The following is a 115,343-nucleotide window of genomic DNA, read 5'->3' on the forward strand; positions in this document are numbered from 1 at the left end:
TCACGGATCACCCCACCGTGAGGTTGAAGTGCCAGCATGTCCTTGTAATTGATGGAACTATACGCAACTCTGACCAAAACACTACCACTTGATAAGTCCTTTAAAGTGATTTTTTTTATACCATAATTGAATCCCTGCTCATCCTCTACGACGATTGCCTTGAAATTGTCCATGTTCAGCACCTCTCTTATGAGAATAGATTACCATATGTTGGAAGACACCAAAAAAGCCCGAAAAATCTATTAAAAGATTTCTCGGACTTCTCATCGGGTTTTGTCTTGAAACTATTCAAATGCAATAAATTTTTTGGTAATTAAATCTTAAAGTACTTCAACTGTAGCTGAAGTTACACCATATGAAGGAATTGAAGCATTTGGCATTGCAACGTCTAATTGTTGTGGATTGCTGTATGCAAATGTTCCCGTATCATTAACTGTTCTGTACAATACTGTACCGTCAGCCAATGTGATCTTCAATTGTGTACCCTTAGGGAATACTGATAAGTTAGCAGCAACACCGCTATAACCCATGTTTGAACCTAAGACAGCTGGATCATAAAAACTGATCTTGAAAGTACCAGCTGCTGTACCTGTACTTGTTGTTGTGTTAGTAGTTGTACTTTGAACAGCTTGTGTTTGAGCTGTTTGTGTAGCTTGTTCTGTTTGAGCAGTTTGTGTTGATTCTGTAGTAGCTTGTGCAGTTGCTGATGGTAGATAAACTGTTTCTCCTGGGAAGATCAAGTCGAATCCACCAACTTCACGACCGTTAGCTTGTTCTAGTTCTGCAATTGTAACTCCATTATTAGCAGCGATACTCTTGTATGTGTCACCTGCTTCAACTGTCACGCGAGTGCTGTCTACTGTGATCGCAGCTTCAGCAGTTTTTGCAGTTGCTCCCATTGCAGTTAGGGCTGTTGTACTTAATAAAGCAATAGATAATACTTTTTTCATAAATTTAAAACATCCTTATATTTTCTTTAGCTCTCAACGCTATGAGAGATATAATAACAGGCTTATGTTACACAAAAACCTAAATAGCATTACAAAACCCGGCATTTATGTAACATTAGTAACACAACTGCAACAATTGATAAGCAAAATCCTATCATACCAATAACTACGGGTGATAGTAAATTTCAGAAAAATACTAATAATTTACAACTTTTTTTGAAATTATTTTTTAATAATTTATTAAAAAAAACAAAAAAGCCCGTTAAATGGGCTTTTTTCTTATTTTACCTTATGAAAAATATTTCAACAATTCAAAACTCATTCTGACTAATTCAAAAGAATGTTGGTTTTGTAATTTGTTCAAAGACAATTTATCGTTACCTATCTTCCTCAATTCGTTCAAATCTTGGAACGCCTTAGCAACTAAATTATATTCAAACAATTCTGATTTGAAGTAAGTAGTGATCTCCCTATCTTGATTCAAAAATGGTGGATCGTAGGGTTTTTCTATTAATTTATCAAAAAACTCACTGTCAAAAGGCTTCCAGTCATGGCCCGGATAATCCAATATCAAATCTGTCAATTGAGGATTATGCAGGTTAATAAAGGCCGTCATCAGAATCCAACTCATTTTCTTAGATATTTGCATCTTCTTAGCTAATGCCGTTGCGAGATAAATTTCAAATGAATATTGAGAATCATTCACATCATATTTTGTCTCTAAACTATCTATTAAAGTAAATGCATTATCCAAATAAATATCACCGCAAGTTTTTTCGTTCATAAACTCGTCCATAGTTTCTTGATCGTAAATATTCAACTTGCCAATATCTATCAAATCATCAAGCGAGGCCTGAGAATCACCTGTCAAACTGATCAAGACACCTTTGTGATCTTGTTTTAACTTTTTAATGACTGTTTGACTGTCCTTAGTCCAGGGCTGAATCAACGAATCATTTTTCATGACTGAATAATAAGTAACATTAGACATTTTCTTTTTGGTTTTCGAGTTCCTCTTCAAATTTTGCCAAGTGCTCATCATATGTATCGATCTTCATGGAGATACGATCATATGTATTCTGCATCTCATCTAGCTTGGCTTTGATAACTGCTTGTTGTTCCTCGAGGATTTGTTTACGGCGGGCAACAGTTTCGTCACCTTTTCCAAAAAGTGAAATATATTCAGCTAATGACTCGACTGACATGCCAGACATGCGCATGCATTTAGCAAAATTGATCCAATTCTCATCTTCTTGCGTGAAGTCACGATAGCCAACACTGTTGCGATGGACTGGTGGGATCAACCCCACTTTTTCGTAGTATCTGATCGTAGCTTCACTTAATTCATATTTCATTGCGATTTCTTTGATATTCATTCCATCACCTCTATGCTCGACTTATTCCAAGACTTTCATTTTCGTATAACGTTGGTTCATTGATGATCCTAGTTACTAAGTCTGAGACACTTCTTCTCGATACATTTCTGCCGACAAAAGTCTCACCCTTAAAAGTTATTTGATAGTTCAAGTCGGCATTGTCATCAAACCAACTAGGACGGATAACAGTTGAATCCAAGTCTGAACCCTCAACGATATCAGCAGCTTGACGATATGGGATCAAGACTGGTTCAATGTTATCACTATTTCCATCAGAATTTACTTCATTATAGATACCCATAGAGCTGATCAAAATCACACGCTTGACTCCATTATTGTGCATCGCATCAACGACGTTTTGGGTGATTTGTGGTAGTTCTCCCGTAACACCGATGAAGACAACATCTTGATTCTCCACAGCTGCGTTAACATCGTCGATATTCGTCGCATTGCCGGCAAACACTGTCTCTCTTTCTTCGTCTATCTCACCTAAGCGATCGACATCTCGAACGAACAACGTTAAATGATTTTCACTTGAGGTCAATAGGTCCTGTCTGACGACTGATCCGATTGACCCACTTGCACCTATCAATAATACATTTTCCATCTTGATTCACCTCATGCTTCCCAATATACTGTCATTCTCTATTTTAATTAGTAACAGAGAGAATGTTCTCTTTCACTCTCTGGTATTAATATAAACCTTAAACTATACTTTAATGCAAGATTTTTATTTATTAATTTTTTTATTATGAAAACCCTTGCTCTAAAGTGTACTTGAAGGTCTATTATGAAGGTTGTATTTATAGAAGAAACTAAAAAACGTAATAATACCCTTTTCATAATCTTATTGGTTTAAAATATAAATATATCTAATAAAGGAGCAGTCTATGACAAACGTTTTAATTCTAGGAACTCAATTGCAGGATCAATCAGAACTTTATGATTTATTTGATAAACAATCACGTACTATTATTATAGGAAGAAACTATTCAGACAGATTGGTTTTGGATAAAGCGATGGAAAACCAAGACCTAGTCATAGTAACTCTTGACGATCAATCTTCTGTTGACCTGATCCCTACGATAGTAGAGTCGATGAAGGTGTATCAAGTGCCTGATATCGTTTTGATAGATAAATTATCTAATGAGAATTCTACAATCGAAACTATTTCGACTGAATTCCTAAAGTTATCAGGATTGAATTATAAAATTTTGGATCCCATCGATTGATACTCTGTTCCAAATAAAGGAGGAATTGTTTTGAAATCTATTGTTATTTATTTTACTACATCAGGAAATACCAAGCATGCGGCGGAATCTATCGCTAAAAAGACTGGTTCTGATATCGAAGAACTGAAATCAAATCAAAGCTGGCCCACAAACTTTGACGACTTAGCAGCACTGGCTCAGAAACAACGTGACACAAACGTGCACCCAGAAATAACTAGCCAATTGAATCTAACCGATTATGACAAAATTTACTTAGGCTACCCAACTTGGTACGAGCAACCACCAATGGTCATAAATAGTTTCTTCGAAAAGTTCAACCTTGATGGAAAAACTGTGGTTCCATTCTCCACGAGTGGCTCGAGCACATTCGAGATCACGGCTCCTTATGTACAAAACATGGTCAAAGGCCATGACATCAGCTTAGAATCTGGCTTTAGAGCAAATTCTGAGAGTGAAATCACCAACGGTTTGAAATAACAAAATGTCGTGCATGTTCAGATGCACGACATTTTTATTTATTCTGAAAATCCGCAAGAAGTTTGTATTCTGGTTCTAACACCTCGGTGATTCGTTGCCAAATCGGAAATAATTCTTGATAGCTTTCTACATTTGCTGGATCAGGATGATAAATATCTGTAATACCGATCATATTCTTTACTTCCGTCAGATCATCGATCAGATTTAAAGAATACATCCCCAAGACAGCTGCACCTAAACAGGAGCTTTCAAAACTCTTAGGGATAGTTACGTCTTGATCAAAAATATCTGCCAAGATCTGACACCATAATTTTGAACGTGCAAATCCACCAGTGGCCTGAATCCTTCTTGGTTTTCCCGTTATTTTTTCAATCAAATTCATCACTGCGTAGAGGTTGAAGACGATACCTTCCAAGGCGGAACGAGTCATGTCAGCTCTGGTATGTTGACGGGTCAATCCGAAGAAGGAACCACGGGCATAGGCATTCCAAATCGGAGCACGCTCTCCACCTAGATATGGTTGAAATAATAAACCATTTGCACCGGCAGGTACCTGACTTGCTATTTGCGTCAGTTCGTCATAGCTGACCTTTGCGTCGAATAATTGATCACGTACCCAGCGCAAAACTATTCCGCCGTTATTTACCGGCCCACCAATTACCCACTTGTCCTTAGTCAGCGCATAACAGAATAATCTTCCTTGCGGGTCGATGATCGGTGTATCTACGACTACTCGAACGGCACCGCTAGTACCAATAGTGACAGCAACTACCCCCTGATCAATGGCATCGACACCCAGATTGGAAAGCACCCCATCGCTGGCGCCAAATATGAACGGGACATCCGCACTGATATGCAACATCTTACCGTACTCGTCATTGATTCCTTTGACAAAATCTGTCGTAGCAACTACTTCCGGCAAACGTGTTTCTTCTATATTAAGTAATTGTAATGCTTGGGGTTCCCACTTCAGATCAAAGATGTTGAACATTCCCGTTGCCGAGGCTATTGAATAATCGATTTTATATGTATTAAATAATTTGTGAAAGATAAAAGATTTAATATCAATAAACTTTTTTGCTCGTTTGAAGAGTTCTGCATGTTCATTTTTTAGCCATAACATTTTGGACAATGGTGACATTGGATGAATCGGTGTTCCAGTTTTTTGATAAATCTCTGCGCCCAGTCCACTGCTTCTTAATTCATCAGAATATTTGACAGCTCGATTGTCAGCCCACGTATAGGCTCTAGTCAGTGCCTTACCGTTGCCGTCCATCAATATCAAACTATGCATAGCAGTCGAAAACGATACGCCTGTTAATTTATCAGGGTCGATCCCACTGATGACCTTCTTCAATGTCTCCAAAACAGCTGAAAAAATTTCTTCCGGATCCTCTTCTGCCATTCCCGCTTCAGTTTGATACAATTGATAGCCTCGATCAGCATGCGAAATGATTTTACCGTTCACATCGTACAAGACGCACTTGGTGCTGGTTGTTCCAATGTCGATTCCGATTGTATAGTCCATATTTATGTCTCCTAATTGGTTGAGTATGTTTAGTTTAAGACTAATTGTTGAGGAATACAAAAAAGCACGTTATATCATTTTGATGATATAACGTGCTTTTTATTATTCCATAACTCGAATTGCATGATATGCTTCATGAACTGCATCCATGATCTTTCTAGGGGAAACAGCGTCTCCTACTACGGTGAGATCGACTTTATCTTCCAAAGCATCTTCTAAGGAATCATTTGCACTATATCCAGCAGCGATAACGGCAGTATCACAAGGAATTTCTCTTTCCGATCCATTGTCATCAATGACTACGGCATCCTTAGTAATTGCTTTCACCTTGACACCAGTGTCCAATTGAACTTGTGCTTCCTTCAAATGATCGCGCAACGATAAAACATTATTTGTGGAATGTGCTCCTGTCTTCAAAATGTCATCTAACATTTCGACTACGGTCACATTGTTAGAGCGTGAACTCAGATCTAATGCTGTTTCACACCCAACTAATCCACCACCGATAACGACGACATTGTCACCGGGTTGCTTCTTTTGTACTAAATATTCTTCGGCTTGACTTGCATTATCAACCCCTTCAATCGGTGGTACTTTTCCAGTAGCACCTGCGGCTAAGATGACTTTGTCATAATTACCAGCCAGAACATTTTCGGATGTAGCGGCTGTATTATAACGGATATTGACATTCAAGCGACTGATTTCACGTTTCAAGAATTCAACGAACTTCATAACGTCGGTTTTGAAGGATGGATATCCGGCAACAAACATATTCCCACCTAATTGAGTTGTCTTTTCCCACAATTCAACTTCAAATCCACGTCTTGCGGCGGTCAATGCGGCTTCCATACCACCGGGTCCACCACCGATGACCAGAACTCGCTTCTTGCTAGTAGCGGGTGTAAGTTGATAATCTTTTTCGGCGTAACAAAGTGGATTAACTGTACAGTAATAATGTTTACCACTGAATCCACCTAGCAAGCATTCATTACAACCAATACATGGTGTTATTCGATCAAAATTACCTTCTTTAACTTTGTTTGCCCAATGTGGATCTGCTAACATCTGATGCCCCAGCGCAATATAATCAGCATCACCATCTTCAAGAACTTTTTCAGCATCCATTGGGTCGTTCAACTTACCTTGAGTAATAACAGGAACATTAACGGCGGCCTTGACAGCTTTAGCCGCAAAAATTTGATGCATTGGTTTTTCATAAACTGTCGTGATAGCCTTGTACCAAACTTCATAGCAACCAACATCGACGTGTAAATCTGATACTCCAGCCTTTTCAAAAATTTTTGCCATCTCAACACCTTCGTCAAGTTGACGTCCACCTTCTATGCCATGATATGCGGTGAATTTCATGGAAACTGGGAAGTCAGCTCCACATTTCTCATGAATGGCTGAAATTATTTCAGTTGAAAAACGTAGTCGGTTCTCCAAACTCCCGCCGTACTCGTCTTTACGTTTATTCCACAAACTTGAATGGAATTGATCTAATAAATACCCACCATAACCGTGCAACTCTACTCCATCTGCACCAGCAGCCTGTGCCAAACTAGCTGAATAAGCCATACGTTCAGTTAGATAATGAATGTCATCCACCGTCAACATTCGACATTTTAAATTTGGGAACCAAAACGAATGTGCCTCATCACTAGCTGAGTAAGGTGGTGTGTATGGATCTGCGTAGACCATTCGACCCAATCCCGGTGTAATTTGAACAAATACTTTAGTTCCATAATGATGGCAACGCTCGATCATCACTGCGAGTTTTTCCACATTATGGAAATCTGACAATTCATTCTCTGGTCGAGTTTCATATTTAGTGCTAGCGATATTTGCCCCAGTAATAATCAGTCCGACTCCACCTTTGGCACGTTCCTCAAAATAATTAATCGCGTTGTCTGAATAACTTCCGTCAGCAGTGGGCTTGGTTCCCATTGGGGCCATAATAATTCTATTTTTTAATTTAACATTTCCTATTTTTCCACGTTTAAATAAATCCAAAATAATCACCCTTTCTCTAGTTATGTTATTCACAATCTTTACTAAAGTAAAGATAACACTTTTTAAATGAAAGCGCAACCAGATGTATAAACATACTTTATGGTAAACTATAGCTAACGCAACGGAGGACAAGCTTTTGGATACTAAAAAATTAATTTTAAGGAATGCTTATCAGTTATTCCAAGAAAAATCCTATCAAGCAGTAAGTGTAGATGATATTTGTGCTGCCTGTGATTTGACCAAGCCTGCTTTTTATTATCACTTCAAAGCTAAATCAGACTTATTGATCCACTACTACGATCAGGTAGTCGATAACATGTCACTCAAAATAAAAAAATCTGAAGAAGACTACTGGGTCCAATTTATCGAACTATTCACACAACTAATAAAATCTAGTGTTGTTATTGGTCCTGATTTAGTAAGTCAACTATTCATTACTAACCTCAAAAAAGACCAAGGATCATTTGATTTCAATCAAAAATTTGCGAAAATGTGTGTGCAATTAATTTCTAAAGCACAATCTTCCGCAGAAATAAGAAATCAGCAGGATCCAAAAGAATTATTTATTGCGGCCTCATTTCTTTTTACTGGTTATGAAGTGTTTTGGGCAATAAAAAATGACAACAGAGACGCCATGAAAAATGTTATTGCGTCGATCGAAGTTATTTTTGATGTTCAACCAAAATACAAAGAATACACTGAATGTATCTTCAACCAGCAAGTATTCCCAGTCGAACCATAAAAGATTGAAAATAAATTCAATCTTTTTTGTGATTTCTGATAATTAGTCCATGCTAAGAATTATCTTATTGACTTACAAACTAATTATTAGATATGATGATTTTAGAAATAATAAAAAATAAAAGAGGTATATAAATGGAAAGCAATACTCAAATGTCATCAACAGACTTACAGCCTGATGATGCCGACCCTGGACAGCAGTCTTCATGGAAGAAGTCCACTGAACAATTAGAAAAGCAGTGGCAAACTAATGCCGAAAATGGGTTAACGCCAGCCGAAGCAAAACAACGACTGACAACCTATGGAAAGAATGAGCTACCAGCAAAGAAACCATCTAACTTACTGCGATTCATCAAACAATTCAACAGCAGTATTATTTATATTCTTGCGGCGGCAGCTATCATTACCTTTCTACTACATCATTATTCCGATTCTGTCGTTATTGGACTAGTTATTATCGCCAATGCCTTCATCGGATTCTTTCAAGAATTGTCGGCTGACAACGCCCTAGCTAAGATCAAGGACTTGTTAGTCGCCAAATGTTACGTCATCCGTGATGGCAAAAAAATCACGATTGAATCTAAGCACTTGGTTCCGGGAGATTTAGTCCAGCTAGAAGCTGGCGATACAGTTCCCGCCGATTTACGATTGGTGGCAGCTGATAACCTACGTATTCAAGAATCTGTCCTTACCGGTGAAACTAATTCAGTTGAAAAAATCGAAGAGGCTATCGACCAAGATGCACTATCCTTAGCCGACCAAAAAAACATGGCCTTCGCTTCCACATCTGTCACTAATGGTTCCGGGACTGGTATCGTAGTTGCGACTGGTCATGAGATGCAGATTGGTCAGATTCAACAAAACGTTTCACAAGTAAAGAACAAGGCCACACCCCTAACTCAAAACTTAAACCGTCTAGGATTAGGATTGTCGATTGCCATCGTTGTAGCCGCAATTCTTTTATTCATCCTTGGTTGGATAACTAAGATTTATAGTTTACCTACTCTATTGATTGCCGTAATCACTATGGTCGTTGGTTCAATGCCTGAAGGATTACCAGCTAGTACGTCCGTCGTCCTTGCGATGGGGACGCGTCAATTAACTAAGCAACACGCCATCGTCAAGTCGCTACCTGCCGTTGAAACACTCGGTGCTGTCGATATCGTCAATACTGACAAGACGGGTACACTGACTAAAAACGAAATGACCGTGACTGACATCATCACTGCTAAACATCATTACACGGTAACAGGTGTCGGCTACGACGCTGACGGACATGTAGTCGATGACCGACAACAAGAGATAAATTGGAAGGACCATCCCAATCTAGATTGGTTAGTCGAAATCGCCGGTCAAACTTCCGATGCTGAATTCCACTTAAAAAATGATAAGTGGACTTTGACTGGCGAACCAACTGATGGTGCATTAACTGCGCTCTATCATAAATTAACTAGTACCGACCCAGAGGTTGAAGAGATTGATTCATTGCCATTTGATTCCGCCTTTAGATTTTCAGCTCGTCTAGTTGACCAAAATAACACTCGCCAATTATTCGTCAAAGGTGCACCGGAAACACTCATGAAACTAGCAAATCAACACGGCGCTCACTATGATACAGAAATGTGGCATCAAAAAATTGAAGAGTTAACGAAACAAGGTAAACGTGTCGTGGCTCTAGGTCATCAGCTCGTCAACAGCGACTTAGAATCTATCGACCGACAAGATGTGGGTAAGAACTTTGACTTAGTAGGTATGGTCGGAATCATTGACCCACCTAGAGAAGAAGTCGCCAAAGTCGTTGAAGAACTACGTTATGCCGGTATCAAGGTTAAAATGATCACTGGTGATGATCCCAATACTGCTAAGGCTATCGCCAAACAGTTGAATCTATCAGACAATCCACAAGCTCTGACTGGTTTGGAAATCAACAAAATGTCTGACGAAACTTTAGCTGACCAAATTGACCGTTACTCTGTCTTTGCTCGTACTACACCGGCAGACAAACTCAGGATTGTTCGTGCGCAACAAGCTAACGACCACGTTGTCTCAATGACTGGTGATGGCGTCAATGATGCGCCTGCTCTTAAACAAGCTGATATCGGTGTCGCCATGGGTATCAAAGGTACTGACGTTGCTAAAGGTGCCGCTGATATGGTGCTAGCTAATGACAACTTCACTACGATCCTTACGGCTGTTAAAGAAGGTCGTCACGTCTTCGATAACATTCGCAAGACGATTCGTTTCTTGTTACCAACTAGTTTCGCTGAAGGTCTGATCGTAGTGATGAGTATCGTCCTCGGTCAAGAATTGCCACTATTCCCTACACAATTGTTGTGGATCAATATGGTCTCTGCCTTGACGATTCAATTCGCCTTCATCTTCGAACCCACTGAAAGTGGGATCATGGCTCGTGGCCCACGTAATATTCACAAGGGGATTTTGAGTAAGTTCAACATCCTCGAAATAATCTATATCTCCATCCTGATCTCCGGGTTAGGTATGATAGCCTATGATTACTTACTAGGACAGGGGGTTCCTGCTGCAGTATGTAGCACTATGACGCTGAACGTGATCATCTTCGGTAAGATATTCTATCTCTTCAACTTGCGGAATAATCACCCCGTCATATCGAAGTATTTCTTCCAAAACAAAAAGGCTTTCTACATCATTGGAGTTTTGATCATCTTACAGATGGGAATCATCTATCTACCATTCATGCAAGAAATTTTCCACACAACTAATGTTAATTTCTGGTACGGTTGGGGCATCCCGATCATCGCTGGATTCATCGTCTTGGTAGTTGCCGAAGCAGTTAAACTAACACACTTGCGTTGGCAAAAAGTACGTATTGATAAAATGAAAATGTAATCAAACTCTAGGTACATTCGCAAGAATGTGCCTTTTTTGATAGCAAAAAAACCTCTAAATAATTTCAGAGGTTTTGAGATTAATTATTTTTTACAGCAGGTTCACGACTACCTAATCTGACTTTGCCCACTTCATGAACGTTTTCTTCAAGGTCTTGTTCCTTGAATCCAAACAAGTAAGTACAGGTGAACGAAACAACGATCGTTACGGCTGAAGCAATCAAGTATCCCGTGAAACTTCCATCCATCCCTTTAGGATTGATGAATGATGCGAATCCGATCAATGAGCCAGCGAAGCCCCACATATCAACGTGGAACAGGCCTGTCAATAGACCACCGACAGCTCCACCGATATTAGCCGTCCAGAAGATCCTACCGTACTTCAAGTTGATACCATACATTGCTGGTTCAGTTATGCCCGCAAAGGCTGAGATTGTTGCAGCACCAGCGATTTGCTTCATAGCAACGTTCTTCTTGGTCTTGAAGAATACGGCCATAACTGCCGCCCCTTGAGCGACCATCGTAGCTGACACGATCGCATTCAGTGCACTGTGACCCGTCGTAGCTATCTGGTTAGCAACAACTGGAATAACTGCCCAGTGCAAACCGAAGATAACTAAGCACTGATAGAACCCACCAATGATCAAACCTGACAGTGCTGGACTAAAGTTGAGTAGAGCAACGATACCCATAGCTAGATAGGAACTCATCAGTGTAATGATAGGACCAACGATAACCAGAATGATTGCACTAACTAGAAAGACCTCCACTAAAGGACTGACAATCATTCTGACCGTGGCTGGAATATGTTTTTTGAGCCATGGCTCAATCATCGAAGCTAGCCAAGCTGCCGCGATCATCGGAAAAATCGAATAAGTATAGTTGGCAACATGAATGGGAATTCCAAAAAATTCGGCGTTCATGTTCATTTGGACAGAACTAGTTTTTGCCGCTAATTGCACCAAGGTTGGATAAGCCAACACTCCACCAATAACACCAACGATTATTTGGTTAGCTCCCAGTCGCTTAGCAGCGGTGAAACCTACTAAAATCGGTAAGAAATAAAAGACTGAATCGCCCATGGCACTGACGATCATATAGGTCGTACTAGTGTCAGATAGCCATTTGGCTGATACGATCAGCGATACTAGTCCCTTGAGAATACCAGCTGCTGCTAGTAAGCCAATTATTGGCATCATGCTAGCAGTGATTACACCGATCAACGACCCAAAGTAATACTTCGTCTTAGGCCAGATACCTTTTGGTGCTGGTTCTTTTTTTGCTTGGGCTTCATTGTCATTCGTACCGATACCTGGTCCCAAATGTTCTACTACGGCATCGAAGACATCCTCGACTGCTGGACCGATAACAACTTGATACTGCCCACCCGCTCGAGCAATATCGAGAACTCCGTCTAAGTTTTTGATGACATCATCTTTAGCAATTGTATCGTCTTTTAAGTAAAAACGTACTCGGGTTATGCAATGAATAACATTATCAACGTTACTAGGACCACCGACATTTTTTACAATCTGCGTGGCTAGTGCATCGAAGTCGATTTTTTTCTTATTAGAAGTACCACCCGAACTATTTTCACCTTTAGCGAATAAACTCGCAGTCGCGGCCGAATCCCCGCCATCGATATTACCAACATGAACATTTATTTCTTTTAGCACTTGCGCAGTATTGGTAATAGCAATGATCACGTCAGTTATTTTACCAGCGTCTTTGATGCTTGCCACATCCATCGTTGCAAGTTGCTGCCCTGCCTTAACGGTATCGCCCTCTTTGACATAAAGATCAAATGGCTTGCCATTCATTTCGACTGTATCAACGCCCATGTGGATCAAAACTTCTAATCCATCATCCGAATCGATACCGATGGCGTGTTTGGTACTGGCGACTAAAACAATCTTTCCAGATACTGGAGAAACAATACTACTGTCACTTGGTATCACACCAAACCCATCACCCATTGCCTTTTCGGAAAACATTGGGTCGTGGACACTTTCGATCTTCACAAGATCTCCACTGACTGGGGAGAGCATGGTTATTGTGTTTTTCATAGAGACACCCTCCTAGCACTTATTTTTTATAAAAAAGGCGATAGATAAGTTGTAATCAAGAAAAATTTACTTATCTATCGCCATTATTTACAAACATAAGATACTACATTTAAAAGATGTTTAAACATCATATTTGGATAATAATTTTTATGAATTTTGTATCATTTGTTTAAACAAATAAAGTTATAATACTGAATAAGAATATGTTTAAACAAATAATCAATGGAGGGGTATTATGACACCACTATACTTAACCGTTACCGATAAACATATAACCTATTCTTATGAAGATCAAAATACTACCGCGACCGTTCAACAATCTTACAATATCAATCCCAAGTTGGAACTAGAGGATAATTTTATTAACTTTAAATCTAAATTACCTGAATACTTCGACGTTATCGTTATTTTAAATCCACTCGATATGGAATTAAGAGATACGATCGTCAGTTGTCTGGACCAACCTATTGATATTGGACTTTATATGGAAAACCTATTCCACATCCCAACGGTGGGTATTCATCAGGTTGCCAAACTAGGATTGAAACAGGCGGCCTCCATTGAAGCCGAGTATGCTGGTTGGCATCTCGACTACTTCGGTATCGAGGTCGGTAAGAATCAATATTCTCAAGAAGCCATGCAGACGCTGGGCAATGGATACTTTGGACTTCGGGGCGCATATGTGGAAGCAAAGGCTGATAAGGATAATTACCCAGGGACCTATGTCGCTGGGGTATACAATCAGTTGAAGACTAGTATCAACGATCGAGAGATAGTCAATGAAGACCTCGTCAACTTACCCAATGCACAATTTATTACTTTTAGCATTGATGATACTGAAAAATTCCGATTCAACGACGACGAGATCGAGAACGTCTTTCGCTCACTCGACATGCGTACGGGACTACTAACAACAACCATGTTCGTTCGGCTCAAAAATGGTAAGCGACTGAAAGTTACTAGTCGTAAGGTAGCTGATATGAAAAACTATCACAGTTATTCGTTGCAGTATACAGTTCAACCTTTGAATTTTTCTGGAGAAATGAAGATTCACACTGAAATCGACGGACAGGTGCGTAACACTAATGTTGAGCGTTACAAAAAGCTCGATAATCACCATTTGATCACTGATAAAACACTGATAGAAGATAATGTAGCCATTTTACTGTCACATACACGTCATTCAAATATTGACATTGCCGTTGGTTCAAAGATTGATTCTCCAAATCTCAGTGACTTGAATATTCATACCGATAAGTTGCATGACAAAGTAGCACAGACGGTCACTTTTAATGTGGTCGAGGGTAATACTTATACGGTCGAAAAAACCGTCAGCATCTATACTTCACTAGAGACCAAAAGTAACTTAGTTGAAGCTGTTAAATCTCACTCGTATCACAAGACGTTCGCAGATGCCGTCAGTAATTCAATGGAAAGTTGGCAAGATATTTGGAGCAACGAATATTTGGAGATAGATGGCGATATCACTTCCCAAAAACTGCTTCACCTCAATGCCTTTCATGCGACAGTATCAGCTCAACAAAATGTCAATTGTGACCTAGATGTTTCGGTCGGAGCACGCGGACTACATGGTGAAGCTTATCGTGGGCATGTTTTCTGGGATGAATTGTTTATTTTGCCATATTACAATCTTCATTATCCTGATCTGACCAAGTCACTTCTGATGTATCGTTACAATCGTCTCGGGGCCGCTCAAGAATATGCACATACCAATGGTAACGAAGGTGCAATGTATCCTTGGCAGAGTGGCATGTACGGAGACGAACAATCACAAGTTATGCATTTGAACCCCATCACTAATCAGTGGGATCCCGATAATTCGCGTAAACAACGCCATGTCTCCTTATCAATTGCGTATAATATCTGGAATTATTACAGCATGACTGACGATGAAGACTTCATCAGAGATTACGGACTGGAGATGTTGCTGAACATCACTAAGTTCTGGATCAGTATGACTGAATATGACAAGGATGCTGACAAGTACTCCATCTCCAATGTCATGGGACCGGATGAATTCCATGAAGGCTATCCCAACGAAGAAGACAGTGGTTTGACAAACAATGCTTACACTAACATCATGACGAGCTGGGTCTTCAAAAAAGTCGACTACTTCACCACTCATGAACCTCAAGATGTTTTGGATGACAACTACAAACGTGCCCATTTTACTACGGAAGATCTCGAGTTGACTAAAAAAATTCGACACAACCTAGAACTGGAATTCAATAAAGACGGCATCCTAGCTCAATTCGAGGGATATTTCAAACTTCAACCTATCGACTTCGACTATTACCGTCGTCAATATGGCGACATCTCCCGAATGGATCGAATCCTCAAGGCTGAAGGAGATAATCCTGATGACTATCAAATTGCTAAGCAAGCCGATTCTTTGATGGCACTCTACTCGTTGCGAGAACCAACTTTTTTTCACATCATGTCTGATTTAGGTTATGAGATCAAAGACAAACACGATTTCATAACAAAGAATATCGAGTACTATCTAGATCGGACAACTCATGGATCGACCCTATCTAGAATTGTCTATGCCATGCTGGCACTGAAGGTGGACAATAACGAGCTCGCCTGGGACTTATTCTCTCAAGCTCTGACCTCTGACTTCTCTGATATTCAAGGTGGAACTACTGCTGAAGGTATCCATCTAGGAGTTATGGGCGCAACGTTGAATGTCGTAACTTGTTTCTTCGCCGGAATAGATTATCGTGGACCAGAATTAGAGATCAATCCAAATGTTCCGGACGCCTGGCAAAGTATCAAGTTCAACATGTTATTCAGAGGTACACACTTCTACTTCACCGTTACGCACGATCAAGTCAATGTCATCCCTGACAAAGAAATAATCGTCGTCTTCAAAGGCGACAAGGTAAAGTTAGAGGCTCACAAAGAAAAAATCTTGAGTTACTGATGGATCATTATATGATTTATTAAATAAAATAATACAAATATATTGAATAACCTCCACAAAAGTATATTATAGAGTGATTGTGATTACTTTTGAGGGGGTTATTTTATGAGTGATTTAACAACTGGAAGACCTATCAAAGTTATCTTTTTATATACAATTCCGTTGTTATTAGGTAACTTCTTCCAACAATTTTATAATTTCATCGACACTTTGATCGTTGGTAAAACCATCAGTGTCAACGCTCTGGCAAGTGTCGGGGCAACAGGCGGTCTGACTAGTTTAGTAGTTGGTTTTGCGATGGGCATGACCAGTGGTCTAACGATTTTGACCGCCCGACGTTTTGGCGCTGGGGATGAATACGGTGTAACCAAGAGTTTTGCTTCAGGCATCATTATCTCGCTGTTCATCACCGTCATCTTCACGATAATTGCCATGCTAGTCGCCTATCCACTTCTAGTCGCAATGCAGACGCCTAAGGTCTTATTGCACGATGCCTTTATATTTCTCGAAATAATCTTTGCTGGCATCTTTGCATTTGTCGGCTTCGACTTCTTAGGAAATACCATGCGGGCACTAGGCAATTCACGAGTTCCACTATTCTTCTTGATGGTCAGCACTGTCCTCAACGTCTTATTGGAACTAATCTTCATCCTATACTTACATATGGGAGTTGCCGGTGCCGGTTTAGCAACTGTTGTAGCTCAAGCGATAACCATGATTATTTTATGGTTTTATATAAGAAAGAAAATACCGTATTTGATAGTCAGTTTTTCAGATTTTAAAATCGACAAGGCTGAGATCAAAGAGTTGTTGCGTATGAGTTTGCCGATGGGATTTCAATCTTCAATCATTGCCATCGGTTCGATTATTTTGCAGTTCATGCTCAATACCTTGGGTGCTCAGGCCGTTGCTGCCTACACAGTAGCTGGTCGTGTTGAACAAATCGCGACCTTACCTGCTATGAGTTTTGGGATCGCCTTAGTCAATTACACGGCTCAGAATTTAGGTGCCAAAAACTACTCACGGATTTTAGAGGGAGTAAAAAAAGGTCTACTAATGTCGATCACTTCTAGCTTGATAATTGGTGCCATTTTGATCTTATTCGGTCGCAACATTTCACATTTATTCATGAATGGTCCTGAGACGCACGTGCTGAATCTGATTCAAATCTATTATTGGTTCAACGGAACCATGTACTTTATGCTTTCTATCTTATTCATCGTCAGGTACACGCTACAAGGCTTGGGCAATCAAAAAGCACCAACGATTGCTGGAGTGGCAGAACTGTTGATGCGGATATTTGCTAGTGTAGTGATGATCCGATTCTTCGGATTCTATGGTGCTGCTATGGCTAGTCCATTAGCGTGGATCGGTTCAGTATTGGTACTCGTAAGCACTTGGAACATTGAGTTACGTAGGCTTAAAAAGCTTCAAGAATCGCCAGAAGAAGGTATACCTGACGTCTATCAACACAGCTAAATAATAAATCTATTTATTATTTCTTTTTCATTTGAATCTGTTAAAATGAAGGTGAATCAAATAGAACTTATTAATTATTAAAGAGGAGAATATCGATGGAACTTATGGATATGCAAGATGGTAAATCTGCTAATAAACGTAAACCTCGAGCGTCGGTCATGCTAGATGATGATGTACCGATATTAAGCTTGACGGTGAATAGGCAGGTGAATAAATAAAATGTTAAAGAGAACATGGAAGTACTATTTACTTTTGGCACTAGCCATTTTATCATTTTCAGTTATTCAATCTGACCTTGTAATATGGATGCTCGTTGCACTAAGTATCATTTCAGTAGCATTCACGTTTATTGATACGCAAGAAAATAGGTAACTGTGAACTTATTCCTCATAATGAGAAGATTCAAATCTCTACTGGCAACCTTTTAGGTTGTCTTTTTTTGTCCTTTAATGCAACAATTGAAACATAACAAATTGGAGAAAAAACATGCTACTACAAGAAAAAATGAAAATTACACATTTCTCACCTAACGAAAAAATCATTGTAGATTTTATTTTGGAAAAGCAAGAGTTGATCCGCGATTATTCAACTATATCCATCGCCAATGAAACTTACACTTCTCCTTCAATATTGATTAGAATCGCTAAAAAATTAGGCTTCAATGGTTGGAACGATTTAAAACATGCCTTTTTGGAAGAAACTTCCTATTTGAACAGTAACTTCACTGATCTTGATGCTAACTTCCCTTTTACGAGCGATGACTCCTTAATGTCAGTAGCGAATAAGATTGCTAACTTAAAATCGAAAAGTCTAATGGACACTATCCAATTGCTCAAACCTGAAATTTTGGAACAAGCTGTTCATCTATTAGACAGTAGTCAGAACATCAAATTATTCGGTCTCTCCGACATGATTTTTCTAGCACAAGAGTTTACCTTCAAAATGCGCCACATCAATAAACCAACTGAAACTTTTCCAATTCAAAATACTATGTTTCAAGAGGCGGCTATGATGAACGCTAATGACTGTGCTATTTTCATTTCATATTCGGGAGAATCGGATCCTTTGTTTGACGTTGTTGATATTTTAAAGCATCATCGTGTTCCTATCCTTGCTATCACAAGTATTGGTGATAATAAATTATCAAGAATGGCTGACGTGACATTAAATGTAACGACACGAGAACATTCGTATTCTAAAATTGCTAATTTTTCTTCGCAAGAATCAATTAATTTAATCCTCGACATTCTTTACTCCGAATTATTCAAACTGCAGTATGATAAGAATTATCAATTCAAACTACAACTATCACAATTAACTGAATTTCGAGACATAAAAAACCAGATTATCAACGATGAAAATTGATAATCTGGTTTTTTTAACGTACTATTATGCCCCGATCAAGATAGCCTCTCAAACATTCTTCGATTGTTTCTAAAACCGTATACTTCGGTTGATAGCCCAGCAATCGTTGTGCGTTAGTTATGCTATATTGACCACTTCTAGCAATATGATAATAACTCTTGTCGATGTCAGCTTCTGAACCAACGTACTCACACCACTCATCCCACTGTAAAAAATTTATCTTTGGTTCTTGATCAAAGAAGCGATAAGTAGCCTGTGCATATCCATACAAAGTGAGTGATTCGGTAGACACTGCGTGAAAACTCTGTCCCAACGACTGCGTCCGATGAGTGATTGCATCAACGAATAATTGTGCTACGTCATCAGCATGTACGTGATGTAGTGTTTCCATCCCAAAATTGGGTAAATAAAGCTTCTTACCATCCGCAATATCTTGGAAGACTTGGTCATTCTGATTCCCTAGTGGGTTAATGATCGACCACGCAGGTCCTGAAATTTGTCCAGGCATGATGATTGTTGCAGGAAAATCATTATGTAGAAATTCTGATTTTAAAATCATTTCACTCTGATATTTATTAATACCATATTCATCCAAGGGGTGCTTGATACCATTGGGATCAGCCGGTAAAGTTTCAGCCCGTCCATGTGCCCAAATAGATGAACAAAATAAATAGTGTGTTAGATCAGTTGATTTAAGCGATTTAATGATTTTCTTTGTATCTTCAACTGTGAAACTAATGAGATCGATTACTATATCGCCGTTTAAGTCTGCTACCTTGTCTGCGAATCTAGCATCTTCTTTTCGATCTAACGATACATGTGTGATTTTATTCCAAGCACTATCTTGCGTATAAGGCTCACGTTTCCCACGACTAACTGCTGTTACATCATATCCTAATTTTACTAACTTTGGTACTAAGTACGAACCAATATGTCCATATCCACCTAAAACAATTACTTTCAAAGTATCTATCTCCTAAATGTTTTTCTAAATATTAACACGACAATAATCATTCAAATAAAATGAATAGCAGATTGAAATGACATTTACGAAAAACATCCAAAAACTATAAAAATATGTAAAAAAATAGTATTGGCTTCCGCCAATACTAAATATATTTTATAATCTCTTAGCACATTCATAGATGGCATCTTCACTAGCTGCTGCCTTACCTACTAGGTTCAAGAAGGCATGTGACATACCACCATAACGAATATATGTTGCATCGCATCCTGCCATTCCTAATTTCTCGATAAAGGCTTCATCTTGAAGACGGAATGGGTCATACTCACCTACCAGCACTGTTACTTTCTTAAACAATGTCGGATCTGCGTACATTGGTGAAAGCACTGGTGATGTTAAATCAATATCTTGTTCTGGCAAATATAATTCGGTCATTTTTTTGTCCAATTGTTGGAATATTTCATAAGTTGCATGAAGTACATCGCGTTGTTCATCAACGATTGGAATACGTTCGTCATCCCACAGTCCGCCGTTGTAATCTGAACCATGGATAATTGTTGGGTAGAAGAGCAAGTGGCTAGATATGTCACATATCCCCATATAATGACTTAGCTGTCCTAATCCCAATGCCATGGAGCCGCCGGCAGAATCCCCTGCAAGTGTTATATCATTTTTTGTTTTTACAACTAGTGATAATACTGATAAGCAATCCCACAGTCCGAATGGATATGGATTCTCTGGTGCTAGTCCATAATCTACGGAGTAGATCGTTCCATCAAACTTAGTTGCCAGCAGTCGTAATGGAATCAATGAATCTTCAGCACTACCGCCATAGTATGCACCACCGTGAATATAAATCAGTGCACGGTTATTATTTTCAGAACCTTTTTTATAAATTCTCAGATAACGTACCTTACGCCCTAATTCGTATGAGTAACGAGAATCTACACAGATATCTGGATATTGCATCTCTGGAATTGGTTCAGGCTCTGTACTTGCACGTAAAACTGTCAAGTCGTTGGATAATACTGGATTATCAACAATCCCCTTTAAGTCGTTCCATGTATTGGTCTCATAGGTGTGAGCATCGACACGATCCTTGATGACCATATTGACATCTTCCAGTCGCGGAACTTCAACTGGTTTTACTCTCTTAAGGCGATTCAATTCTGTTAAATAATTATTTGAAATCATAACGTCCTCCCTGATACCTTTTTATTCAGCTTCTGCAACAGTTACATCATGTTTCTTTGCCTCAGCTTCTGCCATTTCTTTCTTTTCATTTAGATTGTAGAATACAAGAATTCCAATGATTAATACTGCTAATGCGATAGGTAACCAAACGAAGTTGATGTTGATAGCCATCTGAGCTTTGGCACTTTGTACCTTGGCTGCTGATTGGAAGCCACCCCATGTTAAGATCCAACCTGATAGAGCACCACCGATACCCATACCGATCTTAGCTCCAACGACGGGAACTGATGATAGGAAACCGGGCTCTTCAATATGAAGATGTGTTCTTGCGTACTCGACTGTATCAGCGATCATAACAAATGCTAGTGTGAAGACAGAACCCATAGCTACCATAGCGATACCGTTACCGATGAACAATAATGGTAAGTTTTGTGATTTTTCACCGATAGGCATTAGTATCTCACCGATAATGAAGATGATTAATGAAATATCCATAACATCACGATTCTTGAACTTCTTCGATAGAATAGGAGCAAGTAGATTTCCAGGTACAGCGAAGATTGTCATACCCAAGAACAAACCTACGATTGCTGGGCTCTTGTAAACATAGTTAATGTAGAAAACACCTGAAGCCATTCTTACTACCCAGAATGTTTGTACACAGATAAAGCTTAGTGTCAGAATTACCCAAGGACGATTCTTGAACGCACCTTTAAATGATTCAGTAACCGATAGGTGATCTTGGATTTCTTCTTCACCTTCTTCTTCGACGATTTCTCTTTCTTTCAAGTTAGTGAATGCGAGGAAGAAGCAGATGGCAATTACGATACCTACAATTCCTCCCCAAATCATGAAACCAGTCTGTTGATTCTTACCACCAAAGAAACTAACCATTGGCAATGTGATGGCACCGATGATGGCTGTACCGGTATTTGTTAATACCATTCTGGCTGATGCTAGGTTAGCACGCTCGTCAGCGTCATCTGTCAAACTAGGCAAGATTGCAGTGATCGGTGTATTGGATCCTGAATATACCAAACTAAATGCTGTATAAATAACACTGATCCAGACCATTTGAATTGTCTTGTTGCCTCCAAATGATGGGTTAAAGAATAATAGGAATGCTAAGATGCCTAGAGGGATACCAAACCATAGGAAGTATGGTCTTGCCTTACCATATTTGGAATGGGTGTGGTCAATTAAAAATCCAAAGAACATTCCATCAAACGCATCAATAAAACGCACTAGTAGAAATAGTGTTCCAACAAATGCGGCGGAAATGTCCAATACAGTTGTATAGTAGAACAATAGATAGAGACCGACCATTTGCCAGATGAGATTTCCGGCCATATCTGTCATTCCATAGAATACACGTTGTTTCCATAGCTGTAACTTACTCATAGTATTTCCTCCTTCCGATATACAAGATACTTAATTATTTATAATTTATTTTTGGTTTATCAATATCTTGATATCATTTTCAACTACATTATATAACCTGTTTAAACATATATAAAGTAAAAAATGTAAAATATTTTTACAGAACTTGAGTTTTTATTGACATGACGGCGCTTACACAAATATTTTACTAAACATTTTTTTATTAATTATTTCATACAAAGTTGACATAGCGTCAGTAAATCCCACAAAAATCAATATTTATGACATCGATTTTTTTATTTCTGAGCACAATTTGACAGTTAAAATCAGTAATTCTATGATGAAGAAATAGGGATTTAATCAATGGAGGGGTTGCGGAATGGCTTTTTTATTAATCAATTTTTTTCTCCTAATCATCTACGTTTTCGGAGCAATTTATCTGATCAACTTGGTAAAAATCGAAAAAATGAAATATCACAATGATGAACGCTGGTACAAAATACGTTTTTTGACTAATCAACGTCTTGAGGACATCAATCATCTCATCCCGATGATCTTGTTATTTATCGTTTTAGTCTTTATAACCTTAGACATCAAGACATTCAGGATCGATATCGCCACCTTCATATTACTGCTAGTGCTGATTTGCAGAGAGTTTGTTGAGAACTTCTTCATAATGAAATTTGACAAAGCTATCAATGAGAAGGGAAAAATATAGCATAGCTTCATCTTTTCTTCATAATTTATTTAAATTAAGACCTTATTTACTCAATACTTCTTTCATATTCGGGCGGTATTATGTATACATAATCAAATACGAAAGATATTTGATTATCCTCCCCCCGTAATACAAAATTATTTTTTGATACTACTAAAAATAACTATTAATCAAAAAGCCTAGTGGAATAGCTGTCCACCAGGCTTTTTCTGTCTACTCTTCAAAATATTTTTCTTTTTCTAACGACCAAATCTTATGATCCTCATCAGTAATTGCGCGTAGAACTCGGCAGGGATTCCCGACGGCGATTACATTATCGGTAATATCCTTGGTAACGACCGAACCTGAACCGATAACGACATTACTACCGATCGTAACTCCGGGATTGATGACAGAATTGGCGCCAATCCAGACGTCATCCCCAATCGTGATCGGTTTACCATATTCGTAATATTCATTTCTAATCACAGCATCAATCGGATGACCTGCTGTATAAAGTCCCACTCGTGGTCCAAACATGACGTTATTACCAATTGTGATCGGTGCAATATCTAAGAAGATGCAATCATAGTTGCCGTAGAAATCTGCTCCTATGGTAGTGTGAATTCCATAGTCCGTGTGAAATGGTGGTTCTAAATACACATTCTCACCAATCTTACCAAATAATTTTTTTAAGATTTCAGATCGTAAATCATTTTCTTCTTCTGTTGTCTGATTATAGATTCTCGTTAGATTTTTGGCACGATGTGAATCCTTAGCTAGCTCTGGATCACTGGCTATATAAAGGTCCCCCGCCAGCATCTTTTCTTTTTGTGAACGCATATCTTCCACCCACCTGTCAGTTATTTAATAAGCCATGAAAAAATTGTAACATTCCCAGCAAAAAAGGAGAACGTCAAAGCGTCCTCCTTAGAGCTTGCTTAATCTTTAACTAACAACGAGGTGAATGCTCCGACTAGCAATGAAATTGCCATGAAAATAAAAGCATTCGAGAAGCTCCCGCCAGAATGATCGACGATACTTCCTATCAACATCGGCGCTACAAAACCACCTAAGGTACCACCAGTACCAACGATGCCTGAAGCTGAACCAATGATTTCTTCAGGGAAAATCTTCTGTGGCCAGGATATCGTCGCCGCAAATGTCGAAACGATAAACATCCCGCTGACAGCAACGCTTATAATGGAAATTATTAGATTCGTTGCCAAAATCAGACCGACGATACCAATTACCGCAATGATCGCACTACCGATGATAAATAGTTTTTGTTTACCAACTAATACCCTCGTTAAGACGACACCTGTACCTAAACTACCGATAATCTGCATGATAGCACTGATCGCCATGATTGAACCAGCTTGAGCCACGGTTAAATTGAAGGTCGAAGTCAAATAACTAGGCATCCACGACATTGCCCCATAAGTGACGATGTTTTCCAAAAATAAAATCACAAAAATCAAAATGACACTGCGATTTTTTATCGTCTGGCTGAATGGCATCTTCGCCTGAACTTCGACTTCTGTACTTACTTCACCAGAATCATTCGGCAACATGAATAATACGCATAAAAAGGCAAACACGAATAGCGTTCCTAACATGTAATAGCCATTTCTCCAATTAGACGAAATAACATTAGCACCAAGCGTATAGGCTAAGATTCCCCCAATGCCTGTGGTCGTCAAGATACCTGACTGTGCCAAAACCCGCTTGTTAAACTCAAAGTTCTCAGCAATCGCCTTGGACGTTGATGGTGGATAGCCACCATGGCCCAATCCAGCCAAAAATCTGATTCCAATAAATAAGGCTAAACTACTAACAACTCCAAAAAAGTACGACATTACTGCGATACTGGCTAGCGAGATGAGCAAGATTTTTTTTGCTCCAACTTTATCAGCTAACCAACCGCCGGGAATCTGCATGCATGAATAAGCCAAGAAGAACGCACTCATAATAAAACCTGTCTGAGTAGTCGAGAGACTGAATTCTTTGGCGATAGGAATAACTGCTGTGGAAATCATGGTTTTATCCATGTAAACCATGGTGTAACCAATCATCAACGCAATGATAACCTTGATATTCTTCCCCGACATCTTGGGCTTACTAACTTCCTTATCCATCGTGCCACCCCCCTTTCTAAAAAAATTAATTACAAAAAAATCCACGAGTTATCTAAAAACTGGCTTACTATTGCGATACAACACATCATCAACGCCTTCTAAGACATTCGCATAACGAGCTGCCGCAAAGAAGTAATCTGATAAACGATTAATGAATTTAAGCACTTCTCCATTGATCGGTTCATCTTGCATTAGAGAAACGACTTCACGTTCTGCACGACGAGTTACCGTCCGAGCCATGTGCAAGTACGACGCTGGGACAGAGCCACCGGGAAGAATGAACTTCTTGACTTGTGGAGCTGCTGCCATATACTTGTCGATCTTCTTTTCGAGCCAATCAACTGTTTCGTCGTTTTTAAATATATATTCATGCTTTGCGTCGTCTTCTGGCGTAGCTAAGTCCGTTCCACAATCGAATAACAATTGTTGAATCTCTTGTAGTTCTTCTCTCAATTCAGAAGTTTTTTCGGTCAAACTTGCCGCAACTAAGCCAACGAGTGAATTCAACTCATCGACTGTGCCATAAGCATTGATGCGCTTATCTGACTTGTACAAAACATCGTTTCCAATAATACGTGTTTGACCTTTATCGCCTGTTCTAGTATAAATTCTCATTCTTTACTCCTTACTTAGGTACATCAAATTTTAAATAAATCATATTTTTCTTTGTAGTTATTGAACATTTTAATCCAACGCTTACCAGCTAACAACAACAAAGCTGCGGTAAATACTGCATGTATCAAATCAAAATAAAAGCTACCAGCGACCGCGATACCAATACTCTTCCAAGTGATCGGATTGACGAAGCCGATAATATAATAAACATCCATGATCCATCCCATGATGAACCCTGAAGCAAGTCCCCACGCAGTCAGGAGCCAGCGCGGTATTTGTTTGTTCGACATCACCCCTGATACTAAACCGATAACTCCCAGTGCAAACATCTGCCACGGTGTCCATGCACCTTGTCCAAAATACATGTTTGAAGTCAGTGCGATTATCGTTCCCATCATAAATCCTGTTTCTGGACCGCTGACCATTGCACCCATGATCAAGATAAATAATTCGGGCTTGACCGATGGCAGTGCAGCAAATAAAATCCGACCACCGACAGCTAAAGCACAAATGATCGCAATAAAAACAACTTCTCGTGAACTCTTACGTGAATGCTCAAATCGTACAAAATAGATCCCAATCGTCAACGCTAAAAAAATGAACGATAATAGTAAATAATTCTTGCTTCCTAAAATAATCATTAGTATCAGAATGATTGCTGAGACTAATAACAAAGAAGCTGATTTTTTGTTCAAAAAATATTCCCCCTCTAAATTACCGATAGTTATTAGTGTAAAGTAAATTATGCAATAACAAAAGATTCAAGCATCGGGATACGAAATAATGATAATAATAAATGAAACCGTCATCGTAAATTTTTTGATAATTATTAGTTTTTTCTAAAATCGCTCTTAAAAATGGTAATTATTCCGTCAAGTATGTATAATATTTGTAAACGATAACATTACTAAAAAAATGGTAATCATATCGATTTTTAAACTATATTTATGCAATTATTTGCACAAAGGGGTGTATTTTATGCAAGATAGCTTAACTTTACAATTATTGGGTGAATTTGTCGGAACTTTGGTACTTATTCTACTCGGTGACGGTGTTGTTGCAGCTGTAAGTTTGAAAAAATCAAAGGCCGAAGGTGCTGGATGGATCGCCATCGCACTTGGTTGGGGTCTTGCGGTAACACTTGGGGTGTACTGCTCGGCATTTCTTAGCCCTGCACATCTTAATCCAGCAGTTACTTTAGGGATGGCTATTGCAGGCGTATTCCCATGGTCATCAGTAGTGCCTTATATCATTGCACAAACACTAGGTGGTATCGTTGGTGCTGTACTAGTTTGGATCAACTACTACCCACATTGGGAAGAAACTAAGGATCCAGATACCATTCGTGGCGTCTTTGCAACTGCTCCCGCAATTCGCAATTATCCAATGAACTTCATCAGTGAGTTTATTGGTACATTTGTTCTAGTATTCGCATTACTAGCCTTCACACGTGGTAAATTTACAGATGGATTAAATCCAATGGTCGTTGGTATTTTGATCACATCGATTGGATTTTCACTCGGTGGTACAACAGGTTACGCTATTAATCCAGCCAGAGATTTGGGACCAAGAATTGCCCATCAAATCTTGCCGATTGCCAACAAAGGTAATTCCGACTGGGCTTATAGTTGGGTTCCTGTCATGGGACCTATGGTCGGTGGTGCCGCAGGTGCATTACTATACATGTTGATCCCTTAAAAAATAATTGCATCTCATCTTAATTGACGAGATGCTTTTTTTGTGAAATAAAATAGCGATTGCTATACTATAGTTGATTAGTGCATAAGGGGTGGACATAATGGAAGACCAAAATGATTTCATTCTCAGACAGATTCGCGCTCTTTCCGAAGGATTAGCATACATACTAAGTGGTGGCAAAAGTGCCGGAAGTACCGAAATCGTTTTTCCACAAAAAGAAGAACAAAAACTTCCTCATCAAATAGAACTTCAGCAATTGATCGACCAAAATGATTATGCAGCTGCTACAAGTAGATTTAATAAACTTCAATATAGCATGTCCGAACAAAGCTTCTTGAAGTTAGGTCTTTGGTTTTATGGCTCCTTAAATCAAATCAACGAACATCAATTAAAAAAAGGTGGGCTCTCCAAAACTGATATTATCGGCGGATTGGAGAAACTTAAAAATAGTTAATTAAATTTTTTGAAAATTCTTCCAAGTTAAAGCATCAGGGAATGTATCCCTAGATGCTTTATTTATTTCGGTTGTATAAAAAAACTTATCTTTAAAAAACTCAACTGGTCGCTTGAAATCACTCAATTTACCGTCGAACATCATGGAAACATAATCAAAATCAGTGGCGAACACTAAGTCATGGCTATTGGCAAAGACTACGCCATCGTTTTTAAGATACCTGTTCAACCACAGATGGAGCTTTAAAACCATATTTGGATCCAATCCCTTGGTCGGCTCATCCAAAAAGATGATTTCAGGATTTTTGATCAATCCTAATACTAGTGCCAAGAATTCTTGCTGTCCTCCACTCAGATCATAGGGACTGGTCTTTTTTAAATCTAATAGACCATATTTTTTTAAAACTTCATCCACTCCCGCTGAAGTAATTGTTGAATCAGTCTGTTGGAGCTGAAATTCAACTTCACCAAAAACAGTATCCGAGACAAACAGTAAAGCTGGATTCTGCGGTAGGACGAATACCTTCTGATAAATATCATTATTATTCTTTTTAATAGTCTTACCATCCAGAATGATTTTTCCTGATTGTTGTAACAATTGTTGAGTTATCACTCTTATCAAGGTCGATTTGCCTACTCCATTAGGTCCTACTAAACAGTACGAGTGTCCCTTCTCCAAGCCAAAACTAACCTTATCTAGAATATTTTTAGCTTCAAAGTCAAATCTAAAAGTTAAATCTTTTATTTTTAAAATTTCATCCTTGTCCACAATTCGCCGGTTATTCTCAACATATGATATTTCTGCTTGATGATAATTCAAAATACTGCTGAATTGACGATTGTTCAGGGGCAATATTGCTTCATCGTCTAAGGATAATTCTTTAAATGAGCGGTCTATTTGTGATAAGTAGTTTTTGTAAAAATCATCTTGATACATTTTGTTCAGAGCCATATCGACGGAATCGTCCAGTAAAATAGTCCCGCCTTCGATAATGACTAACCTATTAGCAAAAAATACGTTACGTTCTAACGAATGCTCTACCAAAATAATAGTTATATTCAATTCCGTATTGATTTTATGGATCATCTGCAATAATTTTTCAGCCGCGATTGGATCTAATTGTGAAGTTGGTTCATCCAACAACAAGATGTCTGGATTAAGAATCAGCGCCGATGCTAAGTTGATCAATTGCTTTTGCCCACCAGACAATTCCTCTTCTGTTAAATCCAATAAATCAATAATGCCAAAATAACTTGATATTTCTGCAATCTTTAAGTGACGCTGATCCGCAGTATAACCCATGTTTTCTAGAATAAAGTTAAATTCGTCCCTAGCGCATTCAGTTATCATCTGGTTATCAACAAATTGTGAAATGTAAGCTATGTTCTTGTCTTCAACCAAACATTCAACATCACCATTAACAACTTCACCAACCGCCAATTCAGCTTTTAATTGCTTCAACAAGGTGCTCTTACCACTCCCTGTTTTTCCGATCAGAAGCAAAAAATCTCCCTGATTGATCGTCAAATCAACATTCTTTAACGATAATCTTTGGCTGTTGGCATACTTGAAGCTGTAGTTTTTGAAATGTACCATTTCCACCATAAGTATTGAAACGCTCCTATAAATATTGGCATTAAAATCATAATTGAATTAATAAGACAAATGAATAAAATTTGCCTGTCGAAGTTGAAACTAATTGCGGCTGATCCAAAATCTACCTTGCCAAACCCTAAGATAGCCATCGCGATGTCGCAGACCATCGTTAATCCGCTAATAATGATCAGCAAGTAGTCAGGTTTATTATTCTGGATGTTCCGTGGCATCTTACTACGATTGTTATAGCCTTTCGTGATCAGTACGTCAGCAACATTCATGAAACTAGCGATTGCCTTGTTCAAGACTATTTCTATCAGATGGACTTGCTTACTTAATTTACTTTCATTGGTAGTCTTTAAACTACGAAACCGATATAAACTACTAGTGCTTTTGAATATTTCGACAACTTTGGGAATGAATTTTATTGTCAAAATAAATACAATCGCGATGCTACGAAAACTGCTAGAAATCAAGTCAAAGACAATTTTTACATTCGTTAACGAGTCATAGATATAAAATGCTAACAATAGATTTACAAATGAAAGACCGAGGATTCCGGCATTAATTAATGATTCAGTCGTCACTGTAATAAATGGGATTTGGAGAACTACTCGTGTGCCTCTCTGATTAACTAATAAATTAAATAATACCGTCGTCAAAAGTATAATCGCAGTGAATTTAAAATAGTTCTTGGAGTTTTGCTTGGTAAAATTAACGACAATAGATAATGAGATAAATATCGTCACGATAACAATTGGATTATTAAATATGAGTGAGGAGATGATGACTGTTAATAAATAAAATAATATCGAAAAATTATTGATTGATTGTTTGAATCCAGAATAAATTTTTTTCATTCAACATCACCTTCCTCTCTACTCACTAGCACATTTAAGAATAACACAATTCAAAAGTATTATTATTCACATGAAATCCTTATATATTGATAAACAAATTCTCTGATATAATAAGAACTCGCAAGCCAATTTTATATGAGGGAGTACAAATTATGAAAAAAAGAATTACTGTATTATTAATGTCATTGTTATTGCTTATTGGAGTGATCGCACCTGCCGCCACGACTACAGCTGACGCAAAGACAAACAACATCAAGGTTACTTATATCTTGAAGAAGAACAAGAAACAAGTTGCTAAAAAAACTGTAACGCTTAAAAAGAATGCTTCAGTTATGACTGGTGTAAAAAAAGCTTGGACTGTCAAAGAAAAAGATAACTTTATTACAGCTATCGACGGTAAGAAACAAAATGACAAAAAGAAGATCTACTGGACTTTCACCGTTAACGGAAAAAAAGTTAACGTGGCTGCCAACAAAAAAACTTTGAAGAACAAAGACAAGGTTACATTCACACTTGCTAAATACAATGGTTAAGCACAATTGAAAAAGCCGTCGAGAAAAATTCTCGACGACTTTTTTTGTTTAACTATGTGGCAAAACATTAATGATATATAGCAATAACGCGAAGACGAAAAACAGTCCATACATAATACCGTTAACTTCTTTTCTTCTACCTGCTGCCATCATTGTCAATGGGTATGCCAAGAATCCAAAGGCGATACCATAAGTGATGTTGTAAGTAAGTGGCATGGCCAAAACCGTTAAGAAAGCTGGCAATGCAATTTCAAATTGTTCCCAATGAATTCCCTTCATTGATTGTGCCATCAGAGCTCCAACGATGATCAACACTGGTGCAGTGACGTTAGATGTAACAACTGTCAATAATGGTGAGAAAAACATCGAAATCGCAAAGAATATTCCAACTACGACTGACGTCAAGCCAGTTCTACCACCGACTGCGATACCAGCGCTTGATTCAACGTAGGCAGTAGGAGGAGTAGTCCCGAAGACCGCACCGCTGACCATTGAGATAGAATCTGCCATCAAAGCCCGACCGATTCTTGGCATCTTACCGTTCTTCATCAGACTTGCTTGTGAAGCTAATCCAATCAAAGTACCGGCTGTATCGAAGAATGCGACTAATAGGAAGATAATTACGACCGCCCACATTTGAGGTTGATCAATGATCTCTCCAACATGCGATACACCTACGCCAAATGTTGGTTTCATACTAGGAATAGCTGACACGATATGCTTAGGCATGGGAATCAGGCCGGTAACCAATCCCGCAATAGTCGTAAAGACCATTCCGATAAAGATAGAACCCGGAACTTTTTTACACATCAAACCTGCAGTTACGATCAAGCCTGCGATCGTCAACAAAGTCGTTGGTGTTGTAAAAGATCCGATCTCAACTAATGAAGACTTACTAGCTTCAATCAAGCCTCCACCTTGTAGTCCAACGAAAGCGATGAATAACCCTAGCCCAGCCGACACGGCTAACTTCAAATCTTGTGGAATCGAATTAATAACTAATTCACGTAATTTTAATAATGAAACGATCAAGAATATGATACTGGCAACAAAAACACCAGCCATAGCAGTCTGCCAAGGAATTCCCATGGCGATAACGACTGAATAACTAAAGAAGGCATTATCACCTAATCCCGGAGCAATGGCAATCGGATAGTTTGCTAATATCCCCATCAAGACTGAACCGACGATCGCCGTCAAAGCCGTAGCAGTGAACAACGAACCTTTGTCCATTCCCGAATCCCCTAATACTTGTGGATTAACAAACAGAATGTATGCCATTGATACAAAAGTCGTTAATCCCGCTAATACTTCACGTCTAACAGTAGTGTTAGCTTCTTTTAGATGAAATAAACGTTCTAAGAAACTTAGATTCTTTTCATCATTTAATGATTCCAATATAAACGCCCCTAATCGATTACTTTTTCACGAACTTATATAGTATTGCAAAAATCATTTACTTTTTCAATACAAATATAAACATTTATATCATCAAAATAATTATAGTTCGGGTTTTCATCAATAAATCAAGCAGGATCGTTTATTTTCAAAAGTTAGTATTCAAACCGTGATTATTTCACACGAAAGAATTCACAGCACTTGTCATCACAGATCTTTGATGATGTGATTTTTCATAAGCAAAACACGAACATTATTTGGACGGATTTTTATTTTTCAGATTTATTAAACAACAACTAATATTTTAGGGTTATTATAGCTGTATAAGTATTTTAATAATTGGGGATTTTGGAGGGAAAACTACAATACTATGTTGATTTCTAATAAGAAAAAATTTGTCTATGTTTTGTCGATAGTCTTATCTGTAATTTATTTATTGTGGCGAGTTTTCTTTACCATCCCTTGGCACGCGCATCTTTTCACACTGATCTTTGCCCTACTACTAGTCGGGAGTGAGCTGATCTCCAACTTCACAGCTTTCGTCTTGATCATTTTTCGTTTGATGCAATCAAAAAAAGATAATAGCTTGGTCATCCCTAAATTCGATCTCACCAAAGCGGTGCCTGACATTGATGTATTGATAGTTACACATAATGAAGACGTAGAACTATTACGTAAAACCGTCAATGCTGCCACCTTTATGAAATATCCTGACAAAAATAAAGTTCACGTCTTTATTGCCGACGATGGCTGTCGACCTGAAGTCAATCAATTAGCCGATGACTATCATGTGGGTTACGTCAAGTTGGAAGATAATAAGCAAGCAAAGGCTGGAAATATCAACCACGCTTTGGAGCAACTACACTCACCACTCTTTGCCCTTTTTGACACAGATATGATACCTTTTTCTAATTTTTTGTACAGTAGCGTTCCTTTCTTCACCAAGAACTGGGCTGAACAAGAAGCCGACCCTGACAACACCAAACCATTAGGTTTCATACAAACACCGCAGAGTTTTTATAACGCCGATATATTCCAATTCAATTTATTTGCTGAGAACTATGTGGCTAATGAACAAGACTTTTTTTCGCGTGACGTCAATGTCCTGAATGGCTATAACAAAACTGCCTTATTCACTGGCTCCAATGCCGTATTCTTACGTCAAGCCATCGATGACGCTGGTGGATTCCCAGTTGACACTATCACCGAAGATTTCGAGCTGGGAACTAAAATAAATATGGAAGGATACATCAGTCTGGCTACTACTCAGCCCGTCTCTAGTGGCATCACCCCGGTTGACGTCAAAGGTGTCATCAAACAGAGAACTCGTTGGGCCCGAGGCGTCGTTCAAAGCTGTCGCAATTTGCACATTTTCACTAATCCCAAACTATCAATGACTAATCGAATCATTCTAATCAATACTTATCTGTATTGGTGGACTTTTACTAGACGTTTGATTTATATCATTGCACCACTCTTATACGCCTTGTTTAAGATTCAAATCGTCGATGCCAACTTCTGGGTTCTGATGATCATCTGGGCTCCAGGCTACTTTTTGTTGCACTACGTCCTAGGTGACGCCTCTAGCAAGATCCGGAATGAACGTTGGGGTGAGATTCAAGAGACCTTCTTCTCTCCGTACTTGTTCATTCCCGTCTTCTTGGAAACAATCGGTATCAAAGCCAGAAAATTCAAAGTAACGGAAAAAAACGTGACCTTCTCGTTCAAAGACAGACTGTATATTTTGCCATACTTACTCCTCTGGATCTTGACCTTGTGGGCAATCATCCACTTCAACTACGGCAAATGGGGTTCAGAAATCATCGTCGGTAGTGTCATTACCTTTTGGTTGGTAACACATTTCATTAATCTTAGTTTTTGCCTTTTTGTATCAATGAAACGAAATATTTATCGCAAAAGTGATCGCTTCGCACGTGAAGCTAAAGGTGATATTACATTGACAGACTACGATGAGCCTATTACTTTCAAAACTCGTGACGTTTCAGAAGGTGGTTTCTCCTTTGAACTGAATGATCCAAAAATAAAGCTTGTTAAGGACCAAACGATCCACGGGAACCTATATCATGACGATGTACCTATCAAATTCACTAGTCAAATCGTGAGAACCGTGGAACAAGATCAAAGCGCTACTTGGTATGCGGCAACGATCGAAATAGCAGAAGTAAGCAGTGAGAATCATTACTTGGAGTTGATTCACGATGGTGACAATCAGTTATTGCCTAAGAAACAAGATAATTGGATAACTCCACTCGATGAATTACATCTAAATGTTGTCATGCACTCGAAAAATATCGAACGTATGGTGACCAAGTTTATACGTAGCAATTCTTAATATTGTAGGTAATAAAAATGTCGGTAATCGGTTTTATAATTTTCTTTGTAGCTCAGATGGGCTATGCTGGTGGTTTACGTGAATTGGGGATAAACAAACACTTAGCGTGGATCATGGCTATAATTATTCAGACGATGATTCTATATGTCTTTGCAATGCTAAACTTACTACCGTTTGCACTAAAAGCGGTAGTTATTTTTGGTATCATCATCGAATTACTGAGGATTATTTTATTAATATTCCATCTGGGACGGACGCAATTTGAAGGAATGCATTATTTTGATATCTGGATGTTGATTTTGGGTATCATCCTTGGCAAAACCTTATTAGATAGTCCTCTGTTGCACTACGATAATTATTCGCACTGGGCCTTGATCGTCAAGTTTTTATTATTTCAAGGACATCTACCCACTGCAAGTGACTCACTGATTTCATTCACGTCCTATCCGCCAGCTACCGCTCTCTATATCACCGAGTTTGTCCGCTGGGTCGGGTTCAGTGATGGTGCAATGTTATTAGCCCAATTCTTACTGATTTGGTCAAGTTTCTATGCTATCTTTTCCGTTCTACGTGATCGTTCGAGAGCTCTCAATGCTTTTATTTTGTGCTTTGTAATATCAATCACTAATGTCTTCAATATTGCGATTCGAATGAATAACTTATTGGTCGACTTTGTACTGCCAGTTGTGACCGCTGCAGGTATTGCTGGGATTTATACATATCGCAAAAAATGGAAAATCACTTGCTTGATCGCCGCATTATTCAGTGCGGAATTGTTGCTGACTAAGAACTCTGGAACGATGTACGTAGTCATGATCGGCTGCTATCTCTGGTATGTATTGATAAAAAATACTAAAGGTAACCGTCTTGAACGTGGTGCCAAGAGTTTTGCACTGACCATCCCTACAATGGTCCTAGGTTATCTGCCATTTTATTGGTGGAATGTGCATGTGAAGACAGTCTTCTCCGCCGTCTCCAAGCACCAGATCAGTTCACAAGCATACAAACATCAACTGTCCAGTGAGAGCTCCGAAGTAATCTGGAAAATCGGACATAAGTTTTTGAATCAAATCATGAGCTGGGATTCCTTGTCGACCAAGGGTGTGATCTTGATCAATCTGACTCTGATCGTCGCATGGCTGATCACTAGGATTTTTTTGGACAAGCGCAACAATCTGATGGCGACTTTGATGGCTCTTGACTTGAGCTTTATCGCATACTATATCAGTGTTTTCGGGATGTATATCCTATCAATGCCATATGCTGAAGCGATTCAGCTGGACGGTTGCGAGCGTTACTTATCTAGTATGGTCGTTTTGAACTTATTGCTAGGGTCGATGTCACTCGTTGTGGCTATAGATCGAGCCTACTTTGAGCAAAATATCAACAGACGTTCACTTCGTTCATTTTATTCGATCATCACCAAAAACATCTACCAAGTCTCTGCCTTAGTCTTAATGATTTTTTCAGTTATTATGATGTTCTCTGAAATCAATGGTATTCAGTACAACAATACTTTGGGTGAGGAAGAACTGCCCGTCCAAATGAAACAACTGGCGAAGCAGACTAAAAAAATGAACCATGACAAAATACTGCTAGTCGATCCACACGTTGTCGATGTTAATAATTACTACGCTGGATATGTTGGTAGGTATTATTTCTTCTCTGACAAAGTGACTGGTCAGGAAAACTTCACGATGTCTCCAGCACAATTCAAACAGACCTTGAATGGTTATCAATATGTCGTCATCCCAGAATGGCATCGTACATTTACCGTCATGGTCCAAAAAGTCTATCATCAAAATTTCAAAACTGGCATCTATAAAGTGACCTCAGACAAACTAATCAAAGTAAAAAATATCGATACCGATTAAACCAAAAAACACAAGTTGAGAAATTTCAACTTGTGTTTTTGTATGTATCTATTATTTATTTTCAGTTATTTTGATCGTACCATCTACAAGGTCGGCCTTGAGATTCTTGATATCCAAGTTGTCCAAGTAGAATTCAGCGACCTTATCTCTAATTTGTTGCTCGATCACACGACGTAGTGGTCTGGCACCCATGGCTTCATCATAGCCTTCATCGATCAGCCACTCTTTGGCATTAGGTGTAACTTCCAAAGTAATCTGTTTCTTTGCCAAATTATTATTAACGTCTTTCAACAAGAGGTTGACGATTTGGTTCAAATCCTCCTTGGATAGATGTGTGAATTCAACGATACCATTGAATCTATTCAAGAATTCTGGACGGAAGTATGGTGCTAACTTATCCATGAGCTTTTGATTCTTGCTCTCCTTATTACCGAAGCCAGCGTTTGATGTAGCGATAATGATAGTATTCTTGAAGTCAACAACATTACCTTGACCATCAGTCAAACGACCGTCATCCATAACTTGTAACAACAACGTCAATACTTGCGGATTGGCCTTTTCGATCTCATCTAGCAATACGATCGAATAAGGATTACGTCTTACACGTTCAGTTAATGTATTACCATTGTCCTCATATCCCACATATCCTGCTGATGTACCGATCAACTTAGATACAGCGGTCAAATCTGAATATTCACTCATATCCAAACGAACAATCGCATCCTTGCTACCAAACATGTCACTTGCCAGTTGCTTTACTAATTCAGTCTTACCAACACCAGTAGGTCCAACAAATAAGAAACTTCCAATAGGACGATTGCCCTCATCGAAACCAGCACGATTACGACGGATGGCCCGAACGACCATATCAACAGCTTCATCTTGTCCAATGACATGGCTCTTGAGGCGCTTGCCCATCTCCTTCAATCTCTCAATATCACTTGCACCCATTTGTGAAACAGGCACACCGGTCAATCTTTGAACGGACTCTGCGATGTCATTGACGGTGGCGACAGGTTCAGCGGTATTACCATTGTCGTCATTTAATTGTTTGTGCAGATCTTCGATTTTATTTTTTAAGTCAGCAGCTTTTTCGAAATCTTCTTTTTTAGCTGCTTCGTCCTTTTGAACTTCAGCAGTTTTTAGAGATTTTTCTAAGCTGACCTTATCGGTTACAGGATTCTTAGCGGCTAAGTGAGCTGCGGTCATATCGATCAGGTCGATTGCCTTGTCAGGGAGTGATCTCTGTGGAATGTATTGTACAGAGTAATCCACAGCGGCTTTCAAAACTTCATCTGGCAGCTTCACATTATGGTGATCTTCGTAGGCCTTGCGTAACCCCTTCAATATCGCTATGGTAGCATCCTTACTAGGTTCGTTAATAGTTACATCATTGAATCTTCTTGCTAAGGCTGCGTCTTTCATGATGGTATTACGATATTCGTCTTGAGTTGTAGCACCAATGATAGAAATCTCGCCACGGCTCAGGGCTGGTTTGATGATATCAGATAGCCCCTTACTACCAGCATCGCCACCGGCGGCACCAGTTCCGATGATTTGGTGAATCTCATCGAAGAATAAGACTACGTTGCCAGCTTTTTTGACTTCTTTGAGTAAATTTTGGATATTCTCCTCGAATGAACCACGATACTGAGTACCTGCTTCAAGTGAAGATACATCTACAGAAATCACTTGTTTGTCCTTGATGGCAGCTGGAACATCACCCTTAACAATCGCCTGTGCCAATCCTTCGACGACAGCCGTCTTACCAACTCCGGCATCACCAACTAAAATCGGATTATTCTTCGTACGACGACTCAAAATCTCAGCCGTCTCTTGAATTTCTTTGTCACGCCCAATAACGGGATCAAGTAAACCGTCACGAGCCTCTTGTGTTAAATTACGTCCAAGCTTATCTAACAGACCAGCTTTACCAGTCTTGTTAACACCGGCTTGTTGTGGTTCTTCATTAACAACTGGTATTTGCTTACCAGCTGTACGCATCTCTTGATATCTGGCTAATTCTTCAGGCGTCAACTCATGACCATTGACATAATATCTCGTGCCATTGCCATTGTTGCTCTCACCCATCAGTCTATTAAAAATATCGTCCATATCGTTGTTTGAAAATAAATCGTCATCCCAAAATGATCTTGCCATATATGTTACCTCCTCATTTTAGATAATGCAGTTCCAAGTCACGTAGAACACGCCACATCTCAATATCTTGCGCTTTGGCCAAAGCCTCGATATCACGCAAATTGAGCGGCGTTGCGGAAGATTGCTCCTTATTAAAGGACTTATGCAGAGTGGTATATCCATATCCACTCTTCTTAGCTATGAAGTAAATCGTTAAGTGCTTATCCTCTAAATAAGTTTTAATATCTATTTCCATATCTCTATCCTCCACAAATATATTATAACACTTTCGTGGTATATCACAAGTGTGAAGTACCACATATGTGTTATACCAGTAAATATTATACTTCTTTATCATTATTTTGGTAAACTAAAGATAGACATCTCGAGGTGATTTTATGAAAGAGTTACTCAAATCTTTAGACAGATTGAACAAAATATATGATCAATTTGATTTGTTAAACTTTCGAGCACATAAGGCCATGCCCCTGACCTTCAACAAAAAGGACAGTCAAGAACTGCTTAGGCAAAATAAGCGGCTGTATTTTAGTTATTCTTATTTGACTAAAGAAAAAACTAGACTGACAAATTTGATTTTGTCGCAAACCGTCAACTTAAAGGATCCACTTTTTAAGCAGAAAAAAATGCTTCATCCCGAATTGATCGATAAAGCATTAAAACTAAAAAATATCGACGAAACACATGACAAAGAGTTGGAAACAACCCCGAATCGTAATCGTAAAATAAATCGATTGAAACGACTGCTTGCCTTGATTCAGGATGAAAACATCGGACTATCACAAGGGTATTTGACCCAGATGAAAGTCTTGATATTCCAAGATAAAACACATCTGTTCGTGGCTAGAAACCAAAAATATCAACCACGAGAACTGCTGAATGACCTAGACTTTAGAACTCGTATCATGCAATTCGACTATGATCGTTACATGTTTGAGGAATTCACTCCCGAAAGTTTCTTAGACCATTTGATCTATGAAAAAGTTCAACGTCACACCACTTATATCCGTTCATACGATGCCAGAGTATTGATCCCTGACGCAGCTGAATGTGGTTTTTCGGGAATCGCCTATGAAATAGAAATAGACGGGATCCGTGAGTGCTACGTGACATTTAAGGGCACCGAAGCGGATATGGATTATACCGAAAGTTCTCGTCGTAAGCGTCTGGACAAATTCTTGATCGAAGGTTATAAGGATTGGAATTACAACGTTAATGCCATCTTAGTCGGTAACGATACGGACAATAGGCAGATGTATGTAGCTAGAGATTTTATTAAATATTTGCAGAACAATATCAAGGATCAATGCTCCTTATATGGCTTAGGGCACTCTCTAGGCGGACATTTCGTGCAAACCTTACAACTGACCGACGACTGTTTTAGCGCCGGTTATACTTTGAATTCAGCACCTATCAACCTAAAGCAAGTGCAGATAATTGATCCCAATTTGTTCGATGAAAAAACTTGGGACAAGCTATTCAAACTGACAGCTGATAAAACTGGTGGTCATATTCCTAATCAAGAGATCAAAAAATCCTTGCCTAGAGAATATCCCGAAATCATCAACCAGAGTTTTGAGCAAGACTTAACTCAAGTCTTCTACGAAATACCGTATACTATTTGGATCGGTAATAAGTGGGAATACAATCTCAACACTTGGAAATATCCGTTCAAGAATCACTTGGCATCATATTTGAATGCTGGTGAAATTCATTCTTATCAACATTTCTTTGAACAATTATTCGCCTACTTACAAGATTCAGAAACCGGTGCCCAATTGATGCGTAATTCACTGAGCTTCATCAGAGCAAGAGTCAAAATCTTGCATGACGACATCGACAAACCGGAAACTACAGAATTCTTCTATGCCTACTCGAATTATTTGTTCGAATCAAAAATATTTTTAGACCGACCGCAACAAGTGTCTGAGGATTTTAGCAATTCACTACCAACAATGCTGCAATCTTCTCGTCGTGAATGGCCGTTCTTAAAGAGCTTGAATATGGATATGCTTGAATTATCAGTCTACTTCCATATCATCAATGGCGTTAAGTACTTCTTGAACCGTACCCCTAACAAAATCAAATGAAAGAATAAGCTCTCATCATTTTTACGTGATGAGAGCTTATTCTTTATGCCCCAGTGATCGTCTGCACGATCAAATAAATATTTAGAATAATCAGTACTATGGTCGCAAACCATGCACAATACTTGACCCACTTCTTATTCTTGAATTGTCCCATTAGACCTTCATCACTGGTAAATAATACTAGTGGGATGATGGCGAATGGCAAAGCAACACTTAAAAATACTTGTGAAAATGTGAGTAGGTTCTCGATCTTAGCTTCATTATCATGATAATAAAATGCAAAAATCAAAACTGGTGTAACTGACAAAAGTCTCGTGATCAAACGCTGTGCCCACAAAGGCATCTTCAGTCTGATGAAACCTTCCATAATGATCTGACCTGAAAGGGTACCGGTGATCGTTGAGCTCTGACCCGATGATAGCAAGGCCACGGCGAATAGCATACTTAAAATTGGACTAGCAATAGCTCCAACTACTTGTTTGTTATTTAGAGCATTGAACAAATCAACGAAACGACCTAATTCACTATTAGTACCATAGAATAAGGCGGCTCCCAAGATCAACAATAAACTATTGACGATAAAAGCTAAGAACAGTTGAATGTTCGAATCAATCGTTGAGAACTTGATGGCTTTAGCAATATCTTTGTTATCTTCACGATTGACTTTTCTAGTTTGAGAAATTGAAGATCCTAGATACAAATCATGGGGCATAACTGTCGCACCAACGATACCAAGTGACAAGTACAACATCCCATTATTGGAAATAATGCTGCTCTTAGGGAAATATCCATCGATAATTCCAGAAACACTAGGTTTTGCTAGAAATACTTCGTATAAGAAAACTAATAAAATAACCGAAACTAACGTTGCAACGATAGCTTCGATCTTACGAAAGCCTAACTTCATTAGTAAAAGTAAGATCAAAACATCAGCCGCAGTGATCAATATACCAACAATCAAAGGTATATTGAATAATAGCTTAATAGCAATACCTGAACCGATTATTTCGGCAATATCCGTCGCCATAATAGCTAATTCAGCTATTATCCACAGGATAAATCCTCCAACCTTCGATGTTCGTTCACGAGTTAGTTGTGCCAAATCTTTTCCCGTTACGATACCAAGTTTGGCTGCCATAGATTGCAACAACATCGCGATCAAACTTGAAATTAGCACGACTGACAAAAGTGTATATTTGTACTGTGCTCCACCTGCGATCGATGTGATCCAATTACCGGGATCCATGTAACCAACCGCAATCAAAATACCGGGACCTGTATAAGTCATCAATGTCTTCCAGAAGCCTGCACCTTCTGGTACTTCGATGCTTCCATTGATCTCGTCCAAGCTCTTATTGTCGGCAGAACTTGAACTTACAAACTTATTTTTTTTCGTTTCCGTCCCGTTTGCATTTAATTCACCACTATTTTTCATAGCAGTACCTCTTTTCTATTGGTTTAGAAATTCGGCGATACTTTATCATTTATAACTTATGATGCTATCTCCGTATTTGACGACTATTGAGCACACAATCAAGCTATACAACTTGAAGAAGTAAGACAGATTGCTGAATAATTTGAGCGTGTGCTCAATTGCCATTAGATATAATAGCACAATTTATAAAAAAATACAGTGATTTATTTCAAAATGCTAAAATATTTTTTAGGCAACTAGAAAAGTTTAGCAAAGATCCCTAATTTTTTCTAATAAAAAAAAGTGATTGCCATATCGGCAACCACTTTATTAATATCGTATGAATTATAGACGTTCGTTAAGTTCTTTACCAAGTTCTTCAAAGCCTGGTTTGCCAAGCAATGCGAACATGTTCTTCTTGTATGCTTCAACACCTGGTTGGTTGAATGGATTGATACCGTTCAAGTAGCCAGATACGCCAACAGCGATTTCGAAGAAGTAGATCAAGTAACCTAATGAGTATGCATTTTGTTCTGGAATGTGAACACTCATTACAGGAACGCCACCGTCAGTATGAGCAAGGACAACACCTTCGTAAGCGCGTTTGTTTACGTAGTCCATTGACTTGCCTTCCAGATATCCTAAACCGTCAAGATCTTCTTTTTCGCTAGGGATTTGCATCTCATAACGAGGCTTGTCGATCATAACTACTGTTTCCATCAAGTTACGACGGCCTTCTTGGATGTATTGACCTAATGAATGAAGGTCAGTTGAGAAGTTAGCTGATGATGGGTAGATACCTTTTTGGTCTTTACCTTCTGATTCACCCATCAATTGCTTCCACCATTCACCGAAGTATTGCAAGTTTGGTTCGTAGTTTTCGAGCAATTCTGTTGTGTAGCCCTTACGATACAAGATGTTTCTTAAAGCAGCATACTTGTATGCATCGTTCTTAGTTAGGTCGGCGTCTGAGAAGTCTGTACGAGCTTGTGCGGCACCTTCCATTAACTTATCGATGTCGATACCTGCAACGGCGATTGGCAATAGACCAACAGCTGTAAGAACTGAGAAACGACCACCGATGTCATCAGGAACAACGAATTCTTCGTATCCTTCAGCATCTGATTCAGTCTTCAAAGCACCCTTTGCACGGTCAGTAGTAGCATAGATACGGCTCTTTGCGCCTTCTTCACCGTACTTTTCAATCAACTTAGCCTTTAAGATACGGAAAGCGATTGAAGGTTCTGTTGTTGTACCTGATTTTGAAATAACGTTAATACTGAAGTCACGGTCACCGATAACTTCAATAAGGTCAGCAAGGTAGTTAGGAGAAATTGAGTTACCTGCAAAATAAACTTCTGGAACATCCTTACTATTCTTAACGTTGTAGAATGATGAACTTAGAAAATCAATAGCAGCACGAGCACCTAAGTATGATCCACCAATACCGATTCCAACAAATACTTCTGAATCAGATTGGATCTTCTTAGCAGCGTCTTTAATGCGAGCAAATTCATCCTTGTCATAGTCAACTGGTAAGTCGATGAAACCACGGAAGTCAGCACCTGCACCAGTACCCTTACGTAATTCGTCATCGGCGGCAGTTACAAGGTTTTGCATTTCGCCGAGTTCGTTATCTTGAACGAACTTACTTAATTTTGAATCATCAAATTTAATATGTGTCATTTTCTCTCCTCCATTTATCCTAAAACTAGATTATCATTTTCAATGAAAATTTCAAATCTTTATGCGATTTTTCAGCCAATTTCCGACGAAATAAATCAAATATCCGACGGCAGCACCTATCGTGTTTAAAATCACATCGTCTATATCTGTTATGCCAGTGTTTAAAATAAATTGTAGTCCTTCGATAGAAGTAGATATCAGTGCTCCTAATAAGACTACTTTAAAAAATTTTCGTTCTCTCTTGCCCAATGCCGGAATAAAAATCCCCATCGGAACGAACCACCCAATGTTACCACAAACATTATAAAAAAAGTCTACCAGTGACTTGCCTTTCAGCAATTTTAAAGTTTGTATGACTGGTTCGGTGTTGATCTGTGACAACGGTCGATGCCAATAAAATTTGAACTGCCACAAGAAATATCCATCTCTAAATACGGTCAATGCAAAAAGCAGGAACACGTAAAATGCAAATGTCGTGAGCCAAAATTCACGGGCAAAATTAGTTTCTTTATGTTTCCGCTTTATCCAAATAAGTCTTAATACAATGAAGAAAAGCGTATATAATATAGCTTTATCAACACCATAAAACGAAAGACGAATTAACGGAAAATGATTAATTCTAGTGGCATACATATTGGAAACGTAGTTATATAACGGTCCTAAAAATATCATTTTTCTCATTCTTTCCCACTTTTTACTTAATACGTATTATACTAACAATTAAGCAATTTATTTAGATTTACGATAAATTAATTAAAGAAATTTTTCAAACAAGGGATTTTTATGAATAAACTTAAAGCATTTTTGAACAAGCGCATTGGCTTCATGGGTCTGTTGGTCCTTTTTGTGTGGCTAAAAACAGTCATCGCTTACTACGCCGAATTCTCCTTGGGGTTGAATGATCCATTGCAACATTTTATTTTGATAATCAACCCTGTCGCTACAACGGTAGTTCTTCTAAGCATAGCGTTATACATTAACCGATCCATTATCGCGTACGTCGTTATGGGCGTGATTTATTTACTAGAAAATATTTTGTTATACGCTAATATTTTGTACTACCGTGAATTCTCTGATTTTATCGCCTTTAATACTATCGCCGGAGCTTCCAAAGTTACCAAAGGGTTAGGAACTAGTAGTGCCAGTTTAATGCAGGGTCACGATTTCTTATACTTTTTAGATTTTGTGCTCTTAGTCGTATTATTCGCCAGTCACTATATCAAAGTAGACAAGGCTAAAATTCGCAAGTTAACAGCCTTAGCTACTACTATGTTAGGTGTCTTCTTGTTCTCACTTAATTTGATGTTAGCCGAAACTAATCGTCCACAATTATTGGGAAGAACATTCGATAATAGTTATATCGTTAAATATCTTGGGTTCAATACTTTTTTAGGTTATGACGCTCTCAAGTCTGCTCAGAACAATCAAGTTCGATCGACAGCAGTTGGTACTGATATGGACAATGTTCTGGATTTTGTGAATCAGAATTACGCCGCTCCGAATCAGAGATATTTTGGCAAAGCCAAGGGTAAGAATATCATCATCATTCATTTGGAAAGTTTCCAACAGTTTTTGATTGGGATGAAGATCAACGACCAAGAAGTCACACCCTTCTTAAACAGCTTATACAATGACAAGAATACAATGTCATTCGATAATTTCTTCCATGAAGTTGGTAGTGGTCGAACGAGTGATGCTGAAAACATGATGGAGACTAGCTTGTTTGGATTACCTGAAGGTTCACTCTTTAGTAAGCTAGGTTCAGATAATACTTTCCAAGCTGCCCCAGCTATTCTAAAGCAAAAACAAAATTATACAAGTGCAGTTTTTCACGGTAATGTTGGTAGTTTCTGGAACCGTGATGATGTCTATAAGAATATGGGTTATGATTATTTCTTCGACCTTAATTACTTTAACCAAAGTGAAGATTCTAGCATTGGTTATGGTATGAAAGATAAGTTGATGTTGTCTGAAAGCGTTAAGTACTTGGAACAGTTGCAGCAGCCTTTTTATACAAAATACATTACCGTTACCAACCATACTCCGTATGATTTGGGTGATGAAGATCAAGCTGCCGAGTTCCCTAAAGCTGACACGGGCAATAGCGTGGTTAATAACTACTTCTCCACAGCCCACTACCTCGACAGTTCCTTGAAGGAATTCTTCACTTACCTTAAGGATAGCGGCATTTATGACAATTCCATGATCGTACTCTATGGTGATCATTATGGCTTGAATGCCAGTCAGGATAAAGTCGTCGCTCCGATGTTGGGCTACGATGCCAATAATAGTGATTTTAATGAAGTGCAGATGCAACGAGTTCCTTTTATGATTCATATGAAGGGATTGAAAGGTGGAGTTAACAGCACCTATGGTGGCGAAATTGACGCCTTACCGACGATTCTACATCTGGCTGGTGTCAATACCAAAGGATACATTCAGCTCGGCACAGACTTATTATCTAAGAAACATAGCGATATTATGGCCTTCCGTAACAAGGAATTCATAACCTCTAAGTATACCGTTATCAAGAGTTCTGACGGCGGACACGTTGTGTTCGATAACAATACTGGCGACCAGATCGATCTGAACGAAAATAGACAGTTGGCAAAGACCGTCGATAAGTGGCAAGAAGAAGTTAATGAGAAACTGAAAATATCCGATACCATCAATAATAAGAATTTGTTGCGCTTCTATACACCGAGCGGTTTTACACCCGTTGATCCATCCGAGTATAGTTATCAAAATGAAATACAAAGATTAATTCAAACACGTAGTAGCTTGGGATTGAAATCGACTAGTGTTTATTCTAAGAATAACGATAAGTCAACCACCCCACTTTACAATACCGATGCTCCTGAACTTAATGGTGATCGGACTTATATTGATAGTTGGTCTAGTGTTTTGAAAGGTACTAATGTTGATGAGTAAATTAAACGAGACTATGTTTCCTTTTCAGGGAATCATAGTCTCATTTTTTGTAGTTTATATATTTGGTTCCTTCAATTTCTTGAAGGAGAAAGAAATTAAATCATCATTACCAAATGCACCTGCCTTAGTGATTATTCTCAAGCCATCATAATCTCCACCCTTTATCTTCATCATTGGTGTTCCAGTTGCAACTTCAGTAATAATATCAACACTATTTGCTTTAATAACATCAAAAAATCCCTTAGCTGTGTCACCTCCAGTTATGAATAATCCAGATGGTCTAATTTCTTTCATAACTCTTCTACCTAATCCTCCTAAAATTGACTGTACTATTAACCCAATTTCGTCCATGGATAACCCATCAGATTTCAATTTATCTTGAGTATACTTAAGTTCGCTTCTATTGAGCGTTGCAGAAGATGTGATAATAACATCTTGACCATTATTCATAGCATTCACTGCTTCACTAACATAATTATGATATGTTTCATCTTTATATACATCGTATATCGGAATAGAAATCACTTTCACATTATTATCTTTTGCAAATTCAACTTGTTTAGTAGTGACTTCACTAACACTTCCTACTATCGCTAATGATGGTACTACTGGGTTTTCAATACTTAAAATCGCATCCATAATTCCCGAGGAGCCTACCCATAAAACTTTTAAATGAGTCTCCAATACGTTCTTCACAAGTAATTGTAAATCTAAATCAGTCATTGCATCTGCCGAATAGAATTTAGTATTAGGAGTAAAATTTATTTCTTGGTTTCTAATTTCATTCAGATTAATTGACCCTACACTTTCACCAGGAAATGCCTTTTTTAAAATATTAAAAATATTATCATCAGTTAACGGTTTTACTGGATCTTTTGCGAATTGTGTATCTAGACCCTTGACTCCATTTATCGTTAAAACACTATCCTTAATCTGTCTACCAATTGATGGAAGTGAAGGTGCAAATATTAAAATATCACTTTCATACAACTTATTTAGTTCATTTAGCTCATCAGAGATATTCCCTCGAAGAGTAGAATCAACCTTTTTGATTGTATAATCAAACTGTTTCATATTGGTCTGTAAAACAGCTCTCGATACTTTATTTCTAGCATCTCTTGGATCTAAATTTCTAGATTCTGTATCTAACACAAGTGATGAGTAGTTTCCCCCCTCATCATGCAATCTAACTTGTACTGGAATACCACGTTTTGCTAATTGAACACCCGTGTCTGTTGAACCCGTGAAATCATCTGCCATGATTAAATATTTTTTATCCATTTGCAATCACACTCTGTTTCTTCACACCGTCCTTGTCTTTAGAATTAGTTTCATGTTTAACTAGCCATGAAACTAACAATGGACAAAGAATAGCCGTAATAATCACAGAAGCTGCCACTTGCGCCGTAGCAACAGCGGTTGTGTGTGCAAACGAGGGAACGACTGCTGCAATTGCGGCTGGTGTGGCTGCAGCGTTTCCAGCAGTAGTACCAATTGCTGCACCAACTGCAGGATGCTCTGTACGAAGTATATATTTCATAATTAAGTAACCACCAAAGCCAGCTATCACGGTCACCAGAACACCTAAGATAATCCCCGGCAAACCAGCTTTAATTATCTGTGAGAAGTTTAAAGCAGCGCCTAAAGTAAATGCAAAAAATGGAATAGGCATCACAGTACCTGCTTTAAAAAATTCACGAAGATCTGGATCAAGGTTACCCAAAATAAATCCTAGAATAATTGGGACTAATGCCGCAACGAACAACATAACCGGAAGTTTGGCCGTACCAGTTGCTCCAAGAGCTATCATAGTGAAAAATGGTCCATCCATTAAAGTTGTGATTGAAATGGCACCAACATCGCTTGCATCTCCATATTCACCAGCTAATGCACCGTATAATCCACCATTGGCATTAGTCATAGCTGAAATTAGTGCTAATGGTAATATACCTAGAAATGTACCATTACCAAAAAATGAACCAATTATCCATCCAAAGAATAAACCTAACAATAACCTGAAAAATGTTAAAGCGGCACCCCTTATAACTGGTTGTCCAGCTTGTTTAATAGATATTTGAGCGCCATTACATAAACAAAATAATGATAGTAAAGTTAAAGTACCTGTCTTAAAAAGTGCTGTGGTGAATCCACCGATTTCCAACGAATGTGGTAAAAAAGTATTAAAAGTCGTACCAAGCAATAAGGGGACAACCATTAACCCTCCCGGAACTTTATTTATTCCCTTAAGAATTTTCATTATTTGTTCTCCCTTATTTATTAATAGCTAGCTTCGTAGCATAATCTATTGAATTCAAAAGACTAATGTCATTTGCTTTGCCAGTTAAAACTTGATCGAATGCTGTACCATGGTCAACAGAAGTACGAATTATTGGAAGTCCTAAGGTTATATTTACTCCTGAAACATTTCCCCAAGTCTTTGTTTTTTGATCATATTTGAATCCGATTAATTTAATAGGAATGTGCCCTTGGTCGTGGTACATAGCAACAACTATGTCAAACCACCCACCTGCCGCTTTAGGGAAAATTGTATCTGGTGGCACAGGGCCAGTAACATCAATGCCCTCATTTTTTGCAACATTGATAGCAGGGATAATTTCTTTTTCCTCTTCATCACCAAACAAACCATTTTCACTACTGTGCGGATTAAGACCAGCTACCCCAATTCTAGGTTCTGGTATGCCTAATTGTTTCATGGCTTTATTTGCTATTTTAATAACTTCTAAAACTCGCTCCTTCTTTACTAATTCTGTTGCATGTTTCAATGATACGTGTGTGCTAACATGTACAACCCTAAGGTTTTCATGTGCCAACATCATAGTATAATTTTTAGTATTAGTCCTCGTAGCATAGATTTCCGTATGGCCTGCATAATGATGACCCGCTAAATTTATAGCTTCTTTATTCAATGCATTAGTCACAGTAGCGTCTACATCCTTGTTCATAGCCAAATCAATTACCGTTGTGACATACTTATAAGCTGCATTACCAGCCATTTCACTAACTTCTCCGAATTTAAGCTTATCAATATCCACCATATTCATATCCAAAACATCCATTGACCCAAACTCGAATTTGGCATCACTGACATTTTGAATAGGATTCAATTTCAACTCTAAATCTGGTAATTTTTGAATCACATATTGTAAAACTGATATATCGCCGACAATGAACGGGTGACATTTGTTGAAAAGTTCTTCATGTTTGAATGCCTTTAAAGATATTTCTGGTCCTATACTTGCTGGATCTCCCATAGTAATTGCAATAATTGGTAATTTCATTTTCCGGTACCTTGTCTGGTACCCTCACGCCCCTCTCCTTAACTTTCACAACAAGCTTAAAGGGATTGAAAATAAAACGCTATCATAATATGATTTATATTGAAACACTATCAGTAAATATAACAGTAGTTACATTCTAATGAGATCAATTATGTTTCAATATAAAACAAAGAAGGCAAAACATGAAATTTCGTGTATTAGGTATTTACCCTTATTCAGGATTAGAGCAATCAATTAAAAACCAACTATCAAATTTTCCAGAATTGGAAATTGACCACTTTGTAGGAGATTTGAATTATGGTATTGAAATTGCTCAAAAGGAATTACAAGACACTAATTATGATGCAATTATTTCTCGTGGCGGTACAAAAAGAATACTAGAGCAAAAGTTTGATTTGCCAATAATTGATATTGGTGTATCGAAATATGATATATTACAGGCTATTCAGAGTCTCAAACATATAAATAAAATTGCAGTAGTGGGATTCGATTTTTTAAGTGATAATGCTGAACATGTGGTTGAAGATTTTAACAAAGATTTATCCGTGTTTCAGATAAAATCATTGGATGATGCAAAAAAAATCCTCCTTAAATTAAAGGAGGAGGAATACGATGTTGTCATTGGGGACAGAATAACTAGCAGACTGGCAAACGAAATAGGTATAAATTGTATATTAATTTCTTCTGGGGATGAGAGTGTTATATCCGCATTGCAGAACTGCCTAACGGTTCTAAAAAATAAATATTCTGAAAAAGAGTCTAGCAAAATTCTATTGGACTTGTTGAAATACCGTGATGAAAGTCTAATCGTCACGGATAAAAATAATATTATCAACTACACGGCAAACTTAAACTATTCCGACAAACTTTTACCACATATAAAGAAACGTATCCAATATATCGATTGGAACGATAGTAAAACTAGCATTTTCATGAGCCAAAATAAATATTATCAAATGAATAGATTGAAACAATCAACATACATAATTAGAAAATTAAATCATTATCAGCCAAATATGAATAATAACAATTATAAAAATAATTACCCTGAAATATTTAATACCTATTTAAAAAGTAATTTATCACAACAATTCTTGAATGCACTAAATATATACAAAAATAATAACGATATACTTTTTATTGCTGGTGAGAATGGCACTGGTAAAAATCAATTAATTGAAATTGTTTGTTCAAATGAGTACAAACAAATATTACACATGAATTGTGCTGAATTAACAGACGTAACACTAAGCAACTTAGAAAATTCTTTGTCATCTCCATTATTGGATTCTAGAAATGTCATAATATTTGACCATCTTGAAAAGTTAGAAATGAATTTACAAAAGAAATTAATGTATTTTATAAACGAGACATTAATATTCAAAAGAAATAAAATAATCTTCGGTTATGAATTAAACTCAAGAGACGATAATAACTTGACAAAGCTATTGAACAAACAACCTAAATATATCGAACTCAAACCTTTTAATTATTTAAATAGTCAACAATTGTCTTTACTAATCTCACTCCTCATAAATCAACTTAATATTAAATATGGAAGAGAAATTATGGGCGTCACCGACATAACTTTCGATCGTATACTACGCGACCCTTGGGAAAGGAATTATAGACAATTTATAACAGTAATAACAGAAAGTTATAAAGCCACAACATCTTCGTATATCGATTTAAATGGTTTAGGATACGGATTTAACCAAGAAAATAATGAATATAATCTCCAAAACAATACTATTTTGAATCACACACAAAACGATTATTTAAACATTCCTATTAACAATAACTTAGATAAAAGTATTAGCCTAATAATACAAAAAGAACTTGCTATAAATAATTTTAATAAAACAAAAACCGCAAAAGTTCTAGGACTGTCAAGATCCACATTATGGAGATTCTTAAAAAGAATTGAATAAGAAATATATAAAAAACTGATATTGGCGTTAACCAATATCAGAAAGCATAAATCTATATTTCAACTCATATTTTATCTTACTAAAGCCGGTTTCTTTGAATCAAACTTCCAACCGGGAATCAAAAATTGCATAGCTTCCGCATCGTTACGAGCGCCTAATTTCTTTTCAACATACAACTCATTAGCTTTCTTAATAGCATCTAAGTCTATTTCAACTCCAAGCCCTTCATTATCTTTTGGAACTGTCAATTGACCATTTTCAATCTTGTAAGGATTCTTAGTCAAATTTTGACCATCTTGCCAAATCCAGTGAGTATCGATATCAAAGACACGTCCTGGAGCAGCTGCGGCAGCATTCGCAACCATTGCTAGAGAAATATCAAAATGATTATTTGAGTGAACTCCCCAGTTTAAGTTAAACTCATTGCACAATTGAGCTACACGAACTGCACCTTCCATAGTCCAGAAGTGTGGATCAGCCAACGGAATTGATACAGAATTAAGCGCAATGGCGTGTGACATTTGTCTCCAATCAGTATCGACCATATTGGTGGCAGTCGGCATATGTGTGATCTGTTGGAACTCAGAGAGAATTTCTCTACCCGAGAATCCATCTTCTGCACCACATGGGTCCTCAATGTAATGCAAAATATCTTTCATTTCGTCAGCATAATGAAGCGCTTGTTTCAATGTCCAAGCTCCATTAGGATCAAGATCTAGCTTAGCCTCAGGAAAGGCTTCATGCAGTGCCTTCATTGCAGCTACTTCTTCTTCTCCATCAAAGACGCCACCTTTTAGTTTAAATGTTTTAAAACCATACTTATCATAAGCAGCTTGTGCCAATTTGACGATTGAATCTGGGTCCATAGCTGGTTTACGACGTAATTTGCCCCAGTCATCTGAGTTATCATCGTCTTGAATATATGGCAAATCTGTCTTGCTCGTTTCACCTACATAGAACAAATAACCTAAAACCCCGACTTTTTCACGTTGTTGTCCATCACCCAATAATGCAGCCACTGGTACATGAAGATGCTTTCCTAGTAAGTCCAAAAATGCAGTTTCAATGGCTGTAAGAGCATGTACCATAATACGTAAGTCAAATGTTTGATGACCTCTTCCGCCCTTATCCAAATATGAAAATTTATCTTTTATATCAAGTAGAACGGACTTGTACTCACCGATGGACTTACCGATCACTAAACCCTTAGCTTGTTCAAGGGTATCAGTGATTTTTTCTCCACCGGGAACTTCACCGACCCCTACTTGCCCCTCATCGGTTGTTAATACCACGATGTTTCTAGTAAAGTATGGACCATGTGCTCCACTCAGGTTTAATAGCATACTGTCATATCCGGCGACCGGATATACATCCATTTTGACAATTTTTGGAATACTCATAATAAAATCTCCTCTTGTATAAATATATAGTTTAATTTGTGATCATTATATTGTTAATAATTTGCTAGTGTATAATTAATTTATTAAGTGCTTTCATAATTAGGAGTGAATACAGTGGAAATAAATAAGTTAAAGACACTTTTAACTGTCGCAAAGTATGGTAGTTTCAAATCTGCATCTGAAAAATTGTTTTTATCCCCTCGTGCGGTATCAAAACAAATGGATCAAATCGAAAGTGAGTTAGGATTTGAAATATTTGATCGAAAGAAAAACAGTACTGAATTGAACAGCTTTGGTAAGCAATTTATCGTGACTGCACAAGATATAGTTAATAGTTATAACGATGCGCTAACACGTCTTCAAACTGAAAGTAAGATCCCTGAAGATAATTTGCGAATTGGTTTTTCATCCCTAAATCAAGCTACGATTCTTCAAACTGCTATCGCTCCTTTTACTAAAAGACATCCAGATTTAAAACTAGAATTAAAGGAAGAAAGTGGAAAACGCCTGGCATCTTTATTAGAACATGATGCTTTGGACTTTGCAGTGACGCCATTTTACGATCTAAAGATCGGAATAATCTCTTCAGAAGTAATCAACATGATAAAACTAACTGAAGGTGAATTACTAGTCGGAATTAGTCGGAATAATCCACTGAGCCATTTGAAAGAAATAAGTTTAGCTCAACTTAGCAACATGAAAATCCTATATTATAGCTCGTCTGAATCCATTTATTTAAGAGATGTTTTTTTAAATAAATTCCAAGGATTTGTAACTAAGGAACAAATAAGTCGTGTCTCCTCTTTAGAACAACGTGATATGATGGTTGCTGCTAATAATGGTATTGGTTTCTATCCCAGTCCATTGGTTGAAAAAGAGAAAATACTAGATCCAATGATAAACTTCCTAAGAATCAAAGACGACGTGAACAAGTATTACGCTTCGGTATTCATATATAACGCTAATAATAAAAAACCTATCTTAAAGAAATTGATAACTGAATTAAAAAAGTGAGATCGCGAAGATCTCATTTTTTTATTGAAAAATTACTTCAAAAAATCAGTAGCTTCGAGTACACGTACGCAAGCGTCATGCTTAATATTCTTTTGTGCGACACTTAAATATCCACTTTCTTTATCACGATTGAACAAAATCAAATCATTAGTATTTTGATTTGCACAGAGCAAGAAGTCTTCGTTATAACTCAAACTGAAGTCACGTGGAAATACACCTTCAGTCTTGATTTGCTGAATCTTCTCAAGATGTTTACCATCATCGATAACTTTGTAAACAGTCAGTGAATCGTGACCACGGTTAGAAATGTATAAGAACTTTTCATCAGATGTCAATCTGATAGCAGCTGAACCATTATGTCCAACATAACCTTCAGGAATATTAGAATAATCAGCAATTCTTGAAACAGTTCCTGTTTCAGGATGATATTCAACCACCCCAACGCGGCTTGCAAGTTCACCAAGAACATAAACATAATTGTGTTTCTTAGAGAATGCCAACTGACGAGGTCCAAATCCTGGCTTAGCTTCAAACTCTGATACTAGCGTTAATTCCGCATTATCATGATTTACATCATAAACAAATAACTTATCACATCCTAATCCACAGACCATCAATCTGCCATCTGGCAATTCTCTAGCAAAATGAATATGAGCGTGATCTTGTTGAACTTCCGGACCACTGCCTTCGATTTGGTATGTATGGCTCTCGGTAATATTATAATTATCATCCATCTTGTATGAATGAATGGCATTAGTATTGTAATTTGCGGCAAACAAGATCTTATTATCTGTATCGATTGAAATATATGACGGAACAGTATACGGTAATTCATTCCAGAAATAGAGATTCTTTGCAGCGTCATATGCTTCATATGCGCCATGCTTCTTTGGTAGGAAACTAGTAGATATCGTTTCACCCGTCTTAGCGTCGATAATACCCACTCCACCCTGATCATTGTTTTTTGTCAAAACTACGGCAATCTTATGATCTTTTTCAGAGAGATTAATAAAAGCTGGGTTCTGTACCTTAGCTAACAAGCTTATATCAGTTATTTCTTTTTTTTCAGTGTCTAGCGTAGCAACATATATACCTTCTGATTGATTATTTGGTGTGTAATTATCTTCCGTATATCCACCTAAGATAAATTTATCTAACATTTTGGAATCCTCCGTTTTTAAGTTATTTAATTGTGACTTTCTTACATTTTGCAATCGTCTCTGGAGTTAATTCTTGTCCGATACCTGGGCGATCTGGGATGTCGATAAAGCCATTAACTGGTTGATAATCATCATACTTACACGTTGAACGATCTTTAGCATTGATTACACGTTGATATACTTCGTGAATCAAGAAGTTAGGAATTACCGCTTCAACTTGAAGTGCTGCAGCGACGGCAATTGGACCACCACAAACGTGAACTTGAGCATTGATATCATAGGTATAAGCCATATCACAAATCTTCTTAGCTTCTGTGATACCACCAGCTAAGCATAAATCTGGTTGTGCAACTTTAATTGAACGATCTTCGAAGAACTTACGGAATCCAAAACGAGTGAATACACGTTCACCAGCAGCGACTGGAATATTAACATTTTGTGATACTTCCAATGTATCATCGGGATTTAAGGTTTTAACTGGTTCTTCATAATATAGAATGTTCAAGTCTTCGAGCGCTTGTCCAATCTTGATAGCGGAAGTTGTATCGGAATTAGCGTGCATATCGATGATGATATCTAAGTCATCCCCACCGACTTCACGCATTGCCTTTACACGATCATATGCGACTTTAATGATGTGCTGAGATACAGTTCCCTTTGTATTCCATTCACCGCCACCATCAGGCTGATCACTCAACATAATTGGATCAAATTTCAAAGCATCATATCCTTCTGACATAACTTTTTTAGTCACCTCAGCGTAATCTTCAGGTGTGATCAGCTTGAGTTTGTCAATATGTTCACCCCAGTTATATTGCAACTGGCTAGCATATGCTCTCAAATGATCGTTTGTTTTACCACCGAGGATCTCATAAGTAGGAGTGTTGTAATACTTACCTTTAATATCCCAAAGAGCAATATCAATAGCACTGATTGCTGCATTTACAACTACACCACCAGCAATACCCCAATAAGTAGTGTTAAGTAATTTATCCCAAATCTTTTCAATATTAAGTGGATCTTCACCGATGATAACCTCGCTAAAATCTTGAAGCATTCCGAAACCACCACGCCAACCTTTACCGTAGGCTAGACCAGCTTCACCAAATCCAACAATATCTGTATCTGTATTGATTCTAATTACTAATGGACACCAATCTTCTTTTGAACCTTGACCATTTCCACTAAAGCTTGGGTCTGGACTAGGAACTTTCATAATATCAACGCTAACAATTTTCATTACTGATCCTCCGTTCAATTTTTGCTTTCATTTCACATTCGATTATAGTTAAGTATTTCACTAATTCACAGTTCAGACTCATTCCCCTGCTGAACTAATAGTGCACTGTGAGGCTTTTTTTGTTTTGCAAAACGCTTACAAGCGGGCGTATATGCCTACTTATCGCAATTCATATGACATTATTGGTACCTGTGGGGTACATTCAGTAGCTGTAAGTTCGTGAAATCATTAACTATAATGATATGTGAAAACAAATTAATACCACAGTTTTTTTAGGAGGGATTCACAAATGAAGAAAGTTTTATTGAGTGAAAAAATCGACGATAAGGGAATTGAATTACTGAAAGAAAATGGATTCGATGTTCATGTATCTGCTGGTACTGATGTAGAAACCATGAAAAAAGAAATCGCGGATGCATACGCAGTTATCATGCGTTCATCCGAATTACCTGCTGAGGTGATCGATGCTGGTAAGGAACTTAAGATTATTTCCAGAAATGGAACGGGTATTAACAATGTTGACGTAGATGAAGCTACTAAGAAAAATATTCTCGTAGCTAAGGTCAATGGTGCGAACGCCTTTTCCGTAGCTGAATACGTAATTACTACTATGTTAATGCTCAGCAGAAAGGTCATTAAATCTAACAGTTATATTCGTGACAAAAAAGATGAACTTGCACCTGTCGGTTCATTGCCAGGCTTCTCTACCAAATATGAACTCAATGGAAACGAGTTACGAGGCAAAACGCTAGCAATACTTGGTCTAGGAAAGATTGGTCAAGTATTAGTTAAATTAGCGCAAGCCTTTGAAATGAATATTGTTGGATATGATCCATATATCAAAGATTCACCGGTAAAACTTTATGACAAACTAGAAGATATTTATCCGGTAGCTGATTTCCTATCTATCAACATGCCATTAACACCAGAAACCGAAAATATGATTTCAAGCAAACAATTAAAAACTATGAAGAATACAGCTTTCATCATCAATTCGGCTCGTGGTGGAATTATTAATGAACACGACTTAGCAGAAGCTCTAAATGATGATGTCATAGCTGGAGCTGCAATCGACTCATTTAATCCAGAACCACCGGAACCAAATAATCCATTATTCTCAAGCAAAAACACGATTCTTACTACTCACATCGCTGGTACAACTGCCGAGGCTAATCAAGCCCTAGGTGTCGGTGCGGCTCAGGCCATAATTGATTATTCACAAGGTAAAGTTCCTCAGTTCCCAGTTAATAAAGAAATATTAAATTAATAAATTTAATTCAAAAGAGGTTTCCTACTATGAAACACAAAAAATTAATTGCTGGTTTAGTTGGAATTATTCTTGGAGTAATTCTCGTCTTCTTTGTACCTGCTCCGCAAGGTCTCTCACATGCCGGAATGATTGTTTTAGCATCACTAGTTACTGCTAATATTTTTTGGATTTTCAATGTAATACCAAGTTTTGCAACTGGATTATTAATGTTATCTTCATGGGTCGTTCTTGGAGCTGTAAAATTTGAAGATTCATTCGCAATTTTCTCAACTACCACAATGTGGATCATCATCGGTGGTTTGGGCTTAGGTGCTGCTGCTACCAAGACAGGATTGATCAAAAGAATCGCTCTCAAGATCATGACTTTCTTCCCAGCAAATTTTAAAGGTCAAACTTTAGCACTATTCACAGCCGGAACTATTATTGCACCTATGATTCCTAGTGCTCATCCAAAGGCTGCTATGAGTACACCTATTGCAAAGGGAATTAGTAATGCTCTCGGCTATAAAGAATTTGACAAAGGTAGTTCAGGACTATTCTTAGCCGCTATGTGGGGATTCTTTGTTACTGAAGCCAGTTTTTTAAGTGCCACAGCTCAGAACTACGCCTTTAAAGGCTTGATACCAGCTAGTGCGCAAGCAAAATTAAATTGGGGAAACTGGTTCGTCATGATGATTCCTTGGACTATCATCATCTTGGTCGGTGGTTACTTCCTACTCACATTCTTATTCAAACCAAAAGATGACAAAACCGTTTCAAAACAATTTATTTCTGAACAACTTGATGAATTAGGACCTATGTCACGTGAAGAGAAAATAACTGCTGCTGTAATTATTGTAGCTATTGTCTTCTGGATTCTTGAATCTACTGTAAATATTCCTGCAGCTGTAACTGCAATCATCGGTGTCAGTGTTCTTGTAGCATGTAAAGTCCTTACACCAGACGATTTTCGTACTCGTCTAAGTTGGAATACTATCATCTTTATTGGTACCGTTATGGCATTAGGTAATGTTATGCAGTCTGCTGGACTAACAACATGGCTACGTAAAGTTCTTCAACCAGTTATCAGTCCTATCATTGGCAATATCTATATCACAGTTATTGCACTACCTATTATTATTTACCTATGCAAGTTCGTCGTCGTATCACTTATTTCTGCTGGTACCTTGATCACAATTGGTCTATTGCCTTTCTTCACCCAAATGAGCTTTAGTCCTGCAATCATAGCGATCATTGTTACTACTAGTGTTAACGTTTGGTTGCTATCTTATATGAATGCCCCATTTCTAACTGGTGGAGCTGCCGTTCACGATAGCATGGTCTCACGAGGAGCGATGGCTAAATCTTCGCTTGGATACATGTTATTAAACATCATTGGCTTATTAGTCTGTGTTCCTCTATGGCAATTGATGGGATTGGCATAGTGATTCATCAGTTCTCTTGTGCCAATTAAAATAAGGGACTGCAGTATAAAAGCATATGCTTTCATATTACAGTCCCTTATAATTTAAAATCTTATGTGAAAAAAATCACTATAAATCAAAAGGAGGAACATCATGTCAATCATTGTTATGATTCTTGGAGTAGCTATACTATTCTTTTTGATTATAAAATTAAAACTCAACACTTTCATATCACTACTGATCGTCTCTATCATTGTTGGCTTGTTGTTAGGTATTCCATATACTAAGCTACCTGCAACTATTGAGGAAGGAATTGGTAGTCAAGTCGGACATTTAGCAATTATCTTCGGTTTAGGTTCAATGCTTGGAATGTTGATCTCTGATTCAGGAGCTGGCTTCTCGATTGCTAATACTTTTACCAAAAAGTTTGGGCGTAAGTATATTGAATGGGCAGTCGTTTTAACATCATTCATTATCGGTCTAGCAATGTTCTTTGAAGTTGGTTTGGTCATTTTACTGCCAATTATATTTGTCATCGCTGAAGAATTAGATATGGCTTTCTTATTCTTAGCACTACCCATGGCGGTATCTTTGAATGTAGCACACGCTTTTTTGCCACCACATCCCGCTCCAACCGCAGTTTCAGAAATATTGAATGCACCGATAGGTCACGTTATTTTGCTAGGACTTTTAGCAACTATTCCTGTAATCATCATCATGGGGCCTATGTATAATCATTTATTACACAGAATAAATCCCAAAGTATATCGTAAACATGTAAAAATCGAAGTTTTGGGTAATCTAAAAGATGCTCACAAGGACATCAAGGATATTCCTTCGTTTTCCACTAGTATAATTACTGCCACAATGCCATTAACTTTGATCATAGTCGCAACAGTCTTTAAATATTTGTTACCAGCAAAAAATACAATAAACCAAATTATTCAATTTGTTGGTAATGCTGACATGGCAATGATCATATCCTTGTTAATTGCCGTTTACACTCTAGGTATCAGACAAAAAATGCCTATGAAAAAAATTGGAGTATCTATGGAAACTGCCATCAGACAAATATCAATGATGCTCTTGATCATTGGTGGGGCTGGTGCTTTTAAACAAGTATTAATCGATGGAGGCGTAGCCAAGGATGTCTCGACTTTATTTACAAACTACAATTTCCCACCGTTAGTCGCCGCTTGGTTAATCCCAGCCGCATTACACTTTTGTCTAGGATCTACTACGGTTGCAGCCCTCACTGGAGCTGGTTTAGTAGCACCATTATTAGCTACCTCGACCGTCAATCCTGCATTAATGGTATTAGCAGTCGGAGCTGGTTCAGTCTTTGGCGACCACGTGAATGGAGCAGGTTTTTGGATGGTAAAGCAATATCTAGGTCTAACCCTTAAAGAAACACTGACCACTTGGACGACCGCCTCTGTATTGACCTCAGTTGTCGGACTGATCGTAGTATGTCTACTGTCCTTAGTTTTTTAAATATATTTAATAACCTCCTAAAATCCAACCAAACTGGCATCGACCCAAATCGATGCCAGTTTTCTTATAAAAAAGCAATAATAAATAAGCAAACATTTACAATTATAAGTAAAATATTATACATCATTTGATATAATATTTTCATGGGGAAATGAATCAAAAATATCAATTGATAAGGGGTTGAAAATATTATGAAGATTAAGTATGCAATTTGCTCTGCTTTAGTCTTGTTGACTATTTCGGGGTGCTCATCAAATACGAACAAAGAATCTAAATCAACCAATGATAAATCAGAGGTTTCAGTTAAAAAGAACAAGAAGGATACGTCAAAGGACTCAGCTAAGCAGTCTAATTCAGAAACAAAAGCTATAGATATCTCAGGGACATTCTATACGACGTCTGGCGACACTGCGACGATCAACCGTATTAGCGACAACAAATGGCAGATGACTTACCCCACTGCCGAAGGAAATGTAACTGCAACGTTTACAACTAATTGGAAGAGTATCGGAAGTGCCGATCAATCAACTACGGCGATGAAAAAATCCGACGGATCTACGGGATTTGATATCATTGTAAGCTATGTAAGTTCCTCCAATACAAAAATCAAGATGACAGACGGCACTGCTGCTCATGAAATGGTATTTACAAGGCAAAAACCACAAGTGGACTCAACTTATGATGTAGTATTGACAGGTGACTTAACTCCATTTGCTGGACAATTTTCAACTGACGAAATAAATCAAAAGATTGCCGACGAGGGCTTTGTCTTCAATGGATATGGCCCTGAGGATTTCTTTAGTGACAATACTACGGTATTTGAAGCTATCAGACCAGATGGATTCTGGAGTGGTTCAACTCACGCAGTGTATATGGTAAAATCTTCTGACCTACCTAAGAAGGTCAGTGGTTATTATGAAGTGAATGTTTATGCCGCTAATATGATTGCAAATGGTGACGAAAGAACCTTCTGCCTAGTTCCACCTAATGCAAAAGGTCCAGATGGAACTGTAAATTCAGAAAAACGTGTCTTTGAAAAGAATGAAGACGGAACACTCAGACTTTTAGAATACCAAAAAGAAAACTGGTGGAAAGATTATCAATAAAAAGAAGCACCATACAATCGTTGAACTTGCTAACGATTTGTATGGTGCTTTTTTATTCACTTATACTTCCATCACTTTTAGCGCCATGTTCGTAACCTTCATCAAATAAGATTACTGTGAACGAAGTACCTTCATTTAGTTTACTCTTGACGTGGATCTCTCCACCGTGATTCTCGATCAGCTGATGGACGATAGATAATCCTAAGCCTGATTCACCATATTTTCGATTTTTACGCGATGGATCTGCCTTATAATATCTATCCCAAATATTCTTAACTTGGTCTTCAGACATACCGATACCGGTATCTTCAATCTTGAAGATCGAAGCATGCCGATCCTCTGCTCGATACCCTGTGACGGTGATTTCACCACTATCAGTAAATTGGATTGAATTTTGGATGATATTGAACATTACCTGAACGAATCTATCATAATCCGCAAAGGTCTCTAATTCATCTTCTGGAGTTTCTAGTATCAATTCATCCTTTGATTCAGCGGCTTTCTTTTGTAACTGCGATACGATATCCTTCAACGGTGTATTAGCGTCAAAGACTCGTTTTGCTAGAGTTATTTGGTTAGTTCTGATCTTCTCATAATCAAGATTCTCATTGACTAATCGAATCAAGCGATTGGTCTCATTACGCATCAATTGAATACTCTGACCTTTGGATTCCTCAGGAATGGCGTCATAAGCCAGTCCCTCTAGTAAGCCATTAATGGTCGTAAGCGGCGTTCTCATTTCATGTGATGCATCAGCCATGAATTCCTTTCGGCGTTGTTCCTGACGCTTGATTTCTTTATCTGAGGCCTCTAGCGACTGAACCATAGTATTGAAGTCATCCGCCAAGTCATCTAGTTCATCCCTATTCTTACTTTCGATCTGAACTGAGAAATCATTATTGGCAACTTTTCTAGTAGCACTACGCAAACGGTTGATCCGATTGACCTGATAACGGGACAATAGGAAGCTCAAAATTATCGCTGCTAACAAAGAAATAAGCAACGCAAAATACAATCTCTTATTGAGCTCTCCAATATTTGTTTGTAGTTGACTAACATCAGATCCCGCCCAAACGGCAGCGATCAATTTTCCGTTTTGGAACCAAGGCGTTAGTACGTAAACGTAACTTAAATTATCCTTTTTATTACTCAAACGCGGATTGCCTTCAGAACTCTCCGGCTTTTGAATGTTACGTATCGTTTTGCCTTGTTTTAGTTTTTTCCAATATGATTGCTTCAGATGCAATTTTACGTTGGATGGCGGTGTTGGATAAACTTGATCATTTTGATAATCAAAAATCGCGAATTGTACGTTTTTGTCAGATAAAACTTGCTCGACAGTCTTAATATTATCCCCTGTAATATTATGAATCTGTCCGGTTTTTGAATCAGTTTTGAGTGCTATCCGTTCCATATTTCCGGCATAGCTCTCAAGATCCTTATACGTCCGATTGTATTCTGAAGTTGTCGAGGTGCTAGTTACCGAATACAGAATTATACCTAACGTAGTTAGGATCACGACCAAAAAACTAAGCATATTTTGATAAATCAATTTCATAGTTTAATCAACCTTACGTCCAGAATCATCGAATTTGTATCCCACTCCCCAAACAGTCTCAATAACTTGTGGTCCGACTTTTTCGATCTTCTGACGTAATTTTTTGATATGTGCGTCAACGGTTCGTTCTTCCCCAAAATAGTCATAGTCCCAAACTTGCTCAAGCAATTGTTCACGTGAGAACACTTGCTTAGGCTTGCTGGCAAGAGTTTTCAACAGATCAAACTCTTTAGGCGTCAAATCAGGAATTTCCTTATCACCTAAAAAGGCTTCACGAGTATTGGAATTAAGCTTGAAATAACCAGTATTAACGTCAAATCCGTCATCAATATCAGCGGCATCAGATTCCACATTCACAGCACCTTTAGAAGCTTCTTCAGCTACATTTTCGTTGCGACGGTGAATAGCCTTCATTCTGGCGATCAATGTGATTGGACTGAATGGCTTAGTAACATAATCATCTGCTCCAAATTCTAGACCTAGAACTTGATCACTCTCAGTATCACGAGCTGTCAGCATAATTATGGGAACAGTCTTAGAAACCTTACGGATCTCCTTAGCGACTTCCATACCGTCTTTTCCAGGCAAGTTTAAGTCAAGGGTGATCATATCCCATTCTTCGGGTGATTCATTGAACATGTCAATGGCTTCATTCCCGTCGTATGCAAAGTGAGCATCCCAATTTTCTTTTTGAAAAAACATACTCATCATTTCCGATACAGACTTGTTATCTTCTATCATTAAAATTTTCATGTATTATTCACTCCATCTACTTTCGATTTAAGACTATAACAAATTGGCAAAACTTGCTACTATATAATTAGTATAAAATATAATTTAAGTTGGTGATTTTTTGAATAAAGAATATAAAGGAACTGTCTTCTTCGATCTTGACGGCACATTGATGAATGAACATTCCAAAATCGATCCAGACGTTGCTATTGCCGTTCACAAATTGCGTGACAATGGCTATCTTCCTGCAATCAGCACTGGACGTGCACCTAATGAATTAACTGACGTACTCGATCCAACTGGTATCGATACTTACGTATCGTTTAATGGTGCTTACGTCGAATCGGCTGGTAGAACTATTTACAAGAAGAATATCTCCCCTGAAACAGTTGCTAAGGTCATCAAGGAAGCAAAACAATACAATGATATTATCACAATGCATTCCATTGACAAAACTTACACGACTGAGAACACACAATTCCTAAATGATTTTTACGAATCAGTAAAGATCCCTATTCCTGGCATCGATCCTAAATTCTACCAAAAAGAAGAACTTCCAATGATTTTAGTTGTTACACCTGATGGTCCTGAAAGATATGCCCAGGTCTTCGGCAATGAATTGACATTTTACAAGACTGGCCCATACGCAATCGATACTATCTCCAAAGGTGTTTCAAAGATCAGTGGTATCAAACACTTATTAAGTGGTTTAGGACTAGAAAACAAGCCTGTCTACGCCTTTGGCGACGGACCTAATGATTTACCAATGATTCAAGAAATCGAGCATAGCGTAGCTATGGGTAATGGTATCGACAGTGTCAAAGAAGCAGCTGAGTTTGTTACAACTGCCAATACTGACAATGGTATCGTAAACGGTCTGAAACATTATAATTTGATTTAATATTATTTTTTACGACAAAAAGCTGGGTTCACTTTAGATCCCCAGCTTTTTTTTGCAAATAATTTACTTTATTACTACAACTTTACCCATCATATGGCCAGCTTCAACCATTTTTGTTGCCTTGGTCAAAGTTTCTACATTCAGTCCATGCAAAACTTCCGTCATCGTCGATTGGACGGTTCCATCGTCGAGACTTGTAGCTAATTGAGCCAAATATTCACCTTGGCTAGACATTGAATCTAAGTTATAAAATGCCTTAGTGAACATCCACTCCCAAGCAAAATCAGCGGATTTTTGCTTTAGATCTCCAATTTGAGACTCGCGCAAGTTGGTGATAGTCGCAAAGATTCCAAACGGCTTGATCAATTCAACGATTTCATGCCAATGCGGATCGTTATCACTTAATCCCAAAATATAATCAACATTTTCAATTCCAAAGTCACGGACTTGTGAAATCAAATCTTCATGGTGGTTAACTACTAAATCAGCGCCTAAATCAGTGACCCACTTAACTTTTTCAGCAGTTGAGGCCGTGGCAATAACTTCCAGTCCTGCTAAGTGCGCTAATTGGATGGCGATCGAACCTACTCCACCAGCACCATTGATGATCAGAATTGTCTTATCACTATTGTCAGCTTTAGGGTCAAGATGTAATTTTTCATATAGCAACTCGCTAGCGGTCAAAGTTACTAATGGCATTGCGACACTCTTTTCGATTGATGTCTTCGTCGGTGCTAAAGCAACGATCCGTTCATCGATCAATTCATACTCTTGATAACTACCAGCACGCGTATGGTCACCAGCAAAAAAAACTTTGTCACCGATATTGAACTTATTAGCTTGATCTCCAGTTTTGACGACTTCCCCATAGCCGTCAAACCCTAGGATCAGTGGATCCTCTGAACCAGCGAAACCTTTTCTAGTCGCAATATCTACCGGATTGATCGATAATCCTTCAATTTTTACTAGGATATCACTTCCACCTGGAGTAGGCATTGCCTTTTCGAATTCCTTCAGACTGCTCAACTCATTATTCGTAACGCCGTATGATTTCATATGATCACCTCGTGTTATTTATTTTACAACAAAAGACAAATCATTCCAAAATAATAAAAAAAGACGTGAAATATATCTTCACGTCTCTTCAAAGTTTATTAGCCGTAAGATTAAAGAATCTCAACGGTTGCACTAGTGATTCCGTATGAAGGAATCATGCTATTAGGCATTGCAACATCAATCTGATAAGGATTGTCATATGCAAATGTTCCAGTATCATTAACTGTTCGATACAAAACATCGCCTTGTGCGGTTGTAATTTTCAAGCGTGATCCACGTGGGATAACACCTAGATTGGTAGCGACACCACTGTAACCCATGTCTGATCCTAATACTGCTGGATCATAAAAACTAATTTTAAAAGTACCTACATTTCTTGCCGTTGATTGCTGGGCAAGTTGTGTTGCTACTGGTGTAGTCTGTGATTGCTGAGCTTGTGTTGCTTGCTCTTGTTCAGCCTTAATTGCTTCGTTTTCCAAAGCTACCGCATCAACTTCTGGTTGTTCTACAGTAACCTCTCCCATTTCATAGTCTTTTTCGCTATTTTTAATTCCAGGAATAAATTCTTTGCTTCCTGGTAGTGAGACTTTTTTGTTGAAATTATCTTCTTCATCACTTGCAGCAGCTGACAAATTAGACAAGTCCTTAAAGTCTCCGGCATTACTTATTGCTTGATTATTATTTTGAGCATCGGCTTGAACAGTGGCTGTATAGCCCATGAATCCAACTAATATTAATCCCATAAAAAATAATGCGTCTAATTTAAATTGCTTTATCAACTAATCCCCCCGGTATTCGTAATTACAAGAGAGAACTATACAAGATAATTGTTTCAATCATGTTACGCTAAGAATAAAAAAATTCAGACAAAGGACTTTTTTGTAACATTATTGTAATGAAGATTATATTTCTGATTTTTTATTTTTATTTTTTGAATTTATTTCATTATTGTGATCGATTGTGAATTTATCACAATCTAATTTATTGTTAAAATAAAAAAAATATCGCAAATCCGAGAACAAATATTTGTCCAATAAATATCATTATGATAGTTTGAGTATATAAAGGAATTGGAGGAGATAAAAAATGTCAAAAAAAATTGCCGTAATCGTTGGTAGCTTGCGTAAAGGATCTTTTTCACGTCAAGTTGCAAATAACTTAGTGGGAATGTTCCCAAGTGAGTACGAACCAGAATTCGTAGAAATTGGCGACTTACCTCTATACAGCGAAGATCTTGATACACCAGGCAACACACCTGCTGCTTGGACAAAGTTCAGAGACCAAATGAAAGAAGTTAGCGGTGTTCTATTCGTAACTCCTGAATATAACCGTTCAGTACCTGGTGGCTTGAAGAATGCTATCGATGTTGGTTCACGTCCATATGGCGAGAGCATCTGGGACAATAAGCCAGCTGCAATTGTTTCAGTATCACCTGGTGCAATCAGTGGTTTTGGTGCCAACCATCACTTGCGTCAATCATTGGTATTCCTAAACATGCCAACACTTCAACAACCAGAAGCATATCTAGGTAATATTACAAATATGCTTGATGAAGATGGTAAAGTTTCCGAAAAATCCGTTGGCTTCTTACAAAGCATCGTAGACGCTTATGTAGATTTGCTTAATAGATATTAATTAACAAATATTACTATAAAGAAATGAGATTACGACAAAACGCCGTAATCTCATTTTTATTTACTCGCAAAATATTCTGTTAATTCAACATTTTCATTATATAATCGTTCTTTTAATCCATATTTTTCAGCAAACCGATCAGTTTTGAGGATGACTCGCAAGATATTGATGGCGGATTTCTGTAAATCACCAAGGTATAATCGGTCATTGTCTTTCCAATGCCCTTTCAACAGTATCGTCTTGTCATCAATGATCTGTGCCGCACCATCATATAGCATTTTTTTCATGTCATCAGCCAAATCGCCAGAAAGTTGAATACGAATATAATTATCGCCATCAACCGCTGGTATGAAATCATTCCATAATTCCGTAGTCGTTTGCTTAAATGTTGCGATGTCGAATGATTTTCTGATAGCAATACGACCGTCAACCGAAAACTCTGGTTTCAAATCATCGATCGCCGCAAATAATTTATCTTGTGAACCACCAGGCATTATCAAGTCATTTCCAGCATGCATGCTGTTTATAGGATCGGCCAAACTAAACCAGTCGGTCATGACCAAACCATGAAACTGCCATTCATCTCGAAGGATACTTGTGAGTGAGTGATAATTTTCTCCTGCAAAAGTTCCATTCACCAAATTGTAAGATGACATGACTGCCATGGGTTGAGCTGCTTTGATAGTGATTTCAAAATTCCTCAAGAATATCTCCCGCAAAGCTTGTTCGCCGATCAAGCTATTACCTGTGTTGCGCTTGGTCTCTTGGTTATTGCCGAGAAAATGCTTGATCACTACCCCTATACCAGTATGTGATTGGACACCTTTTGTTTCAGCTGCAGCGATTGTTCCCGACAAAACAGGATCTTCAGAGAAATATTCAAAGTTACGTCCTCCGAGAGGATTACGATGAATATTCATGCCCGGAGCCAACCACATAGTGATGCCTAATTCTTTCATTTCAGTTCCGATTGCATCGCCGACTTTTTTCAATAATGCTTGGTTCCAAGTTTGAGCCAACAATGTCCCGATTGGCCACGCAGTTGCGTATTGATGCTTGATCTCACCATCTGCCTCAAATGTTTGATCTAATCTCAATCCAGCCGGCCCATCGGCGTTGACAGTTGCTGGTATGCCGAGACGATCATTTGCGTTAGTTTGTCCAGCCGCACCGGCGACTAAATCTGCAGCGTTACCGACCAAGCTCCCATCAGTATTAGGCTTCAAAGAACCTTCGACTAAATCGATCAGCTCAAGGTTAGTCATATTGGCGACAAATTCTCTTAGAGTGATTTTATTATTATAAACATCTAACAACTTATTATTTTTATTTTCGGAAATTTTTTCTATTCTTTGTTCATAGCCTTTACCTGATAACCTTTTGTCAAGATCGGTTGTATAGGTGACAACTTTTGACTCATTCGAATAATCAATCGGCGTGACAGTTTCAAAATCATCAGCTTTTAAGATGAAAAATGGTACTCCACCGACTTGCTCCATGGATACTTTATTCATTGTCAATTCAGTTGGATCATTGACTGGAACTAATTTGTGTTCTAATTGTTCCACAACCACTAATTGATTCAGCTTTAATTCACCGATAACTTGAGTATCTCGTGAGCTATTACCAACTCTGATCAGATAAATCCCTGGTTCCATGACCCAAGCGGCGATTCTTTCATCGAAGACTGCTAAGTTCTTGGTATCAAAACTCATTGTCACAGTTTGGCATTCTTCAGGCCTTAAACTCCTAGTTTTAGCATAGGCTTGTAAACTCTGATACGGGGTGATCACGTCTGACCTGGGATTAGATACGTATAGCTGGACTACCTCTTTACCATGAAATTTATCTCCAATGTTCTGAACATTGATTTTGACCGTGACTTTTTTTTCATTGGCTGATATTTTTTCAGTGTTCAATAAAAACCTAGTATAGCTCATCCCAAAACCGAACTCGTATCTAGGAGAAATATTAAAACTATCAAAATATCTATATCCAACATAAATCCCTTCGTTGTATCTAGGATTGTCTTCGCCAAAATATTTTGATGATGGATAATCATCATAACGATAGGCCCAACTGTCGGTCAACTTACCTGAAGGTGTGACTGTGCCGTCGAGAATTTCTGCGATTGCATTTCCAGCATCCATTCCTGGTTGTGAAACCAAAAGTATGCTATCTAGCAAGGGACATTTCTCAACAAAACTCGTATCGATAATTCCACCGACATTTAGAAGCAAGACACTATTTGGATAATATTCACTCATACGTTTGATATTAGATAATTCATTATCAGTTAACTGATAATCACCTTTTTCGTTCTTTCGGTCGTGTCCTTCACCTGAACTACGAGAAATAACATACACGCCTGTCGATGCATTTTCGAATTCACTGATTTCTACATCATCCATGCTAAAGGCGGGAGCTAACAATACGGCAAGTGAGCTGTCAAAACCGTCATAATAAGTTTTTTCCTTTGATTGATAATATTTTTGAAATCTCATCAATCGCGCCTTAGTCGTGATCTCAAAGTCGTGCATTTCAAGACCCCTTATAATAGAAGAAACATGACGCTGATTTACATCACCAGAGCCTGTACCGCCTTTAACAGTAGCGAATGATCCACTTCCGTAAAGTGCAATTTTTTTATTTCGTAACGGTAAGGTTTTATTTTGATTTTGTAATAAAACCATGCCATCCTGCGCTGCTTTTTTGGATAAATTCAAATTTTCGATTTCTCGCTGTGACATATTTTGTTCCATCATCAATCACTCCTTCGGTGAAACATCTCAATTATAATTCTACACTTTTTTATTTAGATTTATGTGAGAAAACACGTTTCAAAAGCAACTTGTTTAGTAAATAAATTAATAAGGCAATAATTATTGCGATGATTATTTCACTAAAAATAAAATTCAACCCAAACGATGTTTGTAAAAACGTTAGTATTGGATTGTTTATAAATATTATTAGAATAATTGTTACGATGATGTCGATAGTTGCAGTATTCATGTCAGCCTCCTGTATAACTTTCATTATAATGCAACAAAACAATGTATAATATAGTATGAAAGAATATGAGGTGACTGTATGTTAAAAGATAAACACATTACACTTTATGTAACGGGAGGAATCGCGGCTTACAAGTCTTTGAACATCGTTCGTGAGTTGATTAAAAATCAAGCTAAGGTTCAAGTCGTCATGACCAAAGCGGCACAAGAATTTGTCACACCGTTGACTTTTGCCACATTGAGTCAGCGTCCAGTCTTGACTGATAATTTTATTGCTCAATCGGCGCAAGATGATTTCATCCCCCACATCAAACTGGCACACTGGACTGACCTAGCCGTCGTTGTTCCTGCCACTGCCGATATTATCGCCAAGATGGCTAATGGTATCGCTGATGATTTGGCATCAACCACTCTATTAGCGACTGATGCACCCAAGTTAGTTTTCCCAGCCATGAATACAACGATGTGGAATAATCCCGCTGTTCAAACAAACATCCGAACTCTGGCCTTGATGGATATCAAAATCATTCAGCCCGGTTCTGGCTTCTTAGCTGAAGGTGAATCTGGTAAAGGCAGACTGCCTGAATTAACAACTATAATGGTAGAAATCTTTAAAACTTTTACCAAACCAGTTTTGGCTGGAGTTAATGTTATCGTTACGGCTGGTGGTACAAAAGAAGCAATCGATCCAGTTCGCTTCATTGGTAATAATTCCTCAGGTAAAATGGGAATCGCAATGGCTAATGTTGCGGCTGATATGGGTGCCCACGTGACTTTGATAACTACCGTTCACGACCACCTGAGTTCGCCTAACTTGAACGAAATCAAGGTCTCAACTGCTTTAGAAATGCAGCAAGCCTTGGAAAGTCATTTTGAACACAGCGATGTTCTAGTGATGGCGGCCGCTGTATCAGACTTCAGGCCAACACATCCTGCAGATCAAAAAATCAAAAAAAATGATGGTCAAGACTTGTATACGATCGAATTACAAAAGAATCCTGACATCCTCAAAGAAATCGCTCAAAAGAGAACTAATCAATTCATCGTTGGTTTCGCAGCTGAAACCGAAAACCTCATACCTTATGCTCAAAAAAAATTGCATGACAAAAAAGCCGATATGATTTTAGCAAATGATGTTTCAAAAGCTGATACCGGCTTCAATGTTGATAATAATCAAATCACCTTGATCCAAGCTGATCAAAAACCAGAGACTTGGCCAATTATGTCTAAAAATGATATTGCAGCTAAATTCTGGGATTACTATCAAAAGAATATAAAAAAATAACCGTCATATTTACAACGGTTACCTGAGAGATGTCTTTGGCATCTCTTTTAGTTTGAATTTTCTTATCACTATTATAAAAAAAGCCTGAGGCATTAACCTCAAGCTCTATAACAGATTAGTCCATTTCGGGTTGTTGATCCTTTTTTGACGTAGAATCTGTTTTGTCATTCTTCTTGTCTTTTTTAGGCTTTTTAACGCGATGAATTCGCTTCTCGTGCCACATCGTCAAACTTATCAATGACGATAAGGTCAACGGCAAAATAATCACGAGGATTATTAAACCGAAGATAACGCCAAGCGCTACCTGAATCAAGGTCGTCACTCCTGATGGCATCAAGGCGGCAAAGGTACCACTTAGAATAATTGCCGCAGAGATAACTACCGCACCAATAGCAGTGGCCGCATTGAGCATTCTATCTTTCAAGTCAGGCATCTGTTCATCCTTGAATCTGACCATCAAGAAGATACTGTAATCGACACCAAGTGCCATCAACATGATAAATGTAAAGAACGGTGTATTCCAACTCAACATTGAATCACCTAAAACTAGATTAGAAACTATTCTTGTAATACCTAGAGAAACTTCATAGGCTAACAGCAAAGTTCCAATGATCGTGACAGGCTGTAAAATCGACTCTGTAACTATGATCAAGGCAATTCCGATACCGATCGTCATGATCAAGGCCGTCCGACCGAAATCATCATTCGCAAGTTTTCTCAAATCATTATTTTGCGAAGTCTCACCACCGACTGCAACTTTAGCATTCTTTAAGGCACCATGTTTCATCTTTGCTTTAATATCTGTTTGGATAGTCTTCAATTGTTTAGAAGTGGTCTCACTATTAGGATCACCTTTGAAGACGATTGTTATTTCTGCAATCTTACGATTCTTGTCCATATATGCGTCCAGAGCTGGCTTGAATTCACTACTCTTGATCGTTTGCTTAGGTAGATAGAAGGTATCACCGACATATGACTTGCGCAATCCATCCAAGTAAGTCTTCATAGTCTGGTTACCAGCTGCAATCGTGCTGAGTCCATCATCAGCTGAAGATAATCCCGACTCCAGCTGTGTAACTTCCACGCTCATCTGTTTGAGTTGTGTGTTCATTTGCTGAACACCACTATTGACCGTCGTTGCTCCACTGGCGACACTCTGACCACCGCTTGTTAGAGTGGAACTGGATGAGTTCAAAGCACTGGTTCCCGTTGCCAAAGTTGAAACTCCTGAAGTCAAAGTTGGCATCTGACCTTGTAGTTGGGACATCCCTGACGAAATAGCGGCCGATCCACCATTTAATTGACTAATCGAACTTTGTAGCGCAGAAATTTCTGCAGTTGCAGCTGAAGTGTCTTGACCAGTGCTCTGCATGAGAGTTAGCAATTGACTGGCTTGTGCCGAGATAGAACTCACTTGAGTTTGTAGCTGCGATAATCCTGCTGTCAACTGCTGTGAACTACTAGATAGTGTAGAGACACCACTAGTCAAAGCTGGCATCTGACTATTTGCGCTTTGCAAGCCACTGTTTACACTAGAAACGCCACTAGTATATTGATTGATGCCACTGGATAACTGCTGTGCTCCTGATTGTAATTCACTAGTTCCGTCTGCTAATTCTTGAACTTGTGCCACACTTCCACTAAGATTTGAACTTTGTAATTGTGAACTGGCTGAATTCAATCCTGATTTGATCTTCTCTAGACCCTTGGTCGAGGTATTCAATCCATCCGTGACACTTATTAATTGGTTCTTAAGATACATGCTCTTAATTTTTGAGCCTCCGGGCTGTGTTGCTGAAGCGACTGTTTTAACTCCGGGTTCTTGCTTGAGATATTGTGTCAGATCATCGACGGCAGCTAATTTAGCCTGCGTGTTTATCTTGGTAGTATCTTTAATATAGACCGTTGCTGGAGCAGACATACCTTTGGTAAAGTGGCTTTGGATTACTTCATAGCCCTTCTTGGCTTGATAAGTGCTAGGCACTTCATCGGCATTGTTAAAGTTCAAAGTCGAGTTAGTATTGACTAAAAACGGTATAGCAACTACGGCAATGATTGCCAAGATGACTACCGGATAGGCTAAAGCAGCACGTGATAGACCGTACCAAATCCTACTTTTACCACGACCAGCGGTGACCTTGCTTGGCCAAAACATCTTTGAACCGAGCGTCTCCATAAAGAACATATTTAATGTCAGCAACACTGCCAACAAAACTAATACACCTATGGCGACACCGACAGCACTCTGATAAAACGAAAATTTAGCCAATGATAGGACTGAGAATCCAATTAAAACTGACAATCCACTATATAAAATCGTCCGACCACCGTGCTTTTGAGCATCATGCGCCGCTTCTACTGCCGACAGTCCCCGCGCCAGCGCTCCTTTGAAATAATTGTATAGTAGAATATTGTAATCAGTACCAATACCGAATAATACAACCACTAAGAAAACTTGTGTGAAGTTAGAAATAGGAAAATTAAACTTATCTGCAAGATTCATGACGATACTCAATGAGGTCACAAATGCGATTCCAACATTAAGTAATGAAACTAGCGGAACGACTGGCGAACGGAAGACTAGGATCAATACGATAAATATAAAGATGACCGCAATTATTTCCGTCTTTTGTATCCCACGCTCAGTTACCGTTGAGAACTCGTCGTTCAGAGCGTCTGAACCAGTAACGTAAGTTCTGATGCCAGACATTTTCAATTGACGTTTTAATTCCCTAACTTGTGGACCAACAGATCCATCCTTTTTGACTGTGATTTGTGCTAGTTGTGTTGATTTATCTTTTGAGATCAACTGTTTTTTTGTTTCAGCATTATCACTAGGTCCCATTACTTTTTCAATTTTAAGTGAATTATTATTTTCCAAATTATTCAACTTACGAGTGATTTTTCTATTTTGAAATGCTGTAAGTTTATTATTGCCGTTATTATTAAATACGGCCGTATAGGTACGTACAGACTTATTTCCATTTGCCTTTTTTTCCATTACTGAAGCTTTTTGACTCTCAGTATAACTGGGCAATGTAATATTTCCCTTATCTCTAACTAATTGGGAAACGTTAGGCATAGCGACTAGAGCTATAATCACAACGATGATCCATCCAATTAGAGCAGGCACATATTTTCTAGTGATCCGCTTCATATTTACATCTCCTCAACCCGTCATCATGTGTAAAATAATTGACAACTGTAAAAATACAACATTCATCATAGAATTAATGGTTTGATTAGACAAGAGACAATTAATATATATTTGTATTGATTTAGACATATTATGAAAAGTGTCTAATAAAATTCAACAGAACGCTATAAATAAATGAAAATGAGTAAATTAATGAAAGTTAGCAACCGTTTTCAAATAAATACCTTTTGCACTTGCAAAAATCTATACTTGTGTTAAAGTCGATTTAATTGAGGATTAAAATTTGGGGGAATTATTATGAAAATCGACGTGAGTCGGCATCTAACTTTAGGTGCAAAAAGAACTTTAAAAGCTTTTCGTCTAGCAATGTTCGAATCACTGAGTGAAAAGGAATTCGACAAAATAACTGTTAATGATATTTGTAAAAAGAGTGAATATCCACGAGCTACTTTTTATAACTACTTTGATGATAAATATGACTTGTTACAATATCTTTGGTCTTACATCGGCAAGGATATATTGGAAAAAATCCCGAAGGACGTCAAGCCAGACCAAGGCATCGTCATGACATTCAACTTATTGTTGAAATTTTTCAATGATCACAATGAATTATTAGCTAACATCACTAAGAACGACGGCGTTAACTCTCACCTCTGGCACAGCATGTCAGGTTACTTACGCCACGAAGCAGATATTTTGGTCTATGATTATTGTGCTGAAAACGATCAAGTCAGAGTACCCGTCAAACTACTCTCACGTTTTTATAGTGATTTGATAATCGCCGTACTAGAATGGCGCTTATTTGAACAACCAGACATTGATCAAGAAACAGCTGACAAGTATTTGATCAGTTTATTGAATGGTGGTTTTTACGACTAGACTAAAAAGGGCTACAACTCTTCTTTTATTGAAGAATTGTAGCCTTTTTGATATTAATAATTTAATCTGGTTTTTCCATTAATAACCATAGTACTAGATACAATATGATTCCCGGAAACATTGGTGTAAATGACAGAACTGCATATAGCACTCGACCAACAGCCGGATCCCAGTCATATTTTTCACAAAAGCCTGCGATGACACCACCAAGAACTTGATTTGTTTTTGAACGTTTAATAGGAATATGCATTAATCTCACCCTCTATATTATTCTGGATTCTCCATTAATAACCATAATACTAAATAGCCAATGAAACCAGGGAATGGTGTAAAAGTTAAAATCACCCACAAAACTCTGGCAATTGCGGTGTTCCAACCGAAGTGTTCTGATAGTCCTCCGATTACACCCGCAAATATTTTGTTGTTACTCGAACGTTTAATAGGAATATGCATTAATAACTCCCCCTTATCTTTATTAATATAATAAAATATTACGATATTTTAGTACATCTAAAGTGCTTACAACTAACTTACAATTTTGTCACTCTGTCGTAATCTCAACTTGACCGTTGCCACTATTGATGGTTAGTTGTTTGGACTTGTAGTCGTCATAGGTATCGTCATGCTTGGTTCCATTGAGCTTGAATGATCCATTACCCAAATTAACTTTTAAACCAGGAATATTCACATCCCTTAACTCCAACTTGCCATTTTGTTTGTTCAATGTGCCAGATTCATTGATAGTCATCCCTTTGGCAATTGTAGTTCCGTTCTTATGATCGATATCCACAGTTTCAGCCGTTACATTGAGCAGTTTTAATGTTCCATTCAATTGGTTAATAGCGATTGCATCTACCTTATGTTGTAATTTAATAACAATAATCGGAGCTTTACCAATTTCTAGCTTGTGAGCATCACTCCCAGCCTGTGAAATACTGAGAGAGTCAGCGGTCTGGTGGATTTTATATTGGTCCTCTACATAGTTTTGAAGTGAAATCGAATCAGTATCGGACCTTTCAATGATTACTTTGGCCGTTCGTACATCAAGATCGATTTTTTCCAATTGCTGAAGTGCGATTTCTTTATCTTTTAATTTATTTATTTTCAGATCACTAACATTGATCTGTTGATTGGTTGAATTAGCCCAACTGACCAAACCTCCGATAATTACAGCAGTCACAACTACGATCAACAAGATAATTTTTAACATTTTTTTCACTATGTTCTCCTCGCTAATGAATGAATATATTTTTCATTCATTCACTCGATTTCAAAATTTTTTTTATTTTTAATTATTTATTTTAAAAACACTAACAGGATTCCTTCAATTAAATCATTCAATAATTGAAAATAATTATCCGTAGTAATTTCTTTTTGATGTATGTCAATTATAGTCAAAGCACTGAAAAGATCCATGATGCGTGCTTTGTCAAAACCAGCTCGGATTCGGTCTTCGGTCGCCCACTTATCGATAAGTTGGTTCAGCGTCACATAGATTACACTGTCTTCAGCAGCGTGTTTATTGGCTTCTACGATTATTTGATTGATTTTCGAATTAGTAAACCACTCCTGCAAAATCTGATTATCATCAGTATATTGAAATATTTGCTTCAAAACATCACTGATCAACGCTTGTGGCTCTTGTTCCATATCAATATGCGCGATGATTTGTTGCTTAACCCTTTCATTCTCAGCGTTATAGACTTTTACAAAAATATCTTCCTTAGATTCAAAGTACCGATAAAATGTCCCTACTGCAACTCCAGCTTGCTTGGCGATGCTAGAGATATTAGTATTCTTAAAACCCTGTTCCAAGAACAGATCATGTGAGGCGTCAAATAATCTTTTTTCTTTATCTTCCATAACTATCTCCGTTTTTATCAATGAATGAATATTATAATAATTCATTCATTTTGTCAAATAAAAAAATGATTGAGAATATCCCAATCATTTAAATATTAATGTTATTGAAGAATCTTGTAATTCCAAGCGGCTTTTTCTGATTCTCCATAGTACTTCTTGTATAGTTTAGCAGTTTCTTTTGTTTGATATGCCTTAACGATCTTCTTGTAAACCTTGTTGTTTCTATCTTTCTTGTTGGCAGAAATAACGTTCACATATGGTTTTGAAGCTTTAGTTACTTTTTCAACATAGACTGCTTTTTTAGGATTCAACTTAGCATCAACAGCAACACCACTATTGATTACAGAAGCTGTAACATCACCTAATGAACGTGCTGTTTGAGCGGCGTCTAATTCTGAAATCTTCAAGTTTAGTTTATTTTCGATAATTGATTTCTTTGTTGGTAACTTGTCTTTGTTAAGTTTGATCAAACCAGCACTCTGTAGTAAGGCTAGTGCACGTCCTTCATTTGTAGCATCATTAGGTACGGCAATTGTGTCGCCCTCTTTGATATCACTTAGCTTTGTAACTTTTTTGGAATATAGAGCCATTGGTGCGATAGCTGTGTCACCAATACCAACGATATTAGTATGATGAGTCTCGTTCCAGTTATCCATGAAGTAGACGGTTTGGAATGCATTCAAGTCGATTTGGCCTTGATCCAATGCAGCATTAGGTTGGCTATAATCTGAAAATTCAACTATTTTGATCTTAATGTTATCTTTAGCCAATTTCTTAGATACAGAATCCCAGATTCGATGATCTGAGCCCGTGATACCTATTTTGACAGTTGTAACTTTATCCTCTGATGCCGAAGCACTTTTTCCACAACCTGCTAGTACAAAGATCGATAGTGCTGTAAATAATATTGCTAAAATACCCTTAATTTTTTTGTTCATAGTCTCTACGACCCTTCATTTTTTGTAAACAAAAAGCCGCTTCTATTATAGAAGCGACTTATCGCGGTACCATTCTAATTTGTAATAAGTTTGAGCTTATTACCTCACTAGGGAGCGCTGAAGAGCACTCTCCCAGTAAGATAATGGATACCAACCATTACATCCTAATCTTGACGACTCGGTGTACCAATCACAGGTCATTTTCATTTGAAATCGCGTCCTCATCTCAGCTAGTTGAGGCTTTCTGTGCACGATCATCAAATTACTTCCCCTGATCAAATTGTTTCAATATTTATAAAGCTTAAACGAAACCCGAATTAATGTTCTAGCTTTCTTACTGCGAAGTCCCCTAGACCTTGTATAACAAAAACTAAAACTAAGATCAAAAGCATGGATACAATGGTTACATCATTTTCAAATCGTTGATAACCAACGGAAATGGCCATGTTACCAAGACCACCACCACCAACGGCACCAGCCATGGCTGTTAAGCCAATCAAACTAATTGTCGTTAGAGTTCCGGAACGGATGAGTTCTGGAAGTCCTTCTTTTAGATATACTCTAAAGATTATTTGAGTTGGTGATAATCCCATAGCTTCTGCAGCTTCGATAACTCCCTTATCAACTTCAACTAGTGCCAATTGAACTTGTCTAGCGAAGAATGGAGCTGTACCTACTACTAGCGGTACTAATGCACCAGTAGGTCCGATCGTTTGTCCGACTATCAACTTAGTAAATGGTCCAATGACCGCTAATAAGATGATAAATGGTATGGAACGGAATAAGTTAACTAGCTTATCTAAGGTATTATAGAAGGCTTTGTGTGGAGTAATTCCATCGTCAGTCGTAACGACTAACAAAATTCCTAAGATAATCCCGATAACACCAGCAAAGATTGCACTGACGAATGTCATATATAATGTCTGTTGAATGGCAACAACGAACCCGTTGTCACCCTCCCAGTTAGCTACAACGTTGGGTAAGTATGTATTTAAAAAATGTGACATAAATTATTTACCCTCACTTTCCTTTAAATCAATTTCTTTAACATTTATCTTCAAATCAGTTAGATATTTAAGCGCTTTGTCGATCTTATGTTGTTCACCTTCAAGATCAAATAACATAATACCAACGGTCGTACCTTGTAGTCGTTCAATATTACTGAAGAGAATATTGGCTTCGATATTGAATCGTTTGTACAACTCAATAATGATCGGTTCGTTCGTAACGTCACCCATAAAGTTCAATTCAACCAAGTGTCCAGAGATAGAGTCGATGATGCCACTCTCTTTGACTTCATCCAAAACATTACTGATTTGTGTAGAAGTATTAACAAAGTCCTTAGTTAATTTTTCTTTAGGATTTGCAAAGATCGTTAGCAAGTCTCCTTCTTCAATCAACCTACCTTCTTCCATGACGGCAACTCGATTACAGATTTGCTTGATGGCGTCCATTTCGTGAGTGATGATGACGATCGTGATACCTAATTCCTTGTTCAGTCTTCCTAACAGACTCAAGATTTCAGTGGTTGTCTTGGGATCCAAAGCACTAGTGGCTTCATCAGAGATCAAAATCTCAGGGTCACTAGCTAAAGCACGAGCAATCGCAACACGTTGCTTTTGTCCACCAGATAATTGCGATGGATAATTATTAGCTCTGTCCTTTAATCCAACTAGATCAAGTAAGTTGTTTACCTTGTCCTTACGTTCTTTTTTTGAAATATTAGAATCACGTAATGGAAAATCTACGTTGCCAAAAACTGTTAAAGATTGCATTAAATTAAAGTGCTGGAAGATCATCCCAATGTTTCTACGAGCTTTACGCAAGTCTTTGGAACTCAGCTTCGTCAAGCTTTGATCATTAACAATGACTTCTCCGGCTGTCGGTTTCTGTAGGAGATTGATAACACGTACTAGTGTACTTTTACCAGCTCCAGAGTATCCAATAACACCGAAGACATCGCCCTTTTGAACATTGATGGAAACATCTTTGACGGCTTCGATAGTTTTACCCTCACTGTTAAAGGTAACATCAATATTCTTTAGTTGTACTATCCCGTTCTTTTCTACCATAATTACTCCTTATTTACTTTGGCTAAAAATTCATCGAAGAAATCGATAAAGTCCAAATAATCTTTGATACGAATGTTTTCGTTAGGTGCATGTGCTCCACTCTTGGCATAACCAACACCGATTGAAACAATTGGGGCTTGTGCATATTTATTAACTACATACATTGGACCAGTACCAGGACTTGATGGCAATGCTTCAACCTTATCCTCACCACCATAGAAAGCTTTGGCAGTTTGAAGTAAAGTATCAACGATTGGACTATCGAGATCCCAACGATATCCCTTTTCACCTAATAAATACTTAACTGATACATCGCTAAATCCTTGTGATTCTAAATACTTAGTTAATTTGTCAAATATATCCTTTGGATCTTGATTCGGTACTAATCTAAATTCTAGTTTAGCAGTTGCAGACTTAGGTGTAACAGTTTTAACACCTGAACCTTCCCAGCCACTACTAATTCCTTCTATATTAACAGTTGGTTTGAAGGTCAAATTATAGTTTGGAGATTCATTTTTTAATAATGGAACTTTCAATCCCCATTTGTTAGTCAAATCAGGTTCAATTGCTTTAGCAACTAATTCTTTTTCACGTTCACTAGGTTCAACTACGTCATCGTAGAAGCCCGGAACTTTTATAGTTCCATCTTCATCACGTAACGCGTCGATGGCCTTTGTCAACCTCCAAGCGGCACTGTCAACAACAGCGGCGAATGATGAATGAAGATCGATGTCTGCGCTGGTAGCTGAAAGTTCAAAACATAAAATCCCTTTGTTACCACCAGTGATACTGAATTGTTCATGCTCGTTCTTGCTACCTGATTCCCAAATAATTAGGTCATTAGATAGCACATCCCCGTATTTTTTAAGATAATCGACCAGATGTTCACTAGCGACTTCTTCTTCACCTTCAACTAAGAACTTAATGTTGCAAGGTAGGTCACCGTGTTCTTGACGATAAATTCTTAAAGCAGTGATACGACTGATCAAATCCGACTTACAGTCAGAAGCTCCACGTCCGATAAATTTATCATCGGTGATCTTTAGTTCGAATGGATCGGAGTTCCAAAGTTCGATAGGCTCTTCTGGTTGGACATCGTAGTGATTGTAGATAAGAATTGTGGTATTGCTGGGTTTGTCAGGCTTGGCTTCGGCGAAAACTACCGGGTGCTTGTAATCGTCCCAAATAGTTACGTCTGCTCCAAAGTCTGTCAACAATTTCTTGAGGAATTCGGCCGTCTCATCAATTGATTGATGTTTTGCGGATACTGATGGTAGAGCAATATATTGCTTCAGTTCTTCGATTGATTCTTTAATTAATGGATCTGTTAATTTTGACATTTGAATTCCTCCTGATTTTTTCTTCTATCTTAAAGATTTACTTTCCATGCAGGTACAGCATTTCCACCATAAACCTTTTTAATAGCCTTCTCTACATTCTTCTTATGGAAGTCTTTAACGACTTTCTTGTAAGTTTTGTTATCTTTATCTTTCTTTTGTGTAGCAATTAAGTTAATCCATGGTTTAGAAGCTTCGTTGACCTTTTCTCTATAAAGAGCTTTCTTAGGGTTCAACTTAGCATCTGTTGCAACGTTAGCGTTGACTACTGATGCATCGACATCATTCAATGAACGAGCTGTTTGGTTAGCGTCAAGCAATGTTAATTTCAAGTTAAGCTTATTACTAGTTACATCCTTAGGAGATGCTAGTTTCACACCTTTTTTCAATGTGATCAATCCGGCTGATTGAAGTAATTCTAGAGCTCTACTTTCATTAGTTGCATCGTTAGGAAGTGAAACCTTAGCGCCTTCCTGCAAGTCACTTAGTGAAGTGACCTTATCTGAATAAAGAGCCATTGGTTGGATAATGGTTACACCGATCGAAACCAAGTCTGTATGATGTGCTTTATTCCATGCATCTAAGAAGTACTTGTGTTGATAAGCGTTGATATCAAGTTCGCCTTGAGCTAGGGCGGTGTTTGGTTGGTTGTAATCGTTGAATGTTACAATTTTGACGTTGATGCCATCTTTCTTCGCATTTTGTTTTACAACTTTCCAGATTGGCTCATCTGATGCACTAATACCAACTTTTACCGTTTCTTCTTTACTACTCTGATTGCCACAGCCGGCTAATACAAAGATAAATAATGCTGTGAATGCTAATAGTAATACCTTGCCTAAATTCTTGAAATTTTTCATACGCTTCCCCACCTAATTGTTAGTTTTTACATTATAGTTTTGTGTTCCATGCTGGTACTGCTGAACCACCATAAACTTTCTTGATTTCTTTTGCGACTGCCTTTGTTTGGAAGGCCTTTACGATCTTCTTGTAAGTCTTGTTGTCTTTGTCTTTCTTGTTAGCAGCAATGAAGTTGATCCATGGTTTAGTACTCTTATTGATTTTTTCTGTATAGAGAGCTGCTGATGGTTTCAACTTAGCATCACTTGCGTAGTTACCATTAACAACGGCGATTGATACGTCATCTAAGGCACGTGCTGTTTGTGCAGCGTCTAATAATGTGAACTTCAAGTTTAGCTTGTTCTCTGAAACATTTTTAACTGTTGCTAGTTTTGTCTTGTTATCAAGTTTGATAAGTCCGGCATTTTCAAGTAGTACCAATGCTCTACTTTCGTTTGATGCATCGTTTGGTAATGCTACCTTTGAACCATCTGTTAAGTCACTCAAGTTCTTGATACTGTTTGAGTAGATTGCCATTGGTTGAATAACCGTGTTACCAATTGGAACGATATTTGTATGATGTGCTTTGTTCCATGCATCTAAGAAATACTTGTGTTGATATGCATTGATGTCCAATTCACCTTGTGATAAAGCTGTGTTTGGTTGATTGTAATCACTGAATTCAGTAATTTTAAGATTGATTCCTTCTTTTTTAACCTTTGACTTTACAATCTTCCAAATTGGAGCATCTGTTGGGTTGATACCAACTTTTACGGTTGTCTCTTTAGTTTGGCTACCGCAACCAGCTAGTACGAATATGAATAAGGCCGTACAGGCTAGTAATAAAATTTTGGTTACTTTCTTGAATCTTGTCATTATGTTTCTCCCCCATTTAAGTTCTTTTCTGTGATTTCTAATAAATGCTATTTCTAAACAAAAAAAGTCGCTTCCAAAGACGAACAATTATTGTTCATTTTTAGAAGCGACTTCTCGCGGTACCATTCTAATTTAGGATAAACTTGCACTTATCCCCTCTACAACGTACGGAATCTGGGTTCTATACGCGTGTACTGTAAAGGGTACCAACCATTGCCTCTTTATCCGTAAGGACTCAGCGCACCAATCACAGGTCATTTTCATTCAAGTCCGCGTCCCCTTCTCAGCTAATGAGGCTTTCTGTACTTTGGATATTGAATTACTTCCCCTGATCAAATTGTTTGAAGTAGTTATTTATTATTAATCGTTGAAATGATGATACAATTTGAAAACGATAATGTCAACAGATAAAATTAATTTCTTTCATTTGTTTTTTAATGTTTTCATTTCCAAATCCATGACTTCATTATATCTAGTTTTGTGAATTTGAAAAGCATTTTTTTCATATCCAACGTTATGACGCCGATAGAACGCCGATCTGACGGGGTTTTATTATCAGAAATATTTTTTTGTCATAGTTCTATAAACAAAATATTTTATATCAATTATATTTTTATTAGAAATATAATTGAAAATTCTAATAAAAAAAGTCATCCTTCCGGACGACTTTTCAAATCATATTTAGTTATTTGATTATGATAATACTTCAACCGTAGCTGAAGTTACACCATATGAAGGAATTGAAGAACTTGGCATTGCAACGTCTAATTGTTGTGGATTGCTGTATGCAAATGTTCCTGTATCATTAACTGTTCTGTACAATACTGTACCGTCAGCCAATGTGATCTTCAATTGTGTGCCCTTAGGAAATACTGATAAGTTAGCAGCAACACCGCTGTAACCCATGTTTGAACCTAAGACAGCTGGATCATAAAAACTGATCTTGTAAGTACCAGCTGCTGAACTTGTTGTGCTAGTGGTTGCTTGTGTGTCCGTTGTTGTAGTAGCTTGTGTACTTGTATCTGTTGTTTGTGTGTTTGCAGTTGATGTTGTATCTGTTGATGTTGTATTAGTTGAAGCTGATGGCAAAGTTACTGTTTCACCCGGATAGATCAAATCAAATCCACCAATTGTTCTACCATTTGCTTGTTCAAGTGCTGAGACTGTTGTGTTGTTTTCGGCAGCAATGCTCTTATATGTATCACCTTTTTCTACTGTAACATGTGTACTGTCAACTGTTGTAGCAGCATCAACAGTATTTGCTGTTGTTGCTCCTAATGCTGTTAATACGATTGTACTTGCTAATGCGATAGATAATACTTTTTTCATAAATTAAATTACATCCTTATATTTAGATTGTTTAGCTCTCATTGCTATGGTGCTATACTAACAGCCCTATGTTACATAGCCACAACCTCAGAGTTACAGTTTGGTCGACTTTTGTAATCTTAGTAATGCTTTTGCAACAAAGAAGTTCGTAAACACTGATACAATGAGCTTTCCAAATTTATGAAACCGTCGTAATAAATTGTTACATTTTTTATTTTATGATATACTATAAGATATGTTGAATAAAAAATATAAGCTTTATCTAAAAATACTAATAATTCTACTAGCTTTGGAGCTGATAGCCTTCAGTTTGAATATGTTCTTCGAACCCAATAAGGTCGCTGCAGGCGGTGCAACTGGGATTGCCATTTTACTATATGAAGGATGGTCGATCCCAACGTCATTATCAGTTTTTATCATTAATATTATTATGTTGATATTTTCATATCTTCATTTGAGTAAGGCCACGACATTGAAACTAGCCTTTGGTAGTTTTCTACTACCAGTATTATTATTCGTCACTCCCGTTTACAACTTGATCCCCGGTAATAAAATCTTAGCAATTATTATTGGAAGTTTGATTTTTGGGATTGGCTTAGCAATTTTATACACATTGGATATGTCGAGTGGCGGCACTACCGTCCCACCAATGATCATTCATAAGAATTTCGGAATTGACAAGTACATCAGTTTATTCATTATTGATGGCATTGTTTGTTTAGGAAATATCGCCTTGACTGGATTCATATCATTCTTTTTAGCAGTGATGTCGGTCGCAATATCAAGTGCCGCTATTAAAATTTGTACTATGATAGAGAATAAATTAGCAGTAGCGTAGCTACACAAAAAAAGAGGTCCAATGACCTATGCTCCAAAAAATTGTTTTAGAGTATAGGCCAGTAGGCCTCTTTTTTATTTACTTAACATTAACTTGGCTCTTGCCAGTCACCTTATCATCAGTTAAATTCACTTTGATATAAGCCGCATCATCGTCTACTCTTTCCTCGACGTCAGATGTATATATCAACGTTGTAACTCCATTTGATTCGGAATAATTGTCTGGATTACCTAGCAAATCTATCACTTGATCATAACTGTCATCATTCTGAATCCGCTTGAAGTTACTCATCGTCAAGTCTGCTTTACGATCAATATCTAGTCCCTTGATAGATTTGGCGGTCGCCCTTCCATCTTGAAAAGTAATATCGATAACAACATCATCATCCAGCCCTTTGAGGTTACTCCAACTCAAAGTCGCATTACTATGATCCTCAGTATTACTGATCAATACTGGTTTACCAAACTTGCTTTCGATATTACTCTGAGTGCTACCACCAGCACCTAGTTTAACTGAATTGAATTTGTCAATTATAGACGTTTTGGAGTCGGATGTTTTCTTGAATAAGTTCTCTTGCGTATACGCCTCTTCATCGGCCTTATCCTCATAGGCATTCTCGACTACGTAGGCTGTGGCAGTGACAACTACTATTGCCACGATGACTGTTAACCAGAACCATTTCTTCTTATAAAAAGGTTTCAACATTCTAAACTACCCCCATAATTGTTAGTTATAACTCAATTTTAGCAACTGTGGAGATATTTAGCATTATTAATGTATTTATTTAATAGTTGGTTATCAAGACTTCATCGGTTCCTAATAAGTTAGGGTGATACGATGAGGTAGAATAATTAGCGTTCAGGTGTCGAATATTGTATTTGATCGCCCAATCGATCACTGCTCGATTGACATATCCCTTGTGCCTGAAGACGTTAGACATGGCAAACTTAATATTACGGTCATTTAATGAATCTAAGAAATCATATAAATCATTCTCTTGTTCCTGAGTCCAACTACCAAAGCCACGATCTCCATCGTTGTAAGTTCCATCACTGATCAAGTATGGCGGATCTACGTAAACTAATGAATCTGATGTCAGATTAGATGTGTCGAAGTCACTAAAGTAATTCGAAGTAAAGGTTGCGTCGATTTTATGCAACTTGGTCACAAATTCACGTAAGTTCTCTTTCATATTGTTGGAAAAACGACTTCGCTTGCGACCAAATGGATTGTTGTACTTCATATCTTGATTGAATCGTATCTGATAATTGAAACTAAACGAAGACAAAATATATAAATCAAGTGGGTTAGGATCAGCGTTATAATCATCCCTCAACTGTAAAAATCCAGCTTCGTTCTCCTTACTCAAATGATACCTATCAATCTGTTGATTGATACGATCCAAGATATCAGCGAATTGATGATTTTGAAAATATTTGAACATATCGATCACACGATTGTTGATATCATTGAAGTAATACTTATTAGCTTTGACATTGATACCAACATTAGCTCCACCGCTGAATAAGTCCACGATCGTATCGATATTATCAGGAAATTCTGGGACCAACTGTGGTAAGAGCTTAAATTTACCACCGACATAATTCAGTGGACTCTTGATATATCTAGGTTCATCCTTTGGCAATTCTACTGATTGAATCTGTAGTAAGTCATTATTTTCTTGATGCTTAGTGCGAAAATAGTATAGCAATTCACACAATTGCTTTTTGTTAGTAGTGATTTTGGAATTGTATTTTTTAAATGGCACTTTTATCACTTCGACACTACCAGATACTGCCACCTTATCGATCAGTTCAGTTAATTCTTCTTCTGAAATAATGCCGTCCGTGGAATAACTTAATAAGACATGTGTAAATTTAAGATTATTAAGTAAGTCCTCCATCGTAGACTTAGCCTTGTTCTTCGCCGAATACTCTGATTTCAAATCCGTATAGTCCCTGACTCCACTGACACCGTGAATCTTGGGATCGTCAAAGCGGGCAATCGTTTCTAGTAGATGATAGTTAGAGCCATATTGACGTACATTATACGGAGTATCGATATAAACGATATCTCCGTGAATTTTTCGGACTAACTCATTTGCGTCTTCATTGTATGCATGATTTTGTAGCTTATTATTGTAGATTTTTTGTGGTTCCAGTTTCAGAGGTTTGTTGGCACGTTTGTCATTGAAGTTCTTAAGGTAGGCTCCATAAGTCCCAGTAGTATTGGAAACGTACGGAACCGCCTCAATTAGACATGCTAATAAATAAAAATATTCATTATCAGTAATATCATTATCATCGCGCCACTTTTGAATCGTAGTGCGGACCAAGTCGATCCGCTTGGCATTAGCGATAGTAAAATACATTCGCATATCCTTGCCGGCTTCGGAATAATTCTTAGTTATGAAGTCTCCTTTGTAATTAGAAACATCGTATTGATTGAAGTAAGTAAACGGATTATGGATCCCAAATTTAAATAAACCAGTAAAATCTGGTTGGCTGTTGAGAACTATCTCACCCTTTGACAGGGCGTAGGAAAAATAAAGCAGGTCATTCGTTGTGATTGAATATCTCGATTTAAAATATTCACCTACAACATTTGATCCTGAAAAAATATCTGCGAAAGTTTTTTCTGAACCATTCAAATGCTTGGTTAATAATTCATCTATTTGATCTAATAATCTCGTCTTACTTCCAATAAATCTCATGTTTAATCCCTCGTATTCCTTCTACTAATACAATGATACCATGCTAGAGATTAAACCTTTCAAACGCTTTGATTATTTTTGTTATAAAGTTCTTAGATATAACTCATAAGCATGTCTATGTATGTAATATAGATATTAGACATGGGTGTGTTTTTCTATTAGTCTATTACCGTAAATTGATAAAGGAGTGATGATCAACTTGAGTATTGTAAATAAGGCATTAAACAACGAATATATTGATTCATCGGCTAAAGAATTCATCGAAGTGAAAGATATCGTGGAAGACACCACAAAATTATTGATGAAATTTAACAACCAATACTTAGACAAAACGGAGCGTCAAAATTTATTCAGTCAAATAATCAGACAACCAGTCGCAACTAGTAATGAGATAAATGCACCATTTCACACTGACTTTGGTCCACACATCTTTCTAGGAAAAAACATTTTTATTAATAAAGACTGTTTATTTATTGATCTAGGTGGGATTTATTTGGGTGATGACGTGTTGATTGGACCTAGAACTACAATCATTTCAGTTAATCACGCTGAAAAATCGGATCAACGTAGCGGATTAATCTTGAAATCTGTACATATCGAAGACGGTGCGTGGCTAGGAGCCGGTGTAATGGTAATGCCAGGTGTCACTATCGGCAAAAATGCAATTATTGGTGCCGGTTCGATCGTTACTAAAGATATACCAGCAAATAAAGTTGCCGTTGGCAATCCCGCTCATGTCATTCGTGATGTCCAACAATAAAGTTAAAAAAATAAGGTAGGATTTCTCCCCACCTTAGACCGTTAACTTAAATCCGATGTGATTTGTTTTAAGAATGCGTTAGCGGAATCAGACAGCCGTGCATCTTTTTCCCAAACCAAGCTCACGCCTGCAGTATGGCGAGGTTCTATGGGGATAAATGTTAAATCTGATTGGTTAGTATTGATAATACCATCTAAACACAAACAATAACCGACCCCTGATGATACCAATAACGCGGCATTATATATTAAATTATAGGTAGCAACGATATTGAATTTTTTCTCACTCTCGCCGTACCAATTTTTTAAAATATCCAGCATTCCTTTTTGACGAGAAATAATAATATCATTTCCCTCCAGATCACTTAAAGATAAGTGGTCTTTTTGGGCTAGCGGGGAACTGTTAGGTACTAATAATCCCCAACGGCTCTCCCCCGGTAAACTAATAAAATCATAATTACTTTTATCAGTCGGTTCCATAACTACCCCAAAATCATAAAATCCCGAACGCAAGTTAGCTTTGATATCATCGGCATTCGTACTAATAATATTAGTTTGAATGTGAGGATAGGTCTTCCTCAAGTTATTAATAGACTGAGCAACATTGATAAAGCTACGTGTTTCTGCAGCGCCGATGACAATTGAACCAGTAATATCTTGTGCTTCATGAATATTTTTCAGAGTCTTATCAGTTAATGAAAGAATTTGATTCACTTGTTCAGAAAAATACTCACCGCTATTTGTCAATTCAATGCTACGACTACCACGATCAAATAATTTAATGCCCAATTCATCTTCCAGACCCTTTAGCTGTCTGGACACTGCTGGTTGTGATACATGTAATTGCTCAGCCGCACGACTGATATTTCGTTCACGAACTACGGCTTGAAAATATCTGAGAACTCTTAATTCCATAGTCATCCTCCTATAACATAAATGTATAGTTTTCAATTAAATAAAAGCATTAGACATATATATTGTCAAGCTCTAAGCTAGTAACCATAGGACCATAGACGGAGGTGAAATGATGCAAAAAAGTATGAATAAAACTTGGAGTATCGAACAAATCAGGCTCTTTTCGAGTGCCGATGATATGCGAATCTCGCCCTTTTATAGCGATGGTAAGACTTACGGAACTCCAACATGGATCTGGTCTGTGACTTTAAACGACCGACTCTACGTCAGAGCCTGGAATGGTCAAAAATCTCGTTGGTATAGATCTGCGATCCAGCAACATGCTGGTAGGATGTACTTGGCAGGTGGTAATTTTGAAATTTCCTTCATATCAGTAACTGATAGCCAATTAAACGACGATGTTGATGACGCCTACCGTAATAAGTACGCTGGTAGTCGGTATTTATCGCCAATGCTGCAATCAGGGCCTAGGAGCTCGACTTTGAATATTATTCCGCGCTTAATCTGAATCAAAAAATCAGTAATGCTAAACGTAAAAATCTGTTCGATGTAATAATAATGACTGGCTTCTGAATGCTATGAGATTACTTCTTAATATTGTAAAATAAGATTAAGAATCTGAGAGGTGAGTTATTATGAACGACTTTTGGAAAAAATCAGAAGACAGTCTGACAAAATTCTTTACAATTGCTTCCAAGATTGCTTTGGCTATTTTGGGCTTATTATTGGTATTTTATATTTTTAGAAGTTTATACAATTTGACACAATATCTTTTAGTGCCCGAAACTAACAAACAATTTTATGAAATCTTTGATGGCATTCTATCCTTCTTCCTATTTTTGGAGTTCTTAATTTTGGTTAAAACTTCTCTCAAACATGGCGGACACGTTTCACTCACCTTTTTGATTACCCTCGCCATTACGGCAATTGTTCGGTCATTACTAATTGCACATGACGAAACTTGGCTAATATTAGTAATATCAGTATCCGTATTGATCCTATCGGTAGCCTTAGCAATCATTCACTATTTTAAATTGGATGATGACCATCAGTGAGTTGCTAAATAAATATAAAATTCTATAATAATGATTTTAGCGACTATGAGAAAGCACATTCTTCTGAATGTGTTTTTTTATGCGTGACTTGAATTTACTAAATTTACGATCTAGTACTCCTATATATTTTTCTTGCCTTACAGTAGCTTTAAGGTCTTACAATCAAGGCAATAACTATATAGGAAGTGTATAAAAATGAGTGTTTTTGAAGAATTGCGATCCGGAAAGATTATTGACATTAGTAATGAACAATATCAAAAAGAAGTACACGGTGAAATTGATCGTTGCAATGACCTTTGTCATGAAATTAATGCAACGATTCCTAGCCAAAAAGAAAAAATTCTCAATCTCGAGAATAAACTTTTGAATGGTCAGATGAAAGATGGAACCTTTTTTACGCCCCCAATGTTTATTGATTGTGGAAATCGTGTTAATTTAGGTAAAAACGTATATGCAAACCATAACTTGACGATGATGTCAGTTGGGACTATCACAATTGATGATGGCGTCATGATGGGACCTGGCGTAGGATTATTTACTGATAACCATGAGCCAAATGATATTCGTAAAATTAGCACTAAAGAAATTCATATTAAGAAAAATGCTTGGCTAGGCGCTCGGGTCAATGTTGCTCCTGGGGTAACCATTGGTGAGAATGCAATTATTGGAACTGGGGCTGTAGTTACTAAGGATATTCCCGATAATGCTGTCGCCGTGGGTGTTCCAGCCAAAGTCATTAAATATAATAAATAACAAAAGAGGTCGGTAATGAATATAAAAGAAGCTAGCGAAATAACTGGTATTTCCTCAGCCGCAATTCGATATTACGAAAAAGAATCGTTGATACCACCGATTGAACGTACAGAATCCGGCAATCGTGATATCGATGAGCGAATCATCAGCAGAATTAAATTCGTCACCCAAATGCGATCAGCTGGTATGAGTATTGACAGCTTGCAAAAGTATATCCAATTGTTCGAGGCTCAAGAAAATAACGTTAAAGAACAAAAGGAGCTGCTACAAGAACAATTAAACATGATGGAAGAAAAACGCGACGATTTACAGGCTGCGATTGACCACTTGAATTATAAACTGACTCATTTTGATCATTTGGAGGCCGCTGAAGAAGAACTTCGTGAAATTGAACGTGAACATAAAAATAAAAAATAATCAAAATTCTTTCTTGCCTTGCAGTAACTTCAAGGGCATATAGTAAGTTTACTGATGAAAGAAGGAATTTACTTATGTCAACAAAAGTCCAAGCATTAGAGGCAACCACTGAAGGAAATTTCACATCGTTTGAGCATACTGTTATCGAACGTCGTAATCTTCATCCTGATGACGTTGCGATTGATATCAAATACTGTGGCATCTGTCACAGTGATGTGAGCATGGTTCAGAGACCGGGTGCAAAATTTCCGATGGTACCAGGACACGAGATCGCTGGGATAGTATCGGCAGTGGGTGATAATGTCAAGAATTTCAAGATTGGTGATCGAGTAGGCGTAGGATGTTTTGTCAATTCCTGTGGTAAATGCGCTGCTTGTAAAGCAGGACAAGAACAATTCTGTGAAAAAGGCGTTGTCCTAGTTTTTGCTTCAGAAGATTATGATGGAGCTCCCACACGAGGTGGATATTCACAAGCTATTATTGTTAAGGACCGCTTTGTATTACATATTCCAGATGCTCTATCGTTACAAGATGCTGCCCCACTGTTGTGTGCGGGAATTACAACTTACAATCCATTAAAAAGATATAAAATCGGCACAGGTAGTAAGGTTGCAATTATTGGTCTAGGTGGTCTTGGACATATTGCAGTTCAGTTTGCACATAAAATGGGTGCTGATGTAACTGTTCTTGGCCACTCAGAAAGTAAGCGTAATGAGGCTCAGCAATTCGGAGCTAATGGTTATGAAATTTTGAAAACTGATGATGATTTTAAAGCTCTATCTGGTCAATTTGATTTTATTTTGAATACTGTAGCGGTGGACTTAAAACTAGACAATTATTTGCCACTTCTCAAAATCAACGGCGTATTTTGCTATGTAGGTCTTCCAAGTAACGATGTTAATTTTCACGTATCTTCCATTTTTGGAAACCAAGCTAAAATTACTGTATCTAACGTTGGTGGAATTAAAATGACCCAAGAAATGCTTGATTTTGCTGCAAAAAATGAAGTTAAACCTCAAATCGAAATAATTGGTATAGATGACGTTGGTGAAGCTTATCAAAATATTCTCGATAGCAAAGTTCATTATCGTTACGTGATTGATATGTCGACTTTGAAGTAATTTAGATTGACTATAATTAACACATTCTAACGAATGTGTTTTTTTGTCCTTTAGTTAGAGCCTAGACCAGGCATGATTAAGTTCCACATGTCTTCAAATCTAGTCTCAAAATCAGGATCATTCCAAGTTTCTTTGAAACTGGGCAAAGTAAAAACAGCAAAGGCAGAAATGATCGTCTCAGCATGGGTGAAATCGGCGTCGGACCAGCCCATGAGTTCATTTACCTTTTGATAGAGAGGAATTAACGTTTCCCGAAGCGCATGAGGATTATTATCCACATATTGAGTATTAAGAATAAACATCTGGTGATTGTGATTGTATGTCATTCTTTTGGCTTCAACAAAACTCCACAACAAATTATGTAACTGTTCTATTTGACTTTCAGAATTACTACCAAGTTCGATTTTATTAACAATATTAGCTTGGAACCAAGTTTTAGTGACAGCCTCCCAAAGCTCTTGTTTATTGCCAAAATGCTTATAAATTGCCGCGTGAGTCACACCTAACTCTGAGGCAATTTGTGAAATAGTTACTTCTGAACTATTTAATTTAATAATCAAGGCTTCGGCAGTTTCAATGATTTTTTGTTGGTTAATTTTTTCTTTTACCATTGTTTTAGTGTACTTACGATCCTTTCTAAAATAAGGCGATTTAATAAATTTCATCATAACACATACATTCCAGTTACAAAAGTTGACAAAAGTAACCCGCTGAGATAATATGTCTCTAAGTTACAAAATGTAAATAATGTTACTAAAATGGAGAATGTTATGAAAGCAGCAGTTTTAGATAGATATGATAAGAATTTTAATTTAATCATTAAAGAAGTTGATATTCCTGAGATAACTGCCGATGAGGTTTTGGTGCGAGTAAAAGAAGCAGCCGTCAATCCTTTAGAAAAATTGATTGGTACTGGTAGTGTAAAATTAATTCAAAACTACAAACTACCATTGATAATGGGAAATGAATTGACCGGTGTCATTGAAAAAGTTGGCAAAAATGTTAGTTCATTTGAAATTGGTCAGAATATCTATACTCGTTTACCGCTAGCTCAAATAGGTGCATTTGCGGAATACGTTGCTATTCCCGCCATCGCCATTGCACCATTACCTGCTAATTTAAATTTTAAAACTGGTGCTGCCGTTGCTTTAACAGGATTAACAGCCTTTCAGGGATTGCATGAAGAACTTGAGGCTAAGAGTGGGGAAACCGTCTTTATACCCGGTGGATCTGGCTCATTTGGTCAATTGGCCATTCCCATCGCTAAAAGTATGGGGCTAAAGGTTATCGTTAGTGGTAATTCTCGTTCTCGGGAACGCATCTTAGGAATTGGAGCAGATCAGTACATTTCCTATGAAACAGAAAATTATTGGGAAATTGTCAAAGACGTAGATTACGTGATCGATACCCTAGGAGCGGATGAATTCGATCATGAACTAATGACTATTAAATCTGGCGGGCGAATGTTATCGCTACGTACTGGTCCTAACAGACGGTTTGCTATCGACCACCATTTGAGTTTCATCAAAAAGCAATTATTTACATTAGCAGGTTATAAATTTGATCGAAAAGCAAAGAAAAGAAACATTCAATATCACTTTATTTTTGTCAGAAGTGATGGTCAGCAATTACGAGAAATTACTAGAATAATTGAAACTAATAATATCGTCCCAGCGGTCGATCCAACTGAATTTTATCTTAAAGACATTAATAAAGCTCTAGATTCAGTGTTCAACGGTCATCCGAAAGGGAAAATTTTAATCACATTATAAAATATCGATCACGATAAAGGAATTATACTTTTTGAAGTAAAAGTTGAAGTGTATACAATATTTCATAGTTTTCTATACATTAAAGTGGATAACTCAAAGTTTAGATATTAACTTCATAAAATGTAACTATTATGTCAAAGTATAATTCTTATCCGTATTATTGGTATTTGAACTTGATAATGATTAATGGGTCTCATAACAAATAAACTTCCACATGCAATTTATAAATTACATGTGGAAGCTTATTTCGATACTATATATAACGCTACTAATGAAATATATTGAAAAAATCTATATCATCAACTATAAGAAGATGACTCCAATTATCCATAAAAACTGCAAGAAAATACGACTATAACACTTTTGACTTATAAGGATATATCTCATTTGCAAAGGCCACTTATTGAGATAATGGTTTGTTGTTTACATATTTCCATTGATACATTGGTTTACAATATCATCAATCTTATTATCAGATGTTCTAATAAAATTCACTTGATCGGGTGTTAATTCTGATAAATATTTTTGCTGTAATGTGCCGTTTACAGTAAATGCTTGACCTTTATTTTTAGCAAAAAATTCCCTATAATTTTTTATAGAAAACGAAACGTCATACATTTTTAGTTTTACTTGCCAACCATTTTCATTCCAGATGTTATCTCCATTATTGAAACCAGCGATTTCAGATTTTTTGGAAGAAAATACATCTGAGACTGCTATACTGACAGCATAAATCTCACCATCATGAGCATTAAAAATAACATCTCCACATTTCACACTTCTCATTGCTTTATAACCACTGTTTTCGGCGCCGTTTCGTGATAGTTTAGGGGACCACAAAAAATTACCCTCGCTTTCAATTTGCCAAGTTTTGTTCTGAGATGCTAGAAAGTATTTCATAACTACCCTCCTAAATATTTACTATATTCAATATTATACAAGCACCTATTCTTTAAGTAATTAATTTTGCACAAAAATGTTACTTAATTAAAGACATAATAATAGCTAATAATTATTACTTTAATTGACTAAGTTTTTGACTAAGTAAACTTGTTTTACAATACTATTTTATTAAATATCAAAAAAACAAAAAACCAGTTATACCAAGGCTTTAAGCCCCAACATAACTGGTTATTTTTTGTAAAATGGAGATGAGGGGTATTGCACCCACATTTTACATAATCGTTGTTATATCAAGCATATTAAGGCGTTTGAACTGTTTATATTTTTAGTTGACTACCATTTTGACTACCAAATAACTTAGAAATTGAGATAATTAACTAATTTTTGTACGGCCTGTTCGTCCTGTTGCTTAGTAACATGCGTATATATATTTAATGTAGTTTCGGCGTCCTCATGTCCTAGACGTTCCTGTACTTCTTTGATCGTTGCACCAGCGGAAAATAAAGCACTAGCGTGGCTATGTCTGAAACCGTGTATACTTATGTGCGGTAAAGTTATGTTGTCGTCTCTCATACGATCAGTAATTAGATCCAGCCACTTTTTGGGTGTATTCAACGACTTAAATGTATTTTTGGTTGTCGCAAAAAGTAATTGGTCTGTCTCATTAGCATTAAAGCCAAGCATGAATAACGTTTGTTTTTGTTCTAATTTCCATTTTTTGAGATAGAATAAGGTAGTAGCATCTAATGAAATTATACGGGTTCCTTTTTTCGTCTTAGTTGCCTGTATGATCTGTTTGCCCCTAGCACCCTGAGTTAACGTCTTGTTAACATTCAGAGTGCTATTTTTTATGTCTATATCATTCCAAGTTAAGGCCAAGCATTCGCCTCTCCTAATTCCTGTGAAAGCTAACAAACGAAATAACGTATATCTTTCTAGTTCTTTATTTGGATCCATGTAGCTAAAGAATATTTTTAGCTGAGATTTATCCCAAAAGTTAGGGGCTTTTTTACCAGCGGTGGCGGTTTTTTTAGGCATGATTGTACGTTTGGTGGGACTATCTGTTATATAACCTTGATGTATTGCATATTCAAACACTGATTGCGTGTAATTAAACCATACACGATAGTTGTGTGTTGTTAGTTTAAACCATTTATTAAGGGCTGTTTGACACTGAGCCGTTGTAATTGTTCTAATTCGATAGCGACCGAGTGCGGGTAAAATGTGATTGTTAAACATTGCATCAGTCCTAGCCCATGTACTTTCACGTACGGTATTGATATAGCTCTTATACCATTCGTGGTAAACCTGTTCAAAGGTCTTATTACATTGCTGAATATTACTAATTCCTTGAGTGGCCTCGAACTCTATTCTTTTTAATTCATTTCTAGCATTCTTTTCATTGGTAAAGCCCCGCCGAGTTGTTCGCTTAGGCTTTCCAGTCTGTGGATCTATTCCAAGATATGCGCGGAACATATATGCCTTAGTTCCATCATTTTTTGTATACATCTTTATTCTTTTATCCATTTTGTTACTCCTAACGCTGGAGGGGCGTTTGAAGAGTTTAGGTCAAATAGTCAATGAAACTGTAGCATCAGTAATATCAAAAAAAACAGCATTTTCCGAAACGTAATCTAATTGTTTGGCAATCTCAACGTCAATTAGATTTTTTATGTTATTTTCAAACTGGCCTTGAATATCGGTTTGAAATCCGGCAGGAATTGGATCCCAGTAGCCTTTAAAGTTTTCAATATCACCACTATCATCATTATCACCACTACTATAATTAAGTGTTAATTTAAGCGGTTGTTTTGTGCTATATATAGAATTTTTGCCGATTTTTATGTTACAGTCGAATGTTTTCTCCGTTATTTTTCCGTTAGTTGATGCAGATGAAACAGACAAGAAACCATCTATATCTAATTTTTCTATTATAACTTGCTCAACATTATCTTTATATTCAGCATTAAAATCCAGATTATTTAAAAAAAAGTTTCCATTAACATCGAACGGCAAATATTCAAAGAATTGTTCAGGTTTTACGCCTAAATATTGACATAGGGTGTTTATTGTTTCTAGTTGTATCATTTTTCCATCATTTTGCGCGGTACTAGTTATAGTATTCCTAGATATACCCGTATCGTTTGCCACCCTTGTTATTTTTAAAGAACGTTCAGCAAGTAAAACAGCTAGATTGTTTCTTATCACTATGATCACCTCAGTGCAATTATAAGTATTTAATTCAATATTAGCAACAACAACAAATAAACTATATAAAAATGACAAGTTAACTTGTCACAAAACTATTTTATGATGTATACTCTTGTTGTTGACAACTTAACTTGTCAAAAATACAATTTTAGGAGTGAAAACCGTGAGTAATATCATAAATGAGAACCTAAGAGAAAAAATTCAGCGTGCAAATTTAAAGTATTGGCAAGTTGCTGAAAAAGCAGGAATCACAGACGCAACGTTTTCCCGTTGGCTTAGAACACCGTTAAACGATGATCGTAAGAAACGTGTTCTAAAAGCTATCAGTGAACTTACAAAGCAAACTAATATTTAACCATCCCTTAGGGATGCAATGAAAGGAGGCAACAAGATGGATCAAGGCATTAGCGTAATACTTAGTGATCACGATTCTAACGAATTGCGTAGGCAAGTTTATTCCATCGTTACTAATGAGATTGAACGGGCTAGACGTGATGCAGGACTAGACAAGCAATATTTAAAGCGTAAGGATGCTATGAAGTTTGCTGGTTGTAGTGGGTCAACGTTTGATAAATGGGGTATTCCCGTACACCAGATTGACGGCATAACCCTGTACAGTAAAAAAGATATTCAAAATTTTATTGAAGCACACTAATAATTTAAGTCTGGAGGGGCGGTTATTGTGCTAAAAATATTTAATTAAGGACTAATAACATGGGAAATGTACAAAAAAATAGCCATTACTATCCGCAAGTAAGTAATGGCCATTGAGTATTTAGCTAATAAAATACCCTTTTATTTTATCATGTTTAATACAACTTGAAGGATAAACATATGAAAAAAGAAATTAATAAGTATATTGATCCTGTAATTACAGGACTTGCATTTATTGTAGATGAAATTAACCAACGTAATAAGCCAAGTGGTAGCGACTTAGAAATATTAGAGCTTGCTCAAAGTGACCTAGTAACACTAAAACAGGCAAGAACTAAGATGGAGGTTAAAAATGGAAATAACTTTATTGATGGATCCTATTAAAAATGAAAGCTACAAAAGGCTTCTAAATAACGTTAGCACGTCAGCATTTAATACTTATGTGTTAATCATTAATAAAACACAACATATTAATATCCCTTATGACCGCCAAAATATACCCAAATCAGAAAAACAATTTATAACATCTTTGAATGAATTAAAAAATAATAAACTAATTAATTTGAGTTTAGAGGGATGATTCAATGAATAGTTATTTTTCTCACGATTCTAATGCTAAGGATGATTTTAATATAATTCAAGTTAGAATGAAGTACGGTGCTAAGGGATATGGCATCTATTTTATGATTATTGAGTGTTTACGCGATCAAGAAAACTACACTTTGTTAAAGGATTATGACACATTAAACTTTATTATCCGTGATGAGGTGGAAACTATCCGCGATATTGTAGAGAATTTTGGGCTTTTTAAATTTAAGGATAACAAATTTTATTCCCAATCTTTAATAGATCGTATGGCCTTAAAGGATGATATAAGTAAGAAACGTTCCGATGCTGGGAAAAAAGGTGCTACACAGCGTTGGGATAGCAAAAGTATGGCAAAGCCATTAGCAAACGATAGCAAAGCCATTAATAGCAAAATAGCAAAAAATAGCAAAGCCATTTCTAGCAAAATGGCAAACGATAGCAATAAAAGTAAAGTAAATAAAAGTAAAGTAAATAAAAGTAAAGTAAATAATAATCATCATTATCATGATGATGGTAATAAGAACGATAACGACGATTTTAAAAGTCTAATAGACTATTACCAAAAAAATATCGGAGTTACTAATCCTATCGTTATTCAGCAGCTGAAAGAATCAGTTAACGACTTTATAAAACAATCTACCTCCGCTAAAGAATCGTATCAAATTGTCAGGCTGGCTATTGAGTTAACGGCTAAGAATAATATACACAGGTGGAGTTATACGAATGCTATATTACTTAATTGGCAAAATAACAACTTGTTTACCTTATCAAATATCAAAGCCAATCAAAAAGAACACGGTAATACTTTAAATGCTGATGACATTGAAGAAAAATATAATCATAGTGCGGAAACATCTGGACTAGGGTTCTAGGAGGCAAAAATGAAAAATGTATTTAATCAAAACTATTTGGATCCTCAAATACTAGAACATTTAAAAAACAAGGGCTTAAATATTGATATTAAAAGTATCGAACGTGATCGCGATATAAGAGAGCAAGAAAATAGTATCAAGTTCACTCAGGCTTATTTTATTAATGATCGTTTAAATATATTTAAAAGTTCACTAATTGGTAACATGAATAGCCTTACTAAGAATTTTAGTGATTTTAATGTTACAAACGATAAACAAAATAATGAATTGCAAAAAGTTATGAATATATCGAATCGAATCAAGAACGGAGAGAAACATAAATTTGTATTCTATGGTAATCCCGGCACAGGTAAAACAATGCTGGCGATTGGCATACTAAACGAGCTAAAACATGATCAAAGATGTTTATTTATAGATATAGCAATGTTCATTGAATTAACTAAACGTTTTAACGATGAGCGTGCAAAACTACAAGTAAACAGCCTCTATAAGGCTATGAGTAATGCTGATATCCTTGTATTAGATGACTTAGGCTCTGAAAGCAATTTAAAACGTTCAGCAAGCGAATCAAGCGAATATAATCAAAAGATTTTATTTAATTTAGCGCAATTAAGAGATGATAAGACCACCATAATTACTACTAACGCTAGTGGCGATGAGTTAAAAAAAATATATAATCCAAAATTAATAAGTAAACTGATTAAAACAGATAAAAGTAATATTGTTCATTTTGATAGTGAGGATTATCGAATATACAAAAATTAATTATTAGGGATGTCATTATGTCATCCCTTTTGTCTTTTATTAAAATAAACAGCATCACTTAAAACACAAAATATAGCCTTTGTAGTCATTTTACTGTAAATCTAACTTCCTATATTGTATATAGCATAAAAAGCCTGTAAGGCTGAAATAATGGCAAAGAAGTACACTTATTATATTCAATGTAATTGATAGGAGTTAAAACATGCAAATAGATAAAAAACAAACAATTAAGAATGTTAAAAACTTTTTTAATTATGAATATCCCAAGTTATTAACTATGTCTAATATTAATTTAACTTTTATCAGTTCTCCAAAAATTGACGGATTACCCAATAGAACAACAAACAGCAATGTGCAAGAAATTAAGATCGTTAATACTTTGAATGCTAACGATGTTGTAACAGGCGTCAAAAAGCTAGTTAATGCTTGCCCGCCTAATTTTAAAACAATACTAAAAGTAAGGTACTTGCAAGGACAAAGTATGACCACAACAATGGCGGCGGTTGGTTATGAATCTACTAGATACCATGAACTACAAAATGAAGCACTATTGTATTTTGCTGATGTATTTATAGATTTCTATGAGTTGCACGCGTTTATAGAGTAAGGCGGAGTTTTCCGCTTTACTTAATTTAACAGCTGTAGCTATAGTTACGGTTGTTAATTTTAAATGGATATATAATCAATAAGCCGAAAACTCGGCCGATTAGATGCAACCATAAGATGTCTTGAGCATCAAAATATAAATCAGTTGCCTGTTGTTTCCTTAACTCGGCTAGTTGGTCTTTTATGTTAGGGTTTGCGAGGGCGCGACTGCCTTCAACCCTTGCTGTTTCGTATCTACATTTATAAGCCTGCTGATACGCCCATGTTGCGTTAAATCGCTGTAAATAAAAGAGGCAAAACAACTTTTGCTTATCTGTAAGCTCGTTGTTTGCCTCTAACTCATCTACTATTTTAGATGCAACTTTTTTCCTTGTGGGTGCAACTTTTTTGTGTTTGGGTGCATCCTTTTTTGATGTAGGTGCATCCCTTTAAAATGTGCGTGTGTATTGTTAAATAAGGGATGATCATGTCTAAGATCCATATTAGTAAATGCTAGTAAATGCTAAGATTTTTCTGAGCATGTTAATAGCAAAAATATGGCAAAGCTATTAGCAAAAAATAGCAATGCCATTTTGCTATTAATGGCAAAATGCTAACTACCAAAATAGCAAAATATAGCACTTAAAAAAGCTACCACCTATAAATAGATGATAGCTAACGCCCCTCCAGTAAATTTTTATTTATATATAAAATTGACTACCATATTGACTACCATTTGACTACCAAAACGATGTAATTGAATATTACTTAAAATTATCATGGTCAAACAAAAAACCAGTTATACCAAGGCTTTCAGCGCCTAATATAACTGGTTATTTTTTGATTAGTGGAGATGAGGGGAATCGAACCCCTGTCCAAGCATAATGCTATGCAAGCCTCTACACTCATAGTTGTACTATTTATAATTTCGCCACTATGAACGCCGCACAACCTGGCTAGCCACAGTGGCTAACCCCGATTAATCTCTTTTTAACTTGTTCAGGCTGGACAAATCAAACGTAGCTCAATTAATTTGAGACCCGGCTCTGACCCTTGAGCAAAATCAGACGGATCACGATTAGACTGTTTTTAGGCAGCTAATGCGTAAGAATTATTATTTTTTGCAGTTATAATAAACTGTGTGTTTTTTCGGAACACGAAAACCGAAGTGCAGCCTACACGCTATTACACATGTCGAATCCAGAACATCCCCAAGATGCACCTTATTATAATAACGAATTTATGTTTATTTGGCAAATTTCAACCCTTGCCAGCTTTATTTTTAACCTAAAAAGTGCATTATGGTCCCGCCTTCGATCAATATAAATGAACCTATACCGATATATACAACGGCAGTAATATATCTCCCCCACTTCTCCAAAACATCTGCCACCTTAGGTATCTTAACTAACAAGTATCCGATGTAACAAAATAGTGTCAACATGAAGAAGAAAGTAATTAAAATTATAATTAAGCTACTAACGCTAGACTGAACAAATATCGGAACATAAATCCCGATATTATCTGCTCCACAAGTGGCAATAGTTATTAAAGCAACGTTCAAAATAACACTTGAACGTTTTTTCATACCGTTCTCCACTGCATCATCGTCATCATCTTCACCTAAGAATAATAACTTTAATCCCATAAAAATTGGAATCAACCCTAACAGTCCTAAAATCCATTCGTCTGGAATAAAGCCCAAAACAAATGCCATCAATAAACTCGTAATGACTAAGGTCGAAGTTCCTAAAATATCTCCAAGATAAACTAACCATCGCTGATTGGGTTTGGTTGACCCAAAGATAACCATCAGAATAATCAAATAGTCTATACTAGTAGATATATAAGCCGTCACACCTGTTAAAATAGCTTTTAACATTATTGTCACCTCTAATTTCTTTAATTCATTTCATATGATAACATCATCATATGAAACTTTCAACATATGTAGGAGGAATTATTTTGAATAACGTAAAACTAATCGCACCTGATCTGCTTGATGAAGCACAAAAAATCATAAGAATCCTCAACAACCCCACTAGACTGCAGATGCTCAATATTCTTGAGCAAAAGGAAATGAGTGTCAGTGAAATCGTTGATTTATTAGGAATGGAACAGTCTGCTGTTTCTCATCAATTGGCATTACTACGCAAATATCAACTAGTTAGCTCTCAAAAAAAGGGTAAATCTAATTATTACAAATTAAATGACCCACACATTTTAGACGTTATAAACGAGACGCTTGAACATGCGGATCACGTAATGCGCGGCAAAAAACACGGAGAATAGTTTTAATTGTGATATTTTTATCATAAAAACAAAGAATATTCCATTAATATATTGATAACGATTTCAAAATGACATAACCTAAGGATGTACGTTGTATTTGGTTACAAATATTTTCATAAATTCACAGGAGGCTTTTGCATGTCAAAGAAAAAGATTGTTATTGTTGGAGCATCACACGGTGGGCATCAATCCATCATCGAATTATTGAATAGATATAGTGACGTAGATATCACCTTATTTGAAGCTGGTGATTTCATTTCATTTATGTCATGTGGCATGGAGCTGTTTTTGGAAGACGGCGTCACAGATGTTAATGACGTCAGAAACTTCAGTGAAAATAGTTTTCCACAAGATAATGTTCATATTTTGAACAATCATCTCGTTCAAAAAATCAACGCTGACAAGAAGACTGTCTCTGTCTTGGATTCAACTACTAATGAAACTAAGGATTACGAGTATGACAAACTGATCCTCAGTTCTGGTGTAACTCCAAAATCACTTCCTGTTCCAGGTAATGAATTAGAAAATGTTTACCTGATGAGAGGATATGACTGGGCAACTAAGATCAAGGCAAAATTAAATGATCCTGAGACAAAGAACATTACAGTTATAGGAGCTGGTTACATCGGTATCGAAGCCGCTGAAGCCGCAACTAAAGCTGGTAAAAAAGTTACCCTGATGGACGTTATCGACCGTCCACTAGGTACTTACTTGGACGAAGATATGACTTCGATCCTTGAAAGACATCTAATCAAAAATGGCGTCAATGTAGTGATGGATGCCAAAATCCAAGAATATATCGGTGATGACAAAGTCACCGCCGTTAAGACACAAAATGATGAATATCCAGCCGACTTAGTTATCCAAGCTGCTGGTGTGCAACCTAATACTGATTGGCTCAAGGGAGTGATTGATCTAGATGATCGTGGTTGGATCAAGACCGATGAATATCTCCGGACCAACGTCCCAGACGTCTACGCTATGGGTGATGCTACATTGGCATACTCCATCCCTGCAGAAACTCACGTGCCAATCGCATTAGCAACCGTTGTCCGTCGTGAAGCTAGATATGTGATCAAGCATTTGTTTGAAGACAAACCCGCCGCACCATTCAAGGGTGTTGTCGGATCTTCTGCTTTGAGTGTCTTCGACTATCACTTCGCTGAGAGTGGTTTGAATTCCTTCACCGCAAAACGTGCAGGTGTCAAATTCGTCACTTCATTCTACAGTGATACTCTACGTCCTAAGTATGTTCCAGCTGATAAGGGCAACGTAAAAGTACACGTATACTTAGCCTATAACCCTGACAATCATCAAATCTTAGGTGGCGCCGTATTATCCAAGTACGACATTACTGCTCAAGGAAACGTCTTAGCTCTGGCAATCGAAAATAAATTGAAGCTTGAAGATTTAGCAGAAGCCGATTTCTTCTTCCAACCCGGATTTGACCGTCAATGGAGCATGTTAAACTTAGCCGCACAACATGCTTTAAATGAAGACAAATTTTAAAAATACCCAAAGAGTGCCATAAATAATTGGTACTCTTTTTTTGCACTCAATTATTTGAATTTTCTTTAATTAATTTTAAAAACACAGATTTACAGGAAAAAATTGGTATTATAGATACATGTAAATATCCATTGTTATAGGGGTGAAAAAATGAATAATAACGAAAATATGTCACGTGTAGCTTTGCGCAGATCACAAAAAAGACCATTTTTCAAAAAATGGTGGTTTTGGCTACTACTATTATTAATAGTTATCGCTGTTGGCTTGGGATTATTTGGTTATATCAATCATAAAGACGACAGTTCCAGTGATAATAAGACTGAAAAGGTTGAAAAAACTAAGTCTTCTACGAAGAAGAAAAAGACTAAGACGACGTCAAACGATGGCGGAATCACGCTTGAACAGTTCAATAATATCGCCTTAGATCCTGATAACGGAACTTCGTGGGACACTATCAAACCAATTTTTGGTCAACCTGCTAGTCACTCTACTGGTAATGTCCAGGGTGTTGACGTTGATCTACAAACTTGGGATAAAGTGGCCGATGCTGACAGTAACGCAACGATTTCTGTCGGTTTTTCGAACAATCATGCAGTAAGTAAGACTATCACTGGTTTGAAGGTCAGTCGGGATAATAAGATAGATATCCAAACATACGCTAAGATCGAAAGTGACCAAAACACCGATGATGTCATAAAACTGCTAGGTCAACCTAATGGCTACGATAATTCATCGATCAATGGAACATCTCTCAGCAAACTGACCTACACATCTGGTATCAAAGGTGACGCTGGAGCTAAGATCGAAGTGACTCTTACTAACGATAAAGTTACTGAGCAGACACAAAGCAGCGTTAAATAAGGTTTTTTAAGTTTTCTTAATATTTAATAACACCAATAATACCAATGGTACAATTCTTTCTGGTGGAATCAGTATAGGTCATCTCCGGGAGTCACGAATGGGGATGACCTTTTTGTATACCTTTATTAAAATAATAATCAAAATATATTGCTTTTTTTGCAATAATCATCTAGTATGTACAAGATTGATAGGAAAACTATCGCCGATTTCGGCGGTGGTTTTTTTTAAGCGCTTTTAGCGATATTGAGAGGAGGATTATCATGGAAAAAAATAAAAAGTCCATTTATATTTTAATTTTTAGTAACTTTCTGATTTGTTTAGGTATTGGTTTAGTGATTCCCGTCACGCCTTTTATCAAAAATGAATTTCATTATACAACATCTCAGATGGGAGTTATGACTTCACTATTTGCTTTCGCACAGTTTATCGCTTCACCTATTGTTGGTAGAATGTCTGATAAAATCGGTCGTAAACCTGTTATTGTGTTCGGCTTATTTACATACATGATTTCAGAGTTTATTTTTGCGATTGCTACAACATTGCCACTATTCAACCTATCACGTATCATAGGTGGATTATCCGCTGCCATGGTAATCCCAACTTCGATGGCACTCGGATCTGACTTAACGACCTTAAAAGAACGCGCTAAGGTCATTGGCTGGCTGTCAGCTGCCTTTAGTGGTGGACTGATCCTAGGTCCCGGTCTTGGTGGTATTCTTGCAGGAATCAGTTATAAGACACCTTTCTGGGTTGCTGGTATTTTAGCGATCACCAGTTGTATCTTTACACAGATATTCCTCAAGGAAAGTAAAGAAACCATTGAATTAGAACGTAAACAAGATGCCAAGAGTAAACAAAGTAAAACTTCTATCATATCGATTCTGACATTGCCAATGGTAGTGCTTTTCGGAATGATCCTAGTTTCATCCTTTGGCCTTCAAGGATTCGAAAGTATCTATAGTATCTACGTAAATCAAGTTTTTAATTTTGGATTGGGTACGATTGCATTAGTATTGACACTTAACGGTATAATTTCTTTGATATTACAGGTAGCAGCATTCAACTGGCTCATCAACAAAATCGGTGAAGTCGGCTTGATAAGTTACTGTTTCCTACTGAGTGCCGTCTGTGTATTTTGGATTACACGAGCACATACCAATGTGGAAGTAATCGTGGCAACACTGATCATTTTCTCATCGTTTGACTTATTGCGTCCAGCGATCACGACGCTATTAACGAAGGCAAGTAGATCTAATCAAGGACTTATCAACGGGATGAACATGTCCCTCACTAGTATCGGTAACGTTATTGGACCTTTGATGTCAGGTGCATTGATGGATTGGAACACGCATTATCCATATGTTGTCGTTTCTATCATCCTCGCAGCTTCATACTTGTTAACATTTGTAGTCAAAAGATTCCCACTTGTTGCAGCTGAAGCATATTAAAAAAGCTGAGCTTTCTAAGCTCAGCTTTTTTTCGTCCAAATCATAGTTATCTCGGATTCACCCGTATCTTTATCGATTCCCTCGGACTTGATCGTAAAACCATTAACACGATAAAAATTAAGTGCTTTGAAGTTTTTAACATAACAGCTAACTATCAGGTCATCATGATTCTCTTTAACATGATCAGATAATTCCTTACCGATTCCCTGACTTCGATATTCTTTTTTTATAAATACACCAGCGATGTAGTTACCATTCAAGCCAATGAAGCCGGCCACCGCATCGTCGATTTTGTAAACATATACTTCCGAACTAGAGAATTCTTTTTTTACTTGTTCAAAATTTCTTTTCCAATATCTTGGACTAATAAAATCATGAGCATCTAAATTCCCCTCAAGCCAAATATTAGCAACTTGATCAATTTCATTCAGTGTCATTTTCTCAATCATTTTTAAACAATCCCCTAGCCATAAAAAATTTGATGTGGTATTATTCTATGATAAATCAATACACCGCCGGGTGTCACTAAAAAAAGTATTCTTAACAATTCCATTAGGCCTATGAAGGAATTGCTAGGGATACTTTATTTTTTTTCGGGAGGAATTTATTATGAATTGGATTTATTTATTAGTTGCTGGAGGATTTGAAGTCGTTTGGGCCTCAATGATGAAACTCAGTCACGGATTTACCAAGTTGAACTACACAGTCTTAACTGTCATCGGAATGATAATTAGCTTTGTCCTTTTAGCCAAAGCCACTAAAAGTTTACCACTGAGCATCGCCTATCCTATCTGGACTGGTATTGGTGCACTTGGGTCTATTTTAGTAGGTTATTTCATTTTTGGCGATAAAATTTCACCAATAACCTGGATCTTCATTATCCTATTACTAGTCAGTATCATTGGCATCAAACTAACTACTACGAATTAATATTTTTTAGTTAAGCGTTCCCTCAATATTTGAATACAATTATTTAAATGATATTTAATAACGGGTTGTATTCACCATATGAATGATTTTATACTTAAAGTGTGTAAATTTGTGAAAGGGGAAATATTATGGGGAAAAAATTACGAAATATTTTTACTATAGTATTTGTGGCATTGGGGATGTTCATTCTGGCATTGAGTTTTCACTCGAATGACGCCGTTGCAGCAACTAATTACACTAGTGAACAGCTGATCTCTAATGCACAAATTGTCAACCAGAACAAGGACTACAGCTATTCCAGCTCTGTTGGCGTCAAATACGAGTGGGACACCACTGGTACTGGTATCAGTTTGCAAAATGGTGACACTTTGACTATGGCGTTGCCTGATCAACTGAGATCCAATAGCAAGGCTGGAGTTCCATTTAATGTCAAGGATGACGCAGGTAACGTTATCGGGAGTGCCGTAGTTAACTCCGATAATACCGTTACTGTCACCTTTACTGATGTCGAGCAATACAATGATGTTAAGGGTTCAATTGAAATCGGTAGTGGTATCGGGGTCAGTGACAGTGCCCTAGTTGGTCCAAATGACGTTGTATTTCCAACACAAAGCGGTGGTCAGCACAGCAATATGAACATCGTTCCGTCAGAAAAAAATATCTCTAAAAAAGGTACGATCGGAACCGACGAAAATGGCGATCCCATCGTAACTTGGACGATTCTGGCTAACAGACAACCACTTGACTTAGGTAACCTAAACGTTTATGAGACTGTCACTGATAAGAATCTAGAATACATTCCTGGATCAGTAATTGTACATGAAGCAGAGTGGAGAACACAATCTTCATATACAAAGGGAAGACCCTTATCTAGCAATGAATACGCTTTGAAAGAGTCTTCAACTGGGTTTGATCTTCATATACCAGGTTCAAATAACCAAATGTATGCCATCACGATGCAGACTAAGATCGTTCCACCTGACAAAGCTGTGGATGGAACAACTTTAAAAAATAAAGCTGAAATGACGTGGGGAGTTCCCGGCTCTAATGGCGAGACACCACGTGAATCTGCAAGTGGTAGTGTAACTTCAGAGCCTGATAACGGAAATTCTGGTTCTGGTAGTGGTGATTTCTATGGATCAGTTGAGTTACAAAAACTTGACGCAGACTCAGATACTACACTATCAGGCGCAGTTTATGAATTGTATCAAGTTATGGCTGGGGACGATAAACTAGTCAAATCTAACTTGACAACTGATGAAAATGGAAAAATCAATGTTTCAAACTTACCAGCCGGAAATTACTACTTCAAGGAAGTAACACCTCCGAGTGGATATGAACCAAGTAGTAATGAAATTCCATTTACTATCAGCGGTGAAAAGGATAGTCCAACTATTCAATTAGTGACTAAGGACGAACAGGAAAGTAATGCAAATCCAGAAGGATCGATCATAGTTCAAAAAATCGATTCTACAACTGGTCATAAATTAGCGGGCGCTGAATACGACATCATCGACAAGGATGGTAATGTCGTTGCACATATCGTAGCCGACAAGTATGGTGTGGCATCATATTACAATTTACCAATCGGTCATTATATCCTTCGTGAAACCAAAGCACCGGATGGCTATGTAGTTGGTAAAGATATTGAATTCGACATCACCGAAGACAACTTAACACCTGGATTAATAACGATGGAGAACGAGAAGGAATCAGTCGATGATCCACTCTATTCTGTAATCCTTCAAAAATTCGATACTGATGAATTAGAAAACGACATTCATATCGGAGTTCCAGGTGCGATCTATGGACTATATGACGAAGATGGAAATATCATCGAGAGTAAAATAACTGATGAGAATGGGGTTATCACTGTCGAAGGACTACCATCTGGAACATATTACTTCCAAGAAGTTGAAGCTCCTTCAGGGTACGAGATCAATGATGAGAAAATCTACTTCACTATTGAAAATGACAATATTGCATTGGGTGAACTGACAACTTCAGATCCCAAGAAAAATACAGGCGGTTCTAGCGGTGGAGATACCGAAAATCCAGATGTAGATAATAATAATAACGAAGACGACAATGGCTTAATTACCAATCCGTCAAATCCTGACGATAATAATGGTAACGGCTCATCCAATAACACAGGTAATAATGACAAACCACAAACATACTTGCCTCAAACAAGTTCACAAAGTGGCGTATTAACTAGTCTTATTGGTTTATTAGCTTTAACAAGTATTATTTACTTCAAACGTCGCAAAATATAATAATCGTACTAAAAAAGCTCAGGCAATTCAATTTGCTTGAGCTTTTTTGCTATCCCTGAGTAGGATTATGATTTTCACGTGCAGATGTATCAGGAAATGCATTCAAAGTTTTCATATCAGCTTCACTGATTTCAAAATCTAGTTTTGCATTGTCCTTTATATGATCCACATGAATCGCTTTGGGTAGTGGCAATACATCATTTTGGATAACAAATCGCAATGCCAAACGTGGAATACTTACACCGTATTTCTCGGCGATCGATTTGATTTGTTCGTTACGTAACAACCCACCTGTGGCTAATGGAGAATAAGCTTCGACCAAAATATCATTCTTTTGTGCATACTCAGTAATCTTAGGTTCAGTGAATCCAACATAGTATTGAATTTGATCGATCATAGGTTTGACAGTTGCATCTTTTTGAATGTTCTCCAAATCATGAACTGTAAAATTAGAAACACCGATCGCACGGACTTTTTTAGTAGCATATATTTCTTCCATTGCCCGCCAAACATCGCGGTTTTGTTCATCGCAATTCTTGCCGATTTCATCCCATGGCCATGGAGCATGAATTATATACAGATCCAAATAATCAATATCCAAATTATCCATCGTCGTCTGGAAGTCTGTCAGTGCTCCTTCATAGCTCTTAGTTGCTCCCGGAAGTTTTGAAGTTACGAAGATATCCTTACGATCGATACCAGAATCTCTAATAGCTTCACCAACACTCTTTTCGTTGCCATATGCCAAGGCCGTATCAATGTGACGATAGCCTTCTTTGAGCGCATTGGTCACTGCATTGTATGTCGTTTTACCTTCTGGAATTTGCCAAGTACCAAATCCAACCTTAGGGATCTTAACCCCATTATTCAACGTGAATGTTTCCGTTAACGTACTCATAAATGCACTTCCTTTATAATTTTTATCAACAAATTAATATTACATTTCCATTCAATCCACGTAAAACATTATCACTCGAATCATAAAATATCCTAGAAAGCCCCACCGCCTGAGCCTCCACCAAAGCCACCTGAACTGCCGCCAGAAAATCCACCAGTGCCACCAGTAGTGGATGATGAACCAGCTGACTGACTATATGTGAATGCATTTGCGAACGAACGATCTAGATTCATACTGCTACCTAAACTACCGATACCCCAGTAGTAATACATCATCCCTGGATTAGCTTCAAAAGCTTCCGTACCGAATTCGACTTTCAATGCCTTTACCACTTTCTTTGAGATACCAAAAGCTACTGCATACGGTAGGATCTGTTCCCACAAAATCAAATCTCCCACTTCAGCTAGATTCAAATCATCTACGTCCTCAAACATGCGCTTGAAGGCTTGTAATTCATTAGCTACCTGCTCACCATGCTCTGTATAAGAGCTTATTCTCCTCTTTGCAAGTAAATATACTACCCATATTATAAAAATCGTTATAACGGATATTATTGAGAACACCATTGCCCACGATTTAACCAAAAATACAGCTAAGATGACAGATACGATTAATAAAAATGTGATGAAGATACCTGAAAGCAACAATCTAGATAACGTATCATGATTGTTGGTATCGATGTATTTTTCATTATCATTAGCCGCACGTGCCTTCCAATCATCGAATTCTTGAAATAATTTACCCTTTTTATCATGTTTTGCATATTTATTGAGTTCTTTGATAGTGACACTAGTACCATCACCAATAGTTTGAATCATGAATTTTAGTAAGTCATCCTGTGGTTCCGTCAATGCTGTAATCCTAAAAGTCTTATCTTCCTTCTCAATTTTCAGATTACGCTTGCTGGCTTGCATTAGGACATCCCCCGTAAAGCCTTTATTATCACCGATATTGGATTTATTCAAGATGACGTTAGCCATACTTGGTGCAACGTCAGGTACATCAAACCAATGATATAGCGGCGTAGGCATCGGATGCTTATCAATAGGATGTCTTCGCCACTGAATTGCATTGTACAAGAAGATCATCAGTACTATCAAAACCATAATTACAATAGCAATCTTAGAGACACGTGTTGGCATTTGACGCTGATAATTAGCTTCTTCAGCTAGTTTCTTTTCCTTAGCTAAAATACTACTCTTAACTTTTTTATCGACCGTATTAGTGTTCAGAGGTGTGACACTAGTTGGAAAAATAATATGACTCTCGACCGTATCGCCCTCATCTACTGAGCCGACTGTTAAAATAACTCGGCCATTCTTTCGATCGACCTTGTTATGACCGTCTAAACTACCATGTGCCCACGCCTTGAGTGAACTAATATTGTTAGCCGGCAAATTAATAGTTACCTTTACGTTGTTTAAATCCTGATCCCAACCACCACCGATAACTTTCCAGTTTAACTCAGCCGTATCTTGGTAATTTTTGATAACGCCCAATAACTTGTACCGATAAATAAAAGTGACTTTTTTATCAGAAACAGCGTGATAAACCTTTAATTTTAGATAATCACTCGTCCGATTCACTGAAAAAGAATTATTCTGTTCCGTTGATGACTGAACGAGTTTTTCTACACGCCCATCTTCCTTTACCGATACACTAGGTTCACCAGCGCCCTTGATTCCTCTGATATCTTGATTGTAAAAAACCCCGTGAAAATCACCATCAAAATCATAGGTAACATATTGAACTAATTCAGCGTTACCTTCTTTATCCACATCAATATTTGCCGTATATTTCGTGATGTCATAATCACCATCCGCTTGAACATTTGTCGTAAATAGACTAAATGAAAAGATGGCCATCATCACAGCAAAAATATTTAAAATGATTTTTTTCATATGGACCCCCCTATATTAAAAAATCCACTACATTTTGTAGCGGATTTTAATTTACAGTAATCTTTGTAACCATGATTTGTTCAAGAATTCTTGCCAATAAGTCGAAGATTGTTGTAACAAAGCATCGTTAGACAAAACATACTTCCGATAAGGAACATGATTAGGTAACTGCGCTTGCCCAGCCAAGAATCTATCATCTTGAACTCTGACCAAGTTGATATTGTAATTTGCGGTCATTTTGTACCCTACATTAACAGCGCACATTGCCAAAATCACGACCAGTATAATTCGTGATTTATCAACAATCGCTTTGCTGAAATAACTAGCGGCTGTCAATACATATATGATTGTAGCAATATATAGAAAAACATACGAAGTAAAGAACTCACGTGAATTTATCGGAGAAATTATCACAATAAATGGTGATATCAAAGCAAAGTAGGTAAAC

The 115,343-nt window shown here is 37.4% G+C and carries 105 protein-coding genes, 1 other RNA gene and 1 other annotated feature (2 of these 107 cut by a window edge); of the genes, 46 read left to right on the forward strand and 60 right to left on the reverse strand.

Annotation, left to right across the window (positions count from 1 at the left end; translation table 11 throughout):
• The 5 genes from AC27FM_RS03240 to AC27FM_RS03260 form a co-directional block, all read right to left on the reverse strand.
• Positions 1–173: the beginning of a YhdH/YhfP family quinone oxidoreductase gene (locus AC27FM_RS03240; RefSeq protein ID WP_487085894.1), read on the reverse strand. It extends 838 nt beyond the left edge of the window; 173 of the gene's 1,011 nt are visible here — the first part of the coding sequence; the start codon lies at positions 171–173; its stop codon lies off the left edge, out of view.
• A 147-nt stretch (positions 174–320) separates the two neighbouring features.
• Positions 321–950, reverse strand: coding sequence for a DPBB and LysM peptidoglycan-binding domain-containing protein (locus AC27FM_RS03245; protein ID WP_487085895.1), 630 nt, complete (start codon positions 948–950; stop codon positions 321–323).
• Positions 951–1,239: 289 nt separating this feature from the next.
• A complete protein-coding gene (locus AC27FM_RS03250; protein ID WP_487085896.1) occupies positions 1,240–1,941 on the reverse strand; it encodes a hypothetical protein in 702 nt (233 codons plus the stop codon).
• Complete coding sequence (locus AC27FM_RS03255) at positions 1,934–2,326, reverse strand: MerR family transcriptional regulator (protein ID WP_487085897.1); 393 nt, start codon at positions 2,324–2,326, stop codon at positions 1,934–1,936. Before AC27FM_RS03255 ends, AC27FM_RS03250 begins: the two co-directional genes overlap by 8 nt.
• A 10-nt stretch (positions 2,327–2,336) precedes the next feature.
• Complete coding sequence (locus AC27FM_RS03260) at positions 2,337–2,933, reverse strand: NAD(P)H-binding protein (protein ID WP_487085898.1); 597 nt, start codon at positions 2,931–2,933, stop codon at positions 2,337–2,339.
• A gap of 283 nt (positions 2,934–3,216) precedes the next feature.
• Here AC27FM_RS03260 and AC27FM_RS03265 point away from each other — a divergent pair, with 283 nt between their 5' ends.
• Both AC27FM_RS03265 and AC27FM_RS03270 read left to right on the forward strand, forming a co-directional pair.
• The gene (locus tag AC27FM_RS03265; RefSeq protein WP_487085899.1) at positions 3,217–3,558 is read left to right on the forward strand and encodes a hypothetical protein; all 342 of its coding nucleotides are present in this window, start codon (positions 3,217–3,219) and stop codon (positions 3,556–3,558) included.
• 30 nt (positions 3,559–3,588) lie between these two features.
• Complete coding sequence (locus AC27FM_RS03270; RefSeq protein WP_487085900.1) at positions 3,589–4,035, forward strand: flavodoxin; 447 nt, start codon at positions 3,589–3,591, stop codon at positions 4,033–4,035.
• Positions 4,036–4,069: 34 nt separating this feature from the next.
• On the opposite strand, the gene gntK is transcribed toward AC27FM_RS03270, so the two are convergent.
• Both gntK and AC27FM_RS03280 read right to left on the reverse strand, forming a co-directional pair.
• A complete protein-coding gene (gene gntK, locus AC27FM_RS03275) occupies positions 4,070–5,563 on the reverse strand; it encodes a gluconokinase (RefSeq protein WP_487085901.1) in 1,494 nt (497 codons plus the stop codon).
• Between the two features lie 102 nt (positions 5,564–5,665).
• Complete coding sequence (locus AC27FM_RS03280) at positions 5,666–7,576, reverse strand: oxidoreductase (RefSeq protein WP_487085902.1); 1,911 nt, start codon at positions 7,574–7,576, stop codon at positions 5,666–5,668.
• A 136-nt stretch (positions 7,577–7,712) separates the two neighbouring features.
• Here AC27FM_RS03280 and AC27FM_RS03285 point away from each other — a divergent pair, with 136 nt between their 5' ends.
• Together AC27FM_RS03285 and AC27FM_RS03290 are read left to right on the forward strand one after the other, a co-directional pair.
• Positions 7,713–8,318 carry a TetR/AcrR family transcriptional regulator gene (locus AC27FM_RS03285; protein ID WP_487085903.1) on the forward strand — a complete coding sequence of 202 codons (606 nt, stop codon included), beginning with the start codon at positions 7,713–7,715 and terminating at the stop codon, positions 8,316–8,318.
• A 134-nt stretch (positions 8,319–8,452) separates the two neighbouring features.
• Positions 8,453–11,185 carry an HAD-IC family P-type ATPase gene (locus AC27FM_RS03290; RefSeq protein WP_487085904.1) on the forward strand — a complete coding sequence of 911 codons (2,733 nt, stop codon included), beginning with the start codon at positions 8,453–8,455 and terminating at the stop codon, positions 11,183–11,185.
• Positions 11,186–11,264: 79 nt separating this feature from the next.
• Here the strand turns inward: AC27FM_RS03290 and AC27FM_RS03295 are convergent, their stop codons facing one another.
• Entirely contained in the window at positions 11,265–13,250 is a 1,986-nt protein-coding gene (locus AC27FM_RS03295; RefSeq protein ID WP_487085905.1) for a PTS sugar transporter subunit IIABC, read from the reverse strand.
• Between the two features lie 235 nt (positions 13,251–13,485).
• Between AC27FM_RS03295 and AC27FM_RS03300 the strand changes: the two genes are divergently transcribed.
• The 3 genes from AC27FM_RS03300 (at position 13,486) to AC27FM_RS03310 (ending at position 19,041) form a co-directional block, all read left to right on the forward strand.
• Positions 13,486–16,197: a glycoside hydrolase family 65 protein gene (locus tag AC27FM_RS03300; protein WP_487085906.1), complete on the forward strand. Its 2,712-nt coding sequence runs from the start codon at positions 13,486–13,488 to the stop codon at positions 16,195–16,197.
• A gap of 105 nt (positions 16,198–16,302) precedes the next feature.
• On the forward strand, positions 16,303–17,676 hold the full coding sequence (locus AC27FM_RS03305; RefSeq protein WP_487085908.1) for an MATE family efflux transporter: 1,374 nt from the start codon (positions 16,303–16,305) through the stop codon (positions 17,674–17,676).
• A gap of 486 nt (positions 17,677–18,162) precedes the next feature.
• The gene (locus tag AC27FM_RS03310) at positions 18,163–19,041 is read left to right on the forward strand and encodes a MurR/RpiR family transcriptional regulator (RefSeq protein ID WP_487085910.1); all 879 of its coding nucleotides are present in this window, start codon (positions 18,163–18,165) and stop codon (positions 19,039–19,041) included.
• A gap of 13 nt (positions 19,042–19,054) precedes the next feature.
• Here the strand turns inward: AC27FM_RS03310 and AC27FM_RS03315 are convergent, their stop codons facing one another.
• From AC27FM_RS03315 to AC27FM_RS03325, 3 genes are all read right to left on the reverse strand, one after another.
• Positions 19,055–20,005: an NAD-dependent epimerase/dehydratase family protein gene (locus AC27FM_RS03315; RefSeq protein ID WP_487085912.1), complete on the reverse strand. Its 951-nt coding sequence runs from the start codon at positions 20,003–20,005 to the stop codon at positions 19,055–19,057.
• Between the two features lie 156 nt (positions 20,006–20,161).
• Entirely contained in the window at positions 20,162–21,199 is a 1,038-nt protein-coding gene (locus tag AC27FM_RS03320) for an alpha/beta hydrolase fold domain-containing protein (protein WP_487085914.1), read from the reverse strand.
• A 21-nt stretch (positions 21,200–21,220) separates the two neighbouring features.
• Positions 21,221–22,600 carry an MFS transporter gene (locus AC27FM_RS03325; RefSeq protein ID WP_487085916.1) on the reverse strand — a complete coding sequence of 460 codons (1,380 nt, stop codon included), beginning with the start codon at positions 22,598–22,600 and terminating at the stop codon, positions 21,221–21,223.
• 358 nt (positions 22,601–22,958) lie between these two features.
• Here AC27FM_RS03325 and AC27FM_RS03330 point away from each other — a divergent pair, with 358 nt between their 5' ends.
• The gene (locus AC27FM_RS03330; RefSeq protein ID WP_487085917.1) at positions 22,959–23,297 is read left to right on the forward strand and encodes a hypothetical protein; all 339 of its coding nucleotides are present in this window, start codon (positions 22,959–22,961) and stop codon (positions 23,295–23,297) included.
• 213 nt (positions 23,298–23,510) lie between these two features.
• Here the strand turns inward: AC27FM_RS03330 and AC27FM_RS03335 are convergent, their stop codons facing one another.
• From AC27FM_RS03335 to AC27FM_RS03350, 4 genes are all read right to left on the reverse strand, one after another.
• Positions 23,511–24,119 carry a sugar O-acetyltransferase gene (locus AC27FM_RS03335; RefSeq protein WP_487085918.1) on the reverse strand — a complete coding sequence of 203 codons (609 nt, stop codon included), beginning with the start codon at positions 24,117–24,119 and terminating at the stop codon, positions 23,511–23,513.
• A gap of 98 nt (positions 24,120–24,217) precedes the next feature.
• Positions 24,218–25,414 (reverse strand): MFS transporter, encoded by a 1,197-nt coding sequence (locus AC27FM_RS03340; RefSeq protein ID WP_487085920.1) that lies wholly within the window; start codon positions 25,412–25,414, stop codon positions 24,218–24,220.
• 48 nt (positions 25,415–25,462) lie between these two features.
• A complete protein-coding gene (locus tag AC27FM_RS03345) occupies positions 25,463–26,029 on the reverse strand; it encodes a cob(I)yrinic acid a,c-diamide adenosyltransferase (RefSeq protein WP_487085922.1) in 567 nt (188 codons plus the stop codon).
• Positions 26,030–26,052: 23 nt separating this feature from the next.
• A complete protein-coding gene (locus tag AC27FM_RS03350; protein ID WP_487085924.1) occupies positions 26,053–26,724 on the reverse strand; it encodes an ECF transporter S component in 672 nt (223 codons plus the stop codon).
• Between the two features lie 283 nt (positions 26,725–27,007).
• Between AC27FM_RS03350 and AC27FM_RS03355 the strand changes: the two genes are divergently transcribed.
• Positions 27,008–27,727, forward strand: coding sequence for an MIP/aquaporin family protein (locus AC27FM_RS03355; RefSeq protein ID WP_487085926.1), 720 nt, complete (start codon positions 27,008–27,010; stop codon positions 27,725–27,727).
• Between the two features lie 100 nt (positions 27,728–27,827).
• The gene (locus AC27FM_RS03360) at positions 27,828–28,181 is read left to right on the forward strand and encodes a DUF6483 family protein (RefSeq protein WP_487085928.1); all 354 of its coding nucleotides are present in this window, start codon (positions 27,828–27,830) and stop codon (positions 28,179–28,181) included.
• Here the strand turns inward: AC27FM_RS03360 and AC27FM_RS03365 are convergent, their stop codons facing one another.
• Entirely contained in the window at positions 28,182–29,786 is a 1,605-nt protein-coding gene (locus tag AC27FM_RS03365; protein ID WP_487085929.1) for an ABC transporter ATP-binding protein, read from the reverse strand. It lies immediately after the preceding gene.
• Positions 29,720–30,637 (reverse strand): energy-coupling factor transporter transmembrane component T, encoded by a 918-nt coding sequence (locus AC27FM_RS03370; protein ID WP_487085931.1) that lies wholly within the window; start codon positions 30,635–30,637, stop codon positions 29,720–29,722. Before AC27FM_RS03370 ends, AC27FM_RS03365 begins: the two co-directional genes overlap by 67 nt.
• A gap of 179 nt (positions 30,638–30,816) precedes the next feature.
• Between AC27FM_RS03370 and AC27FM_RS03375 the strand changes: the two genes are divergently transcribed.
• Positions 30,817–31,170: a DUF4430 domain-containing protein gene (locus tag AC27FM_RS03375; RefSeq protein WP_487086072.1), complete on the forward strand. Its 354-nt coding sequence runs from the start codon at positions 30,817–30,819 to the stop codon at positions 31,168–31,170.
• A gap of 48 nt (positions 31,171–31,218) precedes the next feature.
• Here the strand turns inward: AC27FM_RS03375 and AC27FM_RS03380 are convergent, their stop codons facing one another.
• Positions 31,219–32,568, reverse strand: a complete 1,350-nt coding sequence (locus AC27FM_RS03380; protein WP_487085933.1) for an NCS2 family permease — start codon at positions 32,566–32,568, stop codon at positions 31,219–31,221.
• A gap of 370 nt (positions 32,569–32,938) precedes the next feature.
• Between AC27FM_RS03380 and AC27FM_RS03385 the strand changes: the two genes are divergently transcribed.
• Positions 32,939–34,921: a glycosyltransferase family 2 protein gene (locus AC27FM_RS03385; protein ID WP_487085935.1), complete on the forward strand. Its 1,983-nt coding sequence runs from the start codon at positions 32,939–32,941 to the stop codon at positions 34,919–34,921.
• A 17-nt stretch (positions 34,922–34,938) separates the two neighbouring features.
• Positions 34,939–36,795: an ABC transporter permease gene (locus tag AC27FM_RS03390; RefSeq protein ID WP_487085937.1), complete on the forward strand. Its 1,857-nt coding sequence runs from the start codon at positions 34,939–34,941 to the stop codon at positions 36,793–36,795.
• 51 nt (positions 36,796–36,846) lie between these two features.
• Here the strand turns inward: AC27FM_RS03390 and AC27FM_RS03395 are convergent, their stop codons facing one another.
• Positions 36,847–38,955, reverse strand: coding sequence for an ATP-dependent Clp protease ATP-binding subunit (locus tag AC27FM_RS03395; protein ID WP_487085939.1), 2,109 nt, complete (start codon positions 38,953–38,955; stop codon positions 36,847–36,849).
• 13 nt (positions 38,956–38,968) lie between these two features.
• Positions 38,969–39,190 (reverse strand): transcriptional regulator, encoded by a 222-nt coding sequence (locus tag AC27FM_RS03400; RefSeq protein ID WP_125565439.1) that lies wholly within the window; start codon positions 39,188–39,190, stop codon positions 38,969–38,971.
• 142 nt (positions 39,191–39,332) lie between these two features.
• On the opposite strand from AC27FM_RS03400, the gene AC27FM_RS03405 reads away from it, so the two are divergent.
• Positions 39,333–41,042, forward strand: coding sequence for a DUF6792 domain-containing protein (locus AC27FM_RS03405; RefSeq protein WP_487085940.1), 1,710 nt, complete (start codon positions 39,333–39,335; stop codon positions 41,040–41,042).
• Positions 41,043–41,085: 43 nt separating this feature from the next.
• Here AC27FM_RS03405 and AC27FM_RS03410 read toward each other — a convergent pair whose 3' ends face one another.
• The 3 genes from AC27FM_RS03410 to AC27FM_RS03420 all read right to left on the reverse strand — a co-directional run bounded on the left by AC27FM_RS03410 (position 41,086) and on the right by AC27FM_RS03420 (position 44,814).
• Entirely contained in the window at positions 41,086–42,477 is a 1,392-nt protein-coding gene (locus AC27FM_RS03410; protein WP_487085941.1) for an Nramp family divalent metal transporter, read from the reverse strand.
• 324 nt (positions 42,478–42,801) lie between these two features.
• Entirely contained in the window at positions 42,802–44,142 is a 1,341-nt protein-coding gene (locus AC27FM_RS03415; RefSeq protein WP_487085943.1) for a glucose-6-phosphate isomerase, read from the reverse strand.
• A gap of 51 nt (positions 44,143–44,193) precedes the next feature.
• A complete protein-coding gene (locus tag AC27FM_RS03420; protein WP_487086074.1) occupies positions 44,194–44,814 on the reverse strand; it encodes a VanZ family protein in 621 nt (206 codons plus the stop codon).
• Between the two features lie 111 nt (positions 44,815–44,925).
• On the opposite strand from AC27FM_RS03420, the gene AC27FM_RS03425 reads away from it, so the two are divergent.
• Entirely contained in the window at positions 44,926–47,073 is a 2,148-nt protein-coding gene (locus tag AC27FM_RS03425) for an LTA synthase family protein (RefSeq protein ID WP_487085945.1), read from the forward strand.
• A gap of 54 nt (positions 47,074–47,127) precedes the next feature.
• Here AC27FM_RS03425 and AC27FM_RS03430 read toward each other — a convergent pair whose 3' ends face one another.
• Genes AC27FM_RS03430 through pdxA form a run of 3 tightly spaced genes read right to left on the reverse strand, consistent with a single transcriptional unit; the run spans position 47,128 to position 50,372 of the window.
• Entirely contained in the window at positions 47,128–48,354 is a 1,227-nt protein-coding gene (locus AC27FM_RS03430; protein ID WP_487085947.1) for a four-carbon acid sugar kinase family protein, read from the reverse strand.
• Positions 48,347–49,330 carry a putative sulfate exporter family transporter gene (locus tag AC27FM_RS03435; protein WP_487085948.1) on the reverse strand — a complete coding sequence of 328 codons (984 nt, stop codon included), beginning with the start codon at positions 49,328–49,330 and terminating at the stop codon, positions 48,347–48,349. Before AC27FM_RS03435 ends, AC27FM_RS03430 begins: the two co-directional genes overlap by 8 nt.
• A 13-nt stretch (positions 49,331–49,343) precedes the next feature.
• Positions 49,344–50,372, reverse strand: a complete 1,029-nt coding sequence (pdxA, locus tag AC27FM_RS03440; protein WP_487085950.1) for a 4-hydroxythreonine-4-phosphate dehydrogenase PdxA — start codon at positions 50,370–50,372, stop codon at positions 49,344–49,346.
• A gap of 182 nt (positions 50,373–50,554) precedes the next feature.
• On the opposite strand from pdxA, the gene AC27FM_RS03445 reads away from it, so the two are divergent.
• On the forward strand, positions 50,555–52,303 hold the full coding sequence (locus AC27FM_RS03445; RefSeq protein WP_487085952.1) for a PrpR N-terminal domain-containing protein: 1,749 nt from the start codon (positions 50,555–50,557) through the stop codon (positions 52,301–52,303).
• A 71-nt stretch (positions 52,304–52,374) separates the two neighbouring features.
• Here AC27FM_RS03445 and AC27FM_RS03450 read toward each other — a convergent pair whose 3' ends face one another.
• Positions 52,375–53,703, reverse strand: coding sequence for an enolase C-terminal domain-like protein (locus AC27FM_RS03450; RefSeq protein ID WP_487085954.1), 1,329 nt, complete (start codon positions 53,701–53,703; stop codon positions 52,375–52,377).
• 114 nt (positions 53,704–53,817) lie between these two features.
• Between AC27FM_RS03450 and AC27FM_RS03455 the strand changes: the two genes are divergently transcribed.
• Positions 53,818–54,717: a LysR family transcriptional regulator gene (locus AC27FM_RS03455; protein WP_487085956.1), complete on the forward strand. Its 900-nt coding sequence runs from the start codon at positions 53,818–53,820 to the stop codon at positions 54,715–54,717.
• 32 nt (positions 54,718–54,749) lie between these two features.
• On the opposite strand, the gene AC27FM_RS03460 is transcribed toward AC27FM_RS03455, so the two are convergent.
• Together AC27FM_RS03460 and AC27FM_RS03465 are read right to left on the reverse strand one after the other, a co-directional pair.
• The gene (locus AC27FM_RS03460; protein WP_487085958.1) at positions 54,750–55,877 is read right to left on the reverse strand and encodes a lactonase family protein; all 1,128 of its coding nucleotides are present in this window, start codon (positions 55,875–55,877) and stop codon (positions 54,750–54,752) included.
• A gap of 22 nt (positions 55,878–55,899) precedes the next feature.
• A complete protein-coding gene (locus tag AC27FM_RS03465) occupies positions 55,900–57,117 on the reverse strand; it encodes a mandelate racemase/muconate lactonizing enzyme family protein (RefSeq protein WP_487085960.1) in 1,218 nt (405 codons plus the stop codon).
• 289 nt (positions 57,118–57,406) lie between these two features.
• Here AC27FM_RS03465 and AC27FM_RS03470 point away from each other — a divergent pair, with 289 nt between their 5' ends.
• The 4 genes from AC27FM_RS03470 (at position 57,407) to AC27FM_RS03485 (ending at position 62,390) form a co-directional block, all read left to right on the forward strand.
• The gene (locus tag AC27FM_RS03470) at positions 57,407–58,384 is read left to right on the forward strand and encodes a hydroxyacid dehydrogenase (protein ID WP_487085962.1); all 978 of its coding nucleotides are present in this window, start codon (positions 57,407–57,409) and stop codon (positions 58,382–58,384) included.
• 29 nt (positions 58,385–58,413) lie between these two features.
• Positions 58,414–59,811, forward strand: coding sequence for an SLC13 family permease (locus AC27FM_RS03475; protein WP_487085963.1), 1,398 nt, complete (start codon positions 58,414–58,416; stop codon positions 59,809–59,811).
• 132 nt (positions 59,812–59,943) lie between these two features.
• On the forward strand, positions 59,944–61,284 hold the full coding sequence (locus tag AC27FM_RS03480) for a gluconate:H+ symporter (protein ID WP_487085965.1): 1,341 nt from the start codon (positions 59,944–59,946) through the stop codon (positions 61,282–61,284).
• Between the two features lie 191 nt (positions 61,285–61,475).
• Entirely contained in the window at positions 61,476–62,390 is a 915-nt protein-coding gene (locus AC27FM_RS03485) for a hypothetical protein (protein ID WP_487085967.1), read from the forward strand.
• 52 nt (positions 62,391–62,442) lie between these two features.
• On the opposite strand, the gene AC27FM_RS03490 is transcribed toward AC27FM_RS03485, so the two are convergent.
• Complete coding sequence (locus tag AC27FM_RS03490) at positions 62,443–63,948, reverse strand: ATP-binding protein (RefSeq protein ID WP_487085969.1); 1,506 nt, start codon at positions 63,946–63,948, stop codon at positions 62,443–62,445.
• 3 nt (positions 63,949–63,951) lie between these two features.
• Positions 63,952–64,701, reverse strand: a complete 750-nt coding sequence (locus tag AC27FM_RS03495) for a winged helix-turn-helix domain-containing protein (protein ID WP_487085970.1) — start codon at positions 64,699–64,701, stop codon at positions 63,952–63,954.
• 100 nt (positions 64,702–64,801) lie between these two features.
• Here AC27FM_RS03495 and AC27FM_RS03500 point away from each other — a divergent pair, with 100 nt between their 5' ends.
• On the forward strand, positions 64,802–65,581 hold the full coding sequence (locus AC27FM_RS03500; RefSeq protein WP_487085972.1) for a Cof-type HAD-IIB family hydrolase: 780 nt from the start codon (positions 64,802–64,804) through the stop codon (positions 65,579–65,581).
• Between the two features lie 63 nt (positions 65,582–65,644).
• Here the strand turns inward: AC27FM_RS03500 and AC27FM_RS03505 are convergent, their stop codons facing one another.
• Positions 65,645–66,637, reverse strand: coding sequence for a zinc-binding alcohol dehydrogenase family protein (locus AC27FM_RS03505; protein ID WP_487085974.1), 993 nt, complete (start codon positions 66,635–66,637; stop codon positions 65,645–65,647).
• Between the two features lie 110 nt (positions 66,638–66,747).
• On the reverse strand, positions 66,748–67,416 hold the full coding sequence (locus AC27FM_RS03510; RefSeq protein WP_487085975.1) for an RlpA-like double-psi beta-barrel domain-containing protein: 669 nt from the start codon (positions 67,414–67,416) through the stop codon (positions 66,748–66,750).
• A gap of 307 nt (positions 67,417–67,723) precedes the next feature.
• Here AC27FM_RS03510 and AC27FM_RS03515 point away from each other — a divergent pair, with 307 nt between their 5' ends.
• The gene (locus AC27FM_RS03515; RefSeq protein WP_487085976.1) at positions 67,724–68,272 is read left to right on the forward strand and encodes an NADPH-dependent FMN reductase; all 549 of its coding nucleotides are present in this window, start codon (positions 67,724–67,726) and stop codon (positions 68,270–68,272) included.
• Between the two features lie 56 nt (positions 68,273–68,328).
• On the opposite strand, the gene AC27FM_RS03520 is transcribed toward AC27FM_RS03515, so the two are convergent.
• Entirely contained in the window at positions 68,329–71,037 is a 2,709-nt protein-coding gene (locus tag AC27FM_RS03520; protein ID WP_487085977.1) for a glycoside hydrolase family 3 protein, read from the reverse strand.
• 325 nt (positions 71,038–71,362) lie between these two features.
• Between AC27FM_RS03520 and coaBC the strand changes: the two genes are divergently transcribed.
• A complete protein-coding gene (gene coaBC / locus AC27FM_RS03525) occupies positions 71,363–72,568 on the forward strand; it encodes a bifunctional phosphopantothenoylcysteine decarboxylase/phosphopantothenate--cysteine ligase CoaBC (RefSeq protein ID WP_487085978.1) in 1,206 nt (401 codons plus the stop codon).
• A 115-nt stretch (positions 72,569–72,683) separates the two neighbouring features.
• On the opposite strand, the gene AC27FM_RS03530 is transcribed toward coaBC, so the two are convergent.
• On the reverse strand, positions 72,684–75,725 hold the full coding sequence (locus AC27FM_RS03530) for an MMPL family transporter (protein WP_487085980.1): 3,042 nt from the start codon (positions 75,723–75,725) through the stop codon (positions 72,684–72,686).
• A gap of 297 nt (positions 75,726–76,022) precedes the next feature.
• Between AC27FM_RS03530 and AC27FM_RS03535 the strand changes: the two genes are divergently transcribed.
• A complete protein-coding gene (locus tag AC27FM_RS03535) occupies positions 76,023–76,604 on the forward strand; it encodes a TetR/AcrR family transcriptional regulator (protein ID WP_487085982.1) in 582 nt (193 codons plus the stop codon).
• 61 nt (positions 76,605–76,665) lie between these two features.
• On the opposite strand, the gene AC27FM_RS03540 is transcribed toward AC27FM_RS03535, so the two are convergent.
• The 11 genes from AC27FM_RS03540 to AC27FM_RS03590 form a co-directional block, all read right to left on the reverse strand.
• Positions 76,666–76,854 (reverse strand): PspC domain-containing protein, encoded by a 189-nt coding sequence (locus AC27FM_RS03540; RefSeq protein WP_487085984.1) that lies wholly within the window; start codon positions 76,852–76,854, stop codon positions 76,666–76,668.
• 17 nt (positions 76,855–76,871) lie between these two features.
• A complete protein-coding gene (locus AC27FM_RS03545) occupies positions 76,872–77,057 on the reverse strand; it encodes a PspC domain-containing protein (protein ID WP_487085986.1) in 186 nt (61 codons plus the stop codon).
• Positions 77,058–77,145: 88 nt separating this feature from the next.
• Positions 77,146–77,814 carry a DUF4097 family beta strand repeat-containing protein gene (locus AC27FM_RS03550; RefSeq protein ID WP_487086076.1) on the reverse strand — a complete coding sequence of 223 codons (669 nt, stop codon included), beginning with the start codon at positions 77,812–77,814 and terminating at the stop codon, positions 77,146–77,148.
• A gap of 86 nt (positions 77,815–77,900) precedes the next feature.
• On the reverse strand, positions 77,901–78,467 hold the full coding sequence (locus AC27FM_RS03555) for a TetR/AcrR family transcriptional regulator (protein ID WP_487085987.1): 567 nt from the start codon (positions 78,465–78,467) through the stop codon (positions 77,901–77,903).
• Positions 78,468–78,568: 101 nt separating this feature from the next.
• A complete protein-coding gene (locus AC27FM_RS03560) occupies positions 78,569–79,393 on the reverse strand; it encodes a MetQ/NlpA family ABC transporter substrate-binding protein (RefSeq protein ID WP_487086078.1) in 825 nt (274 codons plus the stop codon).
• Positions 79,394–79,451: 58 nt separating this feature from the next.
• Positions 79,452–79,693, reverse strand: a binding site (T-box leader).
• A 29-nt stretch (positions 79,694–79,722) separates the two neighbouring features.
• Positions 79,723–80,412, reverse strand: a complete 690-nt coding sequence (locus AC27FM_RS03565) for a methionine ABC transporter permease (RefSeq protein ID WP_487085989.1) — start codon at positions 80,410–80,412, stop codon at positions 79,723–79,725.
• Between the two features lie 3 nt (positions 80,413–80,415).
• On the reverse strand, positions 80,416–81,459 hold the full coding sequence (locus AC27FM_RS03570; RefSeq protein ID WP_487086080.1) for a methionine ABC transporter ATP-binding protein: 1,044 nt from the start codon (positions 81,457–81,459) through the stop codon (positions 80,416–80,418).
• Between the two features lie 20 nt (positions 81,460–81,479).
• Positions 81,480–82,817 (reverse strand): M20/M25/M40 family metallo-hydrolase, encoded by a 1,338-nt coding sequence (locus AC27FM_RS03575; RefSeq protein ID WP_487085991.1) that lies wholly within the window; start codon positions 82,815–82,817, stop codon positions 81,480–81,482.
• Between the two features lie 29 nt (positions 82,818–82,846).
• Positions 82,847–83,674 carry a MetQ/NlpA family ABC transporter substrate-binding protein gene (locus AC27FM_RS03580; protein ID WP_487085993.1) on the reverse strand — a complete coding sequence of 276 codons (828 nt, stop codon included), beginning with the start codon at positions 83,672–83,674 and terminating at the stop codon, positions 82,847–82,849.
• Between the two features lie 31 nt (positions 83,675–83,705).
• The gene (locus AC27FM_RS03585) at positions 83,706–84,530 is read right to left on the reverse strand and encodes a MetQ/NlpA family ABC transporter substrate-binding protein (RefSeq protein ID WP_487085995.1); all 825 of its coding nucleotides are present in this window, start codon (positions 84,528–84,530) and stop codon (positions 83,706–83,708) included.
• A 693-nt stretch (positions 84,531–85,223) separates the two neighbouring features.
• Positions 85,224–85,859, reverse strand: coding sequence for a LysM peptidoglycan-binding domain-containing protein (locus tag AC27FM_RS03590; protein ID WP_487085996.1), 636 nt, complete (start codon positions 85,857–85,859; stop codon positions 85,224–85,226).
• A gap of 235 nt (positions 85,860–86,094) precedes the next feature.
• Between AC27FM_RS03590 and AC27FM_RS03595 the strand changes: the two genes are divergently transcribed.
• Positions 86,095–86,697: a YitT family protein gene (locus AC27FM_RS03595; protein WP_487085998.1), complete on the forward strand. Its 603-nt coding sequence runs from the start codon at positions 86,095–86,097 to the stop codon at positions 86,695–86,697.
• A 78-nt stretch (positions 86,698–86,775) separates the two neighbouring features.
• On the opposite strand, the gene AC27FM_RS03600 is transcribed toward AC27FM_RS03595, so the two are convergent.
• Positions 86,776–87,402 carry a DUF3862 domain-containing protein gene (locus tag AC27FM_RS03600; protein ID WP_487086000.1) on the reverse strand — a complete coding sequence of 209 codons (627 nt, stop codon included), beginning with the start codon at positions 87,400–87,402 and terminating at the stop codon, positions 86,776–86,778.
• A gap of 79 nt (positions 87,403–87,481) precedes the next feature.
• Positions 87,482–89,410, reverse strand: a complete 1,929-nt coding sequence (locus AC27FM_RS03605) for a Dam family site-specific DNA-(adenine-N6)-methyltransferase (RefSeq protein ID WP_487086002.1) — start codon at positions 89,408–89,410, stop codon at positions 87,482–87,484.
• 199 nt (positions 89,411–89,609) lie between these two features.
• Here AC27FM_RS03605 and AC27FM_RS03610 point away from each other — a divergent pair, with 199 nt between their 5' ends.
• Positions 89,610–90,170 (forward strand): DapH/DapD/GlmU-related protein, encoded by a 561-nt coding sequence (locus AC27FM_RS03610; protein WP_487086004.1) that lies wholly within the window; start codon positions 89,610–89,612, stop codon positions 90,168–90,170.
• A gap of 41 nt (positions 90,171–90,211) precedes the next feature.
• Here AC27FM_RS03610 and AC27FM_RS03615 read toward each other — a convergent pair whose 3' ends face one another.
• The gene (locus tag AC27FM_RS03615; RefSeq protein ID WP_487086006.1) at positions 90,212–91,084 is read right to left on the reverse strand and encodes a LysR family transcriptional regulator; all 873 of its coding nucleotides are present in this window, start codon (positions 91,082–91,084) and stop codon (positions 90,212–90,214) included.
• Positions 91,085–91,196: 112 nt separating this feature from the next.
• Between AC27FM_RS03615 and AC27FM_RS03620 the strand changes: the two genes are divergently transcribed.
• The 5 genes from AC27FM_RS03620 (at position 91,197) to AC27FM_RS03640 (ending at position 94,430) form a co-directional block, all read left to right on the forward strand.
• Positions 91,197–91,592, forward strand: a complete 396-nt coding sequence (locus AC27FM_RS03620) for a DUF2255 family protein (protein ID WP_487086008.1) — start codon at positions 91,197–91,199, stop codon at positions 91,590–91,592.
• Between the two features lie 127 nt (positions 91,593–91,719).
• Positions 91,720–92,139, forward strand: a complete 420-nt coding sequence (locus AC27FM_RS03625) for a phosphate-starvation-inducible PsiE family protein (RefSeq protein WP_487086010.1) — start codon at positions 91,720–91,722, stop codon at positions 92,137–92,139.
• Between the two features lie 195 nt (positions 92,140–92,334).
• The gene (locus AC27FM_RS03630; RefSeq protein WP_487086011.1) at positions 92,335–92,892 is read left to right on the forward strand and encodes a DapH/DapD/GlmU-related protein; all 558 of its coding nucleotides are present in this window, start codon (positions 92,335–92,337) and stop codon (positions 92,890–92,892) included.
• A 15-nt stretch (positions 92,893–92,907) separates the two neighbouring features.
• Positions 92,908–93,309 (forward strand): MerR family transcriptional regulator, encoded by a 402-nt coding sequence (locus tag AC27FM_RS03635; protein WP_487086013.1) that lies wholly within the window; start codon positions 92,908–92,910, stop codon positions 93,307–93,309.
• A gap of 74 nt (positions 93,310–93,383) precedes the next feature.
• Positions 93,384–94,430 carry an NAD(P)-dependent alcohol dehydrogenase gene (locus AC27FM_RS03640; RefSeq protein ID WP_487086015.1) on the forward strand — a complete coding sequence of 349 codons (1,047 nt, stop codon included), beginning with the start codon at positions 93,384–93,386 and terminating at the stop codon, positions 94,428–94,430.
• 50 nt (positions 94,431–94,480) lie between these two features.
• Here AC27FM_RS03640 and AC27FM_RS03645 read toward each other — a convergent pair whose 3' ends face one another.
• Positions 94,481–95,098 (reverse strand): TetR/AcrR family transcriptional regulator, encoded by a 618-nt coding sequence (locus AC27FM_RS03645; RefSeq protein WP_487086017.1) that lies wholly within the window; start codon positions 95,096–95,098, stop codon positions 94,481–94,483.
• Between the two features lie 102 nt (positions 95,099–95,200).
• On the opposite strand from AC27FM_RS03645, the gene AC27FM_RS03650 reads away from it, so the two are divergent.
• On the forward strand, positions 95,201–96,202 hold the full coding sequence (locus AC27FM_RS03650) for an NADP-dependent oxidoreductase (protein WP_487086019.1): 1,002 nt from the start codon (positions 95,201–95,203) through the stop codon (positions 96,200–96,202).
• A gap of 423 nt (positions 96,203–96,625) precedes the next feature.
• On the opposite strand, the gene AC27FM_RS03655 is transcribed toward AC27FM_RS03650, so the two are convergent.
• The 3 genes from AC27FM_RS03655 to AC27FM_RS03665 form a co-directional block, all read right to left on the reverse strand.
• The gene (locus AC27FM_RS03655; RefSeq protein WP_487086021.1) at positions 96,626–97,102 is read right to left on the reverse strand and encodes a hypothetical protein; all 477 of its coding nucleotides are present in this window, start codon (positions 97,100–97,102) and stop codon (positions 96,626–96,628) included.
• Between the two features lie 360 nt (positions 97,103–97,462).
• Positions 97,463–98,632, reverse strand: coding sequence for a tyrosine-type recombinase/integrase (locus AC27FM_RS03660; RefSeq protein ID WP_487086022.1), 1,170 nt, complete (start codon positions 98,630–98,632; stop codon positions 97,463–97,465).
• Between the two features lie 42 nt (positions 98,633–98,674).
• Complete coding sequence (locus tag AC27FM_RS03665; protein WP_487086024.1) at positions 98,675–99,313, reverse strand: helix-turn-helix domain-containing protein; 639 nt, start codon at positions 99,311–99,313, stop codon at positions 98,675–98,677.
• Positions 99,314–99,479: 166 nt separating this feature from the next.
• Between AC27FM_RS03665 and AC27FM_RS03670 the strand changes: the two genes are divergently transcribed.
• From AC27FM_RS03670 to AC27FM_RS03700, 7 genes are all read left to right on the forward strand, one after another.
• A complete protein-coding gene (locus tag AC27FM_RS03670; protein WP_487086026.1) occupies positions 99,480–99,671 on the forward strand; it encodes a helix-turn-helix domain-containing protein in 192 nt (63 codons plus the stop codon).
• A gap of 36 nt (positions 99,672–99,707) precedes the next feature.
• Complete coding sequence (locus AC27FM_RS03675; RefSeq protein WP_487086028.1) at positions 99,708–99,971, forward strand: hypothetical protein; 264 nt, start codon at positions 99,708–99,710, stop codon at positions 99,969–99,971.
• Positions 99,972–100,150: 179 nt separating this feature from the next.
• On the forward strand, positions 100,151–100,354 hold the full coding sequence (locus AC27FM_RS03680) for a hypothetical protein (RefSeq protein WP_487086030.1): 204 nt from the start codon (positions 100,151–100,153) through the stop codon (positions 100,352–100,354).
• Positions 100,323–100,550, forward strand: coding sequence for a hypothetical protein (locus AC27FM_RS03685; protein WP_487086032.1), 228 nt, complete (start codon positions 100,323–100,325; stop codon positions 100,548–100,550). The genes AC27FM_RS03680 and AC27FM_RS03685 overlap by 32 nt, the downstream gene beginning before the upstream one ends.
• A 4-nt stretch (positions 100,551–100,554) precedes the next feature.
• Positions 100,555–101,430: a DnaD domain protein gene (locus AC27FM_RS03690; protein ID WP_487086034.1), complete on the forward strand. Its 876-nt coding sequence runs from the start codon at positions 100,555–100,557 to the stop codon at positions 101,428–101,430.
• A 9-nt stretch (positions 101,431–101,439) separates the two neighbouring features.
• Positions 101,440–102,195 carry an AAA family ATPase gene (locus tag AC27FM_RS03695; protein ID WP_487086036.1) on the forward strand — a complete coding sequence of 252 codons (756 nt, stop codon included), beginning with the start codon at positions 101,440–101,442 and terminating at the stop codon, positions 102,193–102,195.
• Between the two features lie 202 nt (positions 102,196–102,397).
• Complete coding sequence (locus AC27FM_RS03700; protein ID WP_487086038.1) at positions 102,398–102,802, forward strand: ArpU family phage packaging/lysis transcriptional regulator; 405 nt, start codon at positions 102,398–102,400, stop codon at positions 102,800–102,802.
• A gap of 25 nt (positions 102,803–102,827) precedes the next feature.
• Here the strand turns inward: AC27FM_RS03700 and AC27FM_RS03705 are convergent, their stop codons facing one another.
• The 3 genes from AC27FM_RS03705 to AC27FM_RS03715 all read right to left on the reverse strand — a co-directional run bounded on the left by AC27FM_RS03705 (position 102,828) and on the right by AC27FM_RS03715 (position 104,662).
• On the reverse strand, positions 102,828–103,151 hold the full coding sequence (locus AC27FM_RS03705; RefSeq protein ID WP_487086081.1) for a terminase small subunit: 324 nt from the start codon (positions 103,149–103,151) through the stop codon (positions 102,828–102,830).
• Between the two features lie 474 nt (positions 103,152–103,625).
• Positions 103,626–103,993: a transfer-messenger RNA gene (gene ssrA, locus AC27FM_RS03710) on the reverse strand.
• Positions 103,994–104,062: 69 nt separating this feature from the next.
• Positions 104,063–104,662, reverse strand: a complete 600-nt coding sequence (locus AC27FM_RS03715) for a cadmium resistance transporter (protein WP_487086040.1) — start codon at positions 104,660–104,662, stop codon at positions 104,063–104,065.
• A 50-nt stretch (positions 104,663–104,712) separates the two neighbouring features.
• On the opposite strand from AC27FM_RS03715, the gene AC27FM_RS03720 reads away from it, so the two are divergent.
• From AC27FM_RS03720 to AC27FM_RS03735, 4 genes are all read left to right on the forward strand, one after another.
• The gene (locus AC27FM_RS03720; protein ID WP_487086042.1) at positions 104,713–105,072 is read left to right on the forward strand and encodes an ArsR/SmtB family transcription factor; all 360 of its coding nucleotides are present in this window, start codon (positions 104,713–104,715) and stop codon (positions 105,070–105,072) included.
• 138 nt (positions 105,073–105,210) lie between these two features.
• A complete protein-coding gene (locus AC27FM_RS03725) occupies positions 105,211–106,581 on the forward strand; it encodes an FAD-dependent oxidoreductase (protein WP_487086043.1) in 1,371 nt (456 codons plus the stop codon).
• A 150-nt stretch (positions 106,582–106,731) separates the two neighbouring features.
• The gene (locus AC27FM_RS03730) at positions 106,732–107,442 is read left to right on the forward strand and encodes a DUF3862 domain-containing protein (RefSeq protein WP_487086044.1); all 711 of its coding nucleotides are present in this window, start codon (positions 106,732–106,734) and stop codon (positions 107,440–107,442) included.
• Between the two features lie 257 nt (positions 107,443–107,699).
• Complete coding sequence (locus AC27FM_RS03735) at positions 107,700–108,890, forward strand: MFS transporter (protein ID WP_487086082.1); 1,191 nt, start codon at positions 107,700–107,702, stop codon at positions 108,888–108,890.
• Positions 108,891–108,910: 20 nt separating this feature from the next.
• On the opposite strand, the gene AC27FM_RS03740 is transcribed toward AC27FM_RS03735, so the two are convergent.
• Positions 108,911–109,339: a GNAT family N-acetyltransferase gene (locus AC27FM_RS03740; protein WP_487086045.1), complete on the reverse strand. Its 429-nt coding sequence runs from the start codon at positions 109,337–109,339 to the stop codon at positions 108,911–108,913.
• 160 nt (positions 109,340–109,499) lie between these two features.
• Between AC27FM_RS03740 and AC27FM_RS03745 the strand changes: the two genes are divergently transcribed.
• Positions 109,500–109,820: a DMT family transporter gene (locus AC27FM_RS03745; protein WP_487086047.1), complete on the forward strand. Its 321-nt coding sequence runs from the start codon at positions 109,500–109,502 to the stop codon at positions 109,818–109,820.
• A gap of 128 nt (positions 109,821–109,948) precedes the next feature.
• A complete protein-coding gene (locus AC27FM_RS03750; protein ID WP_487086048.1) occupies positions 109,949–112,096 on the forward strand; it encodes a SpaA isopeptide-forming pilin-related protein in 2,148 nt (715 codons plus the stop codon).
• A gap of 49 nt (positions 112,097–112,145) precedes the next feature.
• Here the strand turns inward: AC27FM_RS03750 and AC27FM_RS03755 are convergent, their stop codons facing one another.
• From AC27FM_RS03755 to AC27FM_RS03765, 3 genes are all read right to left on the reverse strand, one after another.
• On the reverse strand, positions 112,146–112,994 hold the full coding sequence (locus AC27FM_RS03755) for an aldo/keto reductase (RefSeq protein ID WP_487086049.1): 849 nt from the start codon (positions 112,992–112,994) through the stop codon (positions 112,146–112,148).
• Between the two features lie 92 nt (positions 112,995–113,086).
• Positions 113,087–114,895, reverse strand: a complete 1,809-nt coding sequence (locus AC27FM_RS03760; RefSeq protein WP_487086050.1) for a DUF2207 family protein — start codon at positions 114,893–114,895, stop codon at positions 113,087–113,089.
• A gap of 51 nt (positions 114,896–114,946) precedes the next feature.
• A protein-coding gene (locus AC27FM_RS03765; RefSeq protein WP_487086051.1) for a DUF6056 family protein crosses the window boundary here: on the reverse strand, positions 114,947–115,343 show its 3' end. Its footprint extends 1,079 nt past the window's final position; only the last 397 of its 1,476 coding nucleotides appear in the window; its start codon lies beyond the right edge, outside the window — the gene reads right to left on this strand; its stop codon occupies positions 114,947–114,949.

It is taken from the genome of Companilactobacillus sp. y65-5, assembly GCF_057541095.1.

What these genes read in the sequence shown, in the direction of transcription:
- AC27FM_RS03245 (WP_487085895.1), bottom strand. Translation starts at nt 950, where the DNA reads ATGAAAAAAGTATTATCTATTGCTTTATTAAGTACAACAGCCCTAACT.
- AC27FM_RS03250 (WP_487085896.1), bottom strand. Translation starts at nt 1,941, where the DNA reads ATGTCTAATGTTACTTATTATTCAGTCATGAAAAATGATTCGTTGATT.
- AC27FM_RS03255 (WP_487085897.1), bottom strand. Translation starts at nt 2,326, where the DNA reads ATGAATATCAAAGAAATCGCAATGAAATATGAATTAAGTGAAGCTACG.
- AC27FM_RS03260 (WP_487085898.1), bottom strand. Translation starts at nt 2,933, where the DNA reads ATGGAAAATGTATTATTGATAGGTGCAAGTGGGTCAATCGGATCAGTC.
- AC27FM_RS03265 (WP_487085899.1), top strand. Translation starts at nt 3,217, where the DNA reads ATGACAAACGTTTTAATTCTAGGAACTCAATTGCAGGATCAATCAGAA.
- gntK (WP_487085901.1), bottom strand. Translation starts at nt 5,563, where the DNA reads ATGGACTATACAATCGGAATCGACATTGGAACAACCAGCACCAAGTGC.
- AC27FM_RS03290 (WP_487085904.1), top strand. Translation starts at nt 8,453, where the DNA reads ATGGAAAGCAATACTCAAATGTCATCAACAGACTTACAGCCTGATGAT.
- AC27FM_RS03295 (WP_487085905.1), bottom strand. Translation starts at nt 13,250, where the DNA reads ATGAAAAACACAATAACCATGCTCTCCCCAGTCAGTGGAGATCTTGTG.
- AC27FM_RS03300 (WP_487085906.1), top strand. Translation starts at nt 13,486, where the DNA reads ATGACACCACTATACTTAACCGTTACCGATAAACATATAACCTATTCT.
- AC27FM_RS03305 (WP_487085908.1), top strand. Translation starts at nt 16,303, where the DNA reads ATGAGTGATTTAACAACTGGAAGACCTATCAAAGTTATCTTTTTATAT.
- AC27FM_RS03310 (WP_487085910.1), top strand. Translation starts at nt 18,163, where the DNA reads ATGCTACTACAAGAAAAAATGAAAATTACACATTTCTCACCTAACGAA.
- AC27FM_RS03320 (WP_487085914.1), bottom strand. Translation starts at nt 21,199, where the DNA reads ATGATTTCAAATAATTATTTAACAGAATTGAATCGCCTTAAGAGAGTA.
- AC27FM_RS03325 (WP_487085916.1), bottom strand. Translation starts at nt 22,600, where the DNA reads ATGAGTAAGTTACAGCTATGGAAACAACGTGTATTCTATGGAATGACA.
- AC27FM_RS03330 (WP_487085917.1), top strand. Translation starts at nt 22,959, where the DNA reads ATGGCTTTTTTATTAATCAATTTTTTTCTCCTAATCATCTACGTTTTC.
- AC27FM_RS03335 (WP_487085918.1), bottom strand. Translation starts at nt 24,119, where the DNA reads ATGCGTTCACAAAAAGAAAAGATGCTGGCGGGGGACCTTTATATAGCC.
- AC27FM_RS03340 (WP_487085920.1), bottom strand. Translation starts at nt 25,414, where the DNA reads ATGGATAAGGAAGTTAGTAAGCCCAAGATGTCGGGGAAGAATATCAAG.
- AC27FM_RS03345 (WP_487085922.1), bottom strand. Translation starts at nt 26,029, where the DNA reads ATGAGAATTTATACTAGAACAGGCGATAAAGGTCAAACACGTATTATT.
- AC27FM_RS03355 (WP_487085926.1), top strand. Translation starts at nt 27,008, where the DNA reads ATGCAAGATAGCTTAACTTTACAATTATTGGGTGAATTTGTCGGAACT.
- AC27FM_RS03360 (WP_487085928.1), top strand. Translation starts at nt 27,828, where the DNA reads ATGGAAGACCAAAATGATTTCATTCTCAGACAGATTCGCGCTCTTTCC.
- AC27FM_RS03365 (WP_487085929.1), bottom strand. Translation starts at nt 29,786, where the DNA reads ATGGTGGAAATGGTACATTTCAAAAACTACAGCTTCAAGTATGCCAAC.
- AC27FM_RS03370 (WP_487085931.1), bottom strand. Translation starts at nt 30,637, where the DNA reads ATGAAAAAAATTTATTCTGGATTCAAACAATCAATCAATAATTTTTCG.
- AC27FM_RS03375 (WP_487086072.1), top strand. Translation starts at nt 30,817, where the DNA reads ATGTCATTGTTATTGCTTATTGGAGTGATCGCACCTGCCGCCACGACT.
- AC27FM_RS03385 (WP_487085935.1), top strand. Translation starts at nt 32,939, where the DNA reads ATGTTGATTTCTAATAAGAAAAAATTTGTCTATGTTTTGTCGATAGTC.
- AC27FM_RS03390 (WP_487085937.1), top strand. Translation starts at nt 34,939, where the DNA reads ATGTCGGTAATCGGTTTTATAATTTTCTTTGTAGCTCAGATGGGCTAT.
- AC27FM_RS03395 (WP_487085939.1), bottom strand. Translation starts at nt 38,955, where the DNA reads ATGGCAAGATCATTTTGGGATGACGATTTATTTTCAAACAACGATATG.
- AC27FM_RS03400 (WP_125565439.1), bottom strand. Translation starts at nt 39,190, where the DNA reads ATGGAAATAGATATTAAAACTTATTTAGAGGATAAGCACTTAACGATT.
- AC27FM_RS03405 (WP_487085940.1), top strand. Translation starts at nt 39,333, where the DNA reads ATGAAAGAGTTACTCAAATCTTTAGACAGATTGAACAAAATATATGAT.
- AC27FM_RS03410 (WP_487085941.1), bottom strand. Translation starts at nt 42,477, where the DNA reads ATGAAAAATAGTGGTGAATTAAATGCAAACGGGACGGAAACGAAAAAA.
- AC27FM_RS03415 (WP_487085943.1), bottom strand. Translation starts at nt 44,142, where the DNA reads ATGACACATATTAAATTTGATGATTCAAAATTAAGTAAGTTCGTTCAA.
- AC27FM_RS03420 (WP_487086074.1), bottom strand. Translation starts at nt 44,814, where the DNA reads ATGATATTTTTAGGACCGTTATATAACTACGTTTCCAATATGTATGCC.
- AC27FM_RS03425 (WP_487085945.1), top strand. Translation starts at nt 44,926, where the DNA reads ATGAATAAACTTAAAGCATTTTTGAACAAGCGCATTGGCTTCATGGGT.
- AC27FM_RS03430 (WP_487085947.1), bottom strand. Translation starts at nt 48,354, where the DNA reads ATGGATAAAAAATATTTAATCATGGCAGATGATTTCACGGGTTCAACA.
- AC27FM_RS03435 (WP_487085948.1), bottom strand. Translation starts at nt 49,330, where the DNA reads ATGAAAATTCTTAAGGGAATAAATAAAGTTCCGGGAGGGTTAATGGTT.
- pdxA (WP_487085950.1), bottom strand. Translation starts at nt 50,372, where the DNA reads ATGAAATTACCAATTATTGCAATTACTATGGGAGATCCAGCAAGTATA.
- AC27FM_RS03445 (WP_487085952.1), top strand. Translation starts at nt 50,555, where the DNA reads ATGAAATTTCGTGTATTAGGTATTTACCCTTATTCAGGATTAGAGCAA.
- AC27FM_RS03450 (WP_487085954.1), bottom strand. Translation starts at nt 53,703, where the DNA reads ATGAGTATTCCAAAAATTGTCAAAATGGATGTATATCCGGTCGCCGGA.
- AC27FM_RS03460 (WP_487085958.1), bottom strand. Translation starts at nt 55,877, where the DNA reads ATGTTAGATAAATTTATCTTAGGTGGATATACGGAAGATAATTACACA.
- AC27FM_RS03465 (WP_487085960.1), bottom strand. Translation starts at nt 57,117, where the DNA reads ATGAAAATTGTTAGCGTTGATATTATGAAAGTTCCTAGTCCAGACCCA.
- AC27FM_RS03470 (WP_487085962.1), top strand. Translation starts at nt 57,407, where the DNA reads ATGAAGAAAGTTTTATTGAGTGAAAAAATCGACGATAAGGGAATTGAA.
- AC27FM_RS03475 (WP_487085963.1), top strand. Translation starts at nt 58,414, where the DNA reads ATGAAACACAAAAAATTAATTGCTGGTTTAGTTGGAATTATTCTTGGA.
- AC27FM_RS03480 (WP_487085965.1), top strand. Translation starts at nt 59,944, where the DNA reads ATGTCAATCATTGTTATGATTCTTGGAGTAGCTATACTATTCTTTTTG.
- AC27FM_RS03485 (WP_487085967.1), top strand. Translation starts at nt 61,476, where the DNA reads ATGAAGATTAAGTATGCAATTTGCTCTGCTTTAGTCTTGTTGACTATT.
- AC27FM_RS03490 (WP_487085969.1), bottom strand. Translation starts at nt 63,948, where the DNA reads ATGAAATTGATTTATCAAAATATGCTTAGTTTTTTGGTCGTGATCCTA.
- AC27FM_RS03495 (WP_487085970.1), bottom strand. Translation starts at nt 64,701, where the DNA reads ATGAAAATTTTAATGATAGAAGATAACAAGTCTGTATCGGAAATGATG.
- AC27FM_RS03505 (WP_487085974.1), bottom strand. Translation starts at nt 66,637, where the DNA reads ATGAAATCATACGGCGTTACGAATAATGAGTTGAGCAGTCTGAAGGAA.
- AC27FM_RS03515 (WP_487085976.1), top strand. Translation starts at nt 67,724, where the DNA reads ATGTCAAAAAAAATTGCCGTAATCGTTGGTAGCTTGCGTAAAGGATCT.
- AC27FM_RS03520 (WP_487085977.1), bottom strand. Translation starts at nt 71,037, where the DNA reads ATGATGGAACAAAATATGTCACAGCGAGAAATCGAAAATTTGAATTTA.
- coaBC (WP_487085978.1), top strand. Translation starts at nt 71,363, where the DNA reads ATGTTAAAAGATAAACACATTACACTTTATGTAACGGGAGGAATCGCG.
- AC27FM_RS03530 (WP_487085980.1), bottom strand. Translation starts at nt 75,725, where the DNA reads ATGAAGCGGATCACTAGAAAATATGTGCCTGCTCTAATTGGATGGATC.
- AC27FM_RS03535 (WP_487085982.1), top strand. Translation starts at nt 76,023, where the DNA reads ATGAAAATCGACGTGAGTCGGCATCTAACTTTAGGTGCAAAAAGAACT.
- AC27FM_RS03540 (WP_487085984.1), bottom strand. Translation starts at nt 76,854, where the DNA reads ATGCATATTCCTATTAAACGTTCAAAAACAAATCAAGTTCTTGGTGGT.
- AC27FM_RS03545 (WP_487085986.1), bottom strand. Translation starts at nt 77,057, where the DNA reads ATGCATATTCCTATTAAACGTTCGAGTAACAACAAAATATTTGCGGGT.
- AC27FM_RS03550 (WP_487086076.1), bottom strand. Translation starts at nt 77,814, where the DNA reads ATGTTAAAAATTATCTTGTTGATCGTAGTTGTGACTGCTGTAATTATC.
- AC27FM_RS03555 (WP_487085987.1), bottom strand. Translation starts at nt 78,467, where the DNA reads ATGGAAGATAAAGAAAAAAGATTATTTGACGCCTCACATGATCTGTTC.
- AC27FM_RS03565 (WP_487085989.1), bottom strand. Translation starts at nt 80,412, where the DNA reads ATGTCACATTTTTTAAATACATACTTACCCAACGTTGTAGCTAACTGG.
- AC27FM_RS03575 (WP_487085991.1), bottom strand. Translation starts at nt 82,817, where the DNA reads ATGTCAAAATTAACAGATCCATTAATTAAAGAATCAATCGAAGAACTG.
- AC27FM_RS03580 (WP_487085993.1), bottom strand. Translation starts at nt 83,674, where the DNA reads ATGAAAAATTTCAAGAATTTAGGCAAGGTATTACTATTAGCATTCACA.
- AC27FM_RS03585 (WP_487085995.1), bottom strand. Translation starts at nt 84,530, where the DNA reads ATGACAAGATTCAAGAAAGTAACCAAAATTTTATTACTAGCCTGTACG.
- AC27FM_RS03590 (WP_487085996.1), bottom strand. Translation starts at nt 85,859, where the DNA reads ATGAAAAAAGTATTATCTATCGCATTAGCAAGTACAATCGTATTAACA.
- AC27FM_RS03595 (WP_487085998.1), top strand. Translation starts at nt 86,095, where the DNA reads ATGTTGAATAAAAAATATAAGCTTTATCTAAAAATACTAATAATTCTA.
- AC27FM_RS03600 (WP_487086000.1), bottom strand. Translation starts at nt 87,402, where the DNA reads ATGTTGAAACCTTTTTATAAGAAGAAATGGTTCTGGTTAACAGTCATC.
- AC27FM_RS03605 (WP_487086002.1), bottom strand. Translation starts at nt 89,410, where the DNA reads ATGAGATTTATTGGAAGTAAGACGAGATTATTAGATCAAATAGATGAA.
- AC27FM_RS03615 (WP_487086006.1), bottom strand. Translation starts at nt 91,084, where the DNA reads ATGGAATTAAGAGTTCTCAGATATTTTCAAGCCGTAGTTCGTGAACGA.
- AC27FM_RS03620 (WP_487086008.1), top strand. Translation starts at nt 91,197, where the DNA reads ATGCAAAAAAGTATGAATAAAACTTGGAGTATCGAACAAATCAGGCTC.
- AC27FM_RS03625 (WP_487086010.1), top strand. Translation starts at nt 91,720, where the DNA reads ATGAACGACTTTTGGAAAAAATCAGAAGACAGTCTGACAAAATTCTTT.
- AC27FM_RS03630 (WP_487086011.1), top strand. Translation starts at nt 92,335, where the DNA reads ATGAGTGTTTTTGAAGAATTGCGATCCGGAAAGATTATTGACATTAGT.
- AC27FM_RS03635 (WP_487086013.1), top strand. Translation starts at nt 92,908, where the DNA reads ATGAATATAAAAGAAGCTAGCGAAATAACTGGTATTTCCTCAGCCGCA.
- AC27FM_RS03640 (WP_487086015.1), top strand. Translation starts at nt 93,384, where the DNA reads ATGTCAACAAAAGTCCAAGCATTAGAGGCAACCACTGAAGGAAATTTC.
- AC27FM_RS03645 (WP_487086017.1), bottom strand. Translation starts at nt 95,098, where the DNA reads ATGATGAAATTTATTAAATCGCCTTATTTTAGAAAGGATCGTAAGTAC.
- AC27FM_RS03650 (WP_487086019.1), top strand. Translation starts at nt 95,201, where the DNA reads ATGAAAGCAGCAGTTTTAGATAGATATGATAAGAATTTTAATTTAATC.
- AC27FM_RS03655 (WP_487086021.1), bottom strand. Translation starts at nt 97,102, where the DNA reads ATGAAATACTTTCTAGCATCTCAGAACAAAACTTGGCAAATTGAAAGC.
- AC27FM_RS03660 (WP_487086022.1), bottom strand. Translation starts at nt 98,632, where the DNA reads ATGGATAAAAGAATAAAGATGTATACAAAAAATGATGGAACTAAGGCA.
- AC27FM_RS03675 (WP_487086028.1), top strand. Translation starts at nt 99,708, where the DNA reads ATGGATCAAGGCATTAGCGTAATACTTAGTGATCACGATTCTAACGAA.
- AC27FM_RS03680 (WP_487086030.1), top strand. Translation starts at nt 100,151, where the DNA reads ATGAAAAAAGAAATTAATAAGTATATTGATCCTGTAATTACAGGACTT.
- AC27FM_RS03685 (WP_487086032.1), top strand. Translation starts at nt 100,323, where the DNA reads ATGGAAATAACTTTATTGATGGATCCTATTAAAAATGAAAGCTACAAA.
- AC27FM_RS03690 (WP_487086034.1), top strand. Translation starts at nt 100,555, where the DNA reads ATGAATAGTTATTTTTCTCACGATTCTAATGCTAAGGATGATTTTAAT.
- AC27FM_RS03695 (WP_487086036.1), top strand. Translation starts at nt 101,440, where the DNA reads ATGAAAAATGTATTTAATCAAAACTATTTGGATCCTCAAATACTAGAA.
- AC27FM_RS03700 (WP_487086038.1), top strand. Translation starts at nt 102,398, where the DNA reads ATGCAAATAGATAAAAAACAAACAATTAAGAATGTTAAAAACTTTTTT.
- AC27FM_RS03715 (WP_487086040.1), bottom strand. Translation starts at nt 104,662, where the DNA reads ATGTTAAAAGCTATTTTAACAGGTGTGACGGCTTATATATCTACTAGT.
- AC27FM_RS03720 (WP_487086042.1), top strand. Translation starts at nt 104,713, where the DNA reads ATGAAACTTTCAACATATGTAGGAGGAATTATTTTGAATAACGTAAAA.
- AC27FM_RS03725 (WP_487086043.1), top strand. Translation starts at nt 105,211, where the DNA reads ATGTCAAAGAAAAAGATTGTTATTGTTGGAGCATCACACGGTGGGCAT.
- AC27FM_RS03730 (WP_487086044.1), top strand. Translation starts at nt 106,732, where the DNA reads ATGAATAATAACGAAAATATGTCACGTGTAGCTTTGCGCAGATCACAA.
- AC27FM_RS03740 (WP_487086045.1), bottom strand. Translation starts at nt 109,339, where the DNA reads ATGATTGAGAAAATGACACTGAATGAAATTGATCAAGTTGCTAATATT.
- AC27FM_RS03745 (WP_487086047.1), top strand. Translation starts at nt 109,500, where the DNA reads ATGAATTGGATTTATTTATTAGTTGCTGGAGGATTTGAAGTCGTTTGG.
- AC27FM_RS03750 (WP_487086048.1), top strand. Translation starts at nt 109,949, where the DNA reads ATGGGGAAAAAATTACGAAATATTTTTACTATAGTATTTGTGGCATTG.
- AC27FM_RS03755 (WP_487086049.1), bottom strand. Translation starts at nt 112,994, where the DNA reads ATGAGTACGTTAACGGAAACATTCACGTTGAATAATGGGGTTAAGATC.
- AC27FM_RS03760 (WP_487086050.1), bottom strand. Translation starts at nt 114,895, where the DNA reads ATGAAAAAAATCATTTTAAATATTTTTGCTGTGATGATGGCCATCTTT.